Raw genomic sequence first — 115,343 nt, forward strand, 5'->3', positions numbered from 1 at the left:
CACGGCGCTCATTACCGGCTGATATCAGTGATCCTGCGCCCAGGTCGGTCACCTGCAGCGTTTCATCACTTTTCAGAAGCTGTTTCCGCAACTGTTCTATTTCCCGGAAAGCAGGATGCTGTTTCTTATCCAGCAACACATCTTCTATCAGTGAAAATACAAAGGGAGAATGTACATCATGACGATTGCCTGAAGTAAAATAATACTTCAGGTATTTTCCGGCTAAATTATACTGTTGCGCTAAACCCACTGGCTGAATTATTTTTTAATAGATCTTTCCTTTTACGATGCCCCACATATGCAAACGATGCTGCAGGGACACTCTCAATACGCCGAGGCCGTAAATGGCGCTGCGCTTGAAATTGATACTGGAGGCCTCGTCGAAATATTTGGTAGGACAGGTAATCTCTGCAATATCGTATCCTTTCATAAATATCTGGGAAACCATTTCATTATCAAACACAAAATCGTCATTATCAGCCATATAGTTGATATTACGCAGTACCTCCGATGAAAATGTCCGGTAGCCGGTGTGATATTCACTCAGTTTCTGACCGATGAGGATGTTTTGTGTCAATGTTAAGAAACGATTAAATATATATTTATACATCGGCATTCCCCCTTTCAGGGCGCCTTTTCCCAGGATCCTGGACCCGAAAACCACCGGGTATACATCATTGGCAATAATACTGCACATAGCAGTAATGAGCTTGGGTGTGTACTGGTAATCGGGGTGCAACATCACCACGATATCGGCTCCCAGCTCAAGAGCCTTGTTGTAACAGGATTTCTGGTTACCTCCGTAACCTTTGTTTTTATCATGACGTATCAGGTGCTGAATCCCAAGCCGCTTGCCGACTTCAAGGGTATCGTCCCTGCTGGCATCATCCACCAGTACTACGTCATCAACTATGTCAAAAGGGATTTCCCGGAATGTTTTTTCCAGTGTAAGTGCTGCGTTGTAGGCCGGTAATACAACCACTATCTTTTTGTTGTTAAGCATGAAAGTGGATCAAATTTGGCAGCAAAGGTAACTTACCTGCTGATAATTCAAAATATATCAGGTAAATGCCAGCCGGATGCCACCTATCATGATTTAATTTTAACTGTTATTAATTATTTATCTTTGCATGATGACGTTTTTGGCATCATATTTTCTTAAATTTTTGTTAACAAAAAGCAAAAACAACATGTTAAAACACCTACCAACGGAAATGAGGCATGATAAACGCTTGACCTGCAAGCCCGATGAGTCATTACCGTTAGTACACCTGGCCCAGAGACTCCTGACCACCGGATGGATGAAAGTGCTACCAGCCCCTCTTGTTTTACTTTTTACTTTCCAGACAGCTTACGCACAGGACCCGGAACTGAAAAGTACCACAGCGTCTGTAATCAAAACGCAGGATACCACTATCCGCAAACTGATGGAAGACATACAACGGATCACCGACAATGACAAACAAAACTCCACTGCGATACAGGCTCTTTTACAGGGAAAGGAAATAGATAACATCACCAAATACGAGCTGATAAAGAACAATATCATTAATGCCAGCGAAACGTATTACCTGCTTAACAAAAAGATCATCGATCTGAAGTCGCGTACCACTACCAATAACCTCGATGTTTTTATTACCTCTCTGAATAACCCTGAAAGTAAAGCGTTAGGGTTCTCGCTGAGCGACCGTATCGTGGAACTGGTTGAAAAAATTATCCTGAAAAATAAGGGCGATAAAAGTGAGAAGAACTCCAAGATTGTGGAGTCTACCAAATCGATCATCAACAGCCCTATTTTCCAGAGCTTTACTTCCCTCACGCCGCCGCTGGCTATTGCCAACTCGGTGATGAACTTTCTTCACAGCGTGAGTGTAAATAATAAGCAGATCAACCAGAAATCATTACAGGAATTCGAAAAAGAGCTGAATAAATATGTGGTGTATTATACTGCATTGAATGATGCCAACCAGAAATTTGAATACGGGTTGAACTTTAACAAAGATCAGCTAAGCCTGTTGCAGGATAACCTGTTTGATCATCTTTCATTTACCGCCACCTCTCTTAAATTCCCTGCTCCTCAAAAAGGCAACCAGGGCCTGAGCCAAACGATGAATGAATACTTTTTTGATTTCAAGAAAGAGAAGGTAGTGGATTACTTTGCTAAACTGGAAGAGAAATACACCAAAGGCAAACGGATCGATTATGAATCCCTGCTCCGCGAGAATTCGTCCCTGAAAGAAGTCAACAACCAGCTGGAAGACCTGGTGCTGCAAACCAAGCGGTTTGAAAATCTTTACAACGAGTATTTCACTTTGCTGGATTCATATTATACCAAAGTGAACAACTCACTGAAAATAGCGCAGGATAACGGGCTTGCCGATAAAAGCATTATCGACACCAAGCAGGCTGAATTCAGGAACCTGAAAACAGAAGCAGTGGCGGAAATCCAGGCTTCTATCAACATCAGGGAGCTGTATAGCAATACAGAAAAAATTAAATACCGTTACCGGATATTCTAATTAGATACATTCATTATAAAGCGAATGACGGCAGGGAAATATTTCTTTGCCGTCATTCGCTTTTATAGGATTTAACGTCTTTCCTATAGATTTTATTTATACCTTTGTTTCCACAATCTCAGAGGAAATGACCACAGTTCAATTGGAGTACATTGTTGCGGTAGATACATACAGAAGTTTTGTAGTAGCAGCAGAGAAATGCTTTGTAACCCAGCCAACGCTGAGCATGCAGATACAGAAACTGGAAGATGAATTAGGCATTAAACTGTTTGACCGCAGTAAATTACCGGTGGTGCCTACAGAAATAGGCGTATCCGTAATAGCCCAGGCCAGGATCATTATTAAAGAAAATGCCCGCATCCGGGAGATCATTGCAGATCAGAAAAAAGAGGTACAGGGAAACCTGAAAGTAGGGATCATCCCCACCCTGGCGCCTTATCTGCTTCCCCGTATACTCACAGGTTTCATGAAAAAATATCCGAAAGTACGGCTGGAGATATGGGAATATCCCACAGAACAGATTATGCAGCAGCTGAAACAGGAACTGCTGGATTGCGGCTTACTGGCCACCCCACTGCACAACCCCCACCTGGAAGAGCATCCTTTATTTTATGAGTCGTTTGTAGTATATGCTGCCAAAACCAATTCCCTGTACGAGAAAAAAATAGTGAAGGCAGAAGATCTGGACATCAAAGATGTGTGGTTGCTGAATGAAGGCCATTGTATGCGTAACCAGGTGCTGAATATCTGCAAGGATAAGTTCACCATGGGCGATAATAAGAACCTGGAATACAATACCGGCAGTGTGGAAACGCTGAAAAGAATGGTGGATATCAATGAAGGCTATACGATTTTACCGGAGTTGTCGCTGCAGGATCTTTCCACCCGCCAGTTGAATATGGTGCGCTATTTCAAAGCGCCGGAACCGGTAAGGGAGATCAGCCTGGTAACACACCGTCATTTTATCAAACAGGCGTTGATCGAGGCTTTTAAGAAAGAGATCCTGGCACATGTTCCGGATAAAATGAAAGTGCAGAAAAATAAAAAGGTGATTGAAATTATAACAGAATAAGGAAGATAAAAAAGCAACGGGCCGGTAATGATACATTACCGGCCCGTTGCTTTTTTATAATTTATGCTTTACCGGGAGTATAATATTTCATTGCCTCCGGCATCAGCTGTTGCAATTTCTGTACGCGGGTAGCGTCGCTTGGGTGAGTGCTCAGCAATTCAGGCGGTTTCTGACCCTTGCTCATGTTAGCCATACGCTGCCAGAAAGGAATGGATTCCTGCGGGTTGTAACCTGCCATCGCCATGAATATCACGCCAAGGTGATCGGCCTCCAGCTCATTACCACGGGAAAAAGCCAGGGTACCTAAGTTACCGCCAACTCCGAATGCCTGGTTAAAAATATTTACTGCGGTAGGATTCCTGTTTAATGCTACCGAACCTGCTACCTGGATTCCCTGCATTACCAGGCCCTGGCTCATACGCTCGTTACCATGACGGGCAATAGCATGTGCAATTTCATGTCCCATTACACAGGCAAGTGCGGTTTCGTTTTGGGTTACCGGCAGCAAACCGGTATACACCACCACTTTACCACCTGGCATGCACCAGGCATTTACTTCTTTACTGTCTACCAGGTTAAACTCCCATTTATAGCTGGATATTTCATTACCCATGTTATTCTGGTTCATGTACCTGGTTACCGCGTTCGCAATACGCTGGCCCACCCTTTTTACCATTTCGGCATCTTTACTGGTAGTTTGCGATACTACTTTGTTCTCTGACAAAAACGACTGGTACTGCTGCAGCGCCATAGATTGCATGGTACTTTCAGGAACAAGGTTCAACTGGCTACGGCCGGTAATGGGTACACGTGAACAGGCCGCCAATGCAAGGCTTGCAGTAAAGAATAAAACATACTTTTTCATGGGAGCATCAATTTAAATATGCGTAAAACGCAAAAAGCACAAAGCAAAAAGCATGCACATTTTATGGCTATCGCTTTTTGCTTCCTGCTTTAATAATATAACTATAACTAGTTCTTGTCCTTTTTGTTTTTAAACAGTGGCACTTTACTTTCCACTCCTTTTAACAGCCTCGTGATATTCTTCTGGTGGGTTAATACCACCATTAAAGCAACAGCTATAGCAAATATGCGATAAAAGATTTCAGGTTCGTTGAAGATATAGAGGATAAGTATGGGGAAAGCGATACTGGCAATGATAGAGCTGAGAGACACATACCTTGTCAGGAAAAGGATCATTAAAAAGACCCCTACACAACATAAAGCTACCAGGGGCTGGATAGCCAGTACCAGTCCGAACAGGGTAGCAATTCCTTTACCTCCCTTGAAGTTTGCCCAAATGGGGAATATATGACCTACCACTGCAGCGAGCCCCAAACCGATCTGGAGGTTCACCAGCTGGGTAAGATGCTCAGGATCAAGATAATAAGGTGCCAGATAAGCCAAACGCACAGCTAATACACCTTTCAGCATATCTACCACCATTACAAAAGTACCCGCTTTCGGACCAAGCACCCTGAAAGTATTGGTGGCGCCGGCATTGCCGCTGCCATACTCCCGGATGTCCATACCAAAAACGCCTTTACTCACCCAGACAGCCGTAGGAACAGATCCTACCAGATAAGCACAAATAAGCAATAAAATTTCTACCATCACTACAAGTTAGGAATGCTAAGATAACAAATTCTGTGTTAAAATAGAGAGAATATTAGAAAAGATTGTAACACAAAAGTTGGATTATCAACGCTATTTATATGTAACTTTTATTTATTTACTTCCGGTACACAAAACCGGAGCGCCAGCCAGTTATCTTTTTCTATTCTTTCTTCCCTGGTAAATCCTTCAGAAACTGCTGCTGCAGTAATGTTTTCTTCATCGGTAGGTAAAATGCCACTCAGCAGTAATTTGCCTCCGGGTATCAGTAACCGGTACATATCTCCCATAAATTTCATCAAAATGTTATAGTTGATATTTGCCAGCAATATATCATATTTTCCGGTAATCACATCAAGATTGTCCGCCTGCCATACCTTTACTTTGCTCATTCCATTGGCGGCGATGTTTTCCAGGGTATTATTTACAGACCACTCGTCATAGTCGATGGCATCTATCGTTGCAGCTCCCATCATTTCCGCCAGTATAGCCAGTATCCCGGTGCCTGTGCCGAAATCAAACACCTTTTTGCCTTTAAGGTCCAGCTGCTCCATGAGCTTTATCATAGAGGCGGTGGTAGCATGATGCCCGGTACCAAAAGCCATTTTAGGGGTAATAATAATTTCATATTCGGGCTGCGGGTCAAACGGCGGATGAAACTCCGCCCGGATACCGCAAAAGCGGTCTACCTGAACAGGCTGAAAATTACTTTCCCATACCGCGTTCCAGTTAACCGGCAGTATGGTTTCTTTCGTATAGGTAACCCCGTGAGCGGTAAGCTGCTCTTCCAGTGCGACCTCATCAAAATCGGCAGCGGGAATATAGGCGATCAGCGCATCTGGCTGTTCTTCAAACCCTTCGTACTTCAGTTCAGACAATTGTGCAATCAGCAGGTCTGTTTGTGCCGCAGCAGCGCGGATGGTAATGGCAATGTAGGACATAGGCGGCAAAGATAGCTATTAGCGGGTAGCTTTCAGCGTTTACGGCAATGGATTTCGCTGTTGTATTAAACGGCGGCTTCCTGTGCCTGCGGCAGCCAGGGGATTGTTCATTGCTTCAACGTAAACATTATGTCGGGTTATTTTACCGCATTCGGTAGCTATGGAGGATTGTTCATTGCTTCAAAGTAAGCCCGCGCATCTTCCTGATATCAAAATTCGTTATATTTGATTTTTAAATTATATCACATATCCTATGAAAGCACTGTTTCTCCTGCTTACCGGCATGGTCCTGTCGCTGACCGGAATAGCCCAGGTAATCAAAGTACGGCCTCCTGAACCTATCACAGATTCAATTATTTATCAAACCGACAATGTAACACTGATCTTTGACCGGAAGCATCTCACGGAATATATGGCGACCATGGATTCCACTCTCCGCAACAGTAAGTATAGCAATAAGGTATTTAACAGTGTGCAGTTTGCGCACCTGAATGCCATAGATATGGGCAATCATTTCCGTAAGGCCTACTGTTACCTGGAAGATACTGCCAATAAGGATTTCAGTTACAGTACCGGTAAAATGAACATGTTATGGGCAGAAGATGGGGGCATTATGCTTCCCTATGTGGAAGAAATAATGCCTGACCTGCTGGCCGCGGGTGAAGTAAGGGTGATAGACAGAAGTACAAAGGCAATACAACCGGTTTATAAAATGATTGCCGAGCCTGTTGACGGTACCAACTACCGCGTATTTCGCCTGAATAGCGGGCGGGAGATCTTCAGGGAAAGCACTTTCCGGGTAGAACAGCTCACCAGAAGATAAAAACGGATCCATCATAAATAGAAAAGCAGTCACCTGGGTGACTGCTTTCTTTTTGTATTTAATTCCAGTTATCTGCTAGCTATAACAGCGCCTATTCGGCATCAAAGGTGGGCTCCTGTGGTTTTTCAGGACCTGCGTTGTAGTTTCCGCCGCCACGGTTTCCATCGCGGTTGAAATCACGCCTGTCGCCGCCACCGCGCCTGTCATCACCGCCACGTCTGTCGTCACGGGGACCACGCCTGTCGCCACGATCACCGCGATCACCACGGTCTCCGCGATCGCGGAAATCGCCTCTGTCGCCACGCTCTTCACGTTCCGGTCTTTCCACATATCCATCCGGTTTAGGCATAAGCACTTTACGGCTCAACTTAAATTTACCGGTTTTAGGATCGGTACCAGTCAGTTTTACTTTCACTTTTTCGCCTTCTGTGAGCACACCTTCCATTGTTTCCAGGCGTTTCCAGGAAACTTCGGAGATGTGGAGCAAGCCTTGTTTACCAGGCATGAACTCAACGAAAGCACCATAAGGCATAATGGATTTTACAACAGACTCATATACTTCACCTACTTCAGGTACAGCAATGATTCCTTTCACCCATGCCACTGCTTTATCGAGGCTTTCTTTCTGGGCAGAGAAGATGCTTACTTCACCGGTTTCACCAACTTCTTCGATGTTGATGGTAGTACCGGTTTCGCGTTGGATCTCCTGTATAATTTTACCACCGGGTCCGATCACAGCGCCGATAAATTCACGGTCGATGATGATCTTTTCCATGCGTGGTGCATGTGGTTTTGGTTCAGGACGGGCAGCAGGTACTACTTCGTACATAGCTTCCACGATATGCAGGCGGCCTTTCTTGGCCTGGGCCAGTGCAGAGCGCATTACATCCATGCTCAGCCCATCTACTTTAATATCCATCTGGATACCAACAATACCATCACGGGTACCGGTTACCTTGAAGTCCATATCACCGAGGTGATCTTCATCACCGAGGATATCTGTTAATACCGCCCATTTACCATCGGAAGCCCGGGAGATAAGTCCCATTGCCACACCGGAAACATGTTTTGGCATAGGTACACCAGCATCCATCAGTGCCAGGGAGCCGGCACATACGGTAGCCATGGAGGACGAACCATTTGATTCGAGGATATCGGAAACCACCCTTACAGTGTAAGCGTAGTCGCTGCCCGGCATCATCTGCTTCAGGGAGCGCATCGCCAGGTTACCATGTCCTACTTCACGACGGCCGGGGCCGCGCATCATTTTCACTTCGCCTGTAGAAAAGGGAGGGAAATTGTAGTGCAGGATAAATTTGGAATAATTGGAAACCGCCGCGCTTTCGATCAGCAGTTCATCTTCCGGGGTACCCAGTGTAACAGTGGTCAGGGACTGTGTTTCACCGCGGGTAAACAGGGCTGAACCGTGAGGGGAAGGCAGGATATCGATTTCCATTGCCAGCGGACGTACCTGGTCCAGTGAACGGCCATCCAGGCGAACGGATTCGTCCAGGATCATGTTGCGGATCACTTCTTTTTCCAGGTCGTGCAGATATTCTTTTACCAGCGGCTGGTCTTCTTCCGGTAATTCACCCAGGTGCTCTTTCAGTTCCTCGCCGATAGCAGCAAACGCATCACTGCGGTCGTGCTTGGCGGAAGCTGATTTGGCCACCTTGTAAATTTTATCTTTTGCAAAAGCTTCCACTTTTGCTTTCAGTTCTTCGTTCTGATGAGGTTGTGCGTATTCACGTTTGCCGGTTACACCTTTCAGGTCACGCAGTTGTTCCTGTGCCTTTACCTGCACCTTGATAGCAGCGTGTGCTGCCTCAATGGCAAGGATCAGATCTTCTTCCTGGCACTCTTTACTTTCACCTTCCACCATCATGATGTTCTTATCGGTAGCACCGATGATGAAGTCCATGTCGGCTTTGGCCAGTTCGGTACGGTTAGGGTTGATCACAAATTTGCCATCGATGCGGGCTACGCGTACTTCAGAAATAATTTCCTGGATGGGCACGTCGGAAACAGCCAGTGCAGCGGATGCAGCCAGGCAGGCCAGTGCATCAGGCATTACTTCGGGATCAGATGAAATCAGGGTAACGAGTACCTGTACTTCACAGAAATAATTATCAGGGAACAGAGGACGCAGAGCGCGGTCAATCAAACGGGAAATAAGTACCTCGGAATCAGACAACCGGCCTTCACGTTTGAAAAAGGAACCAGGGATGCGGCCTGCAGATGCAAACTTTTCCTGGTAATCAACAGTAAGGGGGAAAAAAGACTGGCCTGGTTTGGGTTCTTTATTTGCTACCACAGTGGCCAGCAATATTGAATTACCTAAACGCACCGTAACCGCGCCATCAGCCTGACGGGCCAACTTGCCGGTTTCGATGGTCACCATACGACCGTCTCCTATATCGAATTTCACTGAAATAGGTGTCAGATTCATAATAAAGTGAGGATTAATTAGATAACGTTATCCATTTCAAATCAATCGGATAACAAAACGTATACATACAAAAAAACTATTCCCAACATATAAGTTGGGAATAGCGCTATAATTAAGTCATGGTTATTTCCTGATACCTAACTTCTCGATGAGGGCACGATAGCCTGTGAGGTTGGTTTTAGATAAATAGGAAAGTAAACGCTTTCTCTGGCCAACCATCTTCATCAAACCACGGTGGGTAGAAAAATCTTTTTTGTTTTGTTTCAGGTGACCGGAAATGCTGTTGATACGCTCAGTCAGCAGCGCGATTTGTGCTTCCACAGAGCCTGTATTTTTTTCGCTTCCACCAAATTCCTTAAAAATATTGGCTTTCTTTTCAACAGTTAAGTAAGACATCTTTAAAAATAATAAGTAATAATAATGTTTTTTGTCGCTATTTTTCCGGTGCAAAGGTAGTTCAAAAAATAGGAATTACCAATTAACCGGAAATTAATAATAAATGAGGAATAATGTAGATCTGTAAAATTTTCTCTCTCAACAACTCCTAAGAAGAGAAATTCACAGCTGCATTATCCGTTACATGCCCGTTTTCCGTACGGAGTACTCTCGACGGGAATTTCTGCAATACAATATAATCGTGGGTGGCCATTACTATGGCTGTGCCTTCCCGGCAGATACGGAACAACAACTGCATAATACCGTCGGACGTTTCAGGATCCAGGTTACCCGTAGGCTCATCCGCCAGGATCAGTTTAGGCGAATTCAGCATGGCACGGGCAATGTCCACACGCTGCTGCTCCCCTCCTGATAATTCATACGGCATTTTAAAGCCTTTGGTTCCCAATCCTACTTTTTCCAGCACATCCGTGATCTTGTTTTCCATTTCCTTAGGATCCTGCCAGCCGGTTGCCCGGAGCGCAAATTTCAGGTTATCATGCACGTTGCGGTCGGTTAATAACTGAAAATCCTGGAATACCACCCCCAGATTCCGGCGAAGATACGGCACTTTTTTCCAATCCATCTTCTTAAGATCAAAGCCTACCACCTGTCCTGTGCCATCATTCAAAGGTAGATCTCCATACAATGTTTTTAACAAACTGGATTTCCCGGTACCGGTTTTACCAATGAGATACACAAATTCACCCTTATTTACCGTGATGTTCACATCACTCAATATCAATGAATGGCCCTGGTATATACTGGCATTTGTTAATTGTATGATAGGTTGTTCAGGCGTCATGTCCTTTCTGTTTTTACGGTCTGTGCGGACAAAAATAACTAATTAAAAAATAACTCGTTGTGATAATATATCAAATATCCATCTCTCTTAAACTAAAAAAATAGTTGTCGAACTAAATAATTAGTTTTAACTTGGTTCCTATAACCGCGACATATGAAACAGCTCACCAAAGCAGAAGAACAGATCATGCAGGCCTTATGGGAAACAGGGCCCGCCTTTGTAAAGGATATTATTGAAGTAATGCCGGAACCCAAACCGCATTACAATACCGTATCCACCCTGGTTAAAATACTGATTGAAAAAGGATTTGTTGACTTTAAAGCCTACGGTAAATCCCACCAGTATTTTGCTTTGATTACGAAAGATGCTTATAGCCACAAAACGGTGAATAACATCGTAAAGGGTTATTTCGACGGCTCCTTCAGTAACATGGTGTCTTTTTTTGTGAAAGAAAAAGAACTGAGCATTGCCGAGCTGGAGAAACTGGTACAAAAAATTAAAGCAGCCCAAAAACCTTAACCATGACAGTTCTGCTCACCTATCTTTCGAAAGTGATCATCTGTTCTGCTGTTTTATACGGCTACTATCATATTGCCCTGCGCAACAACCGTTTCCACCAGTGGAACCGGTATTACCTGATGCTGATCACCCTGATTTCTCTGCTCACCCCCCTCCTGCAGATCCCCTTGCCGGGCCAGGCGCAGGAATCATCCGGGGTACTGTCGTATACCGCACGCATTGTGGATCTCCGTGAAACTGTGATACCGGCTAATCCAGGGATCAGTTCCGATGCCATCCTCAATATCCTGTACATTATTGTGATTGGCTTACTGATGATAAGAATACTGGTAAGCCTCTTACGGCTCAAAAGCCTCATCCGCCGCAGCCAGGTACAGGACATTCCTCCTTACCGGTTTGTAAAACACAAGGATATCAAAGCCCCTTTCTCCTTCTTCAATTATATTTTCTGGGATCATCAAACTTCCCTGAATTCGCCCGAAGGACAACAGATATTTAAGCATGAACTGGTACACCTTCAGGAGAAACACAGCGCCGATAAGCTTTTCATGGAGCTGGTTACTGCAGTATGCTGGATCAATCCTTTCTTTCACCTGATAAAACGGGAGCTGGCGCTGGTGCATGAATTCCTGGCCGACAAAAAAGCAGCGGGGGAAGAAATAGCCGGCTATGCCCAAACCATCCTGCAGATGGCTTTTCAAAGCAAACAATTCAGTATTACGAACGACTTTTTTCATCCGCCAATAAAAAGAAGAATCCTTATGCTAACACAATTCCATACACCCAGGTTCAGTTACCTCCGGCGCATCATGGTGCTGCCGCTGGCTGTATTCATTTTTTGTTCCCTTGCTTTTGTGGCCGATAAGCGCCCGTCCGCCATTCCGGCGCTTACCGTCACAACCACTGCAGCCCCCACCACTGCAATCGTTCCTGCATCCGTGGTTGCCATGGATACCACGCCTGTTAAAAAGGCAAACAAAACGAAAGACAACGTATATACTTTCGTAGAGCAGCCCCCTTCTTTCCAGGGAGGCGAAGAAGCACTGGCAAAATATCTTTCTAAAAATATCCGGTATCCTAAAGCAGCAGTGGATAAAAAAATAGCCGGCACCGTGTTCATACAATTTGTAGTAGACGAACAGGGTTATATCAAAGATGCACATGCCGTTGGAAAGAACCCGGGCTTTGGCCTTGTTGAAGAAGGTTTGCGTGTAGTGCAGGCGATGCCGCAATGGATACCCGGCAAACACCAGGGGAAAACAGTTGCTGTACAATTTAACCTTCCCATCCGGTTTGTACTGGATGCAGGGCAACAAACACCGCCACCTCCTCCGCCACCAGCTCCCTCAGGTAAAACCATTACCTTCCACCCTTCTTCCGATAACAATGAAGTATTTACCTTCGTTGAACAGCCACCGCGTTTTCCCGGAGGTGAAGAGGCATTAGCACGCTATCTCAGTAAAAATATCCGCTACCCCGAAGAGGCGCAGAAAGCCAAAGTTGACGGTACTACCTTTGTACAGTTTATTGTAGATGCAGATGGCTCGATCCGTGATGTGAAAACAGTGGGTGCAAAGAAAGGCTATGGCCTGGAAGATGAAGCGATAAGGGTGGTTAAGGCCATGCCTAAATGGACGCCAGGCGAACAGAATAAACAACTGGTAGCTGTGCAGTTTAATCTTCCTATCAGGTTTAGTATACCTAATTAACACAACTATAAACAATCAATGAAAGGCCCTGGCTTACGCCGGGGCTTTTTTTTGCAGCGAAGATTGTCTGACTCATGATTACACTGATTGATTGGATCATTTTTGATTTTTGAAGAATTGGGGGGCATGAATTTTATTGGCAAATAATATAAATCCATAAAAAAACCGGTCACTGTATGGTGACCGGTTTTTTTAAAAAATTATCAGGATCAATACTCAAAAGTTCCTGCAGGTGCTTTCACCGTTACTTTCTTTTCTGCTGCCGCTTCTACCCTACCTATAATCTGTCCATCAATATTAAAGCTTTTGGAGATACTGATGATGTCTGCGGCTATTGCTTCCGGTACATAGAGCTCCATCCTGTGGCCCATATTGAACACCTGGTACATTTCCTTCCAGGGAGTACCTGACTGCTCCTGGATAAGGCTGAACAGCGGAGGTACCGGGAACAGGTTATCCTTGATCACATGCAGCTTCTCAATAAAATGCAGCACTTTGGTTTGAGCGCCTCCGCTGCAATGCACCATGCCGTGGATCTGCGGACGGAACTGCTCCAGCACTTTCCTGATCACCGGTGCATAAGTACGGGTGGGCGATAATACCAGCTTACCTGCATCCATAGCGCCAAAGCCCGGGATATCTATTTTGTCTGTCAGTGATTTTTTACCACTGAACACCAGGTCGTAAGGAATACCCGGATCAAAGCTTTCAGGGTATTTTTCAGCCACTGCTTTATTAAATACATCATGACGCGCACTGGTAAGGCCGTTGCTGCCCATGCCGCCATTGTATTCCGATTCGTAGCTAGCCTGCCCGTAAGAAGCCAGTCCTACCACTACATCCCCTGCCTGGATCCGGTCGTTGGAAATCACGTCTTCACGTTTCATGCGGCAGGTAACTGTAGAGTCTACAATAATAGTGCGTACCAGGTCGCCCACATCGGCGGTTTCTCCACCGGTGGAATAGATACTGATACCATGATTACGCAGTTCCGCAAGGATTTCTTCCGTACCATTGATGATAGCAGCAATCACCTCGCCGGGCAGCAATTGCTTATTCCGCCCGATAGTGGAAGAAAGAAGGATATTGTCGGTGGCGCCTACGCAAAGCAGGTCGTCCATATTCATTATAATCGCATCCTGGGCAATGCCTTTCCATACGCCCATATCCCCGGTTTCTTTCCAATAAATGTAAGCCAGGGAGGATTTGGTACCGGCTCCATCTGCATGCATGATATTACAGTAGGCTTCATCGCCTCCTAAAATATCGGGTACAATTTTGCAGAATGCTTTAGGGAAAAGCCCCTTATCAATGTTCTTAATGGCATTATGCACATCTTCCTTACCTGCTGAAACACCACGTTTGGCGTAAATATTATTATCCACCGGGAAATAAATAAATATGTAAATAAAAAATAAACTAAATAAAGATGCTCTTCAGGCTGCAAAAGTAACAGATTCCATGCAGAATGCCCGCCGAATGTGTTAGATTTGCACGGCGATTTTGATAGTTATTGATTTATATGCAGGTTCACAGGGACTTAGACCATTTACCGGAATTCCGTAAGGCTGTTATCACAATAGGCACTTTCGACGGAGTACATGCAGGCCACCGCTTCATTATTGAGCAACTGGAGCAGGCTGCCACTGCCTGCGGAGGCGAAACCGTGATCATTACTTTTGATCCGCATCCACGCGAAGTATTACAGCCTGCACCCAATAACATCCGCTTACTGACCACCTTACCTGAAAAGATCGCTTTGCTGGAGCGTGCAGGGATCGATCACCTGGTAGTAGTACCCTTTACCAAAGCGTTTTCTGAAATGGCGGCCCGCAGTTACCTGGAAGATTTCCTGGTAGCACGTTTCAGGCCACATACTATTATCATAGGCTATGATCACCGGTTTGGCCACAACCGGGAAGGAGGGCTTGAACTGCTGGAGGCAGAGCAGCAGCAATATGGTTTTACCCTGGTAGAGATTCCGCAGCAGATAGTGCATGACCTTACCGTTAGCTCCACCAAAATCCGCAAAAGCCTGCAGGAAGGCAATATACGGCTGGCCAATGAGCTGCTGGATTACACCTATTTCCTCACCGGCAAAGTAGTACATGGCGATAAAATGGGCAGACAACTGGGTTATCCCACCGCTAACCTGCATCTTAGTGATGAAAGAAAACTGATCCCTGCCGAGGGTATTTATGCTGTAAATGCACAACTTAGCGGCAGCAGTAAATTGCTACCGGCGGTAATGAGTATTGGCTTCCGGCCTACCTTCAATGGCACCGACCTTCGCCTGGAGGTGCATATCTTTGATTTTAATGAAGATATTTACGGGCAGGAATTAACCGTTCACTTTGTGGAATACATCCGTTCCAACCTGAAGTTTGATAATATAGATGCGCTGATAGTGCAGATGGATAAAGATTCCGCACAGGCAAAGGAAATATTGGCGGGTGCTTAGAATTCTTCGCCGAGGAAATCTATCGTTTCTTCCCTTTTTTTAAGAGGCTTCATTAAACGAACTCCCCGCCAGAAAAAAAAGACAGACGCTATTATATAAAAGCACATCGACACAGCTGCGTATGCATTCATTTTAAGGTCTATACTGACCCTTCCATTACTGACTGATACAGTATTCAGCAGCACTATAAAAGCGCAAAAGCTACCCAGAAAGAAAAACAAAATACCGAACAGCGTTCTGAATATTTTTTTTATTTCAACAGCCATTGAAACAGTTTACAGGGATTATTTAATTCATCACCTTATACATCAGCTCCTTCATCAGCTCCCCATCTTCCACACCGCTATCGTTAATGCCTATACTCCGCAGGTTATACTGATGTAACAGCAAAATAGCTTTCTCTGTGCCTTCCGGTCCATACTGACGGGCTGCATTCATGTAATCCTTTACAAAAAACGGATGCACACCGAGCGCCGAAGCCACTTCTTTCTCCCCTCCTTTTACGCTGAAAATGAGGTTTACTTTCGCGAAAAAGTTATACAGGGCCGGCAACGTCATTTGGATGGGCGCCGCTTTGGGATTAGCGGCAAAATAGGATATGATCCGGAATACTTTGGCAGTATTTTTTTGCCCCAGGGCGTTCTGCAGCTCAAACACATTGTATTCCTTGCTGATGCCCACATACTTTTCAATGTCTGTTTCATCGATCTTTTTCTGGGCAGGCAGATTTACCAGCAATTTATCAATTTCATTGGCAATACGTGACAGGTCGTTGCCGATATGATCTACCAGGAGAATGGCAGCTTTTTGTGAGATGGCCAGTCCGCGGCTGCTTACATAACCTTCCACCCAACCGGGCAGCTGGTTATCATACATTTTTTTTGTAGACAGCAGCACGCCTTTCTCTTTTATGAGTTTGGCCATTTTACTCCTGCCATCTATTTTGCCCTGTTTATGCGCTACTACAAACACAGTGGAGGTAAGCGGATTATCTATATATGCTTCCAGTTTCAGCAGGTCGCGCATGGCCTGTGCTTCTTTCAAAAGTACCACCTGTCTTTCTGCAAACATGGGATATCTCCGGCAGGCATTGATCACCTGGGTCCAATCCGTATCTTTTCCATAAAGGACTGTGAGATTGAAGCCTTTTTCCGATTCGGGCAGCAGTTCATGTTCAGCATAACTGGTTACCTGGTCGATGAAAAAGTCTTCATCTCCTTCCAGCCAGTATAATGATTTGAATTTCTGTTGCTTCCAATCCCTGATGATGTCCTGGTACTCCATTATTATATTACTTTTCGTCTTTACGACTATTTTTTTACGATGATAATATCTTCCGGGGTCAAAGCCGGTAACCGTTTGAATTTCAACAGTAGCTGTGCTACTGCCAGTACATCTTTCTGGCAATAGGCGGCAATACGTTCCAGGTCTTTTTCCTCCCAGTACACCTTCCCTACCATACTGCCGTCTATATCGTCTTTGGGCGTATCAATACCCATTACGGCGGTCAGGAGTTTCAGGGAAATGTAATGTTTAAAGTCCCCGAAGCGCCATAGCTGCAAGGTATCCAGCATGGGAACCTCCCAGGGTTTAAATCCATGCAGCTGTAAAGGTTGTGGCAAAGATAACAGATGAATAACAGACCTCCTGCAAATAAAAGGAATATCAAATTCTTTGATGTTATGCCCGGCAAACTGGAACCGGGGATACTTTGCATAGAATTTATTAATTAATTCTAAAAATCCGGAAAGCACAACTGCTTCATCATCATGATAAAACGATTTCAGCCTTAACTGGTACCTGTTATTTTCCAGGCTGAAAAACCCTGCCGAAATGCAAACTATTTTTCCAAATTCGGCGTAGATGCCAGCCCTGTCGACGTATGCTGAGTCATCGTTTCCTGAAACTGGCGCAGTTTTTGCCATTTTCTCCCGCCAAAGCTGTTGCATATCTTCAGATAAGTGCTCTATAGCTGGAGCCGCCGGTGTTGTTTCTATGTCCAGCAGTAATAATTGATCTAACGCAATATTTGGAAGCACAATTAAAAAACAGTTTTATAGCTATTTATAAAATAAGAATATTATAAGTACTTTTGAATAACAATTTTTAACCATATAACAAAAAACATAAAACTCACAACTATGACGGAGAACACCTTTAATTCCCCTGCACCGGGATCACCCGGACCAGAAAAACCACGCAGCCGCAATGGTCTAATTTACGGTATTTTAATTGCAGCATTAGCCGGTACCTGGATATATATGTTATATGACAAAAATAAATCCAGCGAGCAAATCGTTCAAAAAAACACCCAGATAGATTCGATCTCTTCTTCCCGTGATGCACTGCAGCAGGAGTACAACGCGGCCAATGCCCGCCTGGACGACCTGGTATCACAGAACACCCGGATGGACAGCCTGGTTAAAACAAAAGATAAAGAAATACAGGATATGAAAGCCAGGATCTCCAGCATCCTGTCTAACAAAAACGCTACACAGGCACAACTGGCAGAAGCACGCCGTTTGATTGAGCAACTGAAATCCAACATCGAGGGTTATACTCAAACCATCGAGCGCCTGGAAGGAGAAAAAATAGTACTGGCTGGTGAAAGGGATTATGCCCGTAAAGAGCGCGACTCAGTATCTGTTGTAAAAGACAGTCTCAATAAGAAGGTAGACCTGGGATCTGTATTACATGCATCCAACATTAAATTATTACCGATCCGTGTAAAGAACAACGGTAAAGAAGTAGAAACCAGCAAAGCAAAACGTGCAGATATGATGCGGGTTACCTTTGACCTGGACGACAACCGTATTGCACCCACCGGTGATAAAGAGATCTTTGTAGCTATCACAGCTCCGGATGGTGCTCCACTGGCAGTAGAAGCATTGGGCTCCGGCCGTTTCACACTGGAGGATGGCACTGAAAAATTATATACTGCCAAGAAAACAGTGGCTTACACTACCGGCCAGAAACAATCCGTGAGTATGGACTGGAAACAGAATTCCGATTTCAAGCCAGGCGATTATGCTGTTGAAATCTACCATAACGGTTTCAAAATCGGGCAAGGTAAAGTAACATTGAAGAAAGGCGGCTTGTTTTAACAGCAATCAGCTTAATAATAAAGGCAAATGGCCGGAGCGAAGTATGATCTTCGTTCCGGCCATTTGCTTTCAGGGGGAGTGTTCACCAGATTCATGATATTTTTTTCGCTTATCCCATTTGTTAATGATTAGTTATTGCCAAAAACATATATATAAAAATAAAATTAAATTAACGTTCTTTGCTTCACAATTAAAGATAGCCGGAGGCCACTGCACTCCCATGACCAATGCTTAAGAAGAAGAATGTGACAGGCATACTATAAATGCCGGCCCAGCCCATGTTTACGATGAAGGATTTGATTTCAGCCACTTGTTATCCCTGAAGTCAATGCCCCTACTTTGCAACAAACAGGGCCACGTAATTCCTTAACATCGTCTTTTTGTGCACCTTTTGTTATTATCGGATAAGATAAGAAGCCCAATTAAAACCGAAGCATGGAAGACATGAATAAAATAGTGTACGTTGTAGATGATGATGAAATATTTCATTTCATTATCAAAAAAATGTTGGGGCACCAAAGCAATCATCTGGTAGTTACCTCTTTTCTCTGCGCAGAAGAAGCCCTGGAACAGCTTTCCAGAGCCCCTCAACCTACCTTACCCTCTCTTATCATTCTTGATATGAATATGCAGCGAATGAACGGCTGGGATTTTATTGAGGCATACAGGGGATTGAAAACATCGTTTAAAAATACTATCCCGATCATCATGTGCTCATCCTCTGTGGATGTACGGGACATGCAAAAAGTACAACATACGCCGGAGCTGATGGCGTACATTACAAAGCCCCTTGACAAGAACAAATTAAAGGTAATAGAGGAGTATTTGTAATAAGATATAAACTCACCATTAAAAAAAGAAGCGAATGACCGGATGGTCATTCGCTTCCATATTTTTAGGCTATCTCTTTTACGCCGGAACTGCGCTACCATACATTTCTTCGCGCAGCGCTTTCACACGTTCATCTGCCAGGTATTCATCAAAGGTCATGAGCCTGTCGATGATACCTTTAGGCGTTAACTCGATAATACGGTTAGCTACTGATTGCATGAAGGTATGGTCATGGGTAGTGAACAGTACCACTCCCTTGTAGTTGATCATGCTTTCGTTGAAAGCCTGAATAGACTCAAGATCCAGGTGGTTGGTAGGCTCATCAAGTATGAGCACATTCGGATCCTGCAACATCATACGGCTGATCATGCAACGTACTTTTTCACCACCGCTCAGCACTGAAGTTTTCTTCATGATCTCATCTCCGCCAAATAACATTTTACCGAGGAAGCCACGGAGGAAAGGTTCATCCACATCTGTTACATGAGGTGGCACGTACTGACGTAACCAATCCATCAGGTTCAGGTCTTTATTGGCAAAGTAGGCAGCATTATCGTTTGGCAGGTAAGCACTGGTTACAGTGGTACCCCATTCAAACTTGCCGCTGTCTGCTGTTGCTTCACTGTTGATCACCTCAAAGAAAGTAGTAAGTGCCAGGTGATCTTTAGAAAGAAATGCGATCTTATCTCCCTTGTTAACAGAGAAAGTAACATCTGTAAAGAGTTTACGGCCGTCTGCCAGCTTCTCCAGTTTTTCCACGTTCAGTATCTGGTTACCCACTTCACGCTGTTGCTTGAAGATGATACCGGGATATTTACGGTTAGATGGTTGTATATCTTCCACCACCAGTTTTTCCAGGGCTTTCTTACGGGAAGTAGCCTGTTTACTTTTGGAGGCGTTGGCGCTAAAACGGGCGATAAAGTCCAGCAGGTCTTTACGCTTATCTTCCATCTTCTTGTTCTTATCTGCAATCTGGCGGGCCATCAACTGGGATGATTCGTACCAGAAGGTATAGTTACCACTGAAGATCTGGATCTTTGCGCGGTCCACATCTGCCACATGCGTACATACGGCATCCAGGAAGTGACGGTCGTGGGATACCACGATCACAATATTTTCGTAGTCGGCCAGGAAGTTTTCCAGCCAGCCAATGGTTTCAACATCCAGGTCGTTCGTAGGCTCATCCAGCAGGAGGATATCAGGATTACCAAACAGGGCCTGTGCAAGCAGTACCCGCACTTTAAGGCTACCGGCAATATCCTTCATCAGCATACCATGCACTTCCTCTTTCACGCCCAGATCGCTCAGCAGCACACCTGCATCGCTTTCTGCAGTATAGCCGCCCATCTCACCATATTCAGCTTCCAGTTCGCCTGCACGCATACCGTCTTCCTCGGTAAAATCTTCCTTGGCATATATAGTATCCCTTTCGTTCGCTATTTCCCAAAGCTTTTTATTACCCATCAATACGGCATTCAGTACCGTAACCTCATCAAACTGGAAGTGGTTCTGCGTGAGCACGCTCATTCGCTCACCGGGAGTGATTTCCACTGTACCCTTATTCGGTTCGATCTCACCGGACAATATCTTCAGAAAAGTAGACTTCCCTGCTCCATTGGCCCCAATCACACCATAACAGTTCCCTTTTGTGAAATTGAGGTTTACTTCGTCAAACAATACTCTCTTACCGAAAGAGAGCGTTACGTTTTTAACACTGATCATGCTGGCTATCAAATTTTGAAGCTGCGAAGGTACTGATTTTATGCGGGGTTTCCAAGAATGAACTGTAGCAGACATATCAATAAACAAGATGAATAAATATCTTTATAACAATCTTTTATACATTTTGAGCACCTGTGATCCAGCGTCAGAAAGAAATGCAACATTTCTTTAACCCTTTCATCGTGAAAGGGTTGTCTGCATATATGCTTTCAATACGTATCTTTAGCGCATAAAAATGAAAACCGCATGACAGCATATAAACAGATATTCGAGAACAACAAGCAGTGGATAGCTACCAAAAAGGCCACAGACGAACAGTTTTTTGAGAAAATGGCGGACACACAGAAACCCACCTACCTGTATATTGGCTGCAGCGACAGCCGGGTTCCAACCAATGAAATCATGGGACTTGAAGCAGGAGAAGTGTTTGTGCACCGTAATATCGCCAACCTTGTACCTAATATCGATCTCAATGTAATGAGCGTGATCAATTACGCGGTGGTACACCTGGAAGTAAAACATATCATTGTATGCGGCCACTACAACTGCGGCGGCGTAAAAGCTGCCATGCAGGCCAAAGACCTCGGTATCCTCAATCCCTGGTTGCGTAATATCCGCGATGTATACCGCCTTCACATGGATGAACTGAACGCTATAACGGATGAGCATGCACGTTATAATCGCCTCGTTGAACTGAATACGCAGGAACAATGCATTAACGTCATCAAAACTGCAGCTGTACAGAAATCGTACGTGGCAAAAGGTTTCCCCACTGTACATGGCTGGGTATATGACCTTAAGAACGGCGCGCTGAAAGACCTGGAAATAGATTTTGAAGGCGTGCTGCACGAAATACAGAAGATTTATGATTTAACGGGTTCCGGCCTGATGCAAAAAGATACCGAATAATCATGGGCCCGATAGGCATATTCGACTCCGGCTATGGGGGTTTGACCGTACTCAGGGAAATTGTGGCGGAGCTCCCGCAGTACGACTACATTTACCTGGGAGACAATGCCCGCGCGCCTTACGGCAACCGCGGCTTTGATACCATTCACACCTACACGCTGGAGTGCGTGCAAAAGCTGTTTGAAATGGGATGCCCGCTGGTAATACTGGCCTGCAACACTGCCTCCGCGAAAGCATTGCGCACTATCCAGCAGAAAGACCTCCCGCATATTGCTCCCGATAACCGGGTATTAGGCGTGATCCGCCCTACTTCCGAAATGGTAGGCACCATTACGCAAACCGGTGAAGTAGGCATACTGGCCACCAACGGCACAGTATCATCAGAATCGTACCCGCTGGAAATCCAGAAGTTTTTTCCACATGTAAAAACACATCAGCTGGCCTGCCCGATGTGGGTGCCGCTGATTGAAAACAATGAACATGAAAGCGAAGGGGCAGACTACTTTGTAAAAGAATACCTGGACAGAATATTGTTGGCCTCACCAGGCATCGATACCCTTGTACTTGGCTGTACTCACTACCCGCTGCTGATGAAAAAGATCAAACAGTTTTTACCGGGAGGTATCACTGTTCTATCACAGGGTAAAATTGTGGCGCACAGCCTGAAAGATTACCTGAATCGGCACCCTGAAATGGAAAGCAGGTTGAGTAAACAGCAACAGCGTAGTTTTTATACCACCGACGATCCCGTAATTTTTGATAAGATGGCGGAGATCTTTTACGGTAAAACAGTGGCTTCATCAAAGATGCTCACCAAATAAGAAGAGGGTGTATCGTATTTTCGATACACCCTCTTCTTATTTGGTACCTGATGAAGACCGGCAGTAGTTTAAGCTTCGTTTTACTATTTTTCTTTCCCTTCCAGCTTTAACAGGAAGGAATATTCCAGCGCCACTTCTTCCAGCGACTTAAACCTCCCCGAAGCGCCGCCATGGCCGGCTTCCATATTAGTGTGCAGCAGCAGTAAATGGTGATCTGTTTTCAACTCCCTTAATTTCGCTACCCATTTGGCCGGTTCCCAGTATTGTACCTGGGAATCGTGTAAACCGGTAGTGACCAGCATATTGGGGTAAGCTTTACGCTCTACGTTATCATAAGGGGAGTAGGACTTCATGTAATCATATGAATCCTTGTTCTTTGGATTGCCCCATTCATCAAACTCACCAGTAGTAAGCGGAATACTTTCATCGAGCATGGTGGTAACCACATCCACAAAAGGAACCTGCGCCACAATGCCGTTAAACAAGGCTGGCTCCATATTGGCAACAGCGCCCATCAACAGGCCGCCGGCGCTTCCACCCATTGCGTAAAGATGTGCAGAGTCCGTATAATGCTGCTGTACCAGGAATTTTGCAACGGCTATAAAATCAGTGAACGTATTTTTCTTCTTAAACATTTTGCCATCTTCATACCATTGACGGCCCATTTCCTGACCGCCGCGTACATGCGCAATGGCAAAGGCAAAACCACGGTCCAGCAAACTTAACCGGGTGGAGCTGAAAGTGGCATCCATACTGTTGCCATAGGAACCATAGCCATACAGCAATAGCGGCCCTTTGCCATTTTTCTCAAAGGTTTTCTTATACACTATCGACACCGGTATTTTGGTACCATCCGAAGCAGTGGCAAATAATCTCTCTGTTGCATAATCTTTGGGATCATAGCCGCCCAGTACTTCCTGCTGACGTTTCAATTCACTGGTCCCTGTTTCCATATTGTAATCATACACCGAGTTGGGTGTGATCATGGAAGTATAATTATACCGCAGTTCCCTGCTGTCCATTTCCGGGTTACTGCTTACAGATGCGGTATAAGCTGTTTCTGAAAATGGCAGGTATTTTTCGGTATGGGTTTTATCATTGATGATACGGATCTGTGTCAGGCCGCCTTTTCTTTCTTCCAATACGGTAAACTCTTTAAACAGCTCCACGCCTTCCAGCAGCACATCGCTGCGGTTGGGAATGAGCTCTTTCCAGTTTTGCCTGGAAGTTTTATCCAGCGGAGTTTCCATTAGTCGGAAGTTAAGAGCGTTCCAGTTAGTGGTGATATAGAATTTATCATCGCGATGATCCACATGATACAGCATATCCTTTTCCCGCGGATGGAAAATGCGGAATGCGTCATTAGGCTTGGAGGCATCCAGGATGCGACTTTCGGACGACAGGGTACTTTCGCTGTTGATGATAATATATTTGCCGGATTTTGTTTTGGAAACAGCTACATCAAATGTTTCATCTGCCTCATGATACACTTCCTTATCAGCAGCCACACCCAGTGAGTGCCGCATAATACGATCGGCCCGGAGGGTAACGGTATCTTTGCGGGAATAGAAAAGGGTTTTATTGTCACTGGCCCAGGTGCTGCCGGCGGTGGTTTCATGGATCTCGTCTGCAAGAAGCTCGTTTGTTTCCAGGTTCTTGATCCGGATAGTATAACGCCGGCGACTTACCGTATCTATCCCGTAAGCGAGCAATTTCGTATCGGGGCTTACACTCAACCCGGCTACCTGGCAATAGGCGTGACCAGCGGCCAGCTCATTCACATTCAGGATCACTTCTTCGGGCGCTTCCAGGCTGCCTTTTTTGCGGCAATGCAAAGGGTACTCCTTCCCTTCCTCGTAACGGGTGTAATAATAATACCCGTTCTTAAGATAGGGTACACTCATGTCTGTTTCCTTGATCCTGGACTTCATCTCTGTGAAGAGATTTTCACGGAGTTTTTTTTCGGGAGAAAGGATGGTGTCGAGATACCCGTTCTCTGCATTCAGCCAGGCCAGTACTTTCGGATCTTCCCGGTTATTCATCCAGTAATAATTATCTATCCGTGTGTCGCCGTGGATACTGAGCTCTTTAGCTATCTTCTCTGCTACAGGAGGTTTTACATCAACCTGGTCATTCATAGTTTTTTTCTTTTCATTACAAGACAAAAGCACCATTCCCAAAAGCAACCAACAATTACCCTGGAAGTTTTTAAACATAGGAGATAGATTTAAATAGTATGGTTTAACTCAAAAGCAATACAAAGTACGAATTCTCCCTACACTATTTTCATATTCACCGGGTCCCAGTTAATCAGTTTTTTGCTGAAGTAGCTTTCATTGGTTACAAGGGCAGGGCCGGCGGCACGGAGGCCAAATACCGCATCTTCCACCACGGGTTTGCCGGAACGCATGGATTCAAAGAAGTTGGTAAAGTGATCCAGGCGGTCGTCGTACCCTTTCGGAGCGGCAAAAGCGCTGGATGTTTCTACCGTATTCCGTTTATCTGCGGAATATTTTGCGTTATACTCCTGCACATATTGCGCCTGTTGTTGTTTGGTAAATGTGTTATAGGTATCCCAGCCACCATAGCCCGGTGCTTCCGGCAGCTTATGTTTTTTGATTTTGAAGTCGTTCCAGCCCAGTTCCAGTACGCCTTCGGTCCCGATAAAACGGGTGTATTCCCCACCGCCGCTGCCATCGGCAAAATTCACGCGGAGCGTCATCTGGAAAGCAGGATGTTCTTTTGTTTCCGGGTAATCAAAAATAGCTACTACCACATCCGGCACATCGCGGCCATCTTTCCATTGCACCAGGTTGCCGCTGGCATAAATGGAGGTAGGCCCGAGCGATCCCGTAATAAAATGAAGGCCGGAGATCAGGTGCACAAACAGGTCGCCGGGAATACCGGTACCGTAGGCGCGGTAGTTACGCCAGCGGAAAAACCGTACGGGGTCAAACGGCAGTTTGGCGGTATCTTTCAGGAAAGTGTCAAAGTCTACAGTAGCCGGTGAAGCATCCGGTGGAATGGAATACTGCCAGGCGCCGAGCGCGCTGTGGCGGTCCATCCTTGCTTCCACTACATTCAACTGTCCTATTTCACCGGCCCGGTAACGTTTACGGGCTTCTGCAAGCGCCACGCTGCTAACACGCTGGCTGCCTACCTGGAAAACGGCTTTGGTACGTTGTTGTGTGGCAATTACTTTGTGACCTTCCTCTATCTGCTGTACCATCGGTTTTTCGCAGTAAACGGCCTTTCCTGCCTCCATAGCGGCAATGGCAATGGTATCGTGCCAGTGATCGGGCGTAGCTACTATAATAGCGTCTATATCTTTCCGTTTCAGCAATTCCCGGTAGTCGCGGGTGGTGTAAACCTGCGGACCGAACACTTCTTTTACTTTCTCAAGATGACCGGTATACAGATCAGCCGCGCCTACAAATTCCACTCCCGGCACTTTGATAGCCGTTTCCACATCCCCGAATCCCATAATACCCATTCCTACGCAGGCTATACGGATTTTATCATTGGAGGCTACCCGTTTTTCGGGCTGCAATATCTCTACATGTTCCTGGTCTTTAGCGATGGCGGCCAATTGACCTATGCCAAGCAGTGCGGCGGTGCTGCCTATGTGCTTGATAAACTTTCTGCGTGATTGTTCTGACATATGTTCTCTGTTTTACATTACGTGGAAAAAGCACATAATAATAAAAAAATTTAGAAAGTTAAAGTCGAAAGGATGAGCGGAGATCAGTGCGGTTTTTTGCCGGACCCAGGATTATGATGATTATGCTGATTTTTACTTTGGGATTCTTTTTTAAGAGTAAAATCAGCTGGATCAGGAATACGGATAATAAAAAAATAAAAAGAAAGGAGATAGGAATGCCATAACATTCCCATCTCCTTTATATATCATTCAAAAAATAAAACCAGTAAAATCAGCGAAATCATCTGAATCAGTGTTCCGAGACAAAATCCGCTGAAACATCTGCTTATTTCTCAGAAGAAAAACCTGCAGCAATAAACTCCCTGTTGAGGCGGGCAATATTGGTGAGGGAAATTTCTTTCGGACATTCCGCTTCACAGGCGCCGGTATTGGTACAGCTGCCAAAGCCTTCCTTATCCATTTGCGCCACCATATTGAGTGCGCGGGTTTGCCTTTCAGGCTGGCCCTGTGGCAGCAATGCCAGCTGGGAAACTTTTGCAGATACGAACAGCATGGCAGAAGAGTTCTTACATGCTGCTACGCAGGCGCCGCAACCGATACAGGCCGCTGCAGCAAAAGCCAGATCCGCTTTATTTTTATCTACCGGTAAACAGTTCGCATCCTGTGCGTTACCTGTATTCACGGAAATATAACCACCCGCTTCAATGATACGGTCAAACGCCGATCTGTCTACAGTCAGATCTTTGATTACCGGGAATGCTCCTGCCCTCCAGGGCTCTACCGTGATGGTATCGCCATCCTTGAAAGCGCGCATGTGCAGCTGACAGGTAGTAGTACCATTCCACGGACCATGTGCACGGCCGTTGATATGCATGGAGCACATACCGCAGATACCCTCGCGGCAATCGTGGTCAAATGCTATTGGTTCCTTGCCTTCATTGATCAGCTCTTCATTCACCACATCAAACATTTCCAGGAACGACATTTCAGAAGAAATGTTTTTTGCCTGTAACGTTTCAAATCTACCCTGATCATCTTTGTTTTTCTGCCTCCACACTTTTAATGTGAGGTTCATGTTATAATGTTCCATATACCTTGGACAATTATTTGATTTATAATCCTGGCTAACCGTTAAACAGTTCGCCAATAACCATTATTTATAGCTACGCTGTGTTGGTTTACATTCAACGAATTCCAGTGGTTCCTTGTGCAGTTCGTACTGGCCATCGCCTTTATATTCCCATGCAGCCACATAGCTGAAGTTTTCATCGTCGCGTTGTGCTTCCCCTTCGTCGGTTTGTGATTCTTCGCGGAAGTGACCACCACAGGATTCGCGGCGGTTCAGTGCGTCGATGCACATCAGTTCGCCCAGTTCCAGGAAGTCGGCCACACGACCGGCTTTTTCCAGTTCAGGGTTGAATTCGTTCGCTTCACCTGGAATACGCACATCTCTCCAGAACTCTGCCCTCAGCGCCTTGATCTCTTCAATCGCTTCTTTCAGGCCTTGTTCATTACGTGCCATACCGCATTTATCCCACATGATCTTACCGAGTTTTTTGTGGAAGAAATCGACAGACTTAGAGCCTTTAATGCTCATTAGTTTATTAATGGTGTCTCTTACTTTATTTTCTGCTTCTACGAAAGCGGGGTGGTCGGTAGGAATTGCTTTTGTGCGGATCTCATCTGCCAGGTAATTACCTACAGTGTAAGGGATCACGAAATAACCATCGGCCAGGCCCTGCATCAGTGCAGATGCTCCCAGGCGGTTAGCGCCGTGATCGGAGAAGTTTGCTTCTCCCAGGGAATACAGGCCGGGAACAGTAGTTCCCAGTTCATAATCCACCCAAAGGCCGCCCATTGTATAGTGTACCGCAGGATAGATACGCATGGGCAGTTCGTAGGGATTTTCACCGGTGATCTTGGCGTACATGTCGAACAGGTTACCATATTTTTCGGCTACTACTTCTTTACCCAGTTTAATGATCTCTTCTTTGGAAGCATTAGTGATCTGGCGTTTACCCACTTCAATGTTGCCATAGCGCTCGATCGCGGCGGCAAAGTCGAGGTACACTGCCTGTTTGGAAGTACCTACGCCGTAACCGGCATCGCATCTTTCTTTTGCTGCACGGGAAGCCACGTCGCGGGGAACAAGGTTACCGAATGCAGGATATCTTCTTTCCAGGTAATAATCCCTTTCTTCTTCAGGAATTTCGCTGGCTTTGCGGGTATCGTTCTGTTTTTTAGGCACCCAGATACGGCCATCGTTACGCAGTGATTCTGACATGAGGGTCAGTTTTGACTGGTGATCGCCTGACACGGGGATACAGGTAGGGTGGATCTGTGTGAAGCAGGGGTTAGCGAAGTAAGCGCCATTCTTTGTTGCTTTCCAGGCGGCTGTTACGTTAGAGCCCATTGCGTTGGTAGACAGGTAGAACACGTTGCCATAGCCGCCACTGCAAATCAGTACAGCATGACCGAAATGGCGTTCCAGTTCGCCGGTTACCAGGTTACGTGCGATGATACCACGTGCCTTGCCATCAATTTTTACGATGTCGAGCATTTCGTGGCGGTTGTACATTTTCACATTACCCAATGCCACCTGGCGTTCCAGTGCAGAGTAAGCGCCGAGCAACAGCTGCTGGCCGGTTTGGCCTGCTGCATAAAAAGTACGCTGTACCTGTGTACCACCGAAAGAACGGTTACTTAACAGGCCACCATATTCACGGGCAAAAGGAACACCCTGTGCCACGCACTGATCTATAATATTACCGCTTACTTCTGCCAAACGGTGTACGTTGGCTTCACGTGCGCGGTAGTCACCACCTTTTACTGTGTCGTAGAACAAACGGAAAACAGAGTCACCGTCGTTCTGATAATTCTTTGCCGCGTTGATACCACCCTGGGCGGCAATACTGTGTGCACGGCGCGGACTATCCTGAAAGCAGAATGCTTTTACTTTATATCCTAACTCACCTAACGAAGCTGCTGCTGATGCACCGGCCAAACCTGTACCAATGATGATCACTTCCAGGTTACGTTTATTGGCAGGATTCACCAGCTTACAATGTCCTTTATAGTCTTCCCATTTGGAATTTAATGGTCCGGCAGGAATTTTTGCGTTCAACATATATCCTTACTTTACAGAATTATTTGAAATAGATTACAACGGGAATAATAGCAAAACCAACAGGGATGGCTATTCCAAACACCCATATACCGATGAAGCTGAGAAGACCGTTGTATTTTTTATGATTTAAACCGAAGGTCTGACAGGCGCTTTTAAAGCCGTGGATCAGGTGAAAAGACAGGCCGATCATACCGATCACATACAATACTACCAGCCAGCCGTTCTTAAAGGTTTCATAAGACAAGGCATACAGATCTTTCAACGGTTCAATGCTGCCCTCATAAGTACGGGTAGGCATTTCCGTGTAGTGAAATTTTCCCCAGAAGTTAACCAGGTGGATAACGATGAAAACGAGAAGGATACTTCCCATGATGGCCATCTGACGGCTGAACCAGGAAGATGTCTGATTACCCGGGTTCACGGCATATTTCACCGGACGGGCGGCCCTGTTGCTGAACGTGAGCTGAAGCGCAACAAATGCGTGCAGCAGGATCACAATTTTCAGCCCCCAGGCAATAAACTGAATCAGGCTGTTATGTCCCATAAACGCAGCATATGCGTTAAAGGCCTTGCCTTCGTCGTTGTACAGCAACTGGAAATTACCCGCCAGGTGTACAATAACAAAACTGCAAAGAAACAAGCCGGTAGCACCTACCAATAACTTCTTACCGATAGAGGTATTAAAGAACTGTGACCACTTCATAAGTAAAATTCTAAGCTTCCTAGTATAAAAAGATGTTTGAAATGTCGGGCAAATTTAACGCAGGAAAAATAAAAACCAAATGATATTTATCAGGTTTCAATACAGATATTATATTATTTGCATGCATTATAAATTAATAATCATCATAACACGCATAATATCTTTCATTTTGTAATGAAAATTAATATTATTCCAGCCGTTTCAGCATGATGTTATCCACCATATTGAACAGGTGCAAAGGCTGATATGTCCGCCATTTATCGTCGTCCAGCAGGTGCACATAATAATGCAGACGGGCTCTTTCAAACTCTTCACGCGTTTGCACAGGCATGTTAAGACTTACGATCCAGCCGCCATCATCGCGGATATCTTCCCACCATTCTTCGTAATAACAATCATCAGAAGAATGAAAGTTCATTACATTTTCAGTGATGAGAATAAACTTTGTAATGCCCTGCGCGATAAGTGTATCGATGATGTTGCGCTTCATGGTCATGATGTCGTTGTCAATAGCATCATTCCATTCTCCCAGTAATTCTATGATCACAAAATTAAACTGGTAATCCGTAAAAAGGATCTTCATGTACAGGTTACGCGAGCCAAATTCATCCCATTGCGGATGTATATAATAATTATACACCGAATTGGAATATTCAAACTCACTGTATTCCCTTCCGTAAAACGGGGAGTACTCATCTTCTTCGGCGGTGTACAGGTGCCGCCAGTTGTAATATGGCTCTATGTTATGCATACCTGGTTATGGGTATAAAGATTTTCAGATCATTTCCCGGTAAAGTCGTCTACCGCCTTTTTTACACTGCCGGCCTTTAACAGCAGTTCCTGGGCCTGTTCATAATTGGTAAGCGACAATTGTTCCATGAGCATTTTCACGCCGCGATCCACCAGCTTCTCGTTGCTGAGCTGCATGTTCACCATTTTATTATCTTCCACCCTTCCAAGCTGGATCATTACGGCGGTCGACAACATGTTCAGCACCAGCTTCTGCGCGGTGCCGCTTTTAAGGCGTGTGCTGCCCGTTACAAACTCCGGTCCTACCACCACTTCCACGGGGAAATCAGCCGCCGCAGATACCGGCGTATCAGGGTTACAGCTGATGCTCCCGGTAACAATGCCATGTTTGCGGCATTCATTGAGCGCTCCTATTACATAAGGAGTGGTGCCGCTGGCAGCGATGCCCACTACCACATCCTTATCAGTTACATTATACGCCTTCAGGTCTTCCCAACCTTGAGTACGGCTGTCTTCTGCAAACTCCACTGCCTTCCGTATAGCGCTGTCGCCGCCTGCGATCAATCCTACTACCAGGCCCTGAGGCACGCCAAAAGTAGGCGGGCACTCGGAAGCATCCACTACCCCCAAACGGCCGCTGGTACCGGCGCCCATATAAAACAGGCGGCCGCCTGCCAGCATTTTATCTGCCACAGCGTTGACCAGTTTCTCAATTTGCGGGATAGCTTTTTCCACGGCTAACGGAACAGTCTGATCTTCTTTATTCATGTTGGCCAGCAGCTCCTGCACGCTCATCTTTTCAAGATGACGATAATGAGAAGCCTGTTCCGTTACTTTTACAAATGACATATTAAAAGGTTGAAAATGATTAACGGTGATAGTTCAGCAAACCCTCCATAGGCGTACGCAATACCTTGCCCATAGGCAGTTCATACAGTTCGCACAATTCGCTGATGATATCGCGGAAATGCCATGCTACCCCACCGGTAAAATGAAGCGCAGTAGTCCAGCTTTCCCTGTATTTATAAATATGGTTAAAGAAGAAGTCGTTCAGCCCGTCTTCCAGGATATTCTGGATCATATAGTGCTCACGGTTCTCCGACAGGAACTCGGTAAACCCTGCCAGGTAGCGATTGGCTAACGGCTTGCGGTACACGCTTTCCAGGATCTCATCCTTGGTAGTGTGGTACTTATATTCGAAGCGCGCATGCAGGTCGGCATCAAAACTATGGTAGAGATAATACTGCAATACTTTTCGTCCCAGGTAGGCCCCGCTGCCTTCATCTCCGAGGATAAAACCAAGACCGGGATTATTCTTCACCACTTCCTTCCCGTTGTAATAACAGGAATTGGAACCAGTGCCCAGTATGCTCACTACGCCCTCCTGCGTGCCGCACAGTGCGCGTGCGGCCCCCATGAGATCGTGCTGCACATCATATGCAGCATCCGGCCAAACGGCCTTTATAGCATCCGATACCAGTTGCAGGTTCTTGGGCTGAGATAAACCCGTTCCATAAAAGAATACATTCATTACGGATTTACCGGCAGGTAACTGCGGTACCAGTTCCTTTTCCAGGATAGCCTTTATCTGCTCCGCAGTTTGAAAATAAGGGCTTACGCCCTGCGTTTTCAACACCACGGGTTCCGTGGCGCCCAGCACGCCCCACTCCGTCTTCGTAGATCCGCTGTCTGCCACTAACTTTATTCCAGCACCCATATCCGGTTATTTATGAAATTTAAGAATCCTAAAAGTTTGCACCTGATTTATGCTATTTTTGTCACAATTTAAACAAAAGGGGTTCATAAAAACAAATGGCCGCTTTAAGTTTAAGTGATGATGATACATGTATGCAGCAGATTGCTTTCCGCCAGGTGCTTTTGCTACATGGAAACAAAGATTGGTCATATAAATTAGCGGGATAATAATCTGATTATGTCTAACAGGAAGTTGAATGTTTTTTTACCTCTTCTCTTTGCAGTTGTATTAGCCCTGGGAATGTTCCTCGGACATAAAATGCCTGGATCGAACAACGGAGGGGCCACCGTGTTTTTCACCAAACCCAACAGGGGACCATTACAGGAAGTAATGGACCTGATCAAAGCGAAATATGTAGATTCCCTGAATACAGATGAGTTACAGCAGGAAGCCATAGAGGGATTGCTGACCCACCTGGACCCCCACTCCATATATATACCGCCTTCCGAATTGCAACGGGTGAATGAAGATATGGAAGGAAATTTTGAGGGCATCGGGGTAGAATTCAATATTACTGCAGATACGGTGAATGTGGTAAGTGTGCTGAGCGGAGGCCCGTCTGAATCAGCAGGCGTGCAAACCGGCGATAAAATCCTGAAAGTGAACGACAGCCTGGTGGCCGGTAATAGTATTACACCGGAAAAGATCCGCAAATTGCTGAGAGGCCCGGCCGGATCTACTGTAAACACACTTGTATTAAGACAGGATAAAAAGATCACCATTCCCATTAAACGCGGCGTTATTCCCTTGTACAGTATAGACGCCAGCTACATGGCGGCGCCGGGTGTAGGCTATATTAAGATCAGTAAATTTTCTGCCACCACTTACGATGAGTTTATGAAAGCCATCCGGCAGCTGGAAAAACAAGGCATGCAAAAACTGGTGATCGACCTCCGGCAGAATCCCGGCGGCTACCTGGATGCAGCTACCCGCATCGCGGATGAACTGATCGACGACCAGAAACTGATCGTATATACGAAGGGCAAAGACTTTCCACGGACCGATTATAAAACCAAACGGCCGGGGCTTTTTGAAAGAGGCGCCCTGGCGGTACTTACCGACGAAGGCTCTGCTTCTGCCAGCGAAATCCTTGCCGGCGCTGTACAGGACTGGGACCGCGGTACTGTTATCGGCCGCCGCACCTTCGGTAAAGGCCTGGTACAGGAGCAATACGACCTGGATAACGGAGGGGCCCTGCGCCTTACCGTAGCCCGTTACTACATCCCTTCCGGCAGAAGTATCCAGAAACCATACGGTAAGGGACATGATGATTATGACGATGATATCATTGAACGTTATCACCACGGAGAAATGGTGAATAAAGACAGTATCAAAATAACAGATACCGTGCTTTATAAAACAGCGGCAGGCCGGCCTGTTTATGGCGGCGGCGGTATTACTCCGGACATTTTTATTCCGTTTGACACGTCCCGTTTTACACCTACTTTAACCGCTATTTATACCCGCAATACATTCAGCAATTTTGCTTACCAGTATTACACTTCGCACCGGGAAATATTTAAATCTTACAAAGATGCAGCCGATTTCACTAAAAACTTCCGGGCTACACCCGAACTGATCGGCGACTTCAAAGCCTACGCTAAAAAAGACAGCGTTCCGGGACTGGATCATCTTACTGCCCGCGACGAAATAGAAATACGCACCCGGCTCAAAGCTATGCTGGCCCGCCAGCTATACAGAACAGAAGGCTTCTATGAAGCCATCAATGCAGAAGACCCGATGGTAAAGAAAGCGCTCGAAGTAGTGGCTAAGGAAAAAGGTGCATCGGAGTGATTGTTCTTCGCCTTCGGCGAAGGAAATTGTCTTGGAGCAGGATTACGCTGATTATACTGATTAGTTTGATTTTAATTTTTGATTTAAAAAGATTAGGGAAGATAGAAGCGGATATACTGCTTTATCTTCCCTAATCTTTTTAAACCGGTGTCCCGGGACAACATAGTTAAGGGAGATAAAAGCATACCTGCTTATATCTCCCTTATTTATTTATAAAATCACAAAATTAAAATCAAACTAATCAGTATAATCAGCGTAATCAGTGTTCCAAGACAATCGCCGAAGGCGATCCCCTCCGCTCACTACTGGTTCTTACGCTGCATTTTAGGCAACGACTGAACGATCAGGTCGTTCATGACGTTCACTGCTTCGTCGAGATAGATGTCTTTGGTCCTGACCTTGATCCAGTCCTTGTTACGGGCAATCTTGGATGAGTCGCTGCCAAATTTCTCCATATCGGATTTGATGTTTACAATATTGAGCTCTTTCACTTTATCATTTACTGCATCATATTTTTTGAGTGCAGCGGTGTTTGTTTTCTGCTCTGATTTATAGGTTTGCAGGTTCAGTGAATAAGTTTCCTGTTTTTCCAGCTTCTTTAAAGTGTTCAGGTTTTCGTTGAGTAACTTGAACGCGGGGCTGGAAGCCATTCTTTTTTCACTGTTCTTTTTCAGCGATTCCGTATTTACCGGGTTATACCATGCTGTAAAGCTTGCACGGGGAATTTCGTCCCATACCAGGGCATCGGAGTCTTTACGTTCCGCTATTTCATAGTATGGATCGGGCAATACGATATCAGAAGCCACACCTTTCAGCTGGGTAGAACCACCGTTGGCACGGTAGAACTTCTGCTGGGTAAGTTTCAGGGCGCCGAGGCTGCCACCGTCTTTTACCGGGTAGAAGTCGTCCAGGTTGAAGAGGCGCTGAACGGTGCCTTTACCAAATGTTTGGGAACTGCCAATGATCACGGCGCGCTTATAATCCTGCATGGCGGCGGCCATGATTTCAGAAGCGGATGCGCTGTATTCGTTTACCATGATAGCCAGCGGGCCTTCATATTGTACATTCTTGTCGCGGTCGCGCAGCACTACTGCATCGCCTCCACGGGAGCGCACCTGTACTACAGGCCCTTCCGGAATGAACAGGCCGGCCATCTGCACTACATCCTGGAGGGAGCCGCCACCGTTAAAGCGGAGGTCAAGGATGATGCCTTCCACATTTTCCGCTTTCAGTTTAGCCACTTCCTTGGCAACGTCTTCCGCGCTGCGGGCGCCGTTACGGTCGTTGAAGTCGGCGTAAAATTCCGGCAGATAGATATAGCCTATTTTATGCTGTCCGTTGATGATCGCTGATTTGGCGAATGTTTCTTCGGTAACAATTTCATCACGTACAATGGTGATATCTTTGGTGGTACCATCCACGCTTTTCACGGTCAGTTTTACAGGAGTGCCTTTTTTACCGCGGATCAGTTTCACCGCGTCTTCCACGGGGTAACCGGTAATATCCACTGGTTCGGCATTTCCCTGTGCCACTTTCTGGATCACATCATTGGCTTTCAGCTGTCCCTGTTTCCAGCTGGGGCTTCCGGTCACAATGCTTACCACGCGGATCTTGTCGCCTTCTTCTTTCAGCTGGGCGCCGATACCAAAGAATTTACCGGCCATTTGCTCTTCAAACGCACGTTTTTCATCCGGCGGGAAGTAGTCGGTATGCGGATCCATCGTAGTGGTGATCGCATTTACGTAGAGGTTAAAGCGATCATTATCGTTCTGCCTGTTTTTCAGGCGTTCAAAATAGCGGTCGTACAGTTGTTTCACCTTTGTGCGGGCTTCGACTTCCAGTTCCGCATCGGTTTTGGCTTTAACACTGTCCTTGCCTTTATCTTTTTCCCTCATTTCCTGGAGATCCGTCAGTTTTTCCAGTGTACGGTATTTCAATACTTTACGCCAGGATTCCTTGCGGGCATTCTCATCTGCAGGATAGTCCAGCTTATCGGGATCCAGGGTTACCTTTTCATCTACTGTAAAATCAAAAGGTTTGGAGAGAATTTCCGGGTAAATGGCTGCCGCTTCGGCCACCCTTTGCTTGATCAGGGTGTTGATACTGCGGAAGCAGTCGATCGGCGCACCTTTCAGTTCATCATCAATATGAACGGAGAGAGGCATCAGTTTATCCACATCTGTTTTCAGGAAAAATTTCTTTTCCGTGTCCAGGCTACGCAGGTATTTATTAAAAACTTCGGTGGAGAATTTATCATCTATTGCTTTGGGTTGGTAATGCCCTTCTTTCAGCATCTGCCCCACCAGGTTCATGATCACCTCATAACGACCAGGAGGATCGTCATTATGTCCGAGCTTATTAAAAGCCAACACGCCTGCGGAGATGCTAAGCAGCACAACCGGTATAATCACTTTCAGTCTCATATGTATCTCAATTGAACTTAAACGTTGTCAAATCAAATATAAAATAAAATCACCCGTCGGTTGAGCAATTTATTTCCTTTTAACAAAAAATTGGGCCAAACGGCCTCCAGGCGAGATACGTGGCTGAAAAGCGCTTCTCTTTCCGGCTCGCTGCAGTACCTGTTTAACATCCCAGGGGATGCTCCATATCCGGTTAAACCTTAAAGGGGCCTATAGTAAACGAATAAAATGCCAGGAATGTTGCTGCCTGTCAGTCTTTTACCAGTTTGTACACTGCTCCTTTAAAACCACTGCTGCCGGAAGTACTGGCAAGCATGTAAAGCTCTCCCTGTTCATCCTCGCCCCAGCTGAGGATCTGGAGATTGTCTGCCGGACGGCCTGTGAGCTCAAGCGGGGCGCTGTCCCATTTTTTTCCGTTGGGTATGAGCATGAAGGTTTTCCCGTTATAATCGCCGAAAATATATAACCCTTTTAATGCCGGGATGGCACTTCCCCGGTATACATAGCCCCCGGTGATACTTATCCCCACATCGTGGCCGTATTCGTGGATGGGAGCAATCAGCGACGACCTGTCGGTTCCTGCCGGCACGTTATAATCGTGGTTCCCTTCCAGGATACGCCAGCCATAGTTGCCACCTTTGGTGATAATATCCACCTCTTCATATTTATTCTGTCCTACATCCCCCGCAAAAAGCATTTTGGTGCTTTTATCGAATGAAAAGCGCCAGGGGTTACGGAGGCCATAGGCCCATATTTCAGGCCGGGCGCCTGGCTTGTTCACGAAAGGATTATCTGGCGGTATGGAATAGGGCGTTCCATTGACATTTATTCTTAATATCTTGCCCAGTAAAGTATTAAGATCCTGCCCGTTGCCAATAGTGCCATGTTTGTCGCCACCACCGCCGCCATCGCCAAGACCCACATACAAATAGCCATCAGGGCCAAACTGCAGCTGGCCGCCATTGTGGTTGGATTCCGGTTCGTCCACTTCCAGCACGATCCTTTTGGATGCGGGATTAGCCAGGTTGGGATTATCCGTCCTGGTGGTGAACTCTACCAGGCGGCTGGTATGATCAAAGCCGGCCTTTTTCGCAGGCGAGCTGTAATACACATAAAATTTATGGTTCGATTTAAAATCGGGGTGAAAAGCCATCCCCAGCAGGCCGCGTTCATCATAGCCGGGGTTTACAGCAATCATGTCGCTGCTTACATCCAGGAAAGGTGTGGGCAGCAGTTTATTTTGCTGTACGACCCATACTTTTCCTTCTTTCTGGCAAAAAAATAACCTGCCGCTGCCATCCCCCGGCACGGCCATGTTCACCGGAGATATGAACTGGTCGGTTACCAGCTGCAGCTTCGCTTTCCGGGCCGCCGGCACCGGAGGCTCGGGGCTATCATCTTTGGAACCGTTACCGGCGCAGGCCATCTGTATAAACAGTGCGGGTAGTAATGCACGGAAAATAAGGGTATGTATTTCCATAGAACTGCGATATTAATGCAGAATAAATATAAACCAGAAAGCGGAAAAGAAGAACTGATTGTGGTGAGCGGTGAAGCGGATTGTTTCATATTCCGTGGTCGCGTTTCGTGATTTTTGTACCTTCGCAAAAAACTCATCAGGTTGGACACTACGGCATCGAAAAAGAACGACCCATACGCTTCGCTACGCTTTCCGGAATTCAATTATTACCTGGTAATCCGCTTTGCGCTTGTATTTGCGCTGGCAATGCAATTTGCCATCATAGAATGGAAAGTATATGAAATTTCCAAAGATCCTTTCTCACTGGGATTGATTGGTTTGGCAGAAGTAATCCCTGCCGTGTTACTGGCCCCTTTTGCCGGGCATATGGTAGATAAACGGGAGAAACGGTCCATGCTCCTCAAATGTGTGATTGCTTATCTTTTTATCAGCTCGGGATTATTCCTTTTAACCTGGGACCGGGCAGTGGCGGGTATTTCAAAACACTGGGTGCTTAACCTTATCTATCTGCTGGTTTTTATAGGAGGTATTGTGCGTGCTTATACAAGCCCTTCCACTTTCACCCTGCTGTCGTTGCTGGTACCCCGTGAGCTCTACGCCAACGCCTCTACGTGGAGCAGCTCTGCCTGGCAGATAGGCGGTGTACTGGGCCCCGCGCTGGGTGGGCTTTTTATACATTGGTTCGGGGTTCACTGGTCTATGCTGATAGTGGTTTTTATTTTCCTGCCTCCGTTATACAGTCTGTTAAAAATAAAACCCAAACCGGTTTATTACAAACCCAAAGGGGAAAGCTTTATGGCCGGTCTTACCGAAGGGATGCGGTTTGTGTGGAAAACAAAAGTAGTATTGAATGCCATGGCGCTGGATATGTTTGCCGTGTTGTTTGGCGGTGCGGTGGCCATGTTACCTGCATTCGCTACAGACGTGCTGCATGTGGGCTCCCTGGGATATGGGCTGCTGCGTTCAGCGCCGGCAGTAGGTGCATTGATCACCATGTTCATACTGGCGCACCGGCCTTTGGTGAACAAACCGGGAATCAAGCTGCTGGCGGCGGTGTTTGGATTTGGTTTAACCATTATCCTCTTTGGCCTTTCCACCAGCTTTTACCTGTCGATGTTTGCCTTGCTGATCAGCGGCGCGCTGGACGGCATCAGTGTAATTATCCGTCAAACGATCCTGCAGTTAAAAACCCCGGATGATATGCGCGGAAGGGTGGCGTCTGTAAGCTCCATGTTCGTGGGATCTTCCAATGAGCTTGGCGCCTTTGAAAGTGGCTTTATGGCCAGGGCAATGGGTTTGGTGCCATCTGTTGTGTTTGGCGGATGTGTTACATTGGGTGTGGTGATCACTACCTATGTTATTTCACCGGCAATGCGTAAGCTTGATCTGAAGCCCTAGCTGGCGGCGGCTGGTCTTTAACAGGCTAACCGCCTGCCGTATTTACAGGTCCATCTTCTCCTTTAACTTTTCCAGCACATAATAAACAGCCGGGCAAACCGTACTGTTTTCGTAGGTGATCTTCGGGCGTTTAAAGAAATCGTAACTGTCTGTATAAGGATAGTTGGCACAATCACCCGGACGTACATCATAGATCCCGCAGTAATTATCATCGCCCAGGAACGGACATGGCGTGAACTTCACCACATAGTCCTCATCCTTATCAATCCTCAGGTAGGTATCAATAAATTCTCCTTCCTTCATCCCCAGGTGTTTGGAAATGCGCCTGATATCGGGGCCTTTGAACCGTGGGCTGATGGTTTTACAGCAATTACCGCATTCGAGGCAATCAATTTTACTGAATGCTTCTTCATGCAGGTCCGGCAACAGCTTCTCCACCCCTTTTCCACGGCGGGTTTGCAGTTTTGCGAGGAACTGTTTATTGGCTTTTTGCTTATCCTGGGCCTTCTGTTGCCAGTCTTCTAATATTTTACTCATTTGATGCAAAGATAGGTAAATAGTCGGTGGACAAAATTATGACACAGGAACACTTCCCCGATGGATCATTTATCACCGTTTTCCCCCGCCAGTGCTGATTGTTTGGCCGTTGCTTAAAATCTGCATAGCTTTGCGCATTCTATTTCAAATTACCTGCTTACATCATGAATCTTTTTGATATTCAACAAAATGAATTCGTGCACCGTCACATAGGGCCGAATGAAAGAGAGACCAACCAGATGCTGGAAACCATCGGGGCCTCCAACCTTGACCAGCTGATCAGCAAAACCGTTCCGGGCGCCATCCGCATGCAGCAGCCATTGGCAATTCCGGCAGCGATGAGTGAAAGTGATTATCTCCGCCATCTGAAGGAAATATCGCTGAAGAACAAAGTATACCGCAATTATATTGGCCAGGGCTACTTTGATACGATTACCCCAAGCGTTATCCTGCGTAATGTATTTGAGAACCCGGGATGGTATACACAGTATACCCCTTACCAGGCAGAAATTTCCCAGGGCCGCCTGGAAAGTTTGCTGAACTACCAGACCATGGTGTGTGACCTGACCGGCCTGCCCATTGCCAACGCCTCCCTCCTGGATGAAGCCACTGCGGCTGCGGAAGCCATGACAATGTTCTTCAATGCCCTGAACAAGGATCATGACCATGTAACCAGGCCTAAGTTTTTTGTAGATAAGAATGTATATCCGCAAACGCTGGATGTGATCTATACCCGCGCTACCCCGCTTCAAATTGAAGTGATAGTAGGCGATTACAAAACCGCTGCCTTCGATGAATTATACTTTGGCGCATTGATCCAATATCCCGACAATGTGGGCGCTGCTGCCGATTACCGCACTTTCATCGAACAGGTACATGCAGTGGGCGCATTTGTGGGTGTAGCTACCGATCTGCTGGCACTGACCCTGCTCACCTCTCCCGGCGATATGGGCGCAGATGCAGCCTTTGGTTCTGCCCAGCGCTTTGGCGTTCCATTGGGCTTCGGTGGCCCGCATGCTGCATTCTTTGCAGTGAAGGACGACTTTAAACGCTCCATCCCCGGACGTATCATTGGTGTAAGCATTGATGCCAACGGTGGCCGTGCGCTGCGTATGGCACTGCAAACCCGCGAACAACACATCAAACGTGAAAAGGCCACTTCCAATATCTGTACTGCACAGGCACTGCTGGCTAATATGGCTGCCATGTACGCGGTATATCACGGTCCGGAAGGCCTGAAAAATATTGCCACCCGTGTTTCCCTGCTCACCAATACACTGGCGGGTAAACTGAAAGCCAAGGGCTTCAAACTGGCATCCGACAGTTTCTTCGATACTATTGTGGTAGAAGGCGCCGACGTGAAAGATGCTGCAGAAGCAATGGGTATCAACTTCCGTTACTTCGCCAATGGCAATGTGGGTATCTCCCTCGATGAAACCACTACCATTGCCGATGTAAACGATATCCTGCACATATTTGGCGCAGGTACTACAGACGCAGCAGCCGTTTCCGGCGGTACCACCGGCATCCCCGCTGATCTGCAGCGTACTTCCCCTTACCTGCAATACCCGGTGTTTAACAGCTATCACAGCGAATCGCTGATGATGCGTTACCTGAAGATGCTTGAGAACAAGGATCTTTCCCTCAACACCTCCATGATATCCCTGGGTTCCTGCACCATGAAGCTCAACGCAGCCACCGAAATGATTCCCCTGAGCTGGGCGCACTGGAGCAAAATGCATCCATTTGCACCAAAGAACCAGGTAGGTGGTTATTTACAGATGGCAGAAGAACTGGGCGAATACCTCAGCAAAATTACCGGCTTTGATGCCTGCAGCCTGCAACCCAACAGTGGCGCGCAAGGTGAATACGCCGGTCTGCTGGTGATCCGTGAATACCAGAAGAGCATAGGTGAAGGCCATCGTAACGTGATGCTGATCCCGATCAGCGCACACGGTACCAACCCCGCATCTGCGGTAATGGCTGGCTTTAAGGTGGTGATTGTAAAAGCGCTGGAAAATGGTTATATCGATGTGGATGACCTGAAAGCCAAAGCAGCAGCCCACAGTAAAGACCTGGCCGGTATCATGATCACCTATCCGTCGACCTACGGCGTATATGAAGAAAGTGTAAAAGATATCTGCGCTACTATACATGAACACGGCGGACAGGTATACATGGATGGCGCCAATATGAATGCCCAGGTAGGCTTAACCGCACCCGGACTGATCGGTGCAGATGTTTGCCACCTGAACCTGCATAAAACCTTCGCTATTCCTCACGGCGGTGGCGGTCCCGGCATGGGCCCTATCTGCGTAGCCAAACACCTGGCACCGTTCCTGCCAGGACACGTAACACTAAACGATGGCAAGCCTTCCAACGCAGTATCTGCGGCTCCATTCGGTTCTGCAAGTATCCTGCTGATCTCTTACGCTTACATCCGTATGCTTGGATCCAATGGTGTTAAACAGGCCTCCGAATTCGCGATCCTGAACGCCAACTATATGAAAGCGCGACTGGAAAAAGCATACGATATTCTTTATACCGGTGTTAATGGCACCTGTGCACATGAATTCATTGTAGATCTGCGTCCGTTTAAAGCAGCTGCCGGTATTGAAGCGGAAGATGTGGCCAAACGCCTGATGGACTATGGTTTCCACGCTCCTACCATGAGCTTCCCCGTTCCGGGCACTATTATGATTGAGCCTACTGAAAGTGAAGACAAAGGTGAACTGGACCGCTTCTGCGACGCATTGCTGGCTATCCGTGAAGAGATCCGTGCAGTAGAGCAGGGCCTGAGTGATAAACAGAACAACGTACTCAAAAATGCACCGCACACCCAACAGGTGATCACTGCCGATGAATGGACCCGTCCATACAGCCGTCAGCAGGCAGCATTCCCGCTGGAATATGTGAAAGCCAATAAATTCTGGCCTTCCGTAAGCCGTATCAATAATACTTTTGGCGACAGGAACCTGATCTGTACCTGCGAACCTGCAAGTGCATATGAGGAAGCAGCTGTATAAGCTGTTGGTTCGAAATAAAATAAAGAAGGGGGCAGATATATGATCTGTCCCCTTCTTTATTGACTATAAAGGTTGTAAAACCGGCTCCAATATTTCCAGGCGGCCATCAATAGGCTGTGTAATATCAAGACCCAATATTCTTGCCACTAACGGGTACACATGTACGTTTTCAAAAGTGGCAATACGGGTATGTGTCTTAAAAGCCGGGCCCCAGGCCATAAATACGGCGTTCATATCAGTAAGGTTATTATCGTACCCGTGATGACCCGGATGTACCCTCTTACCGTTTCCAAAAGTATAGCCGGCTTCCGCCAGCAGGATGATATCACCAATGCGGTTGTAGATATCTTCCTGGCCGTAGTGCCATCTTTCCGGCGTTTCTTTTTTCAGGTAAGCCGTATAATGATTTTCGTGTTGTTTGAGATAATCGTACGCCGCTTTAATTTCCTCATCTGTTTTCCCGTACAACATCACCTTTTCATTACCCGGCATGCTTTTCAGCGGTTGAAGTACAGGAACATCAGGTAGCGTAATGGTGTGGATTGTATCTGCCTGCATCATACCATGATCTGATACCACGAGAAAGTTTACCGGCAGGTTTAGCTTTGCAACTTCAGCAACCATTTTTCCGATGGCGGCATCAACAAATTGTACAGCACTCCGTACGCTGTCACTGTCCGGTCCCCAGGAATGCCCCATATGATCCACTTCAGAAAAGTAGAATGTAATAAGGTGCGGGCGCTGGTCTTCCGGCAATCGAAGCCAGTTTATCACCTGCCCGATACGCTGATCAATATCCGTTTTTTCCTGGTATTTAAAATAATAGGTAGGACGTACATTCTGAACAGCGCTTTCTGATCCCACCCAGAAATAGCTGGCGCTGATCATTTGCTGTTTTTCTGCCAATACCCATAATGGGATCCCGTTATACCAGGTGCCGTCTTCCACAGCTTCACGGTTGCCTACTTTATAAACAGCATCACGCTTCCGGTCATAAAAAAGGTTATCCACCAGGCCGTGATGGGCAGGATAAAGACCTGTTGCCAGCGTATAGTGATTGGGAAATGTAAGCGAAGGAAAAGAAGGTTGCATAGCGGTGGCGCGAACACCGTCGCCGGATAAACGTAGCAGATGCTGTGCATTATACTTCTCCACATAATCATACCGGAAGCCATCGATGGAAATCATTATAACATAAGGCTTTGATTGCTGTGTGGCGCTATTCTTTCTGCCTTCCACCACCAGCTGGGCCGTATCCTGCGTGTAGCCTGCCACACTGACTGATAACAGGGCTGCGGCTAATAAAAAAATCTTCTTCACTTTCTATGATATTTATGATAGCATGGTAATAAATGGGGAAGAATAACAGATGACCGGGTTATAACGAGGCGCAAAATAGAAAACTATTTCCACTCAAAACGATATCCCCTGATTATAAATGCGTTAAAAAAAACGCAGCCCTGGGGTTACTACCCCTATCTCATCTCCTTAATATGTAATAATATTTTAACAGATATTGTTATCAAATAGCCTCAAATAAGCAAAATGATAATCACAAGACAAAAAATTATATATATAATTTTAATTAATTGATTGTTTATCTATATATTAGCCTACTGAAAAACCATACAACAACTATGTCTGATTACACCTTTATTACTACTGAAGAACATTTTTTATTGCAGGATGCGCTGAAGAGGAATAAGCAACAGTTGACCAAATTCACCCTTATAGGTTTGGGGTTGTTACTGGTTGCTGCTGTGATACCACAAATTTACCTGTATACCCACAACAGCCTGGGTGATGCGGATGATTCGCTCCTGTCGTTTAAAAACCTTTGGTTCTGGGTATGGCTGTTATGCTTTGTGATAGCATTGATATTTGCGTTGATAAAAGTAACAGACGTACGCTACTGGGCTATAAAAAAGGATCTTACCGCCTTGCAGAAAGGTACCTTGCAGGCGCCGATGGAAGCGGTATACCTGGAGAACAACGATACACAAACCAATATTATGATCCTGCTGGAGAATAAGAAAAAACGCCTGTTTTACTGGATGCGCGGAGCATTGGAAGGATACAGGGCAGGGCAGGAAGTAGAGATCACGTATGCCCGTTATTCGCGTGTAATCATCAGTATCAGCAAAAAATAATCTATTGCCGTTTTTGTTTTACATAGTCCTGTATGTTGATATAACGTACAGGACTAAACGTTTTTAAGCATGAAAGGATACACCAAATAAACTGCCGTGGATCCTGGAATTTCATCCTTTTCTGGTTAGCGGCACCGGACCTGAATATCTCCTCATGCCGATATATACTGGATAACTTTAATGAAAATTTCGCCGGAAAGCATTCAATAAATTGCTGCTTCTAACGTTGTTATCCACATATGCGTTCATCCCTTTCATACCCGCTGATAACCCTGCTACTTGGTACAGCCCTTTTGCTGCTGATAACAGCGCCCGGCTGCCAGTGTAAAAAAGATAATACCATCACTCCCCCACCACAGCCGGAACCACCGAAAGATACTTACCTCGTTACCTCCATCCGTGTGAATAACGTACCTAAAGACAGCCTCGTTTATAACGACCTGCACCAGGTTACGGAAAGATGGGATTACAATCCTTCCTATCGCATCTGGCAGAATTACGTGGCCTATACCTATCAACCCGATGGGTATGTTGCCATTGCTAAATACTACAATGAAAATGATAATACTATAAAAAGTCTGAGCCGTAGGGATTCTTTAGTGTGGAAACCTATGCAGCTGATCGCATACACTACCTATTACAGGGAACTGGGCGCAGAAATAGACGGTTATGATACTGTATACATGCAGCTTACCGGCAATCGCCAGCTGGCCCTGACCGGAAGCAAAGATACCATTGGTGGCTTAGTGCCCGGAGGCGGACTGTTGATATATAAGGAATTCCTATATCAGAACACGGATATCCGTCAGTTCACATCAATGGAGTATGTGAACGTATTTGGAACCCCCAGTATTACAATGGAAAAATTTGAGCTTGATTACAATTCCCTGATCAATCCGCTATATGAAAGTGTAACTAAAAATCCCTGCCTGCTTCGTATCATTACGGGGGATAATTCCCCATTTCCTTCCAATGATTATTTTCCCTACCTCTGTAGTGAGCACCTCGTTACCAATATCAGGTATGAATCTGAACAGATAGCACCAAAAAACTACCCTGTAACATATAAAATGTACGACACCACCAATTTCCCGCAAACACAAACTATTGCCGGTTTGAATAAAACAATCAGCTACACCTATAAAGTTATTAAAGCGGATTAACGTATACCCTTTCCGGAAATTTTCCAGACTTTTGTACCTTGATATCATCAATAATTATAGCTCATGAACCTGGCTCAATTTCAGGAATACTGCCTTTCCTTACCCGGCGTTACAGAAGAATTTCCTTTTGGAGATGAAACCCTTGTTTATAAAGTGAGTGGAAAAATGTTCGCCCTCAGCGGGCTGGAAAATTTTGAAACCATTAATCTCAAATGCGACCCTGAAGAAGCCATTGAACTGCGGGAGCGGTATGAAGGCGTAATCCCCGGCTATCACATGAATAAAAAACACTGGAATACCATAGATGTACATTCCGGCATTCCCAACAAACTGCTGCTGGAATGGATCCGGAAATCGTACGACCTGGTAGTGGCCAGCCTACCCAAAAAAGAAAGGGAAAAACTGGGCCGGTAACCATTCCCCATATACCTACCGGCCATCCACTATTTTTTTATTACATTAGCCGCTATCTAATCTAAAATAAACCGTTTATGAGAAAATGGCTGCTGCTGGCCTGCACCGCGCTGTTTATAATTCCGGCTGCCTGTAAGGCTGTTAACCAGGATTCACTCTGGATGTACGACCACTACACCAAAAAAGAAGTATACATTACCATGCGCGATGGGGTTAAGCTGTTTACTTCTATTTACCTGCCAAAAGACCAATCGGAGAAACATCCTATCCTGATGACGCGCACACCTTATTCCTGCGCACCTTATGGGGAAAACGCCTTCCGTCCGCTCTATAAAAATCATTATAAGGAATATCTGAAACAGGGCTACATCATGGTGATACAGGATGTAAGAGGTACCTGGATGAGCGAAGGCAAATTTGTAAACGTAAGACCATTTAATCCTGATAAAAAAGGGAAGAAAGATATTGACGAAGCCAGCGATACTTATGATACCATCGACTGGCTGGTGAAGAACCTTAAAGGTAACAACGGCAATGTAGGCATCTTCGGTATTTCCTATCCTGGCTTCTACTCCACTATGGGAGCGCTGAGCGGCCACCCTGCACTAAAAGCAGTAAGCCCCCAGGCGCCTGTTACAGATTGGTTTTTGGGAGATGATTTCCATCACAACGGTGCTTTTTTTATTGCAGACGCCTTTTCCTTTTACACGGTGTTTGATCACCCGCACCCCAAACCCACTACGGAAGGGCCTAAAGGTATCGACTATTACACCCATGACAATTACAAATATTACCTGGAAACCGGCGCGCTTCCGAACTTTGCCAAAATTATCGGCGACAGCGTTACCTTCTGGCATGAAATGTATGCACACCCTACGTACGACAGCTGGTGGAAAGCCCGCAACGTGCGTAACTTCCTGAACAATGTAAAACCTGCCATGCTGATAGTAGGCGGCGTATTTGATGCAGAAGATTGTTTTGGTGCATGGAATACCTACAAAGCCATTGAAACAAAAAGCCCGTCTACCAATAACCGTATCGTGATGGGGCCCTGGTACCATGGCCAGTGGGCTTCCAATGATGGCACCCATCTGGGTAATGTGCGCTTTGGCAGCAATACCGCTGAATACTACGCTCAAAATGTAGAAATTCCTTTCTTTAATTATTACCTCAAAGGCAAGGGCGCCGCACCCGATATCGCAGAAGCCACCATCTTCTTCACCGGCGAAAACAAATGGAAACAACTGCCCAAATGGCCTCCGGCAAATATGGAAGATGAACCCGTTTACTTACAGGAAAATGGTAAGCTATCGTTTACCAAACCGTCTGCTGCCAACAGTTTCAGCGAATATGTAAGCGACCCCGCCAAACCGGTTCCTTATACGGAAGACGTACATTTTGGCCGTACTATCAACTATATGACCGACGATCAGCGCTTTGCTGCACGCAGACCTGATGTGGCCGTATTTGAAAGCGAAGTGCTGGATAAAGATATCACCCTGGCAGGCCCCGTGGTAGCCGACCTGGTAGCCAGTACCAGCACCACTGATGCCGATTTTATCGTAAAAGTGATAGATGTATTCCCCGACGATTTCAAATACGAAGAAGATGCGCCAACCGAACACCGGCGGGTACCTTCATCTACTTACCCCATGGGAGGCTACCAGATGCTGGTACGGGGAGAGATCATGCGTGGCAAATTCCGCAACAGCTTTGAGAAACCGGAAGCGTTTGTTCCTAACCAGCCTTCTGAAGTAAAATTCACTATGCCGGATGTAGCGCATACGTTTCAGAAAGGACACCGCATTATGATCCAGGTACAAAGCAGCTGGTTCCCGCTCACAGACCGCAATCCGCAACAGTTCATGGACATTTACAAGGCTACTGATAAAGATTTCAAAAAGGCTACCATCCGCATTTATCATGATGCACAGCACCCGTCCAATGTAGTGCTGCCGGTAGTAAAATAATGATCCCCGGGATGATGCCGGCAGTGTGTCTTATTACCTTCCACAGAAAGTTCATAAGCTCACCTGTGAAATATTATATTGATTAACTTGCATCATCTTAAAAAAGCCTTATTTTAACTAACATTTCTGTCAATTATTGATTATGTACAAAAAATACCTGTTCATAGGAGCCCTGGGATTCATATCCTTACAAGGTTTCAGTCAGGCTAAACCTGCACCTAAGAAGCCCGTGGCCAAAACAGCCGTTAAAGCCCCGGTATTAAAGAACAAGCTGGATTCCGTGAGTTATGGAATTGGCGTAAGCATTGCAGAAAACCTGAAAGCACAGGGGCTGGAGAACATCAATCCTTCCCTGATGGCCAAGGCAGTGCAGGATGCGTTGAAGAACCAGCCATTAACAATGACAAAAGAACAATGTGATATGAGTATAAGTAATTATTTACAGCAACTGAAGGCAGATAAAGCTGCCAAAAACCGTGAAGCCGGGCTTAAATTCCTGGCGGAAAATAAAGTAAAACCCGGAGTGGTAACATTACCCGATGGGTTACAATACCAGATCCTGAAAGAAGGTAACGGGCCTAAACCCACAGCCGCAGATAAAGTAAAAACGCATTATCACGGTACTTTAATTGACGGTACAGTGTTCGATAGCTCTGTAGACAGGGGACAACCCATTTCCTTCCCTGTAGGCGGCGTTATCAAAGGCTGGACAGAAGCGCTGCAGTTAATGCCTGTGGGCTCCAAATGGCGCCTTTTCATCCCTTCTGAGCTGGCATACGGCGATCGTGGTGCAGGCCCTAAAATCGGACCAGGCGCAGCGCTGATCTTCGACGTGGAGCTGCTCGCGATTGAACAGTAGTGCTTGCGCCTTCGGCGCTGCGAATTTTGTCTTGGAACACTGATTACGCTGATTATAATGATTAGCTTGATTTTATTTTAGAATTTGAAAATAATAAAGGGAGATAAAAGCGAATATTGCTTCTATCTCCCTTTTATTTTATAACCACTTAAAAAAATATCAAGCTAATCATTATAATCAGCGTAATCAGTGTTCCAAGACAAAATTCGCAGCGCCGAAGGCGCCTACTTCGCTGAGAACACGCGCGGACGGCGTTGTTCCAGTAACAGGAAATCGGCCAGTACCATAGCGGTCACCGCTTCCAGCACTACAGGTACACGAAGTGCAATACAAAGATCATGACGGCCTTTTACACTGAAAGTTTCCACTTCCCCGCTTTTAATATTAAGGGTCTGCTGTTCTTTAGGCGTGCTCGATGTGGGCTTTACCGCGATACGGAATACCAGCGGGTTGCCGTTGGAAATACCTCCTACTACACCGCCTGCATGATTGGAAGCTGTTTTACCTGTTTTATCAATGATCGGATCATTATGCTCCAGTCCCTTCATTTTAGCGGCAGCAAAGCCAGCGCCAAATTCAATGCCCTTGATGGCAGGAATTGCAAATACAGCATGTGCCAATGCAGATTCCAATGAATCAAAGAAGGGCTCGCCCAACCCGATAGGCAACCCGTTCACTACACATTCCACGATGCCGCCTACTGAATCCTTAGCTGCAATAGCCGCTTCCAGACCAGCTTCAGGATCGGGATTACCACCTACTTCCGTAATGGTGGCATTTACCTGGATCTGTTCTCCCAGGATCTTTTTTGCTATTACACCGGCCGCTACCAGGTTAAGGGTAAGCCTGCCGCTGAAATGACCGCCACCACGGTAATCCTCAAAGCCGCCAAATTTTTCAGTAGCTACAAAATCGGCATGGCCCGGGCGCGGAAATTCACGCAGCTTCTCATAATCAGTGCTGCGGGTATTATTATTTTCAAAAAGAATAGTGACAGGCGCACCGGTGGTGAAGTCGTTAAAAACGCCCGATTTGATAAAAGGCAGGTCTTCCTCCTTTCGGGGCGTAGTGCCCCTGGAACCGCCTTTACGGCGTTCCAGGTCTGCCAGGAAATCTTCCTGTTTTAACGGGATACCTGCCGGTATACCATCTATATTTACGCCAACGCTGGCGCCATGTGATTCTCCAAAAACATTTACCCTGAATAATCTGCCAAAACTGTTCACACGCTGATGATTTAAAGTGAAATTATACGGTTACTGCCACCTTGCCGCCCAGCAATTCCAGGTGATCATAAAATTCCGGGTAGGATTTATTGATCGCTTCTGCATTGTCGATGATCACCGGGCCATCTGCTGTAAGCGCCGCCACAGCACAGGCCATAGCAATACGGTGGTCGTTATGTGAATGTACCTGGGCGCCTTTAATACCGGTGCCGCCATGTACCAGCATGATATCGCCTTCAAGGTCTATTTTAATACCCATCTTGCCAAATTCCGCCTGCAACGTTATGCCACGGTCGCTTTCTTTATGAGCCAGGCGGCTCACGCCTTTAATTTTCGTAGTGCCGTTACAGTTAGCCGCCAGCGCTACCAGCGGAGGGAACAGATCAGGACAATCGGTAGCATCTATTTCAAATGCATTCAATCCTCCCTTTTCTATATTTACGGTAAACACACCAGACATCAGGTGTGCGCCGGCTTTTTCCAATGCTTCGAGGATGGCTTTATCAGACTGGGCAGAAGAAGTGTTGAGATGCTGCACTTCTGCCTTACCCGCTACCGCCGCTGCTACCAGCAGGAATGCAGCGCCGCTCCAGTCGCCTTCCACCGTATAGTCGCAGGGGTTATATGCCTGCTTCTTTCCAAAATGGAATGTTTCAAAGTTCTTTTCTTCCACCTGAACGCCAAAGTGCGCCATCAGCTGAAGGGTTAACGCAATGTATGGTTTGCTCTTCAGATCCGTTACCGTAATGGTTACGTTTTCCGCCACAGCGCCGTATGCCATAAGCAAACCGGTGAGGAACTGTGAACTGAGAGAGCCATCGATAGTAATATCTTTTGGATGTAATGGCCCTTGGATATGAAGCGGTAATTTACCACCCTGGGTAGAACATTTTACATCCAGCTGCGGTAGTACTTCTTCGAAAAAATCCATAGGACGGGTGGTTAAGCTACCGTGTCCTTCTATGGTAATGGGCAGTGACGATAATGCTGCTATGGGCGTGAACATACGGATTCCCAAACCAGACTCGCCGCAGTTGATTTCATCATAAAACGGCGCCACACCATTGCTGGTGATTTCGAAATAGTCCGCTTCACGTTTGATTTTAGCGCCCAGGTTCTCGGCTACTTCCAGTGCTGCCAGGCAATCGTTGCTCAGGCCGGGGTTACGGATAATGCTCTTTCCCTTTGCCAGCAAAGCCGCTGCTACAGCGCGTTGCATGGCGCTTTTAGAAGGATTGGCCGTAACTGTGCCTTTAATGATGGCTGGTGATACAGTAACTTGCATATGTATATTTCGTCTGCCTTTAATTAATTAGAAAAAAATTTACAATTCCTGCAGCAACAACTTCAGTTCTGCAATGGGAATGGGCATAGTGGTTGCTTTCCCGATCTCTTCCAGCAATACAAAGTGTATTACATCCTTCTCTCTTTTTTTATCCAGTTTAAAGATGTCGAACACGGCATCCTTATCAGAGCTGAAGGCTACAGGCAACTGGTAGTCGCTGATCAGTTTTATCAGTCGTACCGTTTGATCTGCCGGCAGGTTCATCAGCTTCCCGGAAAAACGGGTAGCTGCTACCATTCCTATCGCCACCGCTTTTCCATGCGCTATATGTTCCAGCTTTTCCACTGCATGTCCAAGTGTGTGGCCAAAGTTGAGCCACCTGCGGGGCCCGTTCTCCAGCTCATCTTCCAGTACCACTTTGGTTTTGGCTGCCACTGATTTTTCCACCAGGTATTGCAGTACTTCCACATCCCGGGCCAGCGCTTTTTTCCTTGTTGTTTTCAAGATAATCAAACAGGGCCGCATCCATGATACAGGCATATTTGATGATCTCTGCAAAGCCGTTGTGCCACTCTTCTGCCGGCATAGTGAGCGGAAGAGCGTAATCGAAAAAGATAAACTCCGGCTGGCGGATAACGCCCAGCAGGTTTTTCTGCTTACCATGACTCACCCCGTTCTTTCCACCAATAGAGGCATCTACCTGTGCCAGTAAAGTAGTAGGTACAAAGCCAAAAGGAATTCCACGCATGTAAATGCTGGCTGCAAATCCCGCCACATCGGTGAGCATTCCGCCACCAATGCCTACCAGCATGGTTTTGCGGTCGGCTTCATAAGATATCAGGCCATCGATGATCTTTTCCACCGTTGCCATATTCTTTAATTCCTCCCCTGCGGGCACCACAATTTTTTTCCAGTTGTGCAGATGATGACCGTGATAGTATTCTACATTTTCATCTATTACCAGTACTGTTCTCTGACGGTTTACATGATTGCCCAACTCCATCAGGCTTGCACCTAAAAAATAGGTGGTTTCCTGCTGTTGGAACTGGTGGGTTTGTATTTGCATGAAGCGGTTCGCTTTTGCTGTTAGGAAAAACTACTGCCGGCTGTTGTTTGTACAAGCAGCCGGCGGCTGATGTATCTACTTATCTTCGTTCATTACTTTGTTCTGACGGTTGATGGATTCCAGGTGCACTGCATCGAAATATTTCACGATGAAGTCTTTGGTCAGGCCCAGTTTCTCACCTTTGGCAACAGCACGGTCCAGGATCTCATTCCAGCGGTTTGTTTGCAGGATGGTAATGTTATTTTCTTTCTTGTATACACCGATCTTTTCTGCAATTTTCATACGGTTGCCGAGCAGCAGCATAATTTCATCATCTACCTGGTTGATCTGTGCGCGCAGTTTCTCGAGTGCAGAGTTGAAATCTTTTTTATCAGAGTGCTCTCTTCTCCAGGTGATACCGTCGAGCAGTTCCGCCAGTTTTTCAGGTGTTACCTGCTGTTTGGCATCGCTCCATGCGTTGTCCGGATCAACATGTGTTTCCAGCATCAGGCCATCGTAATCGAGGTCAATTGCTTCCTGGGAAACTTCCTGCAGGATATCGCGGCGACCGGAGATATGCGAAGGATCGCAGATCATAGGCAGTTCAGGCATACGGCGTTTCAGCTCAATAGCCAGGTGCCACATCGGTGCATTACGGTATTGGGTATTGCCATAGCTGGAGAAGCCACGGTGAATCAAACCTACTTTATTGATACCTGCTTTCTGGATTCTTTCCACAGCACCAATCCACAATTCCAGGTCAGGATTGATAGGATTCTTAATTAAAACAGTAGTGTCCACACCTCTCAGTGCATCAGCAACTTCCTGTACAGAGAAAGGGTTTACGGTAGTACGTGCGCCCACCCACAGAATATCCACACCGAAATGCAGCGCATCTTCCACCTGTTTGGCAGTAGCTACTTCCACCGCCAGCGGCAGACCGGTGATTTCGCGGGCTTTCTGCAACCAGGCAAGACCTTTGGTACCAATGCCTTCAAAAGAACCGGGGCGGGTACGGGGTTTCCAGATACCGGCGCGTAACACGTCCACTTTACCTGTTTTCTGCAAGGCCAGCGCGGTGGCTAATACCTGTTCTTCGGTTTCTGCACTGCAGGGCCCGGAAATGATCAACGGCTTTTTATCGGAAGACGGATCGGAGAATTTGGTTTTAGATAAAATCTGTTCCATTGTCTGTACCATAGTATTGAAGTTAAGTAGATTATCAGAATTTAATTATTTCAGGATCTTCCTGATTTTATTGGATTTTTGAATCAATTTGTAAAAGGTGTCGTAGTCTTCATTCTCCAGCAATGTTTTCATTTGCTGTAACTGGCTGATATGTTCGTCCAGTACATCCAGCACATTGTTCCGGTTATGTTTGAAGATAGGCACCCACATATCAGGAGAGCTTTTCGCCAAACGCACAGTGGATTCAAAACCACCGCTCGCCAGTTCAAAGATGCGTCCTGACTCTTTTTCTTTTTTCAGCACTGTTAATGCCAGCGCGAAAGAAGTAATGTGGGAGATGTGCGACACATAAGCGGTGTGCAGGTCATGCTCTTCCGCATTCATGTATACAGTGCGCATCTGCAGCTGGTCTACCATATTTTCCACCAGTTCCAGGGCGTCCTCATCACTGTTCTTCACATCACAGAGCACCATTGTTTTATGTACGAAGAGGTTGCGTACAGCGGCATCCGGCCCGGAATACTCGGTGCCGGCCATCGGGTGGGCAGCCACAAAGCGTCCTCTGTTGGGATGACCGGCAACGAGTTGCAGTATTTTTTCTTTGGTAGAACCTACATCCATAATCACCTGGCCGGGGCGCGCCTTATCCATGATGCCGGGCAGTGCCTGTAATACCGCATCCACAGGGATGGCCAGTATCACCAGGCTGGAGCGCTTCATGGCATCTTCCAGGGTGGCTGCTTCATCAATGATGTTCAGCTCCAGCGCCCGCTGCAGATGCTCCTGGCGCTGATCCACTCCAATGATCCGCTCTGCCACACCCTTTTCTTTCAGCGTGATAGCGAGCGAGCCACCTATTAAACCTGTCCCTATTACTGTTGCAATCATTTTACGTTGGTTTTGATACGTTCTATCGCCTCCTGGAAAACCTTCTCATCCTGGCAAAGACTCACCCTGATATAGCCGTTACCGTTACTACCAAATATGCCCCCGGGAGTAATAAATACACGGGCTTTCTGCAGTATTTCATCAGTGAGCGTATAACCGTTTTCGTTAGTAGCAGGTATTTTCGCCCAAACGAACATACCTACCTGGTTCTTATCATAGGTGCAATGCAGCAGATCCAGCAGTTGGAATACTTTCTCCCTGCGCGCACGGTAAATTTTATTCAGATCATCGTACCAGTCTTTTCCCAGCTGCAGCGCCTTCACAGCGGCCATCTGCATAGGCTGGAACATACCGGAGTCCATATTGCTTTTAAAGCGCAGTACCTGTGCAATCCATTCTGCTTTACCCACCAGCATGCCTATACGCCATCCGGCCATATTGGACGATTTACTGAGGGAATTCAGTTCCAGCACCACATCCTTTGCACCTTCAAACTGCAACAAACTTTCGGGCTGCTCGTTCAGGATGAAGCTGTACGGATTATCATGGCAGATAAGAATGTTATGCTGTTTGGCAAAAGCGATAAGCTTTGCGGCAAACTCCCTGTTTACCTTTGCACCGGTAGGCATATGCGGATAGTTAACCCACATCAGCTTCACCTTGCTCAGGTCTTTTTGTGCCAGTGCATCCAGGTCGGGCAACCAGCTGTTTTCTTCCGTCAGATCATAATCAACAACGGTAGCCCCGCTCAGGTTCACTGCAGAACGGTAGGTAGGGTAGCCCGGGTTCGGGATCAGGGCCTCATCACCTTCCTGCAGGTAAGTCATACAGATATGCATAATCCCTTCCTTGGAACCTATCAGCGGCAATACTTCCGTATCAGGGTTCAGCGTTACATTATAATAGCGCTGGTACCAGTCAGCCATTGCTTTACGCAGGGCCGGAATACCTTTATATCCCTGGTAATTATGCGTATTGGGCAAAGCGGCATTTTCGTTCAATGCAGCCACCACTGAAGGATGAGGAGGCAGATCCGGGCTTCCGATACCAAGGTTGATCACCTTTGTGCCGGATTGGTTCATTTCCTCAATCTCCCTGAGCTTTTTGGAGAAGTAATATTCTTCCGTGCCTTGTAATCTTTTAGCAACCTGTATCTGCATAAACCTGATTAATGTGTTTTTCCTTTTTTATAAATACCCAGCACTTTCAGATGCTCTGTGAGCGGTTCTATTTTCGATAATGCTTTTTCAAAATGAGCGGCGTTATCAAATTCCATATCGGCGTGGAAGTAATAATTCCATTCTTTTGCGGGGATAGGAAACGACTGCAGCTTTGAAAGATTAATGCCGGCCACTGCAATCTGGGTAAGCACCTTAGCCAGGCTACCGCGGTCGTGGCTGGTTTGAAAATATACCGATGCTTTATTGGCATCTTCAGGAGTGTCTATAGGCGTACGTGATACCGCCAGGAAACGGGTATAGTTATTTTTATTGGTGTGAATATTAGGCGCCACGATATCCAGTTCAAAGATCTCTGCAGCGAGTTTACCTGCAATCGCGGCCGTGCTTTTCAGCTTCTTCTGCCTTACATGCCTGGCGCTGAGAGCTGTATCTTCTGTTTCCACCAGTTTAATATGCGGGTATTTTTCCAGGAAATCCATACACTGCAGCAGGGCCATAGGGTGGGAATGTACTTCCCGGATGTCTTCCAGCGTTTGCCCCGGTAAAACCATCAGGTGCTGGTTGATCTGCAGGTAAATTTCACCGGTAATATGCAGACCGGAGTTCTTAATAAGGCTATAATTGGGTAAAATGCTGCCGGCAATTGAGTTCTCAATGGCCATGATACCTGCATCCACATCGGGTTGCTGTTTGACTTTTTTAACCAGTTCTGCAAAGGAGGCACAGCATTCTATTTCAGTTTGCTTACCGAAATACCCCTGAGCAGCTACCTGGTGAAAAGATCCTTCAAACCCCTGTATGGCAATTTTCATGTGTATGTGATTGATTTTATTTTGTTATAGTTGCTGTAGCAACTAGCTATTAAAAACAGAAAGGGTCCCGATCCGGGACCCTTTGCGCTGTACTTTTTATATGTAAGTATATTATTGCAAACGGGTCCCCTGCTTCTTCGCATAAAAGAAGTAAGAGAAGTAATAAAAAAAGTAATTGCCTGAAACCGGCTGTAACATATGTTTATTTATTGTTGGCATCAGTTGGCTGCATGCCTGTTTTTGATATTAAAAAGGCCTTCCGGTTCCGGAAGGCCTTTTTGTAGTTCTTTTATCTTTTTACAAACGACCTCCCTATTCCTGGTACCAGAAATAATAAAAGCTAAAAAAGCCAAAAGAGGTTTGTTGTATCATATTATTATTTGTTACTCGTTTTGAGTGTAGGACAAAAATACGGCACGATTTTAATTATCCAAGGGGTATCATTGAAAAATATACTTTTTTCAATAATAAAGGTAAATTATTGAATAACTTTCAAAAAGTCGGAATTTCTTAAGCAAACGGGGCATAAAAAAACCGTCCAGGCCAAGCCTGAACGGTTAATTATAAAATTCTAAAGTCAGATTAGTGATGAGCAGCAGCTGAATCAACAGTTTTAGCAGCAGAATCAACAGTTGCTTTTGCAGCATCAGCTACAGAATCAACAGCAGAAGTAGCTACCTGAGCAGCTGAATCGATAGAAGCACCAGCAGCAGTAGCGGTAGAGTCAGTAGCAGTTTCAGTTTTTGCGCCACCGCAAGCAACTGCGAACAGACCGAAAGACAGAGCTAAGAAACCAATTTTGATTACGTTCTTCATGATACAATTATTTAAGTTGTTTTTGAATGATTTAACCTTTATACCGGGATCACCTAAAAGGTAACCCAAACTTTTAAAAATATTTTTTTTCGCTACTTTGGGTTACCAAATGCCTAATAACTGTATTAAGAGTGAAGCAAAATCAAGACATAACAAGAGACAGGGAATTATTGCTGGGACTGGCAAAAGGTGAGGATAAGTCATTGGAAATCATCTATTCAGAAAATTTTCCTGTGGTTTTACGGATGATTCTTCAGCATAATGGCTCGGAAGACGACGCAAAGGATGTATTCCAGGAGGCTGTTATAGTATTATATGAAAAGGTTCAAACCGGTGATTTTACTTTAAGCAGCAGGCTCAAAACCTTTCTTTATTCGGTTTGCCGCCATCTGTGGCTTAAAAAAGTACAGCGGACCTTCGGATTATATGCCTTAACACCTGAACTGGAAGAAGTGATCCCGGCTACGGAAGCACTGGAAGAGCATGAGGCAAGGGACCAGGAATTCAGGATCATGGAAGGAGCGATGAGCAATATCGGCCAGCCATGTCAAACCATCCTGGAAGATTATTATCTGCATAAAAGATCTATGCAGGAAATTGCGGAGAAGTTCGGATATACCAATGCAGAAAATGCAAAGAACCAGAAGTACAAGTGCCTGATGCGTTTGAAGAAGTTATTTTTTGATCAATACAACACATCATTATAAGCAGAAAGCAGCCATGAAAGAAGACATGACCTTATTACGTGAAATTGAGCGTTACCTGGAAGGGGAAATGAGCGAACAGGAAAAAACTGCTTTCGATACACTGCGTCATACCAATCCGCTGATAAATAAACAGGTAGAAGAACATCAGCTGTTCCTTCAGCACCTGGGCAATTACGGCAAACGTCAGCAATTACAGGCAAAGCTCAACCACATACATCACCAGCTGGATATGCCTAGCCTGCGCAAACAGGCCCAGGAAGAAAACCAGACTGCAAGAAGACTGACCATTCGCCGCAGGACCATTACCAATCTTGCTGCAGCCGCCTGTATCGCTTTGGTAACTTCATTGTCTACCATCGCGATTATACAGAACGTATCAAAAAACAAATCCACTGCACAATACGAGGATGTGAGAAGGGTGTTGAATAATATTCAACGCTCCCAGAATGCTCTTATCAATGATATGAACAGTAAGAGCAAGGCTCCGCTAAACCCGGGAACTTATGGTGGCACCGGTTTCGCAGTATCAGGCAACGGCTATATTGTTACCAATTATCATGTAGTGGCCGGCGCCGACTCCGTTTATGTGCAGAATAATAAAGGAGAAGCTTTTAAAGCCATCAGTATCTTTGAAGATATTTCCAGTGACCTGGCAGTACTGAAGATTGCAGATTCTTCTTTTAAAAGTCAGCCCCTGCCCTATGCTTTGAAACCACAAAGCGTAAAAATCGGCGAAGAAGTATTCACCATGGGCTTCCCCCGCGATGAAATTGTTTATGGCAAAGGTTATATCAGTGCCAAAACAGGTTTTAACGGAGATACAACTGCCTATCAGGTATCCATCCCCGTAAACCCCGGCAATAGCGGTGCCCCCCTGCTCGACAATAAGGGAGATGTAGTGGGAATAGTAACCGGCAAACAAACTACTTCGGATGGTATTGCCTTTGCAGTAAAATCGGCTCACCTCAAACACCTGCTGGATGAAATGCCGAAAGATAAGCAAACCCGGAGAGACTGGAACCACAAGAGCCGCCTGGAAGGTATGAACAGGGTAGATCAGATTAAGAAGCTGGAAGACTTTGTGTATATGGTGAAGGTGTATAATTGAAATATCAATCCTTAAAATAAAAGAGAGCGGGGTATAACAGTTGTTATACCCCGCTCTTTTTTTATGCCTGCCTGGTTACTTCTTCATCCAGGCTTTATACTTATCAGTGATCCAGTAAAGCAGATCGTTGTTATTGATAGTACGCATAGTATTATAATCGGGGTAATTATCCCGCATAAATAACTGGAGTGAATCCCCTTTAAGTCCCGTTACCCGGCTTACCAAAATGGGCGTAAAGCGGGAATCGATGAACTTTTCTTTTTCCATCTTCTCGTAGTTCTCCTTAAACTGCCGTTTCTGTTTTTCTCTTTTGGAGAATCGGGTAATAGGGCTGAACACGATACCGGCCCCCTCCGGTGTGCTGCCACCAGCCAGCGGCTTGTTGGGATTATCAAGGATATAACCGTATTGGTGGCGCCTTTCCATGGAATCTATCTGGTATGGAGTATATTCAGACGTGATTTCTACTCCTTTCAGGAACTTCCCCGCCGGTTCCATCACTATGTTAATGGTTTGGGTACCGGACGACTGGGTAACGATCACCGTATCCGGCTTGTATCCCACAAAGGTAACCATGAGCCGATCGTTGCGGGAAGCGGTTATCCTGTAATAACCACCCTGGTCGGAAAGCGAGCGCTTCCCCGAGTTGAGGTTACTTACTGTTGCGTAGGGCAGCACCAGCCTGTTACTGTCCGAAATCATCCCGGTAACTGTTACCTGTGCCTGTACCTTAGGAGCAAATGCCATACTGAATATACAGCCTAGTGCTATGATGCGCATGAAAACCTTCATATAGAATATAATAATTTAAACAGCTGAATCCCTTTCACTTCCTCACAAACAGATCAGTATAGACATTGTTCATCTACCCTAACAAGGTACAAATTAAAGAAAATGCCACGGTGTTAAAAAAAACAAAAATCCTTCTGCCGGAGCAGAAGGATCACTGTATTTAAATTCCAGGTTATCCAATCAGGCAGACTTCAGTAAATCGATCACTTCCTCCCGGCTTTTGCCCAGCTTCTGCTGCAGCTTTCCGATCAGCTTATCTTCCTGTCCTTCTTCATATAACAGGTCGTCGTCTGTCAGATCGGCGTATTGCTGTTTCAGCGTACCTTTTAACTCATTCCATTTTCCTTTGATCTCTAACTTGTCCATAATCTCTCAATTTATATGGTGATATAATCGGGTTACTATGGAACTGAAGAGCCAAAGAATATGCCATCGCCGGGCCCAGTTATAAAGATACCTGGATACGGGTGGTAAAAATCCTGCTTTCACCGGCAGCCAGCTGAACCAGTCCAATCCCGTTGTTAAAGGCATCCGGGGCGCCGCTGAGGTTCTCAACTGCTATGCTGGTACGGTGTGGTGGTATATAAATCTGGAGGATAGGGTAACTGTTCTCAGGATAGAAAGCAATGTTGATATTTTTCTTCGGATCGTGGATCGTGGCCAGCGGTTGTGGCTTTGTGAGATCCAATACAAAGGAATTATCCAGCTCCACTCCTTTCAGCAGCTTGCCGGCAACAAATTCAGTATATGGCAATACTTTTCCTGTAGGCAGTAATTTTTCATTGAACTCCACTATTTCTTTGGATGCAAAAGTTAATACCAGCTCATCTGCCGGGGTACCGGTGCTGAAGTACGGATGCCATCCATCCATTACGGGAATAGTAACGCCGCTCTGGTTTACAAGAGTGGTGCTCAGCTGCAGCTCATTAGCAGCGCGGAGGGTGAAGGTAGCTATACAATCGTACGCAAAAGGATACCCCGCATCATCTGTTTCCCTGAAATGATGGGTAAGGGTTACAGATGCCTGCTGGTCATCTGCCTGTTGCGCTGTCACTGTGAAAGGAACATCGTATAACAGGCCATGGATAGCATTTCCGGGCGCCAGTGTTTTCCGGATGCTGTAAGATTTGCCCTCCCAGGTATACTGCGCATCTTTCATGCGGCATGCATACGGGCTTAGCTTTACGCTTTTAAAGCTGGTACGCAGATTGGCTTCCAGGTCGTTAAGATCCTTATAGCTATCTATCAGGTTCAGGGCTCCTGTTGAATGTTTTACTTTGAAAGCATGCAGCAATGCGCCGAAAGAAGGTATTATTTCCACCTGCGTTCCTGTTTCCAGATCCTGGAGCGCAATGATATCAAATCCTGCCTCTTGAAAAGAATGGATGCCAAATTTCATTGTTCATAATTTTGGAAGAAAATATAAAACATTTTGGGATTTTGCCCTGTGATTATTTGACAACAGCTGTTTGTTGTTAACTTATAACTCACTGGCAAAATCCCGTATAGCATTTTAAATGCTTGCATTGATCAGGTTTTCCAGCCACTCCTGTTTGCCGCTGGTTTGCTTTGGTTCTCCATTTGCAGCTGCAAAATTGCGGAGGTCTTCCAGCGTTAGTTTGCCTGCTTCAAATTCCTGTCCCTTGCCGCTATCAAAAGAAGCATAGCGATCCTGGCGGAATTTTTTATACGGGGTGGCAGTAAGCACCTTTTCTGCAATGATAGCAGCTCTTGCAAAAGTGTCGATACCGCCGATGTGTGCGTGGAAGATGTCTTCCAGGTCGGTGGAATTACGACGGGTTTTTGCATCGAAGTTGACCCCGCCGCCGGCAAATCCGCCAGCTTCAAGGATCACGAGCATGCTTTCAATGAGATCATTAAGGTTAGTGGGAAACTGGTCGGTGTCCCAGCCATTCTGCGCGTCTCCGCGGTTGGCATCAATGCTGCCCAGCATACCTGCATCTGCCGCTACCTGCAGCTCGTGCTGGAAGGTATGGCCTGCCAGTGTAGCGTGATTCACTTCAAGGTTCAGTTTAAAATCCTTATCGAGCCCAAACTGGCGGAGGAAGCCGATCACCGTAGCTGCGTCGTAGTCGTACTGGTGCTTGGTAGGTTCGCAGGGTTTTGGCTCTATAAAGAACGTTCCTTTGAAACCCTGTGCCCGTGCATAATCGCGGGCCATGCCCAGGAAACGGCCCAGGTGTTCCTGTTCGCGTTTCATGTTGGTATTGAGCAGGGTCATGTAGCCTTCACGGCCACCCCAGAACACGTAGTTTTCGCCGCCTAATGCAATGGTGGCATCCAGTGAGTTTTTCACCTGTGCACCGGCATAAGCCAGTACAGCAAAGTCGGGGTTAGTAGCTGCACCGTTCATGTAGCGTGGATTACTGAAAACGTTTGCAGTTCCCCATAACAGTTTAACACCACTGGCCTGTTGTTTCTGTTTGGCATAGGCAACGATCTGCTGCATACGGCTTTCGTATTCTGCCACGTTAGCGCCTTCATCTACCAGGTCTACATCATGGAAGCAGTAGTAAGGGAGGCCCATTTTGGTGATGAACTCAAAAGCCGCGTCCATTTTGTCCTTAGCACTCTGGTTGGCATCCCGGGAGCTAAGCCAGGGAAACTGTTTGGTACCGGGTCCGAAGGGATCACCGCCGGTTCCGCAGAAGGTATGCCAGTAGGATACGGCAAAACGGAACAGTTCTTTCATGGATTTGCCAGCAATGAGGCGGTTCTCATCATACCATTTGTATGCCAGCGGGTTATCGGACTGTGGTCCTTCGAACTGTATTTTCCCGATTCCTTTGAAATACTCGTTGTTTCCTAATGTAATACTCATAACTGATGTGATTTTTTTAATGCTGGATCTGCGTTAGTGCAGCAGGGTATTCAGTCCGTTCAGCCAGTTGCCGTAAACATCCCGGTATTGGGATTGCAGCGCTGCATCGGGCTCAATTACAGCAAGGCATTCCATACCCCTGAAAGCATCGGCAGCACTTACGTAACCGGCTCCGATGGCTGCTCCGCGGGCGGCGCCCTGCGCTCCGTCTGTATTATACAATTCTATCACTACATTGGCGGTGTTGGCAAAAGCCTCCCGGAACAAGGGACTGAGGAACATATTCGCGTGCCCTGCCCTTACACGGTGAATATTAAGATCCATTCCCACCATGATATCCATCCCATAGTTAAGACCAAACACAATTCCTTCCTGCACCGCGCGCATAATGTGAGCGCGGCTGTGGCGGTTAAAATCGAGATTACGGAGGGTGGCTCCCAGGCTCCTGTTTTCCAGGATGCGCTCAGCGCCATTGCCAAAAGGAAATACCTGCAGACCTTTGGCGCCAACAGGCGCCTGTTGGGCAAGGGTATTCATTTCCGGGTAAGTGATATCCCCTACCAGGTTCTTGAGCCAGCTATTGGCGATACCGGTACCATTAAGGCACATGAGCACCCCGTTTCTCGTATGTGCGTGATCGTTATTTACGTGTACAAAGGTATTGACCCTGCTCTGCCGGTCGAAACTGTTCTTGTCATGAACCGCATATACCACACCCGAAGTGCCCGCTGTGGTAGCGGCTTCGCCGGGTTGCAGCACATTGAGGGAGAAAGCGTTGTTAGGCTGGTCGCCGGCGCGGTAGGTAACCGGAGTGCCAGGCGCCAGTTTCAGCGTGGCGGCTGCTGCCGCAGTGAGCTGCCCCTGGATGCCGAACGTAGGTACGATGGCAGACAACAGTTGTTCATCTATCTGGTAATATTCCAGTAACGCTTTTGAAACCGCATTTGCTTCAAAATCCCAGAAAGTGCCTTCTGATAAACCGGAGATGGTAGTACAGGCTTCACCGGTTAATTTCATGGCAATGAAATCGCCGGGCAGCATTACTTTATGAATACGTTCATAAATATGCGGTTCATTTTCCTGTATCCAGCGGAGTTTGGATGCGGTGAAGTTACCGGGGGAATTGAGCAGGTGCTCGAGGCAATATTGTTCTCCCAGCGCTTTAAAAGCGGTATTGCCGGTATTAACAGCGCGACTGTCGCACCAGATAATAGCAGGCCGCAGCACCTGTTGTTGTTTATCCACACATACCAGCCCGTGCATCTGGTAGGCAATGCCTATTCCCTTGATCTGGGCAGGATCAACGCGATAGCGCTGTAAAAGGATTTCCGTAGCATGGATGATCTCTTTCCACCAGCTTTCGGGATCCTGCTCAGCCCAGTCGGGCTGTGGTACATCAATGGCCATTTCTTTTTCCGGACAGGTGGCGCTGGCTACGCAAACGCCGGTATCGGCATTCAGCAGCGCCGCCTTGATAGATGATGACCCAATATCATATCCTATAAAGTACATAACGTGAAAGAATTAGCGGTCTGAAAAAGTACCGGATATTTTAAGACAAAAAACTGCCCTAAAATATCCGGATACTGAAATTATAAAATGAACTGATTACCAGAATACAGTATACAATGCGATGAGGATGCCCACGATCAGCAAGGCGCCTACTGTAAAGCCCAGGTTGGGCTTAAACATGCTGCTGTCGATAGCCAGTCCTTTCGGATTGTTCACGCTGCGTTTATCCGCCAGCGTAATAATGATCATACCTATCACACACACTACAAACACTAATCCCATACGGTCAATGAAGGCCATTTCCCACAAACCGCTGTCGGGGTTCAGTGCGGCAAAGCCAAACTGGTGCAGCGGCTCCAGGTTTACCCATGCCGGCATAAACTTCAGGACAAAGGAAAGGAGCAGGCCGCCGATCATTGCAAACATGGCTGCACTGGAGGTAGTCCGTTTCCAGAAAAACCCGAGGGCAAACATGGCAAATACACCGGGAGAAACAAAGCCGGTATATTCCTGGATAAACTGGAAGCCTCCTTTTTTATCGATACCGAGGAAGTTGGAGATCACAATGGCAATGATCATGGTAATAATTACCACTGCACGGCCCACGCCTACGATCTTCTTTTCATCGGCAGTTTTGTTATATATCTTCTTATAAATATCCAGGGAATAAATGGTAGAGATACTGTTCGCCTTACCTGCCAGGGAAGCTACCACTGCGGCTGTTAAAGCGGCAAATGCCAGTCCTTTTAAACCAATGGGCAGGAGATTGAGCAACACGGGATAGGCATTATCCGCGTTGAGGGAACCGCCTTTCATCATGGATTGGGCAAAGTCGCCATGGTTCTGGGAATACAGCACATAAGCCGCAATACCCGGCAATACCACTATCACAGGCATCAGCAGTTTGAGGAAACCGGCGAACAGTAATCCCTGGCGGGCTGTTTTCAGATCCGCTCCCAGTGCGCGTTGTGTGATATATTGGTTACATCCCCAGTAGTTCAGGTTTACGATCCACATACCACCAATTAATACGCTCAGGCCCGGCAGATCGAGATACTTCGGATTTTCTTTATGAAGGATCATATGGAAATGTTCACTGGCATGTTGCGTCATCAGGGAGAAACCTTTTAATACTCCTTTTTCTCCAAAATGCTCAGATACCAGCTGCAATGCCAGGTAAGTAGTTGCCAGTCCGCCGAGGATAAGGAAGAACACCTGTATTACATCCGTGTATCCAATCACCTTCATCCCTCCCAGTGTAATAAGGATGGCAAAAAAGGCGAGTGCCACCATACACACATAGAAGTTAATACCGGAGATCGTGGAAACAGCCAGCGCACCGAGATAAAGAATTGAAGTGAGATTTACCACCACGTATAACAGCAGCCAGAAAACCGCCATAATAGTACTTACTGTCTGGTTATACCTGCGTTCCAGGAACTGGGGCATGGTATAGATCTTATTCTTCAGGTAAATAGGCAGGAAAAATACCGCTACTACAATGAGTGTGGCCGCCGCCATCCACTCGTAGGTAGAAATAGCCAACCCTATATTAAACCCGTTCCCTGACATACCGATAAACTGCTCTGCAGAAATATTGGAAGCAATAAGAGAGGCCCCGATAGCCCACCAGGTAAGGGAACCTTCTGCCAGGAAAAAGTCTTTGGAGTCTGTTGTGACCTTTTTCTTTTTCTGATAGATATAGTAACCATAACCAGCCACTATTACGAAATATACCAGGAATACCAGGTAATCAAAGATGTGTAAGGATTTTGTTTGCATATACGTTCAAAACGTGGTTATAAAAAATTTAGCGAATCAATATACATAATAAATGTAAAAAATACGCTTACAATTGTTTTTTTTAACGGGAAATATAAAAAACCACAAGGGCGGCCCTCATTTTACGGGTGATAAAACTATACATTTAATTTACTCTTCATAGTGCATTTATGTAAAAAGAAACAATTGATACCCTTTACTTTCACAAAAGGCACCCGTGAACGCATAAAATACCTTCCAGATTGATTTCCTTTCCTTTAGGGGGTGGGAGTTGTCAACTGAATGCCTGATAGCGTGGAAATAAAAAATAAATATAGAACACAGAAAATCGGGAAGCAAGTTTTTCCACCCAAGCGGGAAAAAAACATTTCAGCAGGGTTATGATGCTCAGGATTCCAGTGCCATACGTGCGATGTTATCCCCGATTATGGAACCGATGGCCACTCCCATCCCTCCCATACGGACGCCAATGATCACATTTTTCGTATGTACTTTTACGATAGGCTGCCTGGTTTTGCCAAAGGCCATAATGCCGGTCCACCTGTCGGCCACGGTCACCTCCCGGCCAGGCAGTATTACCTTATGCAGCAATTCTTCCAGCTGGTGCTGGATGTTGTCGTTGAAACGGAAATCAGTGGAGGTTTCCCCGGCAAAGTCGAGCTGGCGGCCACCACCCAGCAACACCCTGCCGTCCAGCTCCCTGAAATAGTAATATCCCTCCTCCATGTGGAAAACTCCTTTAAAAGGAAGATCCTTCACAGGTGAAGTAATAAGTACCTGTCCCCTGCCGGGCACCACTTCCTCTTCCGGGAGCAGGCGGCGGGTAAAGGCATTAGTGCAGAGGAGTACTTTACGGGCGGCGAAGGCCATGTCTTCCTGCAGGGTTTGATGCGGCACTATAACGTTTACCCCTGTATGAAAATCGTCTATTGCCTTTACGGTGCACCCGGTTTTAATTTCCACTCCTTTTAATATGGCGGCATCAATGAGGGCGCGCATCATTTTGCCGGTATGCAGCTCCCCTTCAAAATTATTGCTGATCAAAGCTTTTACATAACCGGGGGCAAAGCCAAAAGCAGGGAGGCGCTCGTTAGCCAGGGTGAAAGCCGGTTTTCCTTCAAAGAGCTCTCCGAGCAGGCGGTTCACTTCCGGGAGCTGGTCCAGGGCCCATTCTTCACGGGCGCCAATCAGTTCATGGCTGCCGTTTTCCCGATAATTAATAACGTCATCGCCCAGGCGGCTGCGCAGCAGGCGAAGGCCACGCAGGCGAAGAGCTACCAGGTTCTTCACTGCTTCTGCAGGCATGGTTTGCAGATCGGTAAGGATTTCGGTCATACTCCCGATGCAGGCAAAACCGGCGTTCTTGGTACTGGCGCCGGTGGGTAAAATGTCTCTTTCCAATACCAGTACCCTGCTGCCGGGCGCCAGTTCTTTCAGGCTGATGGCAGCCGATAAACCAACAATACCGCTGCCAACAATAATGTAGTCGTATTGCAGCAGGCTTTCCTTCTCCCAAAAACTTAACATAGAGCTATTATTTATACAGCGCCTACAGATCCGCCATCTACCCTGAAAACTGCACCCGTGATAAAGGAAGCATGATCCGAAGCCAGGAATGCCACCAGGCTGCCGGTTTCCTCCGGTGTACCAGGACGGCCCAATACCTGGTAAGGGCGGTTCTCTTTAAGAAATACCCTGGCAGCTTCGGCAATTGAAATATTTTTTTCTTTGGAGATGCCTTCCAGCATTTCATCTACCAGCGGTGTTTTGATAAATGCCGGGGAAACGGTGTTCACAAGGATATTATCCTTCCCGTAATTCTGCGATAGTGTTTTGGAATAATTGTTCAGCGCCGCTTTGGTGGCATTATAATGTCCCATATTGGGATCCGGCTGCTCGGCATTTTCAGAAGATATATTGATGATCCTGCCGCCGCCCTGCTCTTTCATATGAGGGATCACCAATTGGGTGAGCGCTACCAGGCCAAAGAAATTAACGTCAAATACCTGGCGCCACTGTGCCATGCTGATGGTATCCAGTGGACCGAAAGCGTCTATACCGCCGGCATTGTTAACCAGGATATCGATATGGCCCAGCTGCTGCACCGTGGTGTTAACCAGCCGCTGCAGGTCGGCCTCCTTCGTCATATCAGCTACTACCGCCACTACATCCAGTCCCTGCAGGCGGAACATGGCTGCAGTATCTTCCAGCTCATCCGCATTACGGGCGGTGATCACTACGGTAACGCCTTCCTGCAGTAAAGAGGCGGCAATACCCTTGCCGATTCCTTTACTGCCACCGGTAACAATGGCTACTTTGCCTTTTAAATGAAGCTCCATGATCTTGCTATTTTATATCAAAAATAAAAATCAGCTGTCTGCCTATTGCTGTATAAGTTATTGAAAAAACAGTAAAAAGAATTGTTTCAACCGGTGGCTTACCAGGAAACACAAATTACACAGCTCGGGGTCACTAAGGAAACGCCAACTTTATTTACACCCGCGTTACCGGGCGGATGTTGTTTTGTTATGCACTTGTTAAGCAGGGATGGCTGTTTGGTTTTGTTAATATCTTTAAGAATCATATCCCTAAAACCCCCGTTATGTCGACCACTACCTCAAAACACCACAGGTACCGGCGCCTGCAGCTTATAATAGTGAGCATGATTCTCGCAACCATTGCCGGCATTCTGCTGTATCCTATTCTAAAACAGCAAAAAGATATTTTACCGGGCATAGCTGCCAATGTGTACCTGGCATCTGCACCGGAAGATACCAGTGTGGGAAAATGCTTACGCTACCCCATACCTGCCACGGAACTGCAGAAGCTGTATCTGGCAAATGATCAGGCTGCCAGTCAGAAGTATACAGATGAAACAGTGTACATAAACGGCATTTACATTGGCACCGATATTAACCCTATGGGTACTGCTTATATGCTGCTTAAAAGCGCAGACAGGTTCCATGCCATCAAATGTTACCTGAGAAACAAGGAAGATATTAAAATAGCAAAAGGCAGCCCGGTATTGCTGAAGGGCTACTGCAGGGGACAGATCTGGGATCTTAAAATTGAGGAATGTGAATTACTGGATCTTCCGGAGGTAACCACAGGCAGGAAAGTAAAACGGGAAGCCGCTTCAGAAAAAGAAACAACCTCCCGTTTTAATCACACAAGATAGCCAAACAAACTATCGTCTTTATTCAGCTCGGTGATCTGGAAATTATATTTCCTGCAGTTGGCAATCAGTTTATCGTAATCCTCACGGCGCCTGAGTTCCACGCCTACAAGCGCGGGACCTATTTCCTTATTGTGCTTCTGGATATATTCAAACCTGGTGATATCATCATCGGGACCAAGTATGTGGTTCACAAATTCTTTCAGTGCACCCGGGCGTTGTGCGAAACGGACAATAAAGTAATGCTTCAGCCCTTCATACAGGAGTGAGCGTTCCTTTATTTCCTGCATACGGTCAATATCGTTGTTACTGCCGCTTACAACACATACCACTTTTTTCCCTTTGATGGCATCTGCATAATCGTCCAGGGCGGCGATAGAGAGCGCTCCCGCGGGCTCTACCACAATAGCGTCTTCATTGTATAACCGGAGAATGGTGGAGCATACCTTTCCTTCCGGTACCAGGTGCATTTTATCCAGCACGTCTTTACAGATCTCATAGTTAAGGGTGCCAACTCTTTTCACTGCTGCTCCATCTACAAAACGTTCTATTTCATCGAGGGTAACGGGGCCGCCGTTTTCCAATGCCCGGAGCATGGAAGGGGCGCCTTCCGGTTCCACGCCAATGATGCGGGTGTTGGGACTGTATGTTTTAAAATAAGTGCCAAGACCGGCTACGAGGCCGCCGCCGCCTACGGGCACAAATAGAAAATCGATGGCGGACTGGTCTTCCAGGATCTCTACTGCTACAGTACCCTGGCCTTCAATTATTTTTGCATTATCGAACGGGGGAATAAAAGTCATACCGCTGGCTTTTGTAAATGCCTGGGCTTCTGCAGAGCAATCATCGAAGGTATCTCCTGCAAGACGGATCTCTATATGATCGCCGCCAAACATATTCACCTGGTTAACTTTTTGCTTTGGTGTGATCACGGGCATAAACACCACGCCTTTTATGTTCATGGCTTTACAGGCATAAGCGAAGCCCTGGGCGTGGTTTCCGGCGCTGGCGCAGGTAACGCCTTTGGCCAGGAGCTCAGCAGGCAGGCTGCTGATCAGGTTATAGGCGCCACGCAATTTATAAGAGCGTACAATCTGCATATCCTCTCTTTTCAGATATACGTCACAGTTATAACGCCGGGAGAGATTGGCGCTATACATCAGCGGAGTGCGGGTTACGATTGGTTTCAGTTTCACCGCTGCGTCCAGGATATTCAGGGAATTGACACTACTCATTACTTCAGACATAAAATGTAATTAATACAAAAGGCAAAGCATCTTCGGGATTATCGAAATCATGGAACCTGTATTCAGTATAAGAAAGCAATATCCTTCCGTACTAAATACGAGCGCCAATAATTTCAATAATTCGAAAATGCTTTGCCATTGTAATTTATAATATAGCTATTACGCGTTGTTAGGGCGCAGCTTGCGTACAGCCGCACCTGCCTGCCACATTTCGCTTTCGCGGAGTTCTTTCAGTTCTTCGTTCAGCTTCTCGCGGTAATCCGGGGTGCTGTTGGAAGCGATAGAACGGGCAGCTTCTTTACCTGCAGCAACGCTGGCATACAGTTCATCAAATACAGGCTGGGTAGCTGCTTTGAACTTCTTCCACCAGTCGAGCGCACCACGCTGGGCAGTAGTAGAGCAGTTAGCATACATCCAGTCCATACCATTTTCTGCTACCAGTGGCATCAGTGACTGGGTCAGTTCTTCTACTGTTTCGTTGAATGCTTCAGAAGGGGAGTGACCATTCTTGCGCAGTGTTTCGTATTGAGCAGCGAAGATACCCTGGATACAACCCATGAGGGAACCGCGTTCGCCGGTCAGATCGGAGTATACTTCTTTCTTGAAATCTGTTTCAAACAGGTAGCCGGAACCAACGCCGATACCCAGCGCTACTACGCGTTCTTTAGCACGGCCTGTGGCATCCTGGAAAATAGCGAAGCTGGAGTTCAGTCCCTGACCAGCCAGGAACAGGCGGCGAAGGGAAGTACCGGAGCCTTTCGGAGCTACCAGGATTACGTCTACATCAGCTGGAGGAATGATACCGGTTTGTTCTTTATAGGTAATACCGAAACCGTGAGAGAAGTACAGTGCCTTACCAGGAGTCAGATGTTGCTTTAAAGTAGGCCACAGGGTGATCTGTCCGGCATCAGACAGCAGGAACTGGATGATAGTACCTTTCTGTGCAGCTTCTTCGATATCGAATAAAGTTTCGCCGGGAACCCAGCCATCAGCAACTGCTTTATCCCAGGTTTTGGAATTTTTACGTTGACCTACAATAACATTAAAGCCATTGTCTTTCAGGTTCAGTGCCTGGCCAGGACCTTGTACGCCATAACCAATAACTGCAATCACTTCGTTCTTCAGCACTTCCCTTGCTTTTTCCATAGGGAATTCTTCTCTGGTTACTACTTGTTCGAGTACCCCTCCAAAATTGATGGTTGCCATGTGTTGTTTTTTTAGCTTTTAGCTACTAGCTGTCAGCTATTAGCTGAGATGTGATTTGAATGAATAATGATTAAAAGATCAGCTGCCTGCGCTGGCCGGCAGCCAGTTATTTGCCGGAAGCAATGGCTAAATGCCGGGAGCTTCCTGTGTATGCAATTCTTTCAGATGCTCGTGAAAACGGCGGCTCCATTTCACAATGGCCACCCTGCCACTCTTTGTATACTCTATCAGGCCATATGGCTCCAGTTTCTTGATAAAGTCTGTCAGCTCCTGCTGGTGGCCGGTTTTCTCGATCACAAAATAATCTGCGGTGATCGTCAGGATACGCGCATTGTTTTCACGTATCAGTCTTTCGATATCACCTGTATGTAACGACCTGGTAGAAATCTTGTACAGTGCCAGTTCCTGGTATACCACCTCATCTTCTTCATGCACAAAAGCACGGTGAATTTCAATCAGTCTTTCTATCTGTCCTACTACCTTATCCAGCTTCTCACGTGTAGACATCACCGTTATTACGAACTTATACACACCGGGAATTTCTGTTTCAGCGGTGGTTAAGCTGGTGATATTGATGCCCCTGCGGGTAAATATGATAGTGATACGGTTGGTTATACCTATACGATCTTCCGTATATACCGTTACTGTATATTCTTTTTGCATATACCTGTTGTGAATTACAAATGATCAATATGAATCCTCCGGGCGCTGCTACTCCAGCCGGATGCTGGTAATGGGAGCGCCTGCGGCCACCATAGGGAATACGTTATCTTCTTTTTCCACTACTACTTCCAGCAGATAAGCGCCCTTGTGCGCCAGCATTTCATCAATAGCGGCGGATATATCTTCCCTTGCTGTTACTTTTTTACCGGGGATATAAAATCCTTTGGCAACCTGTACAAAATCGGGATTGACCATTTCAGTGGAGGAATAGCGCCTGTCAAAAAACAGTTGCTGCCATTGTCTTACCATCCCCAGGAAGTTATTGTTCAGGATCACTATTTTCACACCGATCTGTGACTGATGAATAGTGCCCAGTTCCTGGAGCGTCATCTGGAAGCAACCATCACCGATGATAGCTACTACTTCTTTTTCGGGCGTACCTGTTTTGGCGCCCATGGCTGCCGGCAGCGAAAAGCCCATGGTACCCATTCCACCGGAGGTGACATTAGTATTGGGTTTTTTGAAACGATAGTAGCGGGAAGCCACCATCTGGTGCTGTCCAACATCTGTTACCAGTACTGCTTCGCCTTTGGTTTTCTCTGAGATCAGGCGGATCACTTCCGCCATTTTCAGCTCGCCTTCCTGCGGATACAGTTCTGCATGCTGTACCTTATCGTATTCTTTTTTATCTGCGGCGCGGAATTCTTCCAGCCAGGCTGCATGTTCAGCAGGATTTACCTGTTTGAGCAATGCTGCCAGGGCCGGCTTTGCATCTGCGTGAACGGCTACATCAGCTTTAACGATCTTGTTGATCTCTGCAGCATCGATTTCGATGTGTATCACTTTGGCATTGGGAACATAAGTACCTACGTCGCCGGTTACACGGTCGTCGAAACGCATGCCTACCGCAATCACCACGTCTGCTTCACCGGTAAGCATATTGGGGCCATAGTTACCGTGCATGCCCAGCATACCTACGTACAGCGGATGATCTACCGGTACAGCCGACAGGCCCAGTAAAGTAGACCCCACGGGGATCTGTGCTTTTTCTGCCAGTGCGATCAGTTCCTGTTCTGCACCTGATAACAGTACGCCATGGCCACAGAGGATAAATGGCTTCTTAGCGCTGTTGATCAGTGCTGCAGCTGCTGTTACCGCTTCCTGGTTTAATTCAGGGATAGGGCGGTAGCTGCGGATATATTCACATTTTTTGTACTCGTATTCAAATTCCCCGAACTGTGCGTTTTTGGTGATATCCACCAGCACAGGGCCCGGACGGCCGCTGCGGGCAATGTAAAATGCTTTGGCTATTGCGCCGGGAATATCTTCCGGGCGGGTTACCTGTATATTCCACTTGGTGATAGGCATGGTGATACCGATCACGTCTGTTTCCTGGAATGCATCAGTTCCTAACAGGGCGGCGGCTACCTGGCCGGTTATGCAAACCATGGGGGTACTGTCCATATAAGCGTCGGCCAGGCCGGTAACCAGGTTGGTAGCGCCCGGGCCGGAAGTAGCAAAAGCTACGCCCACCTTGCCGGAGCTACGTGCATAACCCTGTGCAGCATGCGTGGCACCCTGTTCGTGCCGGACGAGAATGTGATGAACCCGATCCTGGAAATCGTAGAGGGCATCATAAATAGGCATGATCGCCCCGCCCGGATACCCGAAAATAGTGTCCACTCCTTCTTCGATCAGGGAACGGATCACAGCTTCGGAGCCTGTAATCACAGGCTTTACAGCTAACTGCTTATCTGCTATCTCAGGCTTCATCGGTAACACATCCTTCTGTTGCATTTTTTACAAGTTTTGCGTACTTAAATAAGATTCCATTGGTTACTTTCAATGCAGGTTGCTTCCATGCGGCCCTTCTTGCGGCCAGTTCTTCGTCACTGATCTCTACATTGATAAAGTTCTTCGTTGCGTCTATTTCGATGATATCGTCGTCTTTTACGAGTGCAATATTTCCCCCTTCAAAAGCTTCCGGGGTAATATGGCCTACCACAAACCCGTGGGTACCACCGGAGAAACGGCCATCGGTGATGAGGGCTACGCTTTTGCCAAGTCCCACACCCATGATGGCGCTGGTAGGCTTCAGCATTTCCGGCATACCGGGAGCGCCTTTCGGGCCTACCTGGCGGATGACGACCACATCTCCCTCTCTCACTTTACCGGAAGTAATACCTGCAATCAGTTCAAATTCGCCGTCGAATACACGGGCAGGGCCTCTGAAACGTTCGCCTTCCTTTCCGGTGATCTTGGCTACGGAGCCTTCAGTAGCGAGGTTTCCGTAAAGGATCTGGATATGGGCGGTTGGTTTCAGTGGTTTTTCCAGCGGCACAATGATATCCTGTGTGCTGAAATCTATGTCTGCCACGTTTTCCAGGTTCTCGGCTATTGTTTTACCGGTAACGGTCATACAGTTACCGTGGATAAATCCTTTCTTCAGGAGGTATTTCATTACCAGCGGAACCCCACCAATGTTGTGGAGGTCTTCCATCAGGTACTTACCACTTGGCTTCAGATCGGCGATCAGCGGTGTTTTGTCGCTGATACGCTGAAAATCATCCAGTTTAATATTGACGCCTACTGATTTTGCGATGGCAATGAAATGCAGTACGGCATTGGTGCTGCCACCCAGGGCCATGATGATGGTGAGCGCGTTTTCAAACGCCTCTTTCGTCATGATGTCGCGGGGCTTAATATCTCTTTCAAGGAGCAGGCGGATGTATTTACCGGCAGCGATACATTCATCTTTTTTGTCCTGGCTCAATGCGGGGTTGGATGAGCTGTACGGGAGGCTCATACCCAGTGCTTCGATAGCGGAAGACATGGTATTAGCGGTGTACATACCGCCACAGGCGCCGGCGCCGGGGCAGGAATTCTGTACAATGCCTTTGAAATCGCCTTCATCCAGCTTACCTGCCATTTTCTGGCCCAGCGCTTCAAATGCTGAGATGATGTTGAGATCCTGGCCTTTATATTTTCCGGGGGCGATGGTACCGCCGTAAACCATGATAGAAGGGCGGTTGAGGCGACCCATAGCCATCAGGGAACCGGGCATGTTCTTATCGCATCCGGGAACGGTGATCAGCGCATCGTAATACTGCGCTCCTGCAACGGTTTCAATGGAATCTGCAATCAGATCACGGCTAACGAGGGAATAGCGCATTCCCGGCGTACCATTGCTCATGCCATCGCTGACGCCAATAGTATGGAAAATGAGTCCGACCAGGTCGTTTGCCCAGACGCCTTTTTTTACGTCCTTTGCCAGATCATTCAGGTGCATATTGCAGGTATTGCCATCGTAGCCCATGCTAACGATACCTACCTGTGCCTTTTTCAGATCTTCTTCTGTTAAACCAATGCCATACAATTGTGCCTGCGCAGCTGGTTGCGTAGGGTCTTGTGTGATCGTCTTGCTGTATTTATTTAATTCCATTGCTTTTTGTTATTACCCCGATTACAGGTGTTTATAGGTACCCTATTTTAAAAACTCTGCACAAATTACCCGGTGACGTCGTCAAATTCAAACCAACTTATTCCAATTTACCGGTCTTCAAATCTGCCTTTTTAACTTCAAAACCCTTTACTGTAAAGGATTGTAAGTTTTTCGATTTACGACCTTCAAAGGATTTTAACTGTTGGCTGTTAGCATTTTAGCAGATGCTAACAGCTAACAGCCAACGGTTATGCTAATTGTGCTTCGCGTTGAAATGATTTTTCCAGCACTCTGGCTTTATAGGCCTGTTGGAGTAATTTTCCGAGCGACTGTGCCCATGGTTTGCTGAAAGACTGGCCGTCCAGGGAGTCGAGACCGATCACTTCTGCTGCAGTACCGCAGAAGAAAGCGCATTCAGCTTCTTTTAACTCAGGGATGGTAAATAATTTTTCTTCCAGTGGGATATTCAGTTCCTGGCAAAGTTCGATAACAGTGGCGCGGGTGATGCCTGGGAGGATGTTACCGGCGGGAGGAGTGTATATTTTGCCGTCTTTTTCAAAGAAGATGTTAGCACCGGGGCCTTCTGCAACGTAACCATTCATATCCAGCAGCAGCGCTTCATCGTAACCTTTTTCTTTTGCTTCCTGCGAGGCCAGTATCGAGTTTACATAAAGACCGGCAGATTTGGATTCTATTTTAAAGGCTTTTGGATTCGGTCGCTCGTAGGAGGAGGTCATAACACGCAGCAGCTTTTCTCCCAGGTATGCCCCCCATTCCCATGCACAGATCAGGATGTGCGATTCGGCGGCGGCTTTCAGTGTCATATTCGGCGGACAGAAAACCAGCGGGCGGATATAGGCTTCTTCCATGTTATTCATCTCCAGTACTTTATAACAAGCGGCGATCAGCTCTTCGTTATCAAATTTGTAGGGGATGTGGATCAGCTCGCAGGAGCGCTTCAAACGGTCGAAGTGTTCTTTTGCTTTAAAGATCTTCACTTCGCCGCTTGCGGTTTTGTAGGCGCGGATGCCTTCAAAAACAGCATAGCCGTAGTGGAGCGACTGGCCATACAGGTCAGTTGTAGCAGCATTTGCTTTGGTGTACTCACCGTTGATGTAAAGAATGGTGTTGTCGTTGTAATAGCTATACATAAAATTGAAATTATACCAGGAATATACAGTCCAAAAAAAAGCCTCCCTCTTTGCGGAGGAAGGCGTTATATTTTGTGATTATATGCACGTTTACCTATCCTCCATACTGGTGGCTAATAATGACAACGACGATAATCACGACCTTCGTGATAGCCCAGTTGAGCTGAGGTACGATGTGATTAAGTTTTATATTGTCTTTATTTACCCACATGGAGGCCCTTATTTTCTTTAGCGTTTCTACAAAAGTATCTGTGAAAAAAATAAAAAACAATAACACACCCAATATTTAGTAAAAAATCAATCACATTAAAGGTTTTTGAAAATATTTAAAAAAACAAACGAATAGCTGCGTATTTTCTAAACAAATCGCATGATCCTTATATATTAATCTACCGGTTTTGTGTAAAAAAGACGCGGATTTTGTCTGACTCAGGATTAAATGATTTGGGGAGAATTAGGCGAAAGTATCCGCTTAAATCTCCCCAAATCATTTTAAATCCAAAGTAATCAAATCAGGGTAATCAGCGTAATCAGTTTAATCCTGAGTCAGACAACCTCCGCTAAAAAAAATCCCGGTGCAGGAAGCACCGGGATAAAATGATTTCATTTCATTACTGTTCACGTTCTAAAAAATGATTTCATTTACTGTTCACTTGCTACGTTTACATGCAGGCATTTGTCGATGATATCCTGCAGTACCGTTTCTTTTTCCATGAGCCGCTGCAGTAAAACCAGCTGGTTCTTTGCGCGGTCGTAATTGTGTGTCGGATACTTGATGGGATAATACACATCACCATTCAGATAATCGGTGAGGAAGCGTATCCCCTGCATGTAGATCATGAACTTCCCGGCAAAGAACAATTGTTCCTTTTCTACTTTTGTCAAAGTACCGCCAATCTCTGCGAGATACCCCTGCATAAGGGCTTCGTAGTATTCTTCGCGGATAACGATCTGGCTGAAATCCCTTTCTTCTTCAGACACAGGACAAACATAAGTGCGTATCATGTCGCCGAGATCTGAGATGATTTTTCCGGGCATCAGGGTATCTAAATCACATACACAAATACCTTCATAAGTATCCTTGTTGAGCAATACATTATTGATTTTGGTATCGTGGTGCATCAGATGATCCCTGAATTCAGGATTTGTTTTCAGTTGTTCATACGTTACTGCGATGTCAGAATAGCGGAGGAAATCTTCAATCATCTCTTCTGCTGCAACTTTCCTGTCGTCCTTCGCCGTCCGGATCGCTTCCTGGAAAGCACTGTACCGGAGGGTCAGGTTGTGAAAGTTTGGAATCGAAGCTTTAAACGGCTTCAGGTCAATACCCGAAAGGTAACTGGCGAGGCGGCCAAATTGTCTGGCTGCTTCATACGCCTGCTTTGGGTTGTCGGCCTGATCCACCGTTACGGAATCCGCAATAAAAGGGATCAATCTCCAGTATTCGTTGTCAATTACAAAGAGCTCTTCCCCGTTAACCGTGGGGATCGGCGTAATAAACAGATAGCCGGGATGATGTACTGCCAGATAGTTTGCTGCCATTCTCTGGTTGGCGGCGATGACTCCTGGTTCCTTAAATACGTTTACATTGATCTTTTGTAAAACGTAGCTACTGCCGTCCTGCTTTTTTTCTAACAAAAAAGTGTTGTTGATGTGTCCTGATCCAAATTTTCGGACATTTAATCCTTCAGGCTCAAGTCCAAAAGCCTGAAGGATGCTTTTGTTGGGTTTTATTTCCATAAATTGTCTGGATATTCTCCATTCTCAACCAGCGCCGATAAGCTGGCCTGCACGCCTGGTGCATCTTCTTTATAGGTAACGCCAAACCATTTTGCACTGGTAGGTATCACCTTCACCGTGCCAATGCCACGGCGGGTAAATTCATCGGCTACAATTGTAATAAAGAATTCAGATTTAGGATTGCTGCTGTTCTTCTCCAAAAACTCGCTGAAAAGGCCCTGGCTCAGCTCAAATACACTCGGATGGAATCCCCAGAAGTTCATGGATACCGGCGTATTGGCCGCCAGCGGGTGCTTGCTGCCATCTGCCTCCTCGTAAACGATCTGTCCATTCTCCGGGTATATCTTGGTCCTTTCATTGATAGCCGCCAGGTTCCCGTCTGCGCTCACTTCGCATACACCGCGGGAAACAGAACCATGCTCACTGATCGTTTTGCCCAGCTCATACCCTACCACGCTGTATACGTTGGGCTTACAGCCGTTGTTCAGGAACTCCGCCATCTTAACAAAAGCATCAGTACCATAGAAATCATCTGCATTGATCACTGCAAATGGCTCATTGATAGCATTTTTCGCGCAGAGAACCGCATGGGCAGTACCCCATGGTTTGGTCCTGTCAGCAGGTACTGTATGACCATCTAAAAAAGCATCCATTTCCTGGTATACAAAATCAACAGCCACGCGGCCTTTGAGCTTCGGTTCAAAGATCTCTTTGAAATCTGCTGCAAAATTCTCGCGGATGATGAACACTATTTTTCCAAAACCGGCGCTGATAGCGTCGTAAATAGAGTAATCGATGATAGTTTCACCGCTGGGGCCAAATTTCTGGATTTGCTTTAAACTACCGTATCGGCTGGCCATACCGGCCGCCAGAATCAATAAAGTCGGTTGCATTTTTCTGATATTAGTTTTATAAAGTGTCAACTATTTACCTAAAAATATCGGCGCTAAATTTAATCATTAAAACTATTTTCACACTTTCTTTTTGTAGTAGTGCCCTTTTTTAAAGATTAATTAAACTGAACAATGAAGAGATTATTAGTGCTGGGAGCCTTTGCCATACAGCTTTTCACCGCTGCCAATGCGCAACAGAAAACAAATCCGGATGACATTAAAGAAAAAATGCAGTGGTTTGCTGATGCCAAACTCGGCATTTTCATCCACTGGGGCATCTACTCAGTTAAAGGAGTAGATGAATCCTGGTCATTCCACAACAAAAAAATATCTTACCCCGATTACATGCAGCAGCTCAAAGGCTTTACTGCAAATAATTACAACCCGCAGGCATGGGTCGATCTTATCAAAGCATCCGGCGCCCGCTACGCGGTAATGACCACCAAACACCACGATGGCGTGGCCCTGTGGGACAGTAAATACAGTAAACTGGATGTTGTTAACAGTACGCCGGCGAAAAGAGATGTGCTCACGCCTTTCTACGCGGCTTTGCGGCGCGATAGCATCAAATGTGGTGCCTATTTTTCCCTGATCGACTGGAGCCACAACGATTATCCGCAGTTCCTGAAAGACAGTAACCGCTACGATATCAAAGCACAGCCTGAAAGATGGCAGCGCTTCCTGAAGTTCTACGAAGGACAAATGGCGGAAGTAATGACGAAGTTCAACCCGGATCTCTGGTGGTTCGATGGCGACTGGGAACATTCCGCAGAGGAATGGGAAGCGCCCAAAATGCGGCAGATGCTCACCTCTCATAATCCCAATACCATTATCAACGGGCGTTTACAAGGCTATGGCGATTATGAAACCCCTGAACAGAATTTTCCCGTGTCACGCCCGAAGTACCACTGGTGGGAACTTTGCATGACCATCAACAGCAACTGGGGCTGGCAGCCACAGGATACCAACTGGAAAACACCCTTTGAGATCATTACCATCTTCGTGGATGCAGTAAGCAACGGTGGTAATCTTCTCCTCGATATTGGCCCCAAAGCCGATGGCAGCATCCCCGAAGAAGAAGTAAACGTACTGAAAGAACTGGGCGCCTGGAACCAACGCAACGGCGAAGCCATGTTCAACACCATCGGCGGTATCCCCCAGGGTCACTTCTATGGCCCCACTACCCTGTCTAAAGATTCTACCACCCTTTACCTGTTCCTTCCTGCCAGAACCAGCGGCCAGGTAATGGTAAAAGGCCTGTCCAATAAAATTGAAAACATCACCGTGCTGGGCAATAACAGCCAGCTTACACATAAAGTAGTAGGCAAAATTTCCTGGAGCCCGGTACCCGGACTGGTATTCATCAATGTGCCGGAAAATGTGCACGACAAATACATCACCGTACTGAAAGTGAAGCTGGATAAGCCCGTAAAATTGTACAGGGGCCAGGGCGGCTTCCTGACCAACGATTAATCAAATCAACCGACCGCGCATGCTTTCTTACAATCATATTACCCTCGACCCGTTTCAAACCAGCTGGCTGCCGGCGCACCTCAGCGCCGCTATGCTCCGCCTGGATAAGATACACCCGGAAATATCAGGGAATAAATGGTTTAAACTGAAATACAACATCGCGGCAGCCAAAGCAAATAACAGCAAGGGCATCCTTACTTACGGCGGCGCCTACTCCAACCATATTGCCGCCACCGCCCTGGCCTGTAAGGAAGCGGGCCTGCACTGCACAGGAGTTATAAGAGGAGAAGAACATCATAAACACCTTAATCACACCCTGCAAACCGCAGAAAATAATGGTATGGAACTGGTTTTTGTGAGCCGTGAAGACTACCGCAGCGGCAAAGCGGCCAATACCTCGGAAATGATGTTTCCCCATTACCATATTGTTCCGGAAGGCGGGCACAATGCAGCAGGCGCCAAAGGTTGCGGGGAGATCCTTTCGGTACTCCCCGCAACCGGCTTCACACATATCCTCTGTGCAGCAGGCACCGGTACTACCCTCGCAGGTCTTATCAACAGCGCGCAGCCCTATCAGCAGGTAACTGGCATACCGGTGCTGAAAGGTGCACAATACCTTGAAAAAGAAGTGGCCGGCCTGCTCCAACCCGGTGGTACCAGCCACTGGCAGCTTTTATACGGCCACCACGGTGGCGGCTATGCAAAAAAAACGCCCGCCCTTATAGATTTTATCAATAATTTTTACAAAGAAACAGGCATCCCCACAGACATTATTTATACAGGTAAACTGGTAATGGCTTTCCGTGAACTGGCGCAGCAGGGCTACTTTCCGGAAAACAGCAGGGTGCTGCTGATACATACCGGCGGCCTTCAGGGCAATCTTTCCCTCCCTCCCGGCGTTCTATCCTTTTAAAAACTGTTCATTATATTTGAACGGTAGTGTATTTTTGCCAACTTTAAGAGCTCACGGAATAATCAGTATGAAGCAGTTTGTGCGTACAACTTTTGTTATTGGAATTTTTTTATTGACAGGATTTGCCGGAAATGCACAGGCACAGGAGTTTGTGCCGCCTGTGTTGCCTAATTTTACCGCTTCTATCAAAACCGGCAGAATACAACTGGACTGGATCTCCGGTTTCACACAGGTAAAGGAAATAGGCGTACAGCGCTCGCTCGACAGCGTGCTGAACTTTAATACCATCGGCTACGCCAGCTATCCTACTCAAACAAGGAATGCCTATCTTGATAATAAACCATTGCCCGGTACCAATTACTACCGCCTCTTTATACTGTTCACCAACGGGCGCTTCATGTACAGTAAAACCGTGCTGGCCCTGTCGGACAGCACTATACGTGCAGACCAGAAACTGCAATATGCCGATATTATGGACGCCTCAAGAGGGCTGAGGGGTAAAGAACAGGAGAACAGGGAGCCTGAAAGAGTTTCCTGGCATCCCTCCAACTACATTTACACTACCGCCGATGGTAACGTCAACATAAAACTGCCGGACGCCCCCCAGAAAAAATACTCCGTTAAGTTCTATGAAGCCAACGGCACTTTCCTTTTTGATATAGACCAGGTAAAAGCGCCTTTCCTCATACTGGAGAAAGCCATTTTTATGCACGCAGGATGGTTCAACTTCGAAATATTCGAGGAAGGAAAATTAAAGGAGAAATGGAGCCTGTTTATTCCACTGAACTATAAAATGTAAGGCTATACCATTTCGGCACTGAACACCTCACCGAAATGCCTGCTCAGCTTACCTTTCACCTCTTCAAGGCTTACCGGGCCTCCCACTTCCCTGTCCAGTGAGGCCACCTGCTTGTCGGCAATGCCACAGGCAATGATGTTATTGAAGTAATCCATCAGGGTATTAACATTCAGCGCAAAACCATGCATGGTTACCCAGCGGCTGCAGCGTACACCCATAGCACATATTTTACGGGCCTTTGCTTTATCGTGCGGGTCCAGCCATACACCGGTTTCCCCGGCAGAGCGATCGCCGGTTACCCCGTACTCCGCCAGGGTGCGGATGATCACCTCTTCCAGGCAACGCAGGTATTTGCCGATATCAGTAAAGAAATTTTCGAGATCCAGGATAGGATAGCCCACCACCTGACCGGGGCCATGAAATGTAATATCGCCGCCGCGGTTGGTAGGAACAAAGCCTATACCCCGCTCCTGCAGCTCCTCCCGGGAGATGAGCAGGTTCTCTATATGCCCGCTTTTACCAATGGTATACACGGGAGGATGTTCGCAAAACAACAGGTAATTGGTAGTAGCTCCCGGTAACTGACCAGCCACACGGGTTTTCAACTGCACATTTTCCTTCAGCAACTGCTCCTGGTAATCCCAGGCTGCCTGGTAATCTATCACGCCGAGGTCTCTTACAACAATCTTCTGCTTTGCTTTGTCCATGATCATATTGGTCTTTTTCAGCTGCGCAAAGGTACGCCAAATCGCCGTGATACAGAACATTTACCCCGGGGCCGCTAAACTGCCAACTAAACTTTACCTTTGCAAAAAATTGTATTAATGGCTGAAGAATTGCTGGAACTGGAAGTTGAGCTGGATAACGGGGATGGCAGCGAGGAACTGTATGAAAAGATCAATATGGTGGTAGATAAAGGCCAGGAGCCCGTCCGTATTGATAAATTCCTTACTAACCGCATAGAAGGCGCTACCCGCAATAAGATCCAGCAGGCCCTGGATGGTGAAATGGTATTGGTGAACGACAAACCCGTTAAAGCCAATTACAAGATCAGGCCGCTGGACAGGATCGTTGTGTTTTCCAACAGGAACCCGGAAAATACAGATATCATTCCACAGGAACTGCCGCTGAATATTGTATATGAAGACGACGATATAATGGTCATCGACAAACCCGCCGGCCTGGTAGTACACCCCGGCTGCGGCAATCGTGATGGCACGCTGGTGAACGGCCTCTCCTGGTACCTGGGCGATAAAACCCAGGCTACCGAACCTGAGCTGCCCCGCTTCGGACTGGTGCACCGTATCGATAAAAACACCAGCGGGCTGCTGGTGATCGCCAAATCCGACAAAGCGATGAACGACCTGGCCAAACAATTCTTTGACCACACTGTGCACAGACGTTATATTGCCCTGGTATGGGGCGACTTTGAAGAGGATGAAGGTACTGTTGTAGCCCATGTAGGCCGCCACCAGCGCCTGCGCAAGATCATGGACGCTTACCCCGACGGCGAATATGGCAAGGAAGCCATTACCCATTACCGCGTACTGGAACGGTTCAATTATGTAACCATGATCGAATGCCGGCTGGAAACCGGCCGCACCCACCAGATCCGCGTACATATGCGGCATATCGGTCATTCCCTGTTCAACGATGAAACCTATGGCGGCAACCGCATCGTTAAAGGAACCGTATACACGAAATACAAACAGTTTGTGGAAAACTGCTTTGATATAATGCCCCGTCACGCCCTGCATGCACAACAACTGGGCTTTATACACCCGCGCACCCGCGAAAAAATGCATTTCGAAAGCCAGTTACCATCCGACTTTACCTCCGTCCTGGAAAAATGGAGAAGATATATTTCAGCCAGACCGCTGAAAGACGATGGGGAATAACCAGCCCGCAACGATTTTAGCGGAACAATGCTCCGCTAAAATCGTCTTATCATAAAAATCATATTTATTATTATAAATATTCTACATGTTTAGGTTATCTTAGCGGCAATTACCCATGTCAATTGCATGAGAGACCAAATATCTACTTTCTGTCGATCCTTATTCCTTGTACCGGTTTTCCTGGTATGCAGCATGTTTATCAACAAAGCCGCCGCTCAGAACACTCCCTTCGCAGTATCTTCTACCTGTGTGAACGACACTTCTTTTTTCCTGATCATTGATCCTGCGGGCATCGACTCGGTAAAATGGTTCTTTAATGATCCTGCCTCAGGAGATAAAGATTCCTCCCGCAGCATGCGTGCCTGGCATATTTACACCAGCACCGGCACATATACCGATACCCTCATAGCCTGGCGCAACGGCGTTCCGGATACTACCGTACAACCTGTTACCATTGTTACGCCCGTGATCTTTGACCTGGGCGACCAGGACATTACCCTGTGTGAAGGCGGTACTATGACCTTGCAGGCTCCCGTTATTCCCGGCGCTACCTATCTCTGGCAGGACAGCTCTACCAACAGCAGCATCCTTGTGGATACTTCCGCTACCTATAAAGTAAAAATAAACGGTTGCCCCAATCCTGATTCAGTGAATGTGTTTTATACACCCATTCCCGAAATTGACCTTGGCAAAGATCTTATACTATGCACCGGTGAGCATATTGCTTTGGATGCCACCGCGCAAAACTGCACCTATCTCTGGAATACCGGCAATACGGAGCCCACGCAGGATGTGTATACCTCGGGCACTTATCATGTAGATGTGTTCCCGAAAGGATGCCCCACCATGTCAGACGAGATCACCATTACCTTTACGGGCACGCCTTATCCTTTTTCACTGGGGCCGGATACGCTGCTATGCCCTGGTGAGTCTATCCGTGTGGCTCCCAGTATTCCCGAAGCCACTGCCTGGGAATGGAGCACCGGCGCTACTACTCCTGCCGTTACCATCAGCAATACCACCAACCTTTGGGCGCTGGTAGAGATCAACAATACCTGCAGCGTGGTAGATACCATCTTCATTAACTATAACCGCTTAAAAAAACTGGACCTCGGTAACGACACCAGTATCTGCAAAGGCAACTTCCTGGTGCTTACAGCTGATTTTGGCAATGGGCAATACCTCTGGCAGGATGGCTCCGACCAGGCCACCTATTACGTCACCAAGCCCGGCTTCTATTACGTGCATGCACAAATAGGCCGCTGCGAATCCATGGACAGCATCTCAGTAAAATTTGAAGATACGCTCCGGGTAAACCTCGGTCCTGATACACTGCTTTGCAGGAATGAAGTATACCAGCTGCGCGCTACCGGCGCGGGCGGCGGCATTTACAAATGGCAGGACAGCACCAGCACACCAATGTATACTGTTACGCGGCCCGGGTTTTACGCCATGGTGGCTACCAACAGTTGCGGAACGTCTGTTGATTCTGTAGAAGTAAAATATCACGATTGCGAATGCCAGTTGTTTTTCCCTACTGCCTTTTCTCCCAACGGAGATGGAAGGAATGATTATTTCCGACCGGTATACCGGTGCCCCATATACGATTATACCCTTAGTATCTATAACCGCTGGGGAGAACGGGTCTTTTACACCACCGATCCGCAGGTAGGCTGGAACGGGCGTGTGAATGGCACTTTAGCGGATATTGCCACCTATGTGTGGATAGTGGATTATAAAGAAGTGATCACCCGGTTTGCTGTACATAAAACAGGGACCATTACGCTTGTAAATTAATATTGGTTACTGTGCGCCTGTGAAATTGAGGAATTTTGCCGCAAAAACGGCGGTTTCCCTTTTTTTGAAAGGTACATTCCAGGTACCGTTATAGGTAACCAGGGCGGGGATCAGGAGGCCATTGTATTTGGTCATCTGCACATTCATCTTCACATTAAAATCAAACAGCATCGTTTTATAGGAAAGGGCATACTTGCGGCCTACTATCTCAAAATTCTCCTTATTAAACCAGGTGATAAGCTCATCGATCACCACATCTGCCCGGTCGATCCGGTTCAGGCCCGGCTTTGTTTTAGCTGTAAACACATAACAGGAGGTACCGTCCACATAGTTTTCGGCAGTAATGGAAAAATCGTAGAACCGCATTACCTCACTGTTAAAAATGGCTACTTTTGATCCCACAATGGGTACACCCCGTATAGGCTTCCCCGGATTAAAGATCAGCTGCTTCAGCTGCGCCTTATGCCGTGCCAGGCTGCCACTGGAACGATCGGGATCTTCCCCCTGTTCATCAGTGCATACAGTGCCCTTGGTGAAGAACAGATTGGCATATAATTCGGCAGTATAGTAGTTATAATTTCCTTTGCGGGTATAGAAATCGCCGGTCATCTTTTCATTGGATACCTGCATGGTGCGGCATTTTCCTTTTATTTCCTGGTGGGTTTGATTATACAGCGAGGCCTGCACCTGTGCATTTTTGCCCAGTACCTGTATATCATTGATGGCATCAAATCCTACAATATGCAGGTTTTTAAATGCGCGGTAAAAAGTGGTGTCATCTTCTACCCTTTTTATAAAGCTGTTAACGTCGAAGCCTATACGCTTTGCAGCTACAATCACTTCATCCAGGTTAACCGTCATTCCTTTATAGCGGGCTGTGTCCTGAGCGCTGAGCTGCAAACACTGTAACAGGCTGAGGGCAGCGACTCCTGCTATACTTTTCCAAAATTGTGACATGGCTGCAATTTAATAAAAAAGCGCTAAGCCGGTGTTACACAAATGCTAAAAACAGAAAGCCGTTGCAAGTATCACTTACAACAGCTTCCTGTTTTTCTTTAAAAAGAGGGCTATCTCTTTTTATCAACCGGGAATTTTTCCGGCCACATACATTTGTTCCATAGTAGGCTGCAGCGCACCACCTTTCTTTTCCAGGGTAACCGCAAACATTTGTGCTTTGCCGGTTACTTTCATTTTCTGGAGGAGGCTGGCTGTATCACCCATTTCGAACACGCCCATATCAACCGGTTTGCCATCTACGATAGCCCAGAGTTGATACTGTTTGTCGGCAGCTGGTTCCGGCAGTTTGTTAACTTTCAGATACACTTCCTGACTTTGCGGGTTCCAGAATACAGTGGCTAATGCTTCAGGGAACGCTTTGGTACCTGGCATCGGCACTTTCAGGACTTTAGGATCCTGGATGATTTCCATGGATTCCTGCATTTGCTCTAAGCGGGTTTTGTAAAGATTGCTCTTTGACAAAATGGAGTTCTGGGATACGAGTAAAGACTGGTATTTATCTTTGTACTCCTTGAATTCCTTGTACCGGTTAAAGAACACATAATTTAAAATAAGGCTTCCTATCAGCAGCACGGCGGCAGCGACGGCAAGCCATTTCCAGGATAGGCTTTTAGTTTCTTGCATGGGCACTATTTTTGGTTGCTGCAGGTCTTGATCGGGTACAGGGTCACCCTCCTGCAAATGGATTCATTATTGATTTGTGTGAATAAGCGTGTTTTGATATCCCCTGGCGTTACGCATTGCCGTTTTCACCGTACCCGGAGGATTGGATATAGTTTCGTATTTAATACCGGACGGATAAACTCCACATGACAGAACAGGCCTTATCTTTCCAGCTTTGCCGACATGCATACCTGGTCCATGCTCGGCTCAGGGCTGCCGCCTTTCTTTTCAAGTGTGATGGCAAAGCCCTGTGCTGCTGCCACGGTTTTCATTTGTTGTAATTGCCGGGATACTTCGCCACCGGTAAGGAAAACACCGGCATCAACCAGTTTCCTATTCACAATGGCCCACAGCTGGAACTGCCTGCCGGCCGGAGGCAGGGGCATCAGTTGCGCCTGCAGGTATACCGCCTGTGTTTTTTCATTCCATCCCACAGCAACTATGTTGCCGGCATACTTCCCGCCGCCGGGGAGCTTTGTCCATTTAAAATCGGGGTTATTCAGCGGGTCTGTTTCTGCCGGCGCCGGCGTTTCTTTCAAACGGGTAAGCGACTGTTGTTTTTTATCGGCTTCCAGCTTCTCTTTGGTAGCTATGAGCGACTGGTAACGGCTTTTATAATCAGTAGATTTCCGGAAGAAAAAGAAGTTCATAAAAATGCTGCCCAGCAGCAATACCACGATAGCAGCAGTAAGATATTTCCAGATCCGGTCATTGGAGGATTTAGCCGCCGGAAGTTGTTTCACCGGCGTTTCCCCCTTCCGTGGCTGCTGCTTTTCCTTTTTTTTTTCGTTCAGGAGTAGTGGAACAGCTTTCCCGTTAAGGGATACAGGAGCAGGCGCACGCAGTTCATCCGGCAGCAGGTCGTTTCCTTCCTGCGTATTCTCGTGATGGATAATTTCCATCAGCCGTTCCCTGATACTATTCGGCGGTGCTATGGCATACAGCTGCACAAACCGCTCCTTATCATGCTGCAGGGAATCCACTGCGGCTTTGACATCGGGGTATTGTGATACGGCCGTTTCTACCTCACCTTGTTCCGCTTCCGGCAACATACCGAATACATAGCTTTCAAGGATTCCGGATGATATGTATCGTTGTACATCCACTATCTCTTATAATTACAATTGTTTTAACAGTATTCTCAATTGTATAATTGCATTGCGCATGCGGGTTTTCACAGTGCCCAATGGTATTTCGAGTGTCTTGGCTATTTCTTCCTGGGTATGCCCCTTGAAATAAGCCATATCAATAATAATGCGTTGATCTTTCTGCAACCGCTCAATCACTTTTGTCAACCCAAGATGATCCACTGATAAATGAACCGCCAGCTGGGGTTCATACATCAGTGCCACACTGTTTACATCCTGTACGCGCTGTTCGAGTTTGTGATTTTTTGAGCGAAGACTGTCAATAGCCGTGTTGCGGGTAATATTCAGCATCCAGGTAAACAACCGGCCTTTTGAAGCATCATAACGGTCAATATTCCGCCAGATCTTTACAAATACTTCCTGTAGTATATCTCCGGCTGCAGTTTCTTCTCCTACTACTTTCAGGGCTACACCGTATAATGCGGGTGAATAGTGGTCATACAAGTAAGTGAATATCTTTTCATCCCTGGCCATAAGGCCCTGAATCAATTCCACTTCAGTGTATGTTAAGGTAGCTCCCAAGTTTGAGGATATGGATGTTATACTTTGCGATACCAAAATAACGGGTTTTCTTTACATTACAAAATTATTTCCTATTTAGGAAAAGTCATTTTGTAATCCACTCGTATTTTGCCTTTTGTGATATCTTCCAATTTACTTTTCAACATCCTGCGTTTTAACGGTTTCAGATGATCAATGAATAAAACACCATCTATGTGATCGTATTCATGAAGGATCACCCGGGCAGTCACGCCGGTAAAAGTTCTTACATGCGGGGTGAAGTTTTCGTCTACATAGCTCAGGGTAACAGTTTCCGCACGGGTCACGTCTTCCCGTACCTTCGGGATACTCAAACATCCTTCATTGTAAGCCCAGTCCTTCCCCCCGGTTTCCACGATATGCGCGTTGATAAACACTCCCTTTACACCTTCATCCCCGGGATAATCATTCTTTTCGTCTTCTTCCAGGTTATGAATGATCTGCTCACTGTCTACCACAAACAGCCGGATCGCCTTATTTACCTGCGGGGCGGCAATGCCCACGCCATTAGAGCCATACATGGTTTCCCACATATTGGCAATCAATTCCTTCAGGTTGGGATATTCAGGAGTAATGTCTTCCGCTACCTTTCTCAATACCGGGTGCCCGTAAGCTACAATTGGCAAAATCATGTTCAAATACTTGGTTTAATCCGCAAAGATAGACAATTTCATATTTAAGCGGATGTTGTCAGCCCCGGGATTACGCTGATTTTGCTGATTTTTCATATGTTATTATATTTTATTACGGAGGTATTCCTGTAATATAATAGTGGCACTGATCTCGTCAACGAGGGCTTTATTACGGCGGTCCTTCTTTTTCAGGCCGCTGTCGATCATTGCCTGGAAGGCCATTTTGGAAGTAAAACGCTCATCCACTGTGACCACCGGTATCTCCGGGAAGTTCTTTTTAATGATGCGGATACATTCGGTTACCAGGGCAGTGGCGTCTGTAGCGTTGCCATCCAGGTTTTTGGGTTCCCCTATGATAATGGTTTCCACAGGCTCTGTAACCAGGTACTTTTTCAGGAAAGGGATCAGGTCGTGCGTGGCAACGGTGGTAAGCCCGGTGGCAATCATCTGTAAAGGATCTGTTACTGCCAGTCCCGTTCTCTTTTTTCCATAATCTATTGCCATCAAACGGGCCATATCTCTAACTTTATTGGTCTGTTACTGAAAAACAAGCATATCCGTGATGGCAAAAGTGGCAAATACCACGCTTGCAATCCCGTTGGTGGTCATAAACATAATATTGATCCTGCTCAGGTCGTCTGGTTTTACCAGCAGGTGCTGGGAAACCAGCATTACCACAAATACAGCGGCGCCAATCCAGTATACCCAGTGAAAATGCCCGGTTAAACCGATCGTTACCACCAGCGCAGCAGCTATTACATGAAGCAATTCGGAAAAACGCAGGGCGCCGGAAAGCCCCAGCCAGGCAGGGATAGAGTTCAGCTGCTGGGATTTGTCGAAATCCTCATCCTGCAGGGAATAGATAATATCAAAACCGGAAACCCAGCACAACACCAGGAAGGATACCAGCACCGGCAACAACGCGAAATTGCCGGTCACCGCCAGGTAAGCGCCTATGGGAGCAAGGGCCAGTCCTACACCAAGCACCAGGTGGCAAAAGGCGGTAAACCGCTTGGTATAGCTATAACCCAGCACCACCATCAAAGCTACAGGCGACAGGTAAAAACATACCGGGTTAATAAACCAGGTGGTAATAATAAACAGTACTACATTGGCGATAATAAAAAACAGGGCATTTTTGGGAGATATGATACCGGCTGGTATTTCTCTTTTTGCCGTACGGGGATTGAGCTTGTCGATATCCACATCCAGCCAGCGGTTAAATGCCATGGCCGCACTGCGGGCAAACACCATGCATAATACTACCAGCAGGAATGTAAGCCAGCTAAAGCTGCCACCTCCCTTGGTAGTGGCCATAAAAAAACCGGTGAGGGCAAAAGGCATGGCAAAGATGGTATGACTGAACTTTACCAGCGATAAATACTTGTTGACCGTAGAAATCATATTATTAGTCCTTTAAGCTTGCTTCAATTTTACAAAGATATCCCAAACCACGATACCGGTGCTCACAGAAATATTTAAGGAATGCTTCATGCCCAGCTGGGGTATTTCAATACAACCATCCGCCAGCTTCATCACTTCCGTATCCACCCCGCTTACTTCATTCCCGAAAACCAGCGCCAGCGGCTGCCCCGCCGGCGGAACAAAACTGTCCAGCATAAAACTGTTCACCGCCTGTTCAATGGCCATCACCTTATAACCGGCCGCTTTCAGCTCCTGTACCGCGCTTACGGTAGTATCAAAATACTGCCATTCCACGGTTTCGGTAGCGCCCAATGCCGTTTTATTGATATCGCGGTGCGGGGGCACCGGCGTATAGCCACAAAGGATAATGCCCTGTACCAGGAAAGCATCCGCTGTACGGAACACCGAGCCCACATTGTGCATACTGCGTATATTATCCAGTACCAGTACAACAGGCGTTTTATCGGCAGCCTTGAACTCCTCCACCGTTTTACGGCCCAGTTCATCCATGCTTAATTTTCTCATCACCTGCAAAGATAATAGGATGGGATGAGTTTTATATATTTGCGCCATGGCAAAAAGTAAAACGGAAGAAACCCCGCTCATGCAGCAACATAAGGCCATCAAGGAGAGATACCCTGATGCCGTACTGTTGTTCCGTGTTGGCGATTTTTATGAAACGTTTAATGAGGACGCAGTTATAGCCGCCCGCGTTCTGGGCATTGTTTTAACCAAAAGGGCCAATGGGTCCGCCTCTTATGTTGACCTGGCAGGATTTCCCCACCACTCACTGGATACTTATCTCCATAAACTGGTAAAGGCCGGTCACCGGGTGGCCGTATGCGACCAGCTGGAAGACCCCAAAACAGTAAAAGGTATTGTAAAACGCGGCGTTACCGAAATGGTAACACCTGGCGTAGCTATCAATGATAAACTGCTGGAAAACTCCAGCAACAACTTCCTGGCAGCTGTTCATTTCAGCACCGATACCACCGGTGTATCTTTCCTCGATATTTCCACCGGTGAATTCTTTATTGCAGAAGGCAGCACGGAATATGTGGATAAGCTCCTCCAGAGCTTCCGCCCGGCAGAAGTACTGTTTGCCAAACAACAGCAGAAAAACTTCAAGGCCACCTTCGGTACCCGTTTCTATACGTATACCATGGATGAGTGGATATTCACCACTACCTATGCGGAAGAAATACTGCTTAAACACTTCCAGACCCATTCCCTGAAAGGATATGGCGTAGACGGATTGCCGGCCGCGATCATCGCTGCAGGCGCTACCCTCCACTACCTGAAAGATACCGAGCATCCCAACCTCCAGCACATCACCCGCATGCAGCGCATCAGCCAGGACGATTTCCTGTGGATGGACCGCTTCACGGTACGTAACCTGGAACTGCTCAACAGCAGCGTGGAAAACGGGCATACCCTCCTGAAAGTGCTGGACAATACCATTACTCCCATGGGCGCCCGCCTGCTCAAACGCTGGATGGTATTCCCCCTCCGCGATATCAAGGCCATTAACGAACGACTGGATACCGTTGAATATTTTATCAGGGAAACAGATCTTTCCAAGTCACTGGCCCATCACCTGAAACAAACCGGCGACCTGGAAAGGCTTGTATCGAAAATACCACTAAAGAAAATAAATCCCAGGGAAGTATTACAGTTGGCACGCTCCCTGCAGCAGGTACAGGCGGTACAGGCTCTCCTGGCCAACAGCAGCAGCGACTACCTCCGGCGGCTAAACGAAAAGCTGGATCCCTGCGCGCCTGTATTGGACCGCATTCTTAATGAGATCATGGAAAACCCGCCGGTACTGGTGAACAAGGGCGGCTGCATCAAAGAGGGCGTAAACGCAGAACTGGACGACCTGCGCAATATTGCCAATAAAGGAAAGGATTATCTTCTCCAGATCCAGCAAAAAGAATCCGAAGCCACCGGCATCCCTTCCCTGAAAATAGCCTTCAATAACGTATTCGGCTATTACCTGGAAGTAACCAACACCCACAAAAATAAAGTGCCCGACCGCTGGATGCGCAAGCAAACACTGGCCAATGCAGAACGTTATATTACACCCGAACTGAAAGAATATGAAGAAAAAATAGTAGGCGCTGAAGATAAGATCCAGGTGCTGGAAAGTAAATTGTTCGACGACCTGGTGCAGAGCCTCCAGGCGTATATTAAGCCTGTGCAGGAAGATGCGCAGGTATTGGCGCGGATCGACTGCCTCCTGTGTTTTGCCCACAACGCCATGCAGTATAAATACCGCCGCCCGAATATCACGGAAGGGTTCGACCTGGTGATAAAAGAAGGCCGGCACCCGGTGATCGAAAAAGGATTGCCTCCCGGTGAAACCTACGTTTCCAACGACCTCCGGCTCGATAAGGAATCCCAGCAGATCATTATCCTCACAGGGCCTAACATGTCCGGTAAATCAGCACTGCTGCGGCAAACCGCGCTCATCACCCTGATGGCGCACATGGGCAGCTTTGTGCCTGCCACCAGTGCAGATATTGGTTTGACCGATAAAATATTCACCCGTGTAGGCGCTTCCGATAACCTGAGCGGAGGCGAATCTACCTTCATGGTGGAAATGAATGAAACCGCCAGCATCATCAACAGCATCACGGCACGCAGCCTGGTGATACTTGATGAAATAGGCCGCGGTACCAGCACTTACGATGGGATCTCCATTGCCTGGAGCATCGTGGAATACCTCCACGATATGACGGCGCACCGGCCCAAAACGCTGTTTGCCACTCACTATCATGAACTGAATGAACTGGAGAACAAACACGCAAGGGTAAAGAACTTTCATATCACCAATATGGAATCCGGCAATAAAATCATTTTTCTCCGTAAACTGGCCACCGGCGGAAGCCGCCACAGCTTTGGTATACACGTGGCCCGTATGGCCGGCATGCCGCCTGAACTGATCAACCGGGCAAATGAAGTGCTGGCCAATCTCGAAGAAAAACATATTGATGCGCCATTGCAGAAAAACATCAAACAGATCAGCACTCCTTCACAAAAACTGCAGCTGAATATTTTTGATGCGCACAGCGATGTATTCCAGCAGATCCGGGAGAAACTTGATACGGTAGACATCAACCGGCTTACACCGGTGGAGGCATTGCTGAAGCTGAGCGAGATCAAGAATATGATCGGTTAAATATCTTCATATAAAAAAACGTCCCGGGAAACCCGGGACGTTTTTTTATACACTAACCTATACGGTTATACTATTTCTTATCCCACCAAACACGGCCGGTGAAGTCGTTATCATTAGCTCCGTATTCACCTGTTTTCTGCATTTCGGTAATGGCATTTCTCCAGTTGATCTGGTTCGCGATAGACGGCTGAGGCAATGACCAACGGCGCGGAATGGCCACTGTTTGCCCGGAAGACACCATTGGTTCCATTGGCAGGATACCATCTACTTTAGGAACACCCGCTCTTTTCCATGCACCCCATGCTTCCCATGGTGATTTAAAATGGTTCAGGAAGTTCTGGATATTGATTTTCTCCAGTAACACATCTGTGGTGCCGGTGAAAGCTACGGCTGGAGTTGCAATATAAGCCTGTAATGCAGCTGCATCCAGCGGTGCATAATCCTGGATCTTTGCCAGGTTGCCCATTGCATCGTATGCATTTACAGACGCGGTGATGCCATTTTCATAGTAAGTTTTGGCGTCCCCTTCTACCATACCACGTACAGCCAGTTCCGCCAGCATAAAGCACTGTTCTGCATAGGTAAGGATAGGCTGCGTATAACGGGCTCCATTATTGGATCCATTCTCTGCATCGAGGTTAAATAACCTGCGCTGAAGAGGCGATATAGTATCCGCATTCCTGTTAATTGTTTTACCATTGATCACCATTGTATACTTTTTAACAGTAAACACGTTACTGTAAGTAGCATTGGTTCTCTTATCCGGGCTGGAAGGAAGGCCTACATAGCGGCGATCCACATATTGTGCAGTCGGGCTATAAATACCTGCCAGTTTCAGACTGTCGAACAGCGCTTTGGTATAACTGTTTTTTTCAAAGAAAAGGTTCAGACGCGGATCTTTGTTATCTACCATGTAATCTACCATGTTTTTGGCAGCAGACAGCGGATTATTATCCATGGCCCAGTTACCGCCACGAGCGAAGTTTATCGCCGCAGACACAAATTTCCATTCATCATTGTTGGACTGAAAAATACCGGCATTGCTGGCCAATACTTCTTTTGCAACGGCGCTTACTTTCTCGGGAGCCCTTTTCAACAGGCGCATGGCAATCTTCAGGCGAAGCACATTACCAGCTTTTGCCCATTTTGCAGCGTCTCCGCTGTAGAAGATATCGTTAGCGCCATAACTTACCTGGGTAGGTAATCCCGCTGCCAATGTTTCTACTGCTTTTTTCAGTTCTGCGTCCCAGGTGGTAAACAGGGTTTCCTGCGTATCGTATTTAGGCGTAAAATTAGCGTCGCTGCGGGCAGCCCATGCCTCTGTATACGGAATGCTGCCATTAGCGTCAGACACTCTCCAGGAGGAATATACCTTCAATATCTGTGCAATAGACACCAGGTTACTGTACTGTGCCTGCTGATCCTGGGGTTTCCTGGCCACTACGTCCTGTATTTCTACCAGGTTACGGCCAATGTTCTTATACAATGCGTTATAAAAATCATTGGTGTTAGTCGGGCTAAATAAACCGGTAGGAGACGTTCCGGGTGAAGCTACCCCAAACTGCATCCACTGCATCTGGTATTGATATGCATCATAGAACCAGTCAAAATCACGATCTACAATACTTTTTACAGATTGTGTGATTAACAGCTCCGGTGGGGGATCTTGTGTAATAACCGGACTTGTATTCAGGTCAGCGAAATTTTTCGTACAGGAGCTCAGCATTAAACCGGCAACTGCCACACCTATTCCCCATTTATTAACAGTTTTCATTTTTCTTTTTTTTGTTGTTAAACGGTTATTAGAATCCTACCTGCACAGTTACACCCATGTTACGAACAAATGGTACAGCGCCATATTCGGAGAATGCAGAAGTTTTATTATTACGAACTGCTTCAGGGTTAATATGATCCGGCAGATTATTAAACAGGTAACCCAGGTTACGGCCTACCAGTGATACACGGAGGCTGTTGAGTTTCCAGCGTTGAACCATATCTGTTGGCAAAGAATACCCGAGGGATACTTCACGCAATGCCACATAGGAAGCATCAAATACAGAAGCCTCACGGATACCAATTCCCCAATCGCCAATCATACCATAATATTGCATTGGTGTAACGGGCGACACATAACCTTTCTCGTAAGCCTGCTGGTATGTCATACCATCCAGTGTAATATTCTGCCCGTCTTTACTGATAACGGTTCCCGGAGCAAACACACCATCCGGGATCATCCCATCGTTTCTTTTTGTACCGGAAGCGTCTGTGTAAGTGATACCGCCATGCTCCGTGTCACGTCCGCCCATAGTATTGGCTGTATTACCTCTACCCGTACCATACTGATGGGAAGCAGAGAAGAAGTCACCACCGATACGTGCCTGGATCAATACACCGAGTGACCAGTTCTTATAAGTAAAGGAGTTCTGTAAACCGAGGTTGAAGTCGGGAAGGATGTTACCAACAATTCTACGGCCGCGAACAAATTTGTATGGGAAATCAGAACCACCAAAAGTGATCAGGTTGTTGCCATTGGCATCTTTGGTATAACCGTAGTCGGTGATCAGGTCGCCATAGGCGCCGCCCACTTTGGCAATAGCCTGTACGCCCTGATCTTCATTCAGCTGCATCTGGTCTACACCAGGCGTGAGGCTTACAATCTTGTTTTTGTTACGGCTACCATTCAGACTTAGATCCCAGGTAAAGTTCTTACTTTGTACCGGTGTTCCGTTAATCATTACCTCAATACCCCTGTTGATCATGCTGCCGGCGTTGATATAGCGGGATATCACACCGCTTTCAATGGTAGTTGGCAGGTTAATGATCTGGTTGGTAATATTGGTACGGTACCAGGCAACGTCAAAGCCTAAACGATTATTGAAGAAACGTACATTCGCGCCTAATTCCACACTCTTGGAGATAGAGGGCTTCAGGTTCATGTTAGGCAGGATATCCTGGTTAAAGATATTTACCATTGGCAGGTTTTCGCCTGTGCCCGAACCTCTGAAATAATCAGAAGTATAATATCCTGTGTTGATCTGGTATGGGTCCAGGTCACCGCCTACCATAGCGTAGGAAGCGCGCAGTTTACCATAGCTTATCCATTCAGGCAGTGTATTTTTCAGTGTCTGGGTAAATTCCCATGCAGCGCTTACAGATGGATAGAAATAGGAGTTGGTAGTGTTTCCCAGGCTTCCTTTAGGATAAGTCAGCGCAGAGGACCAGTCGTTACGGCCGGTTACATCCAGGAACAATTCATTGTTATAAGACAGGCTGGCTGCAAAGAACAGGGAATTGATCTGCTTACGCAGCAACGGATCATTTTTTATCACCGCGGCGCCTGTGCTATTGCTGACGTCATAGAGGAACGGTATGCGTAAACCACCACTGGTATAGTTGTTATATTGTTTACCAATACCGCTGTTCCAGGTTTCTCCACCCAGGTTTAAACTACCTTCAAATTTATTACCCAGCTTTGGTGTGATCGTGGCCATACCGGTGAAAGTATATTGGGATTTGTTCACACCTGCAATAGAATAAAAACCGTCGGAACCTGTAAAGTTAATACCTGTGCCGGCTTCCTTACGTTCGTCGGTACTTTGCTCGGTGCTGAAGTTTGCTTTACCTACAAATTTCAGCCAGTCAGTAGCGGTGGCAGTGAGGGAGAAATTACCCGTGATCAGTGATTCCTTGCGTGACCAGCTGTTATAAGCCTGCTGGAAGAAGTAGTCAGCGCCGGGATTTGTGCTCAGATTTGCGCGGCCGCCCTGAGGTCCGGTGAAATTTTCTGGTTTGCTCCATATGCTTGGGTCGTAGTTACGGGGAAATACATATGCCCATTTACGACCGATATTGTAGTTGGTATAATCGCCACCCTGCCGGTCAGGGTTCAGTGTTTTACTGGTGGCGTAAGTCACCCCTGCATCTGCGCTCAGTACTTTTGATATCTGGGAAGATCCGCGGAATGCGAAGGTATTTCTTCCAAAGCTGTTGTTTGGAGATACGCTGTTATTGTCCAGGTGAGAGTAAGATAAACGGAAAGTTCCTTTATCATTACCGCCTTCCATGGCTACGTTGGTATTAAAATATTTTCCTGTCTGGTACAGATCCTTTGCATTATTGGGTTTGGCGGTGTAAGGAACCTGCATACCATTAGGCAGGGTTACCATGCTGCCGTCCATTTTGGAACCGAAGCTGTAACCTCCTGCTGTGTTATCATATTTACCGTCGAGCCCCTGACCGTACGAATTTTGCAGGTCAATAGCACCGCGATATACTTTTTCCATCTGGGCGGTCTGGCTAACTGTAACGCCTATACCCTTTCTTGAGATACCTTTTTTGGTAGTGATCAGGATTGCACCATTGATAGCGCGGGAGCCATACAACGCAGTAGCAGCAGCACCTTTCAGTACGGTTACTGATTCGTAATCGTCCGGGTTGAGGTTTTTCAGCACATTACCGAAGTTTACGTCGTTGGCGCTTTCATCGTTTTCAAAGATCACACCATCCAGTATAAAAATGGGTTGGTCTTTACCATTTAATGATTTGGCACCACGCAGTACGATACGCGGGGCTGCCGCAGGGCCGCCGGCAGCTGCGGAGATGTCCAGACCCGCTACTTTACCCTGCAGAGCTGATACAGGGTTGATGGAGTTGGTTTTAGCCACATCCGCCCCTTTTAATTCTGTTACCGCATACCCGAGTTTACGCTGTTCGCGTTTCATACCCATAGCGGTAACCACTACTTCGTTCAGGTTCTTGTTGTCTTCTTTTAATACGATGTTTAGTGCAGACTGTCCGTTAACAGCTACTTCCTGGTTGATAAATCCTATGTAGGAAAAAACGAGGGTAGCACCATCTGCTACCTGGATTTTAAAATTTCCATCCGGGCCGGTTGTAGCTCCGTTGGAGGCGTTTTTCTCTTTTACGGTAACACCTGGTAAAGGCGTTCCTTTTGTGTCCTTAACGGCTCCCGTAACAGCTTTCTTATCCTGCGCCCAGGCAGTGATACAGCAGCATAAGAAAAGCAACGTGGTGAGAAGAAGTGATCTTCGCATAGCTTCCTTTTGGTTTAGTGAATTATAACAAGTGAATCAGACACATAAGCAAAAAAGACACGGAGGTCCCGCTACCATAAACATACCTGCATTGCACAGGAGTCCTGATGGTAATCACGTGGTTTCCGTTCTTAAAAAATAAAATGGAATTACTCCATTGGCATTAATTGTTATTTTGACATCATACCAGTGGTAAAACGTTTTAGCTACACCACATAAAAAAAACCTGTAAACCACTCTCACTTTTCATTTTCGCTACAAGTTTGGCTGATCTGTTTGAATAATGGTTTCAAACTTAGGGATAATTATGAGAAGTGCAAAGAAGATTTAACAATTTTTTTATTTATCGTTAACTGCTCGTTAAGAAAGAGAAAATACTATTTCCTGTGCTTAAAATAACATTAGATAATCGCCCCCTGGCCGCCTTCGGCGAGCAGGAATTTGTCTGACTCAGGATTACGCTGATTATACTGATTTGTTTGATTGTTTGATTTTATAGGAGAAATAGAATGAGATGATGTGTTTGAAATAAAATACAGGTTTGGGCTAAAAAATGGAAGCGGGAAAAACAAAGTATATATTATAGTGGTAATGCACTCATTGAAAATAGCCCCGGCACGTAAAGCTGATGTTGTATCAGGAGCATCAGCTGTAAGGTTTTTTCCGCAGTAAGATTATGCGGAGCTGCTATATGGATACAGCATGCATACTCCCTGTTTCCCCCGTATTTCCGCCATATATACGCCGTATTTGCGCCGGAGTTGCCCCGTATCTACAAGATATGGCTTATATGCTGCTGATCATTATTTTAATTATCTGTTAATACTAACGGATCCCACAAATAAACAGCAATAATCCCTAAAGTAAAAGGAGATGAAAGTGAATAACACCTTCATCTCCCTATATATTTAAAATCAAAAAACAAACAAGATCAAATCAAACAAATCAGTATAATCAGCGTAATCAGTGTTCCAAGACAATCGCCGAAGGCGATCACCTCCGCGACGAGTCGCGGATGATCAGCTCAGGCTCCAGTACCACCTGTTGTTGCGGGGAAGCAGGGCTGCCGGCGCTGTGGTTCAGCTCTTTCATTAGTATATCTACAAGGCTTTTTCCAATAGCGGCGATAGGTTGCGACACGCAGGTGATCGACGGGCTGTGTAACCGGAAAAGATCGTGATCGTCGAAACCAACCAGCCCTATTTGTTTGCCTATTTCCCATCCCAGCGAGCGGATAGCCTCTATGCCGGCAATTCCCAGGTAGTTGGTAGCAAAAAAAACGGCGTCGAGGTCCTTCACTGAGGTAAGGAATTTCTTCATTTCGTTATTGAAACTTTCCCGGTCGAGATCGAACGGCAGCCGCTTCACCAGCGATTTATTAAACGGGATCTTATGATCTTTAAGCGCTGCAGTGAAGCCATCCAGCCTTTCTTTCATCTGCGTTTGATCAGATGCAATGGTAACGATGGCAATTTTCCTGTAGCCCTGTTCTGCCAGGTGTGCAGTGGCTTCATATGCGCCCTGGTAGTTGTTGAGCACTACATAGTGACTGCTCACATGCGGAAAATAACGGTCTACCAATACCAGAGGTTTGGCGGCAGATTGCAGCAGCTCAATTTCTTTATCGAGGTTCTTTGTAGGCGTTATAATATATCCATCCACCTGCCGGTACTTTAACACTTCCAGCAAGCCCCTGGCCTTTTCTGTATTGTCTTCCGTACTGCCGTAAAGCACTTTATAACCGTGCTTATCCGCCTCGTCTTCCACCACTTTGGCCAGGGTGGCAAAAAAGTTATTGGCAATATCTTCCACAATAAGGCCGATGGTTTTGGTTTTGCCGGTGCGCAATCCGCGGGCAAGCTGATTGGGTTTATATTTCAGCCGCGTTGCAATTTTCTGGATTTTCTTACTTACCTGTTCACTGATCCTTTTCTCCTTTGCTTTGCCGTTGAGTACAAACGATACCGTTGTGGGAGATACTCCGGCTTGTTTTGCAATATCTTTAATAGAGATCCCTTTCATAGAAATAATGCTACATCGATTTAGCCGGACGTAATTTACAAAATGAAGTTTGAAATTACATTGTTGTACCAATTATTCCAAGTAACTCCCGCAAAACTATTCTCTTTCGTCTTGTCTGATTTTTATCACATTAAATGGTTATTTTGAGAAGAATGATATTTTTTTAACCAATTTTTAATAATTTGGCAACATTCATAGGACAATCTCAATACTACTCGCCTGCCCGCATAGGGTTCCCCTAAACGGTAATAATGGCGATGGTAATAAAGTACAGAACAGTCACAGTAATATAGTAGCTTAAATTAATACATGAATGAAACCCATCCTTATTAAAGTGGGGGCTTTTGCCGATAATCAGATCACCATCATAGAAAGAAGTGATCCTTATTTCAATACACCCTTTCATTTCCACCCCGAATGCGAGCTGGTATATGTAACAGAAAGCCACGGGAAAAGAATTGTAGGGGATAGCATTGAAAGCTTTGAAGAGGGCGATATGGTGTTTCTTGGCCCGCATATACCGCATGTGTGGTATAATGAGGAGGAATATTATAAGGGAGATGAAAACCTGAAGGCCCGTTCAGTGGTCATCTATTTTCCCAAAGACATATTCGGGGAGAAATTTTACGGATTGCCGGAAACCAAAGCCCTCAGCGAATTATTCCACCGCGCACAAAGAGGGATGAAGATCACCGGCGCCACCCATGAGCTGCTGAAACCGGAAATCCTGGCCCTGCCGCGGAAAGAAGGGCTGGACCGTATCATATCGCTGCTCAATATCCTGAAAACACTGTCGGAAACCCGCGATTGCTACTACCTGGCCAGCACCGGCTATTCCCATGCCTATAACGTAAAAGACAACCATAAGATAGATGAAGTATTCAAGTATGTAATGAATAACTTCTCCAAAGAAATATCCCTGCAGGATGTGGCCAGCATCACCAACCTGTCGCCACAATCCTTCTGCCGCTTCTTTAAAAACCGCACCAAAAAGTCGTTTGTACAGTTCCTGAATGAAGTACGCATAGGCCACGCCTGTAAACGGTTAACCGAAGAAGACTGGTCCATCGCCGAAATAGCCTATTCCTGCGGATTCAAGAACCTGTCTAACTTCAACCGCTTTTTCAAGGAAATAGTTGGCAAAACCCCCAAGGAATATAAAAATGAACTGCGCCTGAAGGAAGCATGATAAAAAATGTAATTATTTTATCATTTGGTTATTGAGTTATTTTAAAAAGTAAGGGGCCAAATGTCCTAATATCAAAATTTTCTTCTTACATTCATTTCAGTAATTATCAACCAAAACGCTTAATTACTACTGTAATTCGATGTACAGCAGTTATTCCGACAACCAGTTAATTTCGCTGCTGAAAAGCGACGACACCGCTGCCTTTAATGCCATCTACGACCGCTACAGTAAACCATTGTATTTATTTATACACAGTAAACTGGACGCTACCGAGATCAGCAAAGATGTGCTGCAGGAGCTCTTTATTTCCCTCTGGGAAAAAAGGCATTCACTGATCCTCCGGGAATCACTGAAAGCATACCTGTACCAGGTAGCCCGCCACAAGATCATCGACATCTACCGGAAAAACGCTACCTACCGTAAATACCTGCAGCAACTCATCGAACATTTCGATGCGCAACCGCATTCCATCACGGAAACAGTAGATAACAAAGCACGGACACAGGAACTGTTCGAGGCCATCAATCACCTGCCCGACCGTATGAAAGAAATTTTCATGCTCAGCCGGTTTGAAAACCTCAGCGTGGAACAGATTTCCACCCATCTCGGCCTTTCGCAGCAAACCGTAAAGAACCAGATCACCAAAGCATTGAAGATACTAAGGACCAGCTATGCCAGGACCGACCTGACCATACTTTTGGCATTTGTCTATTTATTTGCCTGACCCGGGTAAAAAATAATTAAATGTACATGGTACCTTTTCCACGTTAATACGACTTATGAACACTTAAAACGGCAACAGGTGGACACAGAACAGATCAAAATATTGCTGGAGCGGTATAACCAGGGGAACTGCTCTCCTGAAGAAGAGGCTATTGTAGATCAATGGTTTGAAAATATCAACCGGCATAAGTCCACCTACATAGCAGATAAGGAGCTCGACCAGGAACTGGACAGCATCCGCTTACAACTGAATGAACAGATCAGCCCCGCGCCAAAAGTGCGGCCTATCTATACCCGTTACTGGTATGCTGCCGCAGCAGCGGTGCTATTACTTGCTGCAGGGCTTTTCTGGTTTAACCGGCCATCGCCCGCTACCCGGCCAGCCGCCGGCAGTTTCCAGCCCCCGGTGATAGCCCTGCAATCCAACCGGGTGATCAGGAACGGGTTCGTGGAAATCACCACTCCCAAAGGAAATAAAGAAAGCATTACCCTTGAAGACGGCAGCTCGCTGGAACTGAACGCAGGCAGCAAGGTGCGCTACCCTGAACATTTTGATGCCGGCAGTCGTACCATCTTCCTGGAGGAAGGTGAGGCCTTCTTTAATGTGGCGCCTGATCCGGCCAGGCAATTTGTGGTGAATACAGGGGAACTGGCTACCACCGCACTTGGCACGGCATTTAACATCCGGGCATATACCAGCGAACACAAAGTAACGGTAGCACTGGTAAGCGGTAAAGTGAAAGTAGACCAGCTGGATAAAAACAGCCGCTCATCTTCTTCACTCATCCTGCTGCCAAGCGAACAAATCAGCTACGACCGTATTTCACTCAGCATGGTAAAATCCGTATTCAGCAAACCCGAAGAAGTAACCGGCTGGAAACAGGGATACCTTGTATTCAGGGATGCTCCCTATAATGAAATAGTAACAGGTATAGAAAACCGCTATGGCATCACCGTTGTTAACAAAAGCAACAAAAAAGAATGGAACTATAACGGCTCTTTCAAAAATGAAAGCCTGAAAGATGTGATGGATATTATCTGCCTCGCCAAATCCCTTTCCTATACCATTAAAAACGATACCGTTTACCTGCAAAATAAAAACTAGTCCATATGAGGGTAAAGCCATGCCCCCTGATGTGGTTTGTATCCACGGGGTTGATGCTGACACTGCTGTTGGCGGGGAGCCTGAACACAACGACTAGTGCCATCACGCAAATACCCGACCCGCCCCCGGCTATAGTTGTCACCATCCAGGTGAAAGACAAAAACCTGGAAGATGTAATGACCGAAATTTCGGCGAAAACAGGCCTGAATTTTCACTACGACAAAGCAGACCTTAACCTGAAGAAAAAGATCACGTTAAACTGTACTAAAACACCCATAGATGAAGTTCTTACGCTATTATCAGTGCAGGCAGGGTTAAAATTTACCCGTATCAATAATAAAATTATAGTAGGAGCAGAAAGTGATACCGGGACCTCACCTGCTGTAAACCTGCTGAATCATGTGTCCCTGGAAAGAGATATCAGTGGAACAGTACGCGACAACAAAGGCACGCCACTCCCAGGAGTCACCATTCAGATCAAACATTCCAACAAAGGAACCCAATCCAACGCCGATGCCGGTTTTTCACTGAAAGCCAGCACCGGCGATGTGCTTGTGTTCAGCTCCGTAGGCTTCATTACCCGCGAGGTTACTGTAGGTACCGATCCGGCTATCCACGTGCGCCTGCAGGAAAATGTAAAAGCCCTCAGTGAACTGGTGGTCACTGCCCTGGGCATCCAGAAAAAAAGCCGGGAACTGCCATACGCTACACAGCAGCTGGATGGCGACGACCTTCAGCTGGTAAAAGACGCCAATGTGATCAACAGCCTGAACGGGAAAACGGCCGGCGCCACCATCACCCGCAGCGCTTCCGGTATCGGCGGTTCGGTAAGGGTAGTGCTGCGCGGCAACAAGTCAACCCGTGAAAATCAGCCGTTGTATATTGTTGACGGCGTACCCTATGCCAACTATACCCCTGCACAGCCGGCGGATGTATGGGGGCAGTCGCATAACATCATCGGCGCCGGTGGCCGCGATGGAGGAGATGGCATTTCCAACATCAACCCTGATGACATAGAAAGCATCAGTATCCTGAAAGGCGCTTCTGCAGCCGCACTTTACGGCAGTCAGGCCGCCAATGGCGTTATCCTCATCACTACTAAAAAAGGTAAGCCCGGCCGGAGCAAAATTGACGTTTCTTCTGATTATACCAGGGAAATGCCCGCATTACTTCCTCCCCTGCAATACCGGTATGCACAAACCGATACACCCGGCGTAGACAAAGTAGGCACCCCGCAACCCGGCTCCCTGGGCAGCTGGGGCCGGTCTGTTAACGCACCGGATCATGTAAGGCACTTCTATAACACCGGCTCTACCTTCACCAATACCATCGCTTTCAGCGGCGGCACGGAAACCGCGCAGAGTTATTTTTCATACGCCAATACAACCAATAAAGGAATTCTTCCCACCAACAAATTCGACCGTCATACGGTAAACCTGCGCGAAACACTGAAACTGCTGAACGATAAACTGGTGATGGACGCCAATGTATCTTTCACCGCACAAAGCACTACCAACCGGCTTTCATCGGGATTGTACTACAGTCCTATCTCCGGGCTTTATACCTTTCCCCGCGGACAGGATTTCGATTACTATAAAAACAACTTTGAATATTACGACCAGGGCCGCGATCTGTACATGCAGAACTGGTGGAATATCCGTAATGATAAAAAATGGATAGGGCAGGACGATCAGCAGAATCCCATGTGGGCACTGCACCGCGATCTGCGGCTGGATTCCAGGTACCGTGGCCTCGCTACGCTGTCGCTCACCTGGCAGCTGAATGATTGGTTGTCGCTCAAAGCACGGGGCAACTTCGACAAATCGCTGGATCAGTATGAACTGGAAGCCTATGCCGGTACACAGATCGTATTAGCCGGTTCCAACGGGCGGTACACGCTTGAGCGGGAATTTAATACGCAACTGTATGGGGACATGATGCTGAATGCCAGCCGCAAAATGAATAAGTGGCTGCACCTGGCCGGTAATATCGGGGCAAGTATTACAGATACCAAAGCGCATGAGCGCACCTTTAATGGCTCCAATCCCAATGCAGATCCGGGCCTTACCTATCCGAATAAATTTTCCGTATCCAATATACTGAGTACCTCGCTCGATGCGCAGCACAGCATAGACCAGAAACAGCTGCAGGCACTGTTCAGCAACATACAGGCAGGCATCAACAATTATCTTTTCCTGGATCTTACCGGGCGCAACGACTGGTCCAGTACATTTGCCTATACCTCCACCCTGCATAAAGGATACTTCTATTATTCCGCCGGCCTATCGGCCGTATGGAGCGAGATGTTTAAAATGCCGGCGCCCGTCGATTTCCTGCGCTCCCGCATTTCCTATGCAAAAGTAGGGAACGACATTGCTGCTTACTCCTCGAGGCCCGCAGCGTTCAGCCTGCAAACCATCGCCGGCGTTACGCGCGTAGTACTGAACCAGCGTACACTATACCCCGGGCTTAGCCTGGAGCCGGAAGACAACCGCTCTTTTGAGATAGGACTGGAAGCGCACCTGCTGAAAAACAGGATCACCGCCGATGTTACCTTCTACAAAAACAATAACTACAAACAATACATGGAAGTGCCGGCGCCACTTGGCAATAAGTATAACACCTACTATCTCAACATGGGTAACATACAAAACCAGGGTTGGGAAGCCACGCTCACCCTGATGCCTATACGTAATAAGGCCGTCTCCTGGACCAGCACCATCAACTTCGCTGCAAATAAAAACAAGATCATATCGCTTTCCAACTCAAGGATCATCGGCGCAGATACCAGCAGTATGTTTGTGCTCACCGATTTCGGCGTGAATATGTTCGGCTCTTTTATCATGGAGGGAGGATCATGGGGAGATATTTATTCCAATAAGGAACTGGTACAGAATGATAAGGGCGCCTACATCATTGATGCAGCAGGTAAGCTCCAAACGCGCAATGCATTTAAAAAAGTAGGCAACCCTAATCCTGATTTTACCATAGGATGGAATAACAGCATCGACTATAAGAACTTTAACCTGAGCTTCCTGGTAGACGGCCGTTTCGGCGGCAAGGTGATGAGCGTTACCCAGGCGGTGCTCGACTGGTACGGCGTGAGTGAAGTAAGCGCCAAAGCCCGCGATAATGGCGGCGTGGATATCAACGCCGTAAACAGCAACGGTACACCCCACAGCGGGAAAATTGATGCGCAAAGCTACTATACCACCATTGGCGGCAGGGCCGGCATCGGTGAAATGTATATGTATGATGCCACCAACATCCGCTTGCGGGAACTGAGCCTGAGCTACCGCATACCACTAAAATGGAAATGGATCCGCAATATGCGGATGGGCATTGTAGGCAGGAACCTTTTCTTTTTTGAGCTGCATGCGCCGTTTGATCCTGAAGTATCTATGGGTACCGGCAATGGCCTGCAGGGTGTAGATGTTTTTGGGTTACCGCCCGTACGCAGTATGGGTATTAACCTGAGATTAGGAATTTAAAATACTCACCAATGAAAAGCTGGAAAACAACCACATTATTCGCTGTTATGGCAATTATGCTGGCAAGTGCATGTACGAAGAAATTTGATGAGATCAACAAGAATCCTTTCGACTTTACAGAAGAGGAACTAAAAGCCGATTACCGGCTGATGGGAGAACCTTTGTCGCAGGCGCAGCTGAACCTGCTCATTTATAACGATCCCCCCACCGCCCAGCTGCAGCAAAACCTTAATGCGGATGTCTTTTCCGGCTATATGATGGCGCCTACTCCCTTTGAAGGCAATATCAACAATACCAACTACGGCCTGTTGTACTACTGGAATAATAAACCCTGGCAGGTTACCTACAGCAATGTGATGAAAACCTGCGACTTTACACAATCCAAAGCCAAAGGGCATTACGCCGATTTCTATGCATGGGCACAGATCATCAGGGTGGAAGCCATGCATCGCATCAGCGATATCTACGGGCCTGTTATTTATACAAAGTATGGCATACTGAATGAAGAAATGGGCATTGATTATGATTCACAACAGGAAGCCTACTATGCTTTTTTCAAGGACCTGGGTGAAGCGATAGACACACTCACCGGTTTTATCAGCAGCGGCTTCCCCCAACGCTTTGCCACATTCGACCTTGTATACAAAGGCGATTATACCCAGTGGGTAAAATTTGCCAACACGCTGCGTTTACGGCTGGCCATCCGTATTTCAGGGATTGATCCGAAGAAAGCAAAGGAAGAAGGAGAAGCTGCATTGAGCCATCCACTCGGGTTGCTCACCCTGCCCGCAGATAATTTTGCAGTGAATATATCGCCGGTTACACATCCGCTGAATATCATGTGCTACACCTGGGCCGATCTTAGGATGAGCGCTCCTATGGAATCAATATTAACCGGGTATAAAGATCCGCGGCTGGCTCATTATTTTGTTCCTACAGATGATGGGGTAAATATTTATCATGGCATACGCAACGGTATCAGGATTGTCGCCAAGGAAGAATACAGCGGTTTTTCGCAACTGGTGAAATTTGACAACAGGATCCTGTTCATGACGGCGGCGGAAGCCTGGTTCCTGAAAGCCGAAGCGGCGCTATACGGATGGAAAGGCGCCGGGAATGCCGCTACCAACTATGCTGCCGGTATCAGCACCTCTTTTAATCAATACGGCATTCCTAACGTCAATGCATATATGAACAATAGTGTGAATAAACCTCATCCCTATATTGATCCGCAGAACAGCGATAACAACGTGCCGGAAGGTGATCCCCACTTAAGCACCATTACCATCAAATGGGAAGAAAATGCACCATTACAACGGAAACTGGAACGCGTTATCACTCAAAAATGGATCGCCATGTTTCCCGAAGGGCAGGAAGCCTGGAGTGAATTCCGGCGCACTGGTTATCCGAAATTATTTCCTGTAGTGATCAATAACAGCGGTAATACTATCTCTACTGAAAAATTTATCCGGCGCCTGCCTATGCCACAGATAGAACTTGTTACCAATCCCAAGGCAGTTGCCCGTGCCATAGCCACCCTCAGAGGCCCTGACACCGGCGGAACCCCGCTCTGGTGGGATCTCCGTTAACATCTCCCCAAAAATTAAAAATAATTTAAAACAGGATAGTACTAAAAATAACTCCGCACGACTCCTTTCCTGAAGCGCCGCATTTGAGCGCTTCATGCTATGTAACCTGTAACAGGCAGACGTTATCAAAAACATATTTCATGTAAGGGAAACACATCACACAACACTGCTTTGCTCAACCCGGTTCAACACATTGCGATAGGCAATGAGGCTTTGCACGCCCCTATGGGCCGGTATTGCATATAACGCGGGGGAAAAACGACCGCTAAAGGATGGTGCGCGCCATGCTAACGGGCATTTCATTTTCTAAAAGCACGCAAAAAATGAACAGTTTAAATCAACAATATAAATCCCATTTATTAACCAAATAAAAAGGCAAGTATGAAAAAAAACCTACGCCTTATGAAAGTGTGCGCTATGACCGGTCTGGCCCTCACTTCCATATTAGCAGACAGTGCATATGCGAAGGCCACCGGCTATGCATGGTCGCCCGCATCTTCATTCCGTAGCACTTTCCAGGAAAAAGAAATCAGCGGCACCGTAAAGGACAGCAAAGGCAACCCGCTTCCCGGTGTTACTGTACAAATCAAAGGCGCCTCCAAAGGCACACAAACAAGTGCAGAAGGTAAATATCATATCAATGCTAAAGCCGGTGATGTGCTTGTTTTCAGCTATGTTGGCTTCGCTGTAAAAGAAAGCAGCGTTGGCAGCAACGCCACCATAAATGTTACATTGGAAGACAATGTAAAAGGACTGAATGAACTGGTAGTTACCGCGCTCGGTATACAACGTAAAGCAAAAGACCTCACCTACTCTACCCAACAGGTAAAAGGAGAAGATCTTACCAATGTAAAAGAAACAAACGTTATCAATAGCTTATCCGGCAGAGTGTCCGGTTTACAGATCAACCGCAGCGCTTCCGGTGTGGGCGGTTCCGCCAGGGTGATATTACGCGGGCAAAAATCCATCCGTGAAAACCAGCCCCTGTATGTAGTAGATGGAGTACCTATTGCCAACTTCACCAGCGCACAACCCGGCGACCTGTGGGGACAGGCATCCGGCGCATCTTCCGGCGGCCGTGACGGAGGCGATATTCTAAGCACCATCAACCCGGATGATATTGAAAGCATCAACGTACTGAAAGGCGCCTCCGCATCTGCATTGTATGGCAGCCAGGCCGGTAACGGGGTTATTATCATTACCACGAAAAAAGGAAAGATAGGTCAGGCTAAAGTGAACTTCTCCTCCAACTTCACGATCGACAGGCCCGCTTATTTCCCCGAATCACAAAACTCCTATCTTCAAACAGGCGCAGGTACGATCGACAGCTGGGGCAAAGCAGGCAGCAGCCGGGAAATTGTGAAAGATTTCTTCCGGACAGGCACTACCTGGATCAATTCCGTAAATATAGCCGGCGGTACAGAAAAAGCGCAAACCTACTTCTCTTATTCCAACACCACGAATAAGGGCATCATGCCTACCACAAAGTATGGCCAGCACACGCTCAATTTCAGGGAAACAGGTACTTTCCTGAACGACAAACTGACTGCCGACGCAAATGTGCAGATGACCACACAAAATGCGCATAACCGCCCTACTTCCGGTTTGTATTATAACCCGCTTACCGGCTTATACATTTTCCCCAGGGGACTGGATTTTGAAAGTTACAAGAACAACTATGAGTACTTCTCCACCATGCGTAACGTGAACATGCAGAACTGGTGGAATATCAACTATGATAAAGGCCAGGCGGGGGAAGACTTCCAGCAGAATCCATACTGGATATTGAACAGGAACGTTACAGAAAACAGGAAAGATAATCTCATTGCTTCACTGAGCCTGCGGTATGCTATCAACGACTGGTTAAATGTACAGGTGCGTGGTAACGCCAACAAAGCATGGGATAAGTATGAACTGAAAGCAAACGCAGGTACACAAACAACCATCGCTGATGCCAATGGCCGTTATACATACGATTACCTTACCAGTACGCAATACTATGGCGACCTGCTGGTATCCGGTAACAGGAAATTATCTGATAAACTGGGATTCAATTTTACTGCCGGTACCAGTATCAATGATCTGAAACAGGACCGCACCTTTATAGACTCCAAAGACGGCGATCTTGCATTTGCGAATGTATTCCACATCGGTAACCTGAAACTGAGCCCTGCGGCGAAATTAACGCCCACCGGCGCCAGGAGGCAGATCCAGTCTGTGTTTGCAACCGCTGGCATAAACCTGAGCGAAAAAGTATTCCTGGACCTGACCGCCCGTAACGACTGGTCGTCCACCCTGGCTTATACTCCTTCCATGAAGAAAGGATACCTTTATTACTCCGCCGGTTTAAATACCATTCTCAGCGATGTATTCAAGATGCCTTCTTCCATCACCTATTCAAAGATCCGCGCTTCCTATGCGAAAGTGGGTAATGATGTAGACCAGTTTGTAACAAGACCAACCAACCAGGTGATTTCAGGAACGCTGATATCCAATATTGCCGGACCTTTTGGCGGTATTGCGCTGAAACCAGAGATCACTACTTCCGTTGAAGTTGGTACCGAGTGGAGGTTCTTCGACAATCGCCTCAACCTGGATGTTACCTGGTACAACTCCCACACCAAAAACCAGTACTTCGATTTCCCTGTATCCGTAGGCTACCTGTATCCCAATGCTTACCTGAATGCAGGCGATGTACAGAATACCGGTATTGAAGCCACACTGGGTTACCAGGTGATCAAACAAAAGAACGTAGGCTGGAACACCGGCTTCAACTTTACCCGTAACCGGAACAAACTGATCAAACTGGCGCCACAGCTGAACGGGGATTATACCATCACGCCAAAAGGAGACAACGTTAATACATATGCGTTAGTGCTTCATGAAGGCAGCGCTTATGGCGATATCTACGGAAAGAAAGCCTTACGCAATGAAAGCGGTGCGCTGGTAATAGATGATGAAACCGGCAAGCCCAAAGCAAAAGACGGCAAACTGGAATACCTGGGCAACCCTACGCCGGACTTCCTGCTGGGATGGAACAACTCCATCAACTGGAAAAAATTCAACGTGAACATCCTTGTGGATGGCCGCTTTGGCGGTAAGGTAATGAGTATTACCCAGGCGATGATGGACCAGTACGGCGTATCAAAAGCAACTGCAGACGCACGTAATAACGGCGGCGTGGATGTTCCCGCTGTTTATGCCAGCGGCAAGGCCTACACCGGAAAAATACCGGCAGACCTGTACTACCAGGGCATTGGCGGCCGTGCAGGCATCACTGAATTCTATATGTATGATGCTACCAACATCCGCTTAAGGGAATTATCCATCAGCTATAGTTTTGCATTGAAACCAGGATTCTTCAAAGATATGAAGCTTGGACTGGTAGGACGTAACCTGTTCTTCATCACTAAAAAAGCGCCTTACGATCCCGAACTGAGCATGAGCACCGGCAATGGTGTACAAGGTGTGGATGTATTTGGTTTACCATCTACCCGCAGCTTTGGACTAAACCTGAAATGTGCATTTTAACCTGATTAAGAACAACAAAAACAAGAGCTATGAATTATAAAATATTCAAAATAGCGGGTCTGGCTATGGCAGCCACGCTATGCTTCAGCAGCTGTACCAAGAACTTTGAAGACATCAATAAAAACCCGTACGGTTCCACCGATGATGAGCTGGCAGCCGATTTCGCACTGGTTCCTGCCCTGCTGCAACAGGCGCAACGCAGTATATACCTGTATCAGCCGGCTCCCACTTTCCAGCTGCAGCAAAACCTGCTGAGTGATATTTACAGTGGTTATATGATGTCGCCCACACCTTTTGGCGGCAACATCAACAACATCACCTACAGCTTCGTGGATGGCTGGATCAACACCACTTTCAGTACCGGCTATACGAATGTAATGAACCCCTGCTTCAAAGTGGCCGGGTTCACAAAAGGCAAAGTACCGGACAGCTATGCCATGTCGCTCATCATTAAGGTAGAAGCCATGCACCGCACCTCCGATATCTTCGGCCCTATCATCTACAGCA

General features: G+C 46.7%; 95 protein-coding genes (2 of these 95 only partly in view). 34 read left to right on the forward strand and 61 right to left on the reverse strand.

Annotation, left to right across the window (positions count from 1 at the left end):
• Together ABIE50_RS29410 and ABIE50_RS29415 are read right to left on the reverse strand one after the other, a co-directional pair.
• Positions 1 to 250, reverse strand: the start of a protein-coding gene (locus ABIE50_RS29410; RefSeq protein ID WP_209862312.1) for an O-methyltransferase. Its footprint begins 548 nt before the window's first position; the window shows 250 of its 798 coding nt (coding positions 1-250); it begins with the start codon at positions 248 to 250; the stop codon falls past the left edge of the window.
• A 15-nt stretch (positions 251 to 265) separates the two neighbouring features.
• On the reverse strand, positions 266 to 1,003 hold the full coding sequence (locus tag ABIE50_RS29415) for a glycosyltransferase family 2 protein (RefSeq protein WP_209862314.1): 738 nt from the start codon (positions 1,001 to 1,003) through the stop codon (positions 266 to 268).
• A 187-nt stretch (positions 1,004 to 1,190) separates the two neighbouring features.
• On the opposite strand from ABIE50_RS29415, the gene ABIE50_RS29420 reads away from it, so the two are divergent.
• Together ABIE50_RS29420 and ABIE50_RS29425 are read left to right on the forward strand one after the other, a co-directional pair.
• Positions 1,191 to 2,519, forward strand: a complete 1,329-nt coding sequence (locus ABIE50_RS29420; RefSeq protein ID WP_209862317.1) for a hypothetical protein — start codon at positions 1,191 to 1,193, stop codon at positions 2,517 to 2,519.
• Between the two features lie 127 nt (positions 2,520 to 2,646).
• Complete coding sequence (locus tag ABIE50_RS29425) at positions 2,647 to 3,591, forward strand: hydrogen peroxide-inducible genes activator (RefSeq protein WP_142686295.1); 945 nt, start codon at positions 2,647 to 2,649, stop codon at positions 3,589 to 3,591.
• 61 nt (positions 3,592 to 3,652) lie between these two features.
• Here the strand turns inward: ABIE50_RS29425 and ABIE50_RS29430 are convergent, their stop codons facing one another.
• From ABIE50_RS29430 to prmA, 3 genes are all read right to left on the reverse strand, one after another.
• Complete coding sequence (locus ABIE50_RS29430) at positions 3,653 to 4,456, reverse strand: M48 family metallopeptidase (RefSeq protein WP_209862319.1); 804 nt, start codon at positions 4,454 to 4,456, stop codon at positions 3,653 to 3,655.
• Positions 4,457 to 4,563: 107 nt separating this feature from the next.
• Entirely contained in the window at positions 4,564 to 5,205 is a 642-nt protein-coding gene (gene plsY, locus ABIE50_RS29435; protein WP_142686293.1) for a glycerol-3-phosphate 1-O-acyltransferase PlsY, read from the reverse strand.
• A gap of 110 nt (positions 5,206 to 5,315) precedes the next feature.
• Complete coding sequence (gene prmA, locus ABIE50_RS29440) at positions 5,316 to 6,146, reverse strand: 50S ribosomal protein L11 methyltransferase (RefSeq protein ID WP_209862322.1); 831 nt, start codon at positions 6,144 to 6,146, stop codon at positions 5,316 to 5,318.
• Between the two features lie 253 nt (positions 6,147 to 6,399).
• On the opposite strand from prmA, the gene ABIE50_RS29445 reads away from it, so the two are divergent.
• Entirely contained in the window at positions 6,400 to 6,969 is a 570-nt protein-coding gene (locus ABIE50_RS29445; protein ID WP_209862326.1) for a hypothetical protein, read from the forward strand.
• Positions 6,970 to 7,060: 91 nt separating this feature from the next.
• Here ABIE50_RS29445 and ABIE50_RS29450 read toward each other — a convergent pair whose 3' ends face one another.
• The 3 genes from ABIE50_RS29450 to ABIE50_RS29460 form a co-directional block, all read right to left on the reverse strand.
• Positions 7,061 to 9,418, reverse strand: a complete 2,358-nt coding sequence (locus ABIE50_RS29450) for a polyribonucleotide nucleotidyltransferase (RefSeq protein ID WP_142686290.1) — start codon at positions 9,416 to 9,418, stop codon at positions 7,061 to 7,063.
• Positions 9,419 to 9,541: 123 nt separating this feature from the next.
• A complete protein-coding gene (gene rpsO / locus ABIE50_RS29455) occupies positions 9,542 to 9,814 on the reverse strand; it encodes a 30S ribosomal protein S15 (protein WP_079470431.1) in 273 nt (90 codons plus the stop codon).
• 148 nt (positions 9,815 to 9,962) lie between these two features.
• Entirely contained in the window at positions 9,963 to 10,658 is a 696-nt protein-coding gene (locus ABIE50_RS29460) for a cell division ATP-binding protein FtsE (protein ID WP_079470432.1), read from the reverse strand.
• A gap of 153 nt (positions 10,659 to 10,811) precedes the next feature.
• Between ABIE50_RS29460 and ABIE50_RS29465 the strand changes: the two genes are divergently transcribed.
• Together ABIE50_RS29465 and ABIE50_RS29470 are read left to right on the forward strand one after the other, a co-directional pair.
• Positions 10,812 to 11,177 (forward strand): BlaI/MecI/CopY family transcriptional regulator, encoded by a 366-nt coding sequence (locus ABIE50_RS29465; RefSeq protein ID WP_142686289.1) that lies wholly within the window; start codon positions 10,812 to 10,814, stop codon positions 11,175 to 11,177.
• A 2-nt stretch (positions 11,178 to 11,179) separates the two neighbouring features.
• Positions 11,180 to 12,886: a TonB family protein gene (locus tag ABIE50_RS29470; RefSeq protein WP_209862329.1), complete on the forward strand. Its 1,707-nt coding sequence runs from the start codon at positions 11,180 to 11,182 to the stop codon at positions 12,884 to 12,886.
• Positions 12,887 to 13,095: 209 nt separating this feature from the next.
• Here the strand turns inward: ABIE50_RS29470 and ABIE50_RS29475 are convergent, their stop codons facing one another.
• Positions 13,096 to 14,271: an AIR synthase related protein gene (locus ABIE50_RS29475; protein WP_209862332.1), complete on the reverse strand. Its 1,176-nt coding sequence runs from the start codon at positions 14,269 to 14,271 to the stop codon at positions 13,096 to 13,098.
• Between the two features lie 137 nt (positions 14,272 to 14,408).
• Here ABIE50_RS29475 and ABIE50_RS29480 point away from each other — a divergent pair, with 137 nt between their 5' ends.
• A complete protein-coding gene (locus ABIE50_RS29480; RefSeq protein ID WP_142686286.1) occupies positions 14,409 to 15,347 on the forward strand; it encodes a bifunctional riboflavin kinase/FAD synthetase in 939 nt (312 codons plus the stop codon).
• A gap of 288 nt (positions 15,348 to 15,635) precedes the next feature.
• Here ABIE50_RS29480 and holA read toward each other — a convergent pair whose 3' ends face one another.
• A complete protein-coding gene (gene holA, locus ABIE50_RS29485) occupies positions 15,636 to 16,631 on the reverse strand; it encodes a DNA polymerase III subunit delta (protein WP_142686284.1) in 996 nt (331 codons plus the stop codon).
• Positions 16,632 to 16,657: 26 nt separating this feature from the next.
• Complete coding sequence (locus ABIE50_RS29490) at positions 16,658 to 17,386, reverse strand: ribonuclease H-like domain-containing protein (protein WP_142686283.1); 729 nt, start codon at positions 17,384 to 17,386, stop codon at positions 16,658 to 16,660.
• Between the two features lie 102 nt (positions 17,387 to 17,488).
• Here ABIE50_RS29490 and ABIE50_RS29495 point away from each other — a divergent pair, with 102 nt between their 5' ends.
• Positions 17,489 to 18,451, forward strand: a complete 963-nt coding sequence (locus tag ABIE50_RS29495; protein ID WP_209862335.1) for a DUF8428 domain-containing protein — start codon at positions 17,489 to 17,491, stop codon at positions 18,449 to 18,451.
• Between the two features lie 435 nt (positions 18,452 to 18,886).
• On the forward strand, positions 18,887 to 19,282 hold the full coding sequence (locus ABIE50_RS29500; RefSeq protein WP_142686281.1) for a response regulator: 396 nt from the start codon (positions 18,887 to 18,889) through the stop codon (positions 19,280 to 19,282).
• 78 nt (positions 19,283 to 19,360) lie between these two features.
• On the opposite strand, the gene ABIE50_RS29505 is transcribed toward ABIE50_RS29500, so the two are convergent.
• Complete coding sequence (locus ABIE50_RS29505; RefSeq protein WP_142686280.1) at positions 19,361 to 21,004, reverse strand: ABC-F family ATP-binding cassette domain-containing protein; 1,644 nt, start codon at positions 21,002 to 21,004, stop codon at positions 19,361 to 19,363.
• 246 nt (positions 21,005 to 21,250) lie between these two features.
• Between ABIE50_RS29505 and ABIE50_RS29510 the strand changes: the two genes are divergently transcribed.
• Both ABIE50_RS29510 and murI read left to right on the forward strand, forming a co-directional pair.
• On the forward strand, positions 21,251 to 21,913 hold the full coding sequence (locus ABIE50_RS29510; RefSeq protein ID WP_209862337.1) for a carbonic anhydrase: 663 nt from the start codon (positions 21,251 to 21,253) through the stop codon (positions 21,911 to 21,913).
• Positions 21,914 to 21,915: 2 nt separating this feature from the next.
• Complete coding sequence (gene murI / locus ABIE50_RS29515) at positions 21,916 to 22,734, forward strand: glutamate racemase (RefSeq protein ID WP_209862340.1); 819 nt, start codon at positions 21,916 to 21,918, stop codon at positions 22,732 to 22,734.
• A gap of 83 nt (positions 22,735 to 22,817) precedes the next feature.
• Here the strand turns inward: murI and ABIE50_RS29520 are convergent, their stop codons facing one another.
• The 8 genes from ABIE50_RS29520 to ABIE50_RS29555 all read right to left on the reverse strand — a co-directional run bounded on the left by ABIE50_RS29520 (position 22,818) and on the right by ABIE50_RS29555 (position 32,692).
• The gene (locus ABIE50_RS29520) at positions 22,818 to 24,872 is read right to left on the reverse strand and encodes a S9 family peptidase (RefSeq protein WP_354028231.1); all 2,055 of its coding nucleotides are present in this window, start codon (positions 24,870 to 24,872) and stop codon (positions 22,818 to 22,820) included.
• 137 nt (positions 24,873 to 25,009) lie between these two features.
• Positions 25,010 to 26,395: a Gfo/Idh/MocA family protein gene (locus tag ABIE50_RS29525; RefSeq protein WP_209862346.1), complete on the reverse strand. Its 1,386-nt coding sequence runs from the start codon at positions 26,393 to 26,395 to the stop codon at positions 25,010 to 25,012.
• Between the two features lie 325 nt (positions 26,396 to 26,720).
• On the reverse strand, positions 26,721 to 27,485 hold the full coding sequence (locus ABIE50_RS29530; protein ID WP_142686275.1) for a succinate dehydrogenase/fumarate reductase iron-sulfur subunit: 765 nt from the start codon (positions 27,483 to 27,485) through the stop codon (positions 26,721 to 26,723).
• A gap of 63 nt (positions 27,486 to 27,548) precedes the next feature.
• Positions 27,549 to 29,522: a fumarate reductase/succinate dehydrogenase flavoprotein subunit gene (locus ABIE50_RS29535; RefSeq protein WP_142686274.1), complete on the reverse strand. Its 1,974-nt coding sequence runs from the start codon at positions 29,520 to 29,522 to the stop codon at positions 27,549 to 27,551.
• A gap of 19 nt (positions 29,523 to 29,541) precedes the next feature.
• Entirely contained in the window at positions 29,542 to 30,225 is a 684-nt protein-coding gene (locus ABIE50_RS29540; protein WP_209862349.1) for a succinate dehydrogenase cytochrome b subunit, read from the reverse strand.
• 187 nt (positions 30,226 to 30,412) lie between these two features.
• Positions 30,413 to 30,976 carry a hypothetical protein gene (locus tag ABIE50_RS29545; RefSeq protein ID WP_142686272.1) on the reverse strand — a complete coding sequence of 188 codons (564 nt, stop codon included), beginning with the start codon at positions 30,974 to 30,976 and terminating at the stop codon, positions 30,413 to 30,415.
• 29 nt (positions 30,977 to 31,005) lie between these two features.
• On the reverse strand, positions 31,006 to 31,824 hold the full coding sequence (gene murQ / locus ABIE50_RS29550; protein WP_209862351.1) for an N-acetylmuramic acid 6-phosphate etherase: 819 nt from the start codon (positions 31,822 to 31,824) through the stop codon (positions 31,006 to 31,008).
• Between the two features lie 19 nt (positions 31,825 to 31,843).
• Positions 31,844 to 32,692: a BadF/BadG/BcrA/BcrD ATPase family protein gene (locus ABIE50_RS29555; RefSeq protein ID WP_209862354.1), complete on the reverse strand. Its 849-nt coding sequence runs from the start codon at positions 32,690 to 32,692 to the stop codon at positions 31,844 to 31,846.
• A gap of 216 nt (positions 32,693 to 32,908) precedes the next feature.
• Here ABIE50_RS29555 and ABIE50_RS29560 point away from each other — a divergent pair, with 216 nt between their 5' ends.
• Positions 32,909 to 34,525: a S41 family peptidase gene (locus tag ABIE50_RS29560; protein ID WP_354028233.1), complete on the forward strand. Its 1,617-nt coding sequence runs from the start codon at positions 32,909 to 32,911 to the stop codon at positions 34,523 to 34,525.
• 302 nt (positions 34,526 to 34,827) lie between these two features.
• On the opposite strand, the gene ABIE50_RS29565 is transcribed toward ABIE50_RS29560, so the two are convergent.
• On the reverse strand, positions 34,828 to 36,948 hold the full coding sequence (locus tag ABIE50_RS29565) for a carboxy terminal-processing peptidase (RefSeq protein WP_209862357.1): 2,121 nt from the start codon (positions 36,946 to 36,948) through the stop codon (positions 34,828 to 34,830).
• A 250-nt stretch (positions 36,949 to 37,198) separates the two neighbouring features.
• Positions 37,199 to 38,428 carry a PQQ-dependent sugar dehydrogenase gene (locus tag ABIE50_RS29570; RefSeq protein ID WP_209862360.1) on the reverse strand — a complete coding sequence of 410 codons (1,230 nt, stop codon included), beginning with the start codon at positions 38,426 to 38,428 and terminating at the stop codon, positions 37,199 to 37,201.
• A 141-nt stretch (positions 38,429 to 38,569) separates the two neighbouring features.
• Here ABIE50_RS29570 and ABIE50_RS29575 point away from each other — a divergent pair, with 141 nt between their 5' ends.
• Positions 38,570 to 39,826, forward strand: a complete 1,257-nt coding sequence (locus ABIE50_RS29575) for an MFS transporter (RefSeq protein ID WP_209862364.1) — start codon at positions 38,570 to 38,572, stop codon at positions 39,824 to 39,826.
• Positions 39,827 to 39,868: 42 nt separating this feature from the next.
• Here ABIE50_RS29575 and ABIE50_RS29580 read toward each other — a convergent pair whose 3' ends face one another.
• Positions 39,869 to 40,363 carry a YkgJ family cysteine cluster protein gene (locus ABIE50_RS29580; protein ID WP_142686265.1) on the reverse strand — a complete coding sequence of 165 codons (495 nt, stop codon included), beginning with the start codon at positions 40,361 to 40,363 and terminating at the stop codon, positions 39,869 to 39,871.
• A 164-nt stretch (positions 40,364 to 40,527) separates the two neighbouring features.
• On the opposite strand from ABIE50_RS29580, the gene gcvP reads away from it, so the two are divergent.
• A complete protein-coding gene (gene gcvP, locus ABIE50_RS29585; RefSeq protein ID WP_209862368.1) occupies positions 40,528 to 43,389 on the forward strand; it encodes an aminomethyl-transferring glycine dehydrogenase in 2,862 nt (953 codons plus the stop codon).
• Positions 43,390 to 43,452: 63 nt separating this feature from the next.
• On the opposite strand, the gene ABIE50_RS29590 is transcribed toward gcvP, so the two are convergent.
• Positions 43,453 to 44,709, reverse strand: a complete 1,257-nt coding sequence (locus tag ABIE50_RS29590) for an alkaline phosphatase family protein (RefSeq protein ID WP_209862370.1) — start codon at positions 44,707 to 44,709, stop codon at positions 43,453 to 43,455.
• 317 nt (positions 44,710 to 45,026) lie between these two features.
• On the opposite strand from ABIE50_RS29590, the gene ABIE50_RS29595 reads away from it, so the two are divergent.
• The 5 genes from ABIE50_RS29595 (at position 45,027) to bamJ (ending at position 49,945) form a co-directional block, all read left to right on the forward strand.
• Complete coding sequence (locus ABIE50_RS29595) at positions 45,027 to 45,539, forward strand: hypothetical protein (protein WP_142686262.1); 513 nt, start codon at positions 45,027 to 45,029, stop codon at positions 45,537 to 45,539.
• 239 nt (positions 45,540 to 45,778) lie between these two features.
• Positions 45,779 to 46,702 carry a hypothetical protein gene (locus ABIE50_RS29600; protein WP_209862373.1) on the forward strand — a complete coding sequence of 308 codons (924 nt, stop codon included), beginning with the start codon at positions 45,779 to 45,781 and terminating at the stop codon, positions 46,700 to 46,702.
• Between the two features lie 63 nt (positions 46,703 to 46,765).
• Positions 46,766 to 47,116, forward strand: a complete 351-nt coding sequence (locus ABIE50_RS29605; protein WP_142686260.1) for an MmcQ/YjbR family DNA-binding protein — start codon at positions 46,766 to 46,768, stop codon at positions 47,114 to 47,116.
• Positions 47,117 to 47,193: 77 nt separating this feature from the next.
• Positions 47,194 to 49,086 carry a CocE/NonD family hydrolase gene (locus ABIE50_RS29610; protein WP_209862376.1) on the forward strand — a complete coding sequence of 631 codons (1,893 nt, stop codon included), beginning with the start codon at positions 47,194 to 47,196 and terminating at the stop codon, positions 49,084 to 49,086.
• A gap of 142 nt (positions 49,087 to 49,228) precedes the next feature.
• A complete protein-coding gene (gene bamJ, locus ABIE50_RS29615) occupies positions 49,229 to 49,945 on the forward strand; it encodes a BamJ family beta-barrel-assembly machinery protein (RefSeq protein WP_209862379.1) in 717 nt (238 codons plus the stop codon).
• A 224-nt stretch (positions 49,946 to 50,169) separates the two neighbouring features.
• Here the strand turns inward: bamJ and ABIE50_RS29620 are convergent, their stop codons facing one another.
• From ABIE50_RS29620 to ABIE50_RS29660, 9 genes are all read right to left on the reverse strand, one after another.
• Positions 50,170 to 51,171, reverse strand: a complete 1,002-nt coding sequence (locus ABIE50_RS29620; RefSeq protein ID WP_209862380.1) for a chorismate synthase — start codon at positions 51,169 to 51,171, stop codon at positions 50,170 to 50,172.
• Positions 51,172 to 51,193: 22 nt separating this feature from the next.
• On the reverse strand, positions 51,194 to 52,456 hold the full coding sequence (aroA, locus tag ABIE50_RS29625) for a 3-phosphoshikimate 1-carboxyvinyltransferase (protein WP_209862383.1): 1,263 nt from the start codon (positions 52,454 to 52,456) through the stop codon (positions 51,194 to 51,196).
• A gap of 39 nt (positions 52,457 to 52,495) precedes the next feature.
• Positions 52,496 to 52,924 (reverse strand): 3-dehydroquinate synthase family protein, encoded by a 429-nt coding sequence (locus ABIE50_RS29630; RefSeq protein ID WP_354028234.1) that lies wholly within the window; start codon positions 52,922 to 52,924, stop codon positions 52,496 to 52,498.
• Positions 52,857 to 53,522 carry a 3-dehydroquinate synthase gene (locus tag ABIE50_RS29635; protein WP_354028235.1) on the reverse strand — a complete coding sequence of 222 codons (666 nt, stop codon included), beginning with the start codon at positions 53,520 to 53,522 and terminating at the stop codon, positions 52,857 to 52,859. The genes ABIE50_RS29630 and ABIE50_RS29635 overlap by 68 nt, the downstream gene beginning before the upstream one ends.
• A gap of 75 nt (positions 53,523 to 53,597) precedes the next feature.
• Positions 53,598 to 54,701, reverse strand: a complete 1,104-nt coding sequence (locus ABIE50_RS29640; RefSeq protein WP_245752741.1) for a chorismate mutase — start codon at positions 54,699 to 54,701, stop codon at positions 53,598 to 53,600.
• A 33-nt stretch (positions 54,702 to 54,734) separates the two neighbouring features.
• Positions 54,735 to 55,577, reverse strand: a complete 843-nt coding sequence (locus ABIE50_RS29645; protein ID WP_209862388.1) for a prephenate dehydrogenase — start codon at positions 55,575 to 55,577, stop codon at positions 54,735 to 54,737.
• Positions 55,574 to 56,737: a pyridoxal phosphate-dependent aminotransferase gene (locus ABIE50_RS29650; protein WP_209862390.1), complete on the reverse strand. Its 1,164-nt coding sequence runs from the start codon at positions 56,735 to 56,737 to the stop codon at positions 55,574 to 55,576. Before ABIE50_RS29650 ends, ABIE50_RS29645 begins: the two co-directional genes overlap by 4 nt.
• Before the next feature lie 8 nt (positions 56,738 to 56,745).
• Positions 56,746 to 57,570: a prephenate dehydratase gene (locus ABIE50_RS29655; RefSeq protein ID WP_142686252.1), complete on the reverse strand. Its 825-nt coding sequence runs from the start codon at positions 57,568 to 57,570 to the stop codon at positions 56,746 to 56,748.
• 582 nt (positions 57,571 to 58,152) lie between these two features.
• Positions 58,153 to 58,386: a hypothetical protein gene (locus ABIE50_RS29660; RefSeq protein ID WP_142686251.1), complete on the reverse strand. Its 234-nt coding sequence runs from the start codon at positions 58,384 to 58,386 to the stop codon at positions 58,153 to 58,155.
• Positions 58,387 to 58,517: 131 nt separating this feature from the next.
• Here ABIE50_RS29660 and ABIE50_RS29665 point away from each other — a divergent pair, with 131 nt between their 5' ends.
• On the forward strand, positions 58,518 to 59,093 hold the full coding sequence (locus tag ABIE50_RS29665; RefSeq protein WP_142686250.1) for an RNA polymerase sigma factor: 576 nt from the start codon (positions 58,518 to 58,520) through the stop codon (positions 59,091 to 59,093).
• Entirely contained in the window at positions 59,068 to 60,201 is a 1,134-nt protein-coding gene (locus ABIE50_RS29670; protein WP_209862392.1) for a S1C family serine protease, read from the forward strand. The genes ABIE50_RS29665 and ABIE50_RS29670 overlap by 26 nt, the downstream gene beginning before the upstream one ends.
• A gap of 75 nt (positions 60,202 to 60,276) precedes the next feature.
• Here ABIE50_RS29670 and ABIE50_RS29675 read toward each other — a convergent pair whose 3' ends face one another.
• From ABIE50_RS29675 to ABIE50_RS29710, 8 genes are all read right to left on the reverse strand, one after another.
• Positions 60,277 to 60,993, reverse strand: coding sequence for a carboxypeptidase-like regulatory domain-containing protein (locus ABIE50_RS29675; RefSeq protein WP_209862395.1), 717 nt, complete (start codon positions 60,991 to 60,993; stop codon positions 60,277 to 60,279).
• A 180-nt stretch (positions 60,994 to 61,173) separates the two neighbouring features.
• Positions 61,174 to 61,359 (reverse strand): CsbD family protein, encoded by a 186-nt coding sequence (locus tag ABIE50_RS29680; RefSeq protein ID WP_142686245.1) that lies wholly within the window; start codon positions 61,357 to 61,359, stop codon positions 61,174 to 61,176.
• A gap of 79 nt (positions 61,360 to 61,438) precedes the next feature.
• A complete protein-coding gene (locus ABIE50_RS29685) occupies positions 61,439 to 62,392 on the reverse strand; it encodes an aldose 1-epimerase (protein WP_209862398.1) in 954 nt (317 codons plus the stop codon).
• A gap of 114 nt (positions 62,393 to 62,506) precedes the next feature.
• Entirely contained in the window at positions 62,507 to 63,835 is a 1,329-nt protein-coding gene (gene xylA / locus ABIE50_RS29690; RefSeq protein WP_142686243.1) for a xylose isomerase, read from the reverse strand.
• A 33-nt stretch (positions 63,836 to 63,868) separates the two neighbouring features.
• Entirely contained in the window at positions 63,869 to 65,347 is a 1,479-nt protein-coding gene (locus ABIE50_RS29695) for a xylulokinase (protein WP_209862401.1), read from the reverse strand.
• A 96-nt stretch (positions 65,348 to 65,443) separates the two neighbouring features.
• Positions 65,444 to 67,129 carry a sodium/sugar symporter gene (locus ABIE50_RS29700; protein ID WP_209862403.1) on the reverse strand — a complete coding sequence of 562 codons (1,686 nt, stop codon included), beginning with the start codon at positions 67,127 to 67,129 and terminating at the stop codon, positions 65,444 to 65,446.
• Positions 67,130 to 67,516: 387 nt separating this feature from the next.
• Positions 67,517 to 68,656, reverse strand: coding sequence for an NAD(P)/FAD-dependent oxidoreductase (locus ABIE50_RS29705; RefSeq protein WP_209862404.1), 1,140 nt, complete (start codon positions 68,654 to 68,656; stop codon positions 67,517 to 67,519).
• Between the two features lie 11 nt (positions 68,657 to 68,667).
• On the reverse strand, positions 68,668 to 69,468 hold the full coding sequence (locus tag ABIE50_RS29710) for an SDR family NAD(P)-dependent oxidoreductase (RefSeq protein ID WP_209862406.1): 801 nt from the start codon (positions 69,466 to 69,468) through the stop codon (positions 68,668 to 68,670).
• Positions 69,469 to 69,731: 263 nt separating this feature from the next.
• Between ABIE50_RS29710 and ABIE50_RS29715 the strand changes: the two genes are divergently transcribed.
• Positions 69,732 to 70,307, forward strand: coding sequence for an OB-fold protein (locus ABIE50_RS29715; RefSeq protein ID WP_209862408.1), 576 nt, complete (start codon positions 69,732 to 69,734; stop codon positions 70,305 to 70,307).
• On the opposite strand, the gene ilvA is transcribed toward ABIE50_RS29715, so the two are convergent.
• The 8 genes from ilvA to ABIE50_RS29755 all read right to left on the reverse strand — a co-directional run bounded on the left by ilvA (position 70,295) and on the right by ABIE50_RS29755 (position 80,646).
• Positions 70,295 to 71,551 carry a threonine ammonia-lyase IlvA gene (ilvA, locus tag ABIE50_RS29720; RefSeq protein ID WP_209862410.1) on the reverse strand — a complete coding sequence of 419 codons (1,257 nt, stop codon included), beginning with the start codon at positions 71,549 to 71,551 and terminating at the stop codon, positions 70,295 to 70,297. The genes ABIE50_RS29715 and ilvA overlap by 13 nt on opposite strands.
• A gap of 159 nt (positions 71,552 to 71,710) precedes the next feature.
• Entirely contained in the window at positions 71,711 to 72,757 is a 1,047-nt protein-coding gene (gene ilvC / locus ABIE50_RS29725) for a ketol-acid reductoisomerase (RefSeq protein WP_142686237.1), read from the reverse strand.
• Positions 72,758 to 72,883: 126 nt separating this feature from the next.
• Positions 72,884 to 73,420: an acetolactate synthase small subunit gene (ilvN, locus tag ABIE50_RS29730; RefSeq protein ID WP_142686236.1), complete on the reverse strand. Its 537-nt coding sequence runs from the start codon at positions 73,418 to 73,420 to the stop codon at positions 72,884 to 72,886.
• Between the two features lie 48 nt (positions 73,421 to 73,468).
• Complete coding sequence (ilvB, locus tag ABIE50_RS29735) at positions 73,469 to 75,217, reverse strand: biosynthetic-type acetolactate synthase large subunit (RefSeq protein WP_354028236.1); 1,749 nt, start codon at positions 75,215 to 75,217, stop codon at positions 73,469 to 73,471.
• On the reverse strand, positions 75,183 to 76,862 hold the full coding sequence (ilvD, locus tag ABIE50_RS29740) for a dihydroxy-acid dehydratase (protein WP_209862412.1): 1,680 nt from the start codon (positions 76,860 to 76,862) through the stop codon (positions 75,183 to 75,185). Before ilvD ends, ilvB begins: the two co-directional genes overlap by 35 nt.
• 248 nt (positions 76,863 to 77,110) lie before the next feature.
• Positions 77,111 to 78,013, reverse strand: coding sequence for a branched-chain amino acid transaminase (locus ABIE50_RS29745; protein WP_209862414.1), 903 nt, complete (start codon positions 78,011 to 78,013; stop codon positions 77,111 to 77,113).
• Positions 78,014 to 78,655: 642 nt separating this feature from the next.
• A complete protein-coding gene (locus ABIE50_RS29750; protein WP_354028237.1) occupies positions 78,656 to 79,753 on the reverse strand; it encodes a phosphotransferase enzyme family protein in 1,098 nt (365 codons plus the stop codon).
• Complete coding sequence (locus ABIE50_RS29755) at positions 79,744 to 80,646, reverse strand: sugar phosphate nucleotidyltransferase (RefSeq protein WP_209862420.1); 903 nt, start codon at positions 80,644 to 80,646, stop codon at positions 79,744 to 79,746. The genes ABIE50_RS29750 and ABIE50_RS29755 overlap by 10 nt, the downstream gene beginning before the upstream one ends.
• A 132-nt stretch (positions 80,647 to 80,778) precedes the next feature.
• On the opposite strand from ABIE50_RS29755, the gene ABIE50_RS29760 reads away from it, so the two are divergent.
• The 3 genes from ABIE50_RS29760 to ABIE50_RS29770 all read left to right on the forward strand — a co-directional run bounded on the left by ABIE50_RS29760 (position 80,779) and on the right by ABIE50_RS29770 (position 83,831).
• On the forward strand, positions 80,779 to 82,119 hold the full coding sequence (locus ABIE50_RS29760; RefSeq protein WP_209862423.1) for an alpha-L-fucosidase: 1,341 nt from the start codon (positions 80,779 to 80,781) through the stop codon (positions 82,117 to 82,119).
• 19 nt (positions 82,120 to 82,138) lie between these two features.
• On the forward strand, positions 82,139 to 83,032 hold the full coding sequence (locus ABIE50_RS29765; protein WP_209862426.1) for a 1-aminocyclopropane-1-carboxylate deaminase/D-cysteine desulfhydrase: 894 nt from the start codon (positions 82,139 to 82,141) through the stop codon (positions 83,030 to 83,032).
• Between the two features lie 67 nt (positions 83,033 to 83,099).
• The gene (locus tag ABIE50_RS29770) at positions 83,100 to 83,831 is read left to right on the forward strand and encodes a hypothetical protein (RefSeq protein ID WP_209862428.1); all 732 of its coding nucleotides are present in this window, start codon (positions 83,100 to 83,102) and stop codon (positions 83,829 to 83,831) included.
• 2 nt (positions 83,832 to 83,833) lie between these two features.
• Here ABIE50_RS29770 and lipB read toward each other — a convergent pair whose 3' ends face one another.
• Positions 83,834 to 84,538 carry a lipoyl(octanoyl) transferase LipB gene (gene lipB, locus ABIE50_RS29775; RefSeq protein WP_209862431.1) on the reverse strand — a complete coding sequence of 235 codons (705 nt, stop codon included), beginning with the start codon at positions 84,536 to 84,538 and terminating at the stop codon, positions 83,834 to 83,836.
• Positions 84,539 to 84,655: 117 nt separating this feature from the next.
• Between lipB and ABIE50_RS29780 the strand changes: the two genes are divergently transcribed.
• Positions 84,656 to 85,729 carry an RluA family pseudouridine synthase gene (locus ABIE50_RS29780; protein WP_209862434.1) on the forward strand — a complete coding sequence of 358 codons (1,074 nt, stop codon included), beginning with the start codon at positions 84,656 to 84,658 and terminating at the stop codon, positions 85,727 to 85,729.
• A 126-nt stretch (positions 85,730 to 85,855) separates the two neighbouring features.
• Positions 85,856 to 87,526 (forward strand): T9SS type B sorting domain-containing protein, encoded by a 1,671-nt coding sequence (locus ABIE50_RS29785; protein ID WP_209862437.1) that lies wholly within the window; start codon positions 85,856 to 85,858, stop codon positions 87,524 to 87,526.
• 6 nt (positions 87,527 to 87,532) lie between these two features.
• Here ABIE50_RS29785 and ABIE50_RS29790 read toward each other — a convergent pair whose 3' ends face one another.
• The 8 genes from ABIE50_RS29790 to ABIE50_RS29825 all read right to left on the reverse strand — a co-directional run bounded on the left by ABIE50_RS29790 (position 87,533) and on the right by ABIE50_RS29825 (position 93,476).
• A complete protein-coding gene (locus ABIE50_RS29790) occupies positions 87,533 to 88,483 on the reverse strand; it encodes a hypothetical protein (protein ID WP_209862440.1) in 951 nt (316 codons plus the stop codon).
• A gap of 123 nt (positions 88,484 to 88,606) precedes the next feature.
• Positions 88,607 to 89,167 carry an anti-sigma factor gene (locus ABIE50_RS29795; protein ID WP_209862443.1) on the reverse strand — a complete coding sequence of 187 codons (561 nt, stop codon included), beginning with the start codon at positions 89,165 to 89,167 and terminating at the stop codon, positions 88,607 to 88,609.
• A 200-nt stretch (positions 89,168 to 89,367) separates the two neighbouring features.
• Positions 89,368 to 90,312, reverse strand: a complete 945-nt coding sequence (locus tag ABIE50_RS29800) for an anti-sigma factor (protein ID WP_209862446.1) — start codon at positions 90,310 to 90,312, stop codon at positions 89,368 to 89,370.
• A 12-nt stretch (positions 90,313 to 90,324) separates the two neighbouring features.
• Entirely contained in the window at positions 90,325 to 90,849 is a 525-nt protein-coding gene (locus tag ABIE50_RS29805; RefSeq protein WP_260607498.1) for an RNA polymerase sigma factor, read from the reverse strand.
• 98 nt (positions 90,850 to 90,947) lie between these two features.
• Positions 90,948 to 91,526: a peptide deformylase gene (gene def, locus ABIE50_RS29810; protein ID WP_142686222.1), complete on the reverse strand. Its 579-nt coding sequence runs from the start codon at positions 91,524 to 91,526 to the stop codon at positions 90,948 to 90,950.
• 102 nt (positions 91,527 to 91,628) lie between these two features.
• Positions 91,629 to 92,042 (reverse strand): Holliday junction resolvase RuvX, encoded by a 414-nt coding sequence (ruvX, locus tag ABIE50_RS29815; RefSeq protein ID WP_142686221.1) that lies wholly within the window; start codon positions 92,040 to 92,042, stop codon positions 91,629 to 91,631.
• A gap of 21 nt (positions 92,043 to 92,063) precedes the next feature.
• Complete coding sequence (locus ABIE50_RS29820) at positions 92,064 to 92,930, reverse strand: UbiA-like polyprenyltransferase (protein ID WP_209862449.1); 867 nt, start codon at positions 92,928 to 92,930, stop codon at positions 92,064 to 92,066.
• 12 nt (positions 92,931 to 92,942) lie between these two features.
• Positions 92,943 to 93,476: an RNA methyltransferase gene (locus ABIE50_RS29825; protein WP_142686219.1), complete on the reverse strand. Its 534-nt coding sequence runs from the start codon at positions 93,474 to 93,476 to the stop codon at positions 92,943 to 92,945.
• Positions 93,477 to 93,522: 46 nt separating this feature from the next.
• Here ABIE50_RS29825 and mutS point away from each other — a divergent pair, with 46 nt between their 5' ends.
• Positions 93,523 to 96,132 (forward strand): DNA mismatch repair protein MutS, encoded by a 2,610-nt coding sequence (mutS, locus tag ABIE50_RS29830; RefSeq protein ID WP_209862452.1) that lies wholly within the window; start codon positions 93,523 to 93,525, stop codon positions 96,130 to 96,132.
• 70 nt (positions 96,133 to 96,202) lie between these two features.
• Here the strand turns inward: mutS and ABIE50_RS29835 are convergent, their stop codons facing one another.
• The 3 genes from ABIE50_RS29835 to ABIE50_RS29845 all read right to left on the reverse strand — a co-directional run bounded on the left by ABIE50_RS29835 (position 96,203) and on the right by ABIE50_RS29845 (position 103,208).
• Positions 96,203 to 97,906 carry a SusD/RagB family nutrient-binding outer membrane lipoprotein gene (locus tag ABIE50_RS29835; RefSeq protein WP_209862454.1) on the reverse strand — a complete coding sequence of 568 codons (1,704 nt, stop codon included), beginning with the start codon at positions 97,904 to 97,906 and terminating at the stop codon, positions 96,203 to 96,205.
• Between the two features lie 28 nt (positions 97,907 to 97,934).
• Positions 97,935 to 101,186: a SusC/RagA family TonB-linked outer membrane protein gene (locus ABIE50_RS29840; RefSeq protein WP_209862457.1), complete on the reverse strand. Its 3,252-nt coding sequence runs from the start codon at positions 101,184 to 101,186 to the stop codon at positions 97,935 to 97,937.
• Between the two features lie 993 nt (positions 101,187 to 102,179).
• Complete coding sequence (locus ABIE50_RS29845) at positions 102,180 to 103,208, reverse strand: LacI family DNA-binding transcriptional regulator (protein ID WP_209862459.1); 1,029 nt, start codon at positions 103,206 to 103,208, stop codon at positions 102,180 to 102,182.
• Positions 103,209 to 103,521: 313 nt separating this feature from the next.
• Here ABIE50_RS29845 and ABIE50_RS29850 point away from each other — a divergent pair, with 313 nt between their 5' ends.
• The 7 genes from ABIE50_RS29850 to ABIE50_RS29880 form a co-directional block, all read left to right on the forward strand.
• Positions 103,522 to 104,397, forward strand: coding sequence for an AraC family transcriptional regulator (locus ABIE50_RS29850; RefSeq protein WP_142686214.1), 876 nt, complete (start codon positions 103,522 to 103,524; stop codon positions 104,395 to 104,397).
• Between the two features lie 139 nt (positions 104,398 to 104,536).
• The gene (locus ABIE50_RS29855) at positions 104,537 to 105,121 is read left to right on the forward strand and encodes an RNA polymerase sigma factor (RefSeq protein ID WP_142686213.1); all 585 of its coding nucleotides are present in this window, start codon (positions 104,537 to 104,539) and stop codon (positions 105,119 to 105,121) included.
• Between the two features lie 78 nt (positions 105,122 to 105,199).
• Complete coding sequence (locus tag ABIE50_RS29860) at positions 105,200 to 106,225, forward strand: FecR family protein (RefSeq protein ID WP_209862462.1); 1,026 nt, start codon at positions 105,200 to 105,202, stop codon at positions 106,223 to 106,225.
• A gap of 5 nt (positions 106,226 to 106,230) precedes the next feature.
• A complete protein-coding gene (locus tag ABIE50_RS29865) occupies positions 106,231 to 109,716 on the forward strand; it encodes a SusC/RagA family TonB-linked outer membrane protein (RefSeq protein WP_209862465.1) in 3,486 nt (1,161 codons plus the stop codon).
• A gap of 11 nt (positions 109,717 to 109,727) precedes the next feature.
• Positions 109,728 to 111,305, forward strand: coding sequence for a SusD/RagB family nutrient-binding outer membrane lipoprotein (locus tag ABIE50_RS29870; RefSeq protein WP_209862467.1), 1,578 nt, complete (start codon positions 109,728 to 109,730; stop codon positions 111,303 to 111,305).
• Between the two features lie 381 nt (positions 111,306 to 111,686).
• The gene (locus tag ABIE50_RS29875) at positions 111,687 to 114,836 is read left to right on the forward strand and encodes a SusC/RagA family TonB-linked outer membrane protein (protein WP_209862472.1); all 3,150 of its coding nucleotides are present in this window, start codon (positions 111,687 to 111,689) and stop codon (positions 114,834 to 114,836) included.
• A gap of 29 nt (positions 114,837 to 114,865) precedes the next feature.
• A protein-coding gene (locus ABIE50_RS29880; RefSeq protein ID WP_354028238.1) for a SusD/RagB family nutrient-binding outer membrane lipoprotein crosses the window boundary here: on the forward strand, positions 114,866 to 115,343 show its start. The gene runs 1,124 nt beyond the window's last position; 478 of the gene's 1,602 nt are visible here — the first part of the coding sequence; its start codon is at positions 114,866 to 114,868; the stop codon falls past the right edge of the window.

Origin of the sequence: Chitinophaga sp. OAE865 (assembly GCF_040546735.1) — a bacterium.
Lineage (GTDB): Bacteria > Bacteroidota > Bacteroidia > Chitinophagales > Chitinophagaceae > Chitinophaga > Chitinophaga polysaccharea_A.

Bases quoted from the DNA above. Each gene is read 5' to 3' on its own strand.
- ABIE50_RS29845 (WP_209862459.1), bottom strand. From the start codon at position 103,208: ATGAAAGGGATCTCTATTAAAGATATTGCAAAACAAGCCGGAGTATCT.
- ABIE50_RS29600 (WP_209862373.1), top strand. From the start codon at position 45,779: ATGCGTTCATCCCTTTCATACCCGCTGATAACCCTGCTACTTGGTACA.
- ABIE50_RS29470 (WP_209862329.1), top strand. From the start codon at position 11,180: ATGACAGTTCTGCTCACCTATCTTTCGAAAGTGATCATCTGTTCTGCT.
- aroA (WP_209862383.1), bottom strand. From the start codon at position 52,456: ATGCAAGTTACTGTATCACCAGCCATCATTAAAGGCACAGTTACGGCC.
- ABIE50_RS29755 (WP_209862420.1), bottom strand. From the start codon at position 80,646: ATGCAACCGACTTTATTGATTCTGGCGGCCGGTATGGCCAGCCGATAC.
- ABIE50_RS29750 (WP_354028237.1), bottom strand. From the start codon at position 79,753: ATGGAAATAAAACCCAACAAAAGCATCCTTCAGGCTTTTGGACTTGAG.
- ABIE50_RS29555 (WP_209862354.1), bottom strand. From the start codon at position 32,692: ATGGGTGCTGGAATAAAGTTAGTGGCAGACAGCGGATCTACGAAGACG.
- ABIE50_RS29655 (WP_142686252.1), bottom strand. From the start codon at position 57,570: ATGAAAATTGCCATACAGGGGTTTGAAGGATCTTTTCACCAGGTAGCT.
- ABIE50_RS29420 (WP_209862317.1), top strand. From the start codon at position 1,191: ATGTTAAAACACCTACCAACGGAAATGAGGCATGATAAACGCTTGACC.
- ABIE50_RS29780 (WP_209862434.1), top strand. From the start codon at position 84,656: ATGGCTGAAGAATTGCTGGAACTGGAAGTTGAGCTGGATAACGGGGAT.
- holA (WP_142686284.1), bottom strand. From the start codon at position 16,631: ATGGAGTACCAGGACATCATCAGGGATTGGAAGCAACAGAAATTCAAA.
- ABIE50_RS29545 (WP_142686272.1), bottom strand. From the start codon at position 30,976: ATGCATAACATAGAGCCATATTACAACTGGCGGCACCTGTACACCGCC.
- gcvP (WP_209862368.1), top strand. From the start codon at position 40,528: ATGAATCTTTTTGATATTCAACAAAATGAATTCGTGCACCGTCACATA.
- ABIE50_RS29415 (WP_209862314.1), bottom strand. From the start codon at position 1,003: ATGCTTAACAACAAAAAGATAGTGGTTGTATTACCGGCCTACAACGCA.
- ABIE50_RS29430 (WP_209862319.1), bottom strand. From the start codon at position 4,456: ATGAAAAAGTATGTTTTATTCTTTACTGCAAGCCTTGCATTGGCGGCC.
- ABIE50_RS29540 (WP_209862349.1), bottom strand. From the start codon at position 30,225: ATGAAGTGGTCACAGTTCTTTAATACCTCTATCGGTAAGAAGTTATTG.
- ABIE50_RS29605 (WP_142686260.1), top strand. From the start codon at position 46,766: ATGAACCTGGCTCAATTTCAGGAATACTGCCTTTCCTTACCCGGCGTT.
- plsY (WP_142686293.1), bottom strand. From the start codon at position 5,205: ATGGTAGAAATTTTATTGCTTATTTGTGCTTATCTGGTAGGATCTGTT.
- ABIE50_RS29825 (WP_142686219.1), bottom strand. From the start codon at position 93,476: ATGAGAAAATTAAGCATGGATGAACTGGGCCGTAAAACGGTGGAGGAG.
- ABIE50_RS29580 (WP_142686265.1), bottom strand. From the start codon at position 40,363: ATGAGTAAAATATTAGAAGACTGGCAACAGAAGGCCCAGGATAAGCAA.
- ABIE50_RS29680 (WP_142686245.1), bottom strand. From the start codon at position 61,359: ATGGACAAGTTAGAGATCAAAGGAAAATGGAATGAGTTAAAAGGTACG.
- ABIE50_RS29565 (WP_209862357.1), bottom strand. From the start codon at position 36,948: ATGAGACTGAAAGTGATTATACCGGTTGTGCTGCTTAGCATCTCCGCA.
- ABIE50_RS29500 (WP_142686281.1), top strand. From the start codon at position 18,887: ATGGAAGACATGAATAAAATAGTGTACGTTGTAGATGATGATGAAATA.
- ABIE50_RS29675 (WP_209862395.1), bottom strand. From the start codon at position 60,993: ATGAAGGTTTTCATGCGCATCATAGCACTAGGCTGTATATTCAGTATG.
- ABIE50_RS29745 (WP_209862414.1), bottom strand. From the start codon at position 78,013: ATGTATAGCTATTACAACGACAACACCATTCTTTACATCAACGGTGAG.
- ABIE50_RS29525 (WP_209862346.1), bottom strand. From the start codon at position 26,395: ATGTCAGAACAATCACGCAGAAAGTTTATCAAGCACATAGGCAGCACC.
- murQ (WP_209862351.1), bottom strand. From the start codon at position 31,824: ATGTCATTTGTAAAAGTAACGGAACAGGCTTCTCATTATCGTCATCTT.
- ABIE50_RS29765 (WP_209862426.1), top strand. From the start codon at position 82,139: ATGCTTTCTTACAATCATATTACCCTCGACCCGTTTCAAACCAGCTGG.
- ABIE50_RS29685 (WP_209862398.1), bottom strand. From the start codon at position 62,392: ATGAAATTTGGCATCCATTCTTTTCAAGAGGCAGGATTTGATATCATT.
- ABIE50_RS29840 (WP_209862457.1), bottom strand. From the start codon at position 101,186: ATGCGAAGATCACTTCTTCTCACCACGTTGCTTTTCTTATGCTGCTGT.
- ABIE50_RS29460 (WP_079470432.1), bottom strand. From the start codon at position 10,658: ATGACGCCTGAACAACCTATCATACAATTAACAAATGCCAGTATATAC.
- ABIE50_RS29865 (WP_209862465.1), top strand. From the start codon at position 106,231: ATGAGGGTAAAGCCATGCCCCCTGATGTGGTTTGTATCCACGGGGTTG.
- ABIE50_RS29595 (WP_142686262.1), top strand. From the start codon at position 45,027: ATGTCTGATTACACCTTTATTACTACTGAAGAACATTTTTTATTGCAG.
- ABIE50_RS29695 (WP_209862401.1), bottom strand. From the start codon at position 65,347: ATGTACTTTATAGGATATGATATTGGGTCATCATCTATCAAGGCGGCG.
- ABIE50_RS29535 (WP_142686274.1), bottom strand. From the start codon at position 29,522: ATGTTGAACGCAAAAATTCCTGCCGGACCATTAAATTCCAAATGGGAA.
- rpsO (WP_079470431.1), bottom strand. From the start codon at position 9,814: ATGTCTTACTTAACTGTTGAAAAGAAAGCCAATATTTTTAAGGAATTT.
- ABIE50_RS29795 (WP_209862443.1), bottom strand. From the start codon at position 89,167: ATGCAAGAAACTAAAAGCCTATCCTGGAAATGGCTTGCCGTCGCTGCC.
- ilvB (WP_354028236.1), bottom strand. From the start codon at position 75,217: ATGCAACAGAAGGATGTGTTACCGATGAAGCCTGAGATAGCAGATAAG.
- ABIE50_RS29505 (WP_142686280.1), bottom strand. From the start codon at position 21,004: ATGATCAGTGTTAAAAACGTAACGCTCTCTTTCGGTAAGAGAGTATTG.
- ABIE50_RS29510 (WP_209862337.1), top strand. From the start codon at position 21,251: ATGACAGCATATAAACAGATATTCGAGAACAACAAGCAGTGGATAGCT.
- ABIE50_RS29645 (WP_209862388.1), bottom strand. From the start codon at position 55,577: ATGATTGCAACAGTAATAGGGACAGGTTTAATAGGTGGCTCGCTCGCT.
- ABIE50_RS29855 (WP_142686213.1), top strand. From the start codon at position 104,537: ATGTACAGCAGTTATTCCGACAACCAGTTAATTTCGCTGCTGAAAAGC.
- ABIE50_RS29835 (WP_209862454.1), bottom strand. From the start codon at position 97,906: ATGAAAACTGTTAATAAATGGGGAATAGGTGTGGCAGTTGCCGGTTTA.
- ABIE50_RS29560 (WP_354028233.1), top strand. From the start codon at position 32,909: ATGTCTAACAGGAAGTTGAATGTTTTTTTACCTCTTCTCTTTGCAGTT.
- xylA (WP_142686243.1), bottom strand. From the start codon at position 63,835: ATGAGTATTACATTAGGAAACAACGAGTATTTCAAAGGAATCGGGAAA.
- murI (WP_209862340.1), top strand. From the start codon at position 21,916: ATGGGCCCGATAGGCATATTCGACTCCGGCTATGGGGGTTTGACCGTA.
- ilvN (WP_142686236.1), bottom strand. From the start codon at position 73,420: ATGCAAAAAGAATATACAGTAACGGTATATACGGAAGATCGTATAGGT.
- bamJ (WP_209862379.1), top strand. From the start codon at position 49,229: ATGTACAAAAAATACCTGTTCATAGGAGCCCTGGGATTCATATCCTTA.
- ABIE50_RS29450 (WP_142686290.1), bottom strand. From the start codon at position 9,418: ATGAATCTGACACCTATTTCAGTGAAATTCGATATAGGAGACGGTCGT.
- ABIE50_RS29660 (WP_142686251.1), bottom strand. From the start codon at position 58,386: ATGAAGAACGTAATCAAAATTGGTTTCTTAGCTCTGTCTTTCGGTCTG.
- ABIE50_RS29610 (WP_209862376.1), top strand. From the start codon at position 47,194: ATGAGAAAATGGCTGCTGCTGGCCTGCACCGCGCTGTTTATAATTCCG.
- ABIE50_RS29820 (WP_209862449.1), bottom strand. From the start codon at position 92,930: ATGATTTCTACGGTCAACAAGTATTTATCGCTGGTAAAGTTCAGTCAT.
- ABIE50_RS29480 (WP_142686286.1), top strand. From the start codon at position 14,409: ATGCAGGTTCACAGGGACTTAGACCATTTACCGGAATTCCGTAAGGCT.
- ruvX (WP_142686221.1), bottom strand. From the start codon at position 92,042: ATGGCCCGTTTGATGGCAATAGATTATGGAAAAAAGAGAACGGGACTG.
- ABIE50_RS29875 (WP_209862472.1), top strand. From the start codon at position 111,687: ATGAAAAAAAACCTACGCCTTATGAAAGTGTGCGCTATGACCGGTCTG.
- ABIE50_RS29785 (WP_209862437.1), top strand. From the start codon at position 85,856: ATGAGAGACCAAATATCTACTTTCTGTCGATCCTTATTCCTTGTACCG.
- ABIE50_RS29760 (WP_209862423.1), top strand. From the start codon at position 80,779: ATGAAGAGATTATTAGTGCTGGGAGCCTTTGCCATACAGCTTTTCACC.
- ABIE50_RS29530 (WP_142686275.1), bottom strand. From the start codon at position 27,485: ATGGAACATTATAACATGAACCTCACATTAAAAGTGTGGAGGCAGAAA.
- ABIE50_RS29465 (WP_142686289.1), top strand. From the start codon at position 10,812: ATGAAACAGCTCACCAAAGCAGAAGAACAGATCATGCAGGCCTTATGG.
- ABIE50_RS29870 (WP_209862467.1), top strand. From the start codon at position 109,728: ATGAAAAGCTGGAAAACAACCACATTATTCGCTGTTATGGCAATTATG.
- ABIE50_RS29635 (WP_354028235.1), bottom strand. From the start codon at position 53,522: ATGCAAATACAAACCCACCAGTTCCAACAGCAGGAAACCACCTATTTT.
- ilvA (WP_209862410.1), bottom strand. From the start codon at position 71,551: ATGTCTGAAGTAATGAGTAGTGTCAATTCCCTGAATATCCTGGACGCA.
- ABIE50_RS29520 (WP_354028231.1), bottom strand. From the start codon at position 24,872: ATGAATGACCAGGTTGATGTAAAACCTCCTGTAGCAGAGAAGATAGCT.
- ilvC (WP_142686237.1), bottom strand. From the start codon at position 72,757: ATGGCAACCATCAATTTTGGAGGGGTACTCGAACAAGTAGTAACCAGA.
- ABIE50_RS29850 (WP_142686214.1), top strand. From the start codon at position 103,522: ATGAAACCCATCCTTATTAAAGTGGGGGCTTTTGCCGATAATCAGATC.
- ABIE50_RS29640 (WP_245752741.1), bottom strand. From the start codon at position 54,701: ATGGTACAGACAATGGAACAGATTTTATCTAAAACCAAATTCTCCGAT.
- ABIE50_RS29650 (WP_209862390.1), bottom strand. From the start codon at position 56,737: ATGCAGATACAGGTTGCTAAAAGATTACAAGGCACGGAAGAATATTAC.
- mutS (WP_209862452.1), top strand. From the start codon at position 93,523: ATGGCAAAAAGTAAAACGGAAGAAACCCCGCTCATGCAGCAACATAAG.
- ABIE50_RS29495 (WP_209862335.1), top strand. From the start codon at position 17,489: ATGACGGAGAACACCTTTAATTCCCCTGCACCGGGATCACCCGGACCA.
- ABIE50_RS29445 (WP_209862326.1), top strand. From the start codon at position 6,400: ATGAAAGCACTGTTTCTCCTGCTTACCGGCATGGTCCTGTCGCTGACC.
- ABIE50_RS29425 (WP_142686295.1), top strand. From the start codon at position 2,647: ATGACCACAGTTCAATTGGAGTACATTGTTGCGGTAGATACATACAGA.
- prmA (WP_209862322.1), bottom strand. From the start codon at position 6,146: ATGTCCTACATTGCCATTACCATCCGCGCTGCTGCGGCACAAACAGAC.
- ABIE50_RS29715 (WP_209862408.1), top strand. From the start codon at position 69,732: ATGTCGACCACTACCTCAAAACACCACAGGTACCGGCGCCTGCAGCTT.
- ABIE50_RS29570 (WP_209862360.1), bottom strand. From the start codon at position 38,428: ATGGAAATACATACCCTTATTTTCCGTGCATTACTACCCGCACTGTTT.
- ilvD (WP_209862412.1), bottom strand. From the start codon at position 76,862: ATGGAATTAAATAAATACAGCAAGACGATCACACAAGACCCTACGCAA.
- def (WP_142686222.1), bottom strand. From the start codon at position 91,526: ATGATTTTGCCAATTGTAGCTTACGGGCACCCGGTATTGAGAAAGGTA.
- ABIE50_RS29710 (WP_209862406.1), bottom strand. From the start codon at position 69,468: ATGGAGCTTCATTTAAAAGGCAAAGTAGCCATTGTTACCGGTGGCAGT.
- ABIE50_RS29705 (WP_209862404.1), bottom strand. From the start codon at position 68,656: ATGTTAAGTTTTTGGGAGAAGGAAAGCCTGCTGCAATACGACTACATT.
- ABIE50_RS29770 (WP_209862428.1), top strand. From the start codon at position 83,100: ATGAAGCAGTTTGTGCGTACAACTTTTGTTATTGGAATTTTTTTATTG.
- ABIE50_RS29790 (WP_209862440.1), bottom strand. From the start codon at position 88,483: ATGTCACAATTTTGGAAAAGTATAGCAGGAGTCGCTGCCCTCAGCCTG.
- ABIE50_RS29700 (WP_209862403.1), bottom strand. From the start codon at position 67,129: ATGCAAACAAAATCCTTACACATCTTTGATTACCTGGTATTCCTGGTA.
- lipB (WP_209862431.1), bottom strand. From the start codon at position 84,538: ATGGACAAAGCAAAGCAGAAGATTGTTGTAAGAGACCTCGGCGTGATA.